The organism is Streptomyces sp. NPDC051173 (assembly GCF_040689515.1).
GTDB lineage: Bacteria > Actinomycetota > Actinomycetes > Streptomycetales > Streptomycetaceae > Streptomyces.
Genome location: NZ_JBFBBD010000005.1, coordinates 1 through 115,343, shown reverse-complemented (window position 1 = coordinate 115,343; position 115,343 = coordinate 1). Strand labels below are relative to the sequence as shown.

Here is a 115,343-nt window from a genome sequence, read left to right as displayed (position 1 = left end):
TCGGACGTCTTGGCCTTGGTGGCCATGATGTCGTTCAGGCGGCTGATGTCGTCCTCGCTGCCGGCGGCGTCGTACTCACGCCGGGCGATGGACTCGAGGAAGTTGTACGAGATGAACGCGGTCGTCAGCGCGTTCCGGTCGGACTCGCTCTCGACCGGCTTGACCAGCAGGTGGGTGCCGATGGAGCGCTGGAGCGACTCGGCGGCCTTCGCCAGCTCGATCGCGTAGACCATGCGGCCGTAGGAGTTGTTGCCGGTGCCCAGGCCCAGCTCGTTGGCGAAGGTCATCAGCGGCTGCTGGATCGCGCCGTAGCCGTCCTCGGACTTCACCTGGCCCAGCTCGGAGGTGAAGGCGATCTTGCGCAGCTTCGGCAGCGTCAGCTCGGCCTCGCGGAAGAGCTTCAGGCGGCGCCGCAGGGTCGGGGTGTCCGGTGCCTTGGAGACGGCCTTGTCGAACTCCGCCTTGGCGGAGTCCGTGGCGGCCTGCGCCTTCTTGACGACGGGGTCTTCACGGTGGCCCAGCAGCATCGGCTGCGCGCTCAGGTCGCGCTCGTCGAGGACGGCGTGGGCGTACGTGGCGGCGGCGCGGACCAGACGCGCGGTGTTCGCCGCGTCCTTGGCCTCGGTCCAGGTGTCGACCGAGCCCTTGACGTCGAGTCCGCCGAAGACCAGGGCCACCAGCACCGGGATCATCAGGATCGCGTTCAGGCGGACGGGCACACGCCAGTTGCGGGGCGAGAAGCGGCCGCCACGGGCCGCGGTCGGCGGGGCGGGCGTTTCTGGCACGTCGGAAGGCGGCACCGCTGTGCGCGACGGCGGGGTGAAGTTGCCCCGCTCGTCCCGCGCCTGCTGTGCGGCGCCCGTCTTTCTGCGCGTCACTCGACCAACAACCTCTCGGCGTCGGCACCTGCGTTGTGTGCCGTTTTTCGAACTGAGCCGTTACTGCTCGGTTCCTGGAATTCCAGCACGTCAGGCGTGCGCATTCCAAACAGTGCGCACAGCCGACGGCCGAAGCGATTTGCCCGACATAAAACGGGCATTAAGAGCGAGCGGCGCCAAATGGCGGGCGAATCATGAGCAGAGCGAAGCGGGCCGAACGCAGACTGTGTCCACGTCCGGCCGATTCTCTGTCGAAACGTTATGAACGCACCGCCGGGTCGTGTTCAATACCACAACCCATTTCCGACAACCAGGAGATTGCGCGGAGCTACTTCAACCGCGCCATCAAGGCGTGCTCGACAAGAGTGATGAGAGCGCTCTTGGTCTCGTTGCGGTGGCGGGCGTCCGTCGTGATGATCGGGGTGTCCGGGCCGATCTGCAGCGCCTCGCGCACCTCCTCGGGACCGTACGGCTGGTGGCCGTCGAAGCCGTTGAGGGCGATGACGAAGGGCAGGCCGCTGTTCTCGAAGTAGTCGACCGCGGGGAAACAGTCCGCGAGCCGGCGGGTGTCCACCAGCACGACCGCGCCGATGGCACCGCGCACCAGGTCGTCCCACATGAACCAGAAGCGGTCCTGACCCGGCGTCCCGAACAGATAGAGGATCAGATCGTCGTCCAGCGTGATGCGGCCGAAATCCATCGCCACGGTCGTCGTGGTCTTGTCCGGCGCGTGCGTGAGATCGTCGATACCCGCGGAGGCGGACGTCATCACGGCTTCGGTGCGCAGCGGGCTGATCTCCGAGACCGCGCCCACGAACGTGGTCTTGCCGACGCCGAATCCGCCCGCCACGACTATCTTCGCGGACGTGGTGGAACGGCCGACGCCCCCGCTAGAGCTTCCGAAGTCCACTGAGCACCCTTTCGAGCAGTGTCACGTCCGGCGTCCCGCCGGACTCGCCGCTGCCGCCCGGCTGGTGGATCGCCACCATTCCGGCTTCCGCGAGGTCCGCGACGAGGATGCGTGCCACGCCCAGGGGCATGTTCAGCAGCGCCGAGACCTCCGCGACGGACTTGACCTCCCGGCACAGGTGGCAGATCCGCTGGTGCTCGGGGAGCAGCCCCTGGAGGTGCGCCGGATCGGCCGTGGAGCTGACCAGGGCCTCGATGGCGAGCTGGTAGCGCGGCCGGGTGCGGCCACCCGTCATGGCATAGGGGCGGACCAGCGGCTGGTCGCCTTCACTCCCGTACGACGCGTGATGAGAAGCGCCGTACGGGCCGGGCGAGGCGGGCGGGGTCATGAATCCTCCGGACGGGACAGCAGGATGGCAATAATGCCGTCGAGCGTTGGCCGGTGGGGGGTTTTCGGCCGTGCGGTCGGACGGTATCTGCGGGGTGCGGGGGTCAGTTCAGCAGGCTGCCCTGGAGCTCGGCGCGGAGATCGGGCGTGAGCACGGTGCCCGCGCGGTCGACGAGGAGGGCCATCTCGTAGCCCACGAGGCCGATGTCGCACTCGGGGTGCGCCAGTACGGCCAGGGAGGATCCGTCGGAGACGGACATGATGAAGAGGAAGCCTCGTTCCATCTCCACGACGGTCTGGTTGACCGCGCCGCCCTCGAAGATGCGGGAGGCTCCGGCCGTGAGCGAGGTCAGGCCGGAGGCGACCGCCGCCAGCTGGTCCGCGCGGTCCCGCGGGAAACCTTCGGACATCGCCAGAAGGAGTCCGTCGGCGGAGACCACCACCGTGTGGGACACCCCCGGGGTGCTCTCCACGAAACTGGTGATCAACCAGTTCAGGTTTTGCGCCGCCTGGCTCATCGGACTCAACTAACGCTCCTGCTGGTAAGTGGGGCCAACGTCGTGGCTGCCGGTGGCCGAGGCGTTGCCCGCCTGACGGCCCTGCTGGATGCCCCGGCGAAGGTTGGTCAGACGGCCGCGCACGTCGTCGGGCGCGCGCGAGACCTGCGGACCGGTCGGTTGGTTCTGCTGCTGCTCCGCGGTGCCCTCGACGAGGTTCGCGCGCGGCACGCGGCGCGGCAGACCGGACGAGGTGATCCCGCCCGCGGCCGGCTCACGGACCTGCTCGGCCCGGCGCCAGCGCTCGTCGTTGGGGGAGTCGCGCCAGTTGTCCTGCGCGGCCGGCTGCGGCCGGTCCGCCCGCGGGGCGGGCGGGACCTGCGAGCGCTGCGGGTCGTCGAGGGTCTGGCGCGGCTCGCGCCGCGGCAGCCGCTGCGGGGTGCCCGCCGGGGGCACCGGCGCGGCGGGTGGCTGGTTCTCGTCCGTACCGCGGAACCAGTTGGACTCCAGCTCCTCGAAGAGCGGGGTCCGGCCGTCGCCCTGACCGGCCGAGGGCAGCGGGGCCCGGTCGGCGTCGGGGCGGGCGTGACCGCCCGCGCCGCCGTCACCGGCCAGCGGCCAGTCGTCCACCGGGGCCGCGGGACGCGCGTACTGACCGCTCGTGCTGTTCGGGGCCTCGGCCGTGCCCGGCAGGGCGAACTGGCCCGTGCCGCCGGGCTGCGCGTACTGGCCGCTGGTGCTGTTCGGCGCGTCCGTGCCGGCGGGCAGGGCGAACTGGCCCGTCGTAGCGGGGTCGTTCGGCTGTGCGTGCCGGCCGCCCGTGTGGTCCGGGAGGTCGAACTGGCCCGTGGAGCCCGGCCCGTCGGGCCGCGCGTACTGGCCGGACGTGCTGCCGGACGGCTCGGGCGCGGACCCGATCGCCGGGAACTGGGCGGTGTCGCCGGGACCGGCGGGCAGCGCGAAACCGCCCGACGTGCCGTCCGCGGGCACGGGGAAGCTGCCCGTCGAGGCGGCGTCGACGTCCTGGTGACCGCGCGGGGTGTCCTGCGCGGCGCGGCCCGCGGCGTCCGCGGACGGCATCGGCCAGTCGTCGGCCGGCGGCGTCGGGGCGGCGGGCTGCTGCTGGCTGCCCCAGCTGGGGGTCTTGCGGGTCGGCAGCTCGGGCACGGAGCCGGGAGCGGCCGCGGGACCGCTGCCCCGGCGCCTCGGCATCTGCGGGCGGCGGACGTTCTCGCTCGCCGGGGGGATGGAGGCGGGGGCGCCGTCACCACGGGTCGGCAGCGCGGAACGGCCGTCGGCACCCGGGGCGCCCTTGGCGTCCGCGCCACCGCGCGGCGCGGCGTCGAAGAGGCTGCCACCGGTCGGACCGGCGGCGGGACCGGCGCCGTTGCCCGCGCCCGGCGCGGGGACGGGGCGCGTCGGCAGACCGCTCTCCGTCGTGGCGGGACGGCCGGCCAGCGCCGGGCGCGGGCCGCTGCCCGGGACCTGACGGCGCGGCGCGGAGCCGCCCATGAGGCCGGGGCCGCCCTTGCCGCCGGGGGCGGGAGGCATGCCGGCCGGGGCGGGCGCGCCGGTGGCACCCGGCATCGGCCGCTTGCCGCCCTGGGCGACGTCGACCGGCAGCATGACGAGCGCGGTCGTGCCGCCCGAGTCGGAGGGGCGCAGCTGGATGCGGACGCCGTGTCGCAGGGACAGGCGGCCGACCACGAACAGACCCATGCGGCGGGAGACCGAGACGTCCACGGTCGGCGGGCTGGCGAGCCGCTCGTTGATCGAGGCGAGGTCCTCCGGGGAGAGGCCGATGCCGGTGTCGTGGATCTCGACCAGCACGCGGCCGTCGGGCAGCGCGTGACCGGTGACCTTGACCTTGGTCTGCGGGGAGGAGAACGACGTCGCGTTCTCCAGCAGCTCGGCGAGGAGGTGCACGAGGTCGTTGACCACGCGGCCGGCGACCTCGGTCGGCGGCACACCGCTGAGCTCGATGCGCTCGTACTGCTCCACCTCGGACGCGGCGGCGCGCAGGACGTCGACGAGCGGCACGGGCCGGGTCCACCGGCGGCCGGGCTCCTCACCCGCGAGGACGAGGAGGTTCTCGCCGTTACGGCGCATGCGGGTCGCGAGGTGGTCGAGCTTGAACAGCGAGGAGAGCTGGTCGGGGTCGGCCTCGCGGCTCTCCAGCTCGGAGATCAGCGACAGCTGACGCTGGATGAGGCCCTGGCTGCGGCGCGAGAGGTTGGTGAACATCGCGTTGACGTTGCCCCGCAGCAGCGCCTGCTCGGCGGCGAGGCGGACGGCCTCGCGGTGCACGTCGTCGAAGGCCGCGGCCACCTTGCCGATCTCGTCCGTGCTGTGCACGCCGACGGACTGCACGGACGTGTCGACGTCCTGCGGGTCGGTCTCGGAGAGCTGCTTGACGAGCTCGGGCAGCCGCTCCTGGGCGACCTTCTGCGCGGTGTCCTGGAGGCGGCGCAGCGAGCGCACCATGGACCGCGCCACGACGAAGGCGCCGACGAGCGAGATGCCGAGGACGAGCACGATCAGCACACCGTTGAGGATGGCTTCCTGCTGGGCCTCGTCGCGCAGCTCACGCGCCTTCTGCACCATCTGGGAGAGCAGGTCCTGCTCGACCTTGGACATCTCGGTGAGCTTGGTGCCGGACTGGTCGGACCAGTCGCGCCAGGACGTCTGGGCGTCCTTGATCCCGCCGTCCTTGGAGAGGATGCGCTCGGCCAGGGCGTTCGCCGTGGTGACGTCGGCGACACCGCCGTTGAGGGCCTGGAGCAGCGTCTTCGCGTCGTCGGCGTGGATCGCGGAGAACCGCTTCATCGACTGGTCCTCGGCCTGCCGCGCCTCGTCGCCGTACTGGCGGTCGTTGGCCGAGAGGCTGGGACCGCCCTTGGCGGCCAGGGCCGCGGTGATCACGGCGCGCTGGATGGAGGCGTACTCCTTGGCGGCGGAGAACGTCGCCAGCGAGCGGGTCGCGGTGATCATGTCGCTGTTGCTGGTGGCCTGGGCCATGTCCTGCGAGAGCGACAGCAGGGAGTTGATCAGCGAGTCGTAGTTGTTGACGGTCTGGGCGATGTAACTCGGATCGTGGAACGCGTCCTGCCGGACCGACTGGATCTTCTTCAGCTGGCGGCTGATGTCGACGAGGGTGTTCGAGACACCGACCATCGTCGGGTCGTTCGGCTTCAGTTCCTCGGTGGCCTGGCTGAAGGCCTGGATGTTCTTGTCGGTGCGCTGCCGGGTCGAGACGACGCTGTCGTCGTCCTTGGCACCGGCGGACAGCGGGCCGGCGGACTTGTCGCGCTCGTCCTGCAGGGCGCTGGCAAGTGCGGTGGCCTTGCTCGTCATGTCCGTCAGGAGCTTCATGTGGTCGAGCTGGTCGACGTTCTGAAGCGAGCTGTCGATACGGAGGGCACCCAGGGTCGTCGCCGCGACGACGGGGAGGGCGAGCAGGGAGACGAGTCGGGTTGAAATGCGCCAGTTGCGCAGGGCTATTCGTGAGCCCGGCCCGCTGGGCCCCTTCGCCTTCGACTTGGACTTCGACCGTTCGGCGGATTCGCCACCGGTCGGCGCGTCGGCGGACGTGCCGCGGTCGGTCGCACCGCGCGGCTCCGGCTCCGCCGCAGCGCTGCCATCCCTCTTGAAACGTCCCTGCACTAGCGTCGCAACCTCTGGACCAGGCGTCCCACCGGTGGAGCGGCGGGACGGTGTCGAGTCGTGGGGGGACCGCGGTTGCCCCCTGGCGGTCCGTGGAATTGCAGCACAGTGCCGGATCTCCCAACAAGGCCGGTGCACGACCCCTTCCGGTGCGTGACGCTCGGTGGCGTTCACCGTCACGGGTTGTAGAGGACCAGAGCCTTTATATGGGGCGATCGGTGGCAATACGACCCGGCGGTGTCCATGGTCGCCGGGTGTCCCAGTCGCCATGATCAGGAGCGGAACGTCAGGTTCAGCACTGCAATGTCCGTTTCGTGAAGGCGAGATAAGCGCCCGCTATGCGGCTTTTTTCAGCACACTCGTGAGCAAACTCACAAGCAAGTCATGACTTCCCGCGCGGACGACGGGGGATAGGCGCGCCTAGCCTGGTCCTTTACACAGGCCGCGAAAACGACCGCGACACACGACACCGCGAGGCAGCAAGTGCAGACGACGACCAAGAAGACGAAGACCACGACGACGCTGGTGTCCCGCAAGACCGCCAACCCGCGCCGCACGACGCTCGCCCACCTGGAGAGCGCCCAGGCGCTGCGCGCGCTGGAGCCCCGCGAGCACGCCCTCGAACTGCCCACCGTCACGGCCAACCCGCGCCGCACCGTCCTCATGACCGCGCCCGTCGCGGCCCCCCAGGACTGACGCCCGGCGGCGCACGGGCCGCGCGCGTCCCCCGCGATAGCCTGATGTGGTCAGACTCCGGCCGGATCAGATAAGGGGCAACAGCTTCCCGTGCGCATCGCCAGGTTCTCCATCGACGGCAACGTCGCCTTCGGCGTCGTGGAAGGGGACGCCTCGACCGAAGGCGGCCCCCTCCTCGACATCATCAAGGGCCACCCCTTCGCCGAATTCGAGCGCTCGGGGCAGAAGATCCCCCTCTCCAAGGTGCGACTCCTGCCGCCCGTGCTGCCCAACAAGGTCGTCGGCATCGGGCGCAACTACGCCGAGCACGCCGCCGAGCTGGGCAACGAGGTCCCCGACGCCCCCGTCGCCTTCTTCAAGCCGTCCACCTCGGTGATCGGCCCCGGCGACCCCATCGCCTACCCCTCCTTCTCCCATGAGGTGCACCACGAGGCCGAGCTGGCCGTGGTCATCGGGCGGATGTGCCGCGAGGTCCCGCGCGAGCGCGTGAAGGACGTCATCCTCGGCTACACCTGTGCCAACGACGTCACCGCCCGCGACATCCAGCGGAGCGAGAAGCAGTGGGCCCGGGCCAAGGGCTTCGACAGCTCCTGCCCGCTCGGCCCCTGGGTGGAGACCGAGCTCGACCCGAGCGACCTCGGGATCATGTGCACGGTCAACGGCGAACAGCGCCAGCTGGGCAGCACGAGCGACATGGTGCGCTCCATCGAGGACCTGATCGTCCACATCACCGAGGCGATGACGCTGCTCCCCGGCGACGTCGTCCTCACGGGCACCCCGGCCGGCGTCGGGCCCCTGAACGTCGGCGACGAGGTCGCCGTCACCATCGAAGGCATCGGCACTCTCACCAATAAGGTGATCAAGCGTGGCTAGCGCAACTCCTGTACGCGTCCGTTTCTGTCCCTCGCCGACCGGCAACCCTCACGTGGGTCTGGTCCGCACCGCCCTCTTCAACTGGGCGTTCGCCCGCCACAACGGCGGCACCATGGTCTTCCGCATCGAGGACACCGACGCGGCGCGCGACTCGGAGGAGTCGTACGAGCAGCTGCTGGACTCGATGCGCTGGCTGGGCTTCGACTGGGACGAGGGCCCCGAGGTCGGCGGCCCGCACGCCCCGTACCGCCAGTCGCAGCGGATGGACATCTACCAGGACGTCGCGCGCAGGCTGCTGGACGGCGGCCACGCCTACCACTGCTACTGCACCACCGAGGAGCTCGACGCCCGCCGCGAGGCCGCACGTGCCGCCGGCAAGCCGTCCGGCTACGACGGCAAGTGCCGCGTCGTGACGCCCGAGCAGAAGGCCGCGTACGAGGCGGAGGGCCGCCCCTCGATCGTCCGCTTCCGGATGCCCGACGAGGCGATCACCTTCACCGACCTGGTGCGCGGCGAGCTGACCTTCACCCCGGAGAACGTCCCGGACTACGGCATCGTCCGTGCCAACGGCGCCCCGCTCTACACGCTCGTCAACCCCGTCGACGACGCGCTGATGGAGATCACGCACGTGCTGCGCGGCGAGGACCTGCTGTCCTCCACCCCGCGCCAGATCGCGCTCTACAAGGCGCTGATCGAGCTGGGCGTCGCCAAGGAGATCCCGGCCTTCGGTCACCTCCCGTACGTCATGGGCGAGGGCAACAAGAAGCTCTCCAAGCGCGACCCGCAGGCGTCCCTCAACCTCTACCGCGAGCGCGGCTTCCTCCCCGAGGGCCTGCTCAACTACCTCTCGCTGCTGGGCTGGTCGTTCTCGGCCGACCAGGACATCTTCTCGATCGACGAGATGGTGGCGAAGTTCGACCTCGCCGACGTCAACGCCAACCCGGCGCGCTTCGACCTCAAGAAGGCCGAGTCGATCAACGCCGACCACATCCGCCGCCTCGACGTGAAGGCGTTCGCCGAGGCGTGCTCCCCGTGGCTGCGGGCCCCGCACGCCAACTGGGCCCCGGAGGACTTCGACCGGACGGCCTGGGAGGCGATCGCCCCGTACGCCCAGACCCGCGTCACGGTGCTGTCGGACATCACGGCCAACGTCGACTTCCTCTTCCTGAAGGAGCCGGTGCAGGACGAGGCGTCCTGGACCAAGGCCATGAAGGAGGGCGCAGGCGAGCTGCTGCGCACGGCCCGCGAGAAGCTCGAGGCGGCCGACTGGTCCAGCCCCGACTCCCTCAAGGACGCCGTGCTGGCCGCCGGTGAGGCGCACGGCCTGAAGCTCGGCAAGGCGCAGGCCCCGGTCCGCGTGGCCGTCACCGGCCGCACGGTCGGCCTGCCGCTCTTCGAGTCCCTGCAGATCCTGGGCCGCGAGCGCACCTTCGCCCGCATCGACGCGGCGCTGGCGAAGCTGGCTGCGTAAGGCGGTAAAGGCCGTAGCGGCACTCATCCGGGCCGGGGCCCTCTCTCGCGGTACACGACCGCGGGGGAGGGCCCCGGTCTTTGTGTGCCACCAGGGCCCGTACGGGGCGCGTGGGGACCGCCCGGAGCCCTTCGACGCGGCCCTGGGGGCCTCGCGGAGGCGTCCCGGCCGCTGCGCGGGCTTATCGGTTTTGGAGCACCCTCCACCTTCGGGTAATGTTCTTCCTGCGCCGCCCGAGAGGGCCGAGAGGCCGGAACGGACGGAGCGAGCCGAGCAAGACCCCTTCAGGGAGGTCGAGTTCTGGTGGGGTATGGTGTAATTGGCAGCACGAGGGTTTCTGGTTCCCTTAGTCTAGGTTCGAGTCCTGGTACCCCAGCAAAAGAAATTCACTCGGATTTCTTTTGCTAAAGTAGGAAACGCGGTAAACAAAGCAGTATAGCGCAGTGCGAGCCCCCGTTGTGTAGCGGCCTAGCACGCCGCCCTCTCAAGGCGGTAGCGCCGGTTCGAATCCGGTCGGGGGTACAGATCCTGAATTCATCACCATCCGGAGATTTCCCGGAGGCGATGAATGGATCGCTAGGGCCCCCGTTGTGTAGCGGCCTAGCACGCCGCCCTCTCAAGGCGGTAGCGCCGGTTCGAATCCGGTCGGGGGTACGGGTAACACCATGGGCTATGGTGTAATTGGCAGCACGAGGGTTTCTGGTTCCCTTAGTCTAGGTTCGAGTCCTGGTAGCCCAGCGCAGAGAGCGACAGCTCTGCAAAGCAGCAAAGCAGGCCCCCGTTGTGTAGCGGCCTAGCACGCCGCCCTCTCAAGGCGGTAGCGCCGGTTCGAATCCGGTCGGGGGTACAAAAAGGAAAGATGCCTCCCGCATAAGCGGGGGGCATTTTTTCGTGTGGGCTTCCGCAGGCACGTGCCGGGCCCGATAATCCACGCATGGCCCATACCGACGGCGCGCGACACCTCGGCGGCACGGCCGGCACGGTCCACGTCGGTGACCTCCGCCCCGGCGACCACGTCTGCGCCCTCTACGCCTCGGACGAGGAACGGGCGTCGGTCCTGCGGGGATTCCTGCTCGCGGGCCTGGACGCGAAGCACAAGATCCTCTATCTGGCGGGCGCGGACGGCCCCGAGGGGCCGGGAGAAGTGCTGGAGCAGTGCCGCTTCACCGGGCCGCCCCTGGTGCCCGCCGGACAGCTGGAGGTGCTCCGGGCGGCCGAGCTCACCGCGCGGCAGGGCGAGTTGGACCCCGACGCCTTAGTCGGCTCGCTGCGGGCGGCCGTCGACCGGTCCCGCAGCGAGGGCTACCGCGCGTTGCGCGTCACGGGGGATCTGTGCACCGCTCTGTGCGACGGCCGGGACGTCTCCCGGCTGCTGCGCTACGAGGCCCTGCTGGCCGCGGAGTTCGGCTCCGGGGAGGCACTGGCGGTCTGCCAGTGCGACACCCGCCGCTGCGACCCCGCCGCCCTGGACGCCTTCGCATCGGCCCATCCCAGGAGCGTCGAAGTGGATCCCCTCATCCGCACCGCCGAACTCGTCGTCGTCCGCACCTTCGACCCGCCGGGCCTGCGCATCGAGGGGGTGGTCGACACCGCCTCGCACCGGCACCTGCGCGACGCCCTCCAGTCCGTCGCCTCCGTCCGGGGCGACGTCCGCCTGGAGATGTCCCGGGTGGAGTTCCTCGACCTGACGGGGCTGCGGCTGCTCATGACCTTCGCCAGGGCCCGCGCCGCCCGCCACTGCACCGTCGAACTGGCCGGGGTGCCGCCCCATCTGCTGCACGTCATCACCCTCATCGGCTGGGACCGGACCCCGGGCCTGCGGCTGGGGGCCGCCCATGCCTGCTGAGCACGGGGGTCCCGAGGGCCCGGAGGGTTCCGTGGGCCCTGAGAGTTCCGACGGGGCCGGGCGGGGGTTCGTCCACCACGCCTGTCTGTACGGGAGCGACACGGAGTTCCTGGCCATGGCGGTGCCCTTCGTCCGCGCCGGGCTGGCGGCAGGGGAACCCGTACTGGCCGCGACGACGCCCGCCAACATCGAGCTGCTGCGCGCCGCCCTCGGGGACGCGGCGCGCGCCTTGGACACCGCCGAGACCGCGTACTTCGGCCGCAGGCCCGTCGAGCGGGTCCTCGCCTTCCTGCGCTACCACGAGCGCCGCGCCCGGCCCGGCCTGCGGGTGCGGATGATCGCCGAACCGGTGTGGAGCGGCAGATCCGCCCGCCAGAGCGCCGAGTGGAAGCGCATGGAGTCCGGCCTGAACCTGCTGCTGGCCGCGCTGCCGCTGTGGATGATCTGCCCGTACGACACCCGCACTGTGCCCGCCGGCGTGGCCGAGGCGGCCTGCGCGACCCACCCGGCGCGGCTGGACGGCGAGCGCGTGACGCCCTGCGCCGCCTACCGCGACCCGGCCGCCTACACGGCTTCGCCGCCGCCCCCGGACCTCCCGGCGCCGGCCTCGGCCGTCCTGGCGGCGCCGACGGCCGACCTCGCCGCCGTACGCCGCTTCGCCCGCGCCCGGGCCGCCGCCGCGGGTCTGGGCGGCGAGCGGCTCGCCCTGGCCGAGCTCGCCGTCCACGAGGCGGCGGACCACCTGCTGGGCGCCGCGGAGGGCGCGCGGGTCACGCTGGGCGCCTGGGAGGAGCCGGGGGTCCTGGTGTACGACCTGTGGCGCCCCGGGCCGCACAGCGCCCCCGTGCCCGCGCTCGCGGGCTATCTCCCGCCCGGGGCCGCCCAGGGTGCCGAGGACGGCCTCTGGCTCGCCCGCCGCCTCAGCCGGTCCCTGGACGTACGGCCCCGGGACGGCGGCACCCGGATCACCCTGCGCGTGGCGGGGCCGACGGACGCGGAAGCCCTGTGAGGGCGGGCGCCGTGCCCGCCCTCACAGGGCTTCCGTACGGGATCCGGCCGGTCAGCCGTTGCGGCGCAGGGCCTCGCTGAGGCGCACGGCCGCGTCGATGACCGCCTGGGCGTGCATCCGGCCCGGGTGCCGGGTCAGGCGCTCGATGGGACCGGAGACCGAGACCGCGGCGACCACGCGGTTGGAGGGGCCGCGCACGGGCGCCGAGACCGAGGCGACACCGGGCTCCCGCTCGCCGATCGACTGGGCCCAGCCGCGCCGCCGCACGCCCGAGAGCGCCGTCGCCGTGAAGCGGGCCCCCTGGAGGCCGCGGTGCAGCCGCTCGGGCTCCTCCCAGGCCATCAGCACCTGTGCCGCGGAACCGGCCTTCATCGGCAGCGTCGAGCCGACCGGCACCGTGTCCCGCAATCCGGACAGCCGCTCCGCCGCCGCCACACAGATCCGCATGTCGCCCTGTCGGCGGTAGAGCTGCGCGCTCTCGCCCGTCACGTCCCGCAGGTGCGTGAGCACCGGGCCGGCCGTGGCCAGCAGCCGGTCCTCGCCCGCCGCCGCGGCGAGCTCGCTGAGCCGGGGGCCGAGGATGAACCGGCCCTGCATGTCCCGCGCCACCATGCGGTGGTGCTCCAGCGCGACCGCCAGCCGGTGCGCCGTCGGGCGCGCGAGCCCGGTCGCCGTGACCAGTCCGGCCAGCGTCGCCGGACCGGACTCCAGAGCGCTCAGAACCAGAGCCGCCTTGTCGAGTACGCCCACACCGCTCGAGGCGCCACCAGAGTTGTCCATGAAACGATACTTGCGTCTCACACTGTGAAACGCAAGTTCAATTTTCCGGCGGACCCGCCAACCTGGAGGGACAGCAACCCACGAGCCACACGAATGGGACCGGCGGCGACGCCGGCCGGAGGGACAGCGATGGGACGGACACTCGCGGAGAAGGTCTGGGACGACCACGTCGTCACGCGCGCCGAGGGCGAGCCCGACCTCCTCTTCATCGACCTGCACCTGCTCCACGAGGTGACCAGCCCGCAGGCGTTCGACGGGCTGCGCAAGGCGGGCCGCCCGGTGCGCCGCCTCGACCTCACCATCGCCACCGAGGACCACAACACGCCCACCCTCGACATCGACAAGCCGATCGCGGACCCCGTCTCCCGCACCCAGCTGGAGACCCTGCGCAAGAACTGCGCGGAGTTCGGCGTGCGGCTGCACCCGCTGGGTGACGTCGAGCAGGGCGTGGTCCACGTGGTGGGACCGCAGCTGGGCCTGACCCAGCCCGGCACCACCGTCGTCTGCGGCGACAGCCACACCTCCACCCACGGCGCCTTCGGCGCGCTGGCGTTCGGCATCGGGACCAGCCAGGTCGAGCACGTCCTCGCCACTCAGACCCTGCCGCTGGCCCCCTTCCGCACGATGGCCGTCACCGTCGAGGGCGAACTGCCCGAGGGCGTCACGGCCAAGGACCTGATCCTGGCGGTCATCGCCCGCATCGGCACCGGCGGCGGCCAGGGTTACGTCATCGAGTACCGCGGCCCGGCCATCGAGAAGCTCTCGATGGAGGCGCGGATGACCGTCTGCAACATGTCCATCGAGGCGGGCGCCCGCGCCGGGATGATCGCCCCGGACGACACCACCTTCGCCTACCTCGAAGGCCGCCCCCACGCACCCCGGGGCGCCGACTGGGACGACGCCGTCGCCCACTGGCGCACCCTGCGCACCGACGACGACGCCGTCTTCGACCACGAGGTGGTCATCGACGCCACCGAGCTCTCGCCGTTCGTCACCTGGGGGACCAATCCGGGCCAGGGCGCGCCCCTGTCGGCGAACGTCCCGGACCCCGCCTCCTACGCCGACCCCTCCGACCGCTTCGCGGCCGAAAAGGCCCTGGAATACATGGGGTTGACGGCGGGTCAGGCGCTGCGTGACATCCGCGTGGACACCGTCTTCGTGGGCTCCTGCACCAACGGCCGCATCGAGGACCTGCGCGCCGCGGCCGCGGTCCTCGACGGCCGGCGCGTCGCCGACGGCATCCGGATGCTGGTCGTCCCCGGCTCCGTACGCGTCTCCCTCCAGGCCGTCGCGGAAGGGCTGGACAAGGTGTTCACCGCCGCCGGGGCCGAATGGCGGCACGCGGGTTGCTCCATGTGCCTGGGCATGAACCCCGACCAACTCGCGCCCGGCGAGAGGTCCGCGTCGACCTCCAACCGCAACTTCGAGGGCAGGCAGGGCAAGGGCGGCCGCACCCACCTGGTCTCGCCCCAGGTCGCCGCCGCCACCGCGGTCCTGGGCCGGCTGGCCTCCCCGGCCGACCTGACCGACGCGTCCGACGTACGCACTTCCGTAGGGGTCTGAGAGACATGGAAGCCTTCACCACGCACACCGGCCGGGCCGTACCGCTGCGCCGCGGCAACGTCGACACCGACCAGATCATCCCGGCGCACTGGCTCAAGAAGGTCACCCGCGACGGCTTCGAGGACGGGCTCTTCGAGGCGTGGCGCAAGGATCCGGAGTTCGTGCTGAACCGCCCGGAGCGCCGGGGCGCCACCGTCCTGGTCGCGGGCCCCGACTTCGGCACCGGCTCCTCCCGTGAACACGCCGTCTGGGCGCTCCAGAACTACGGCTTCAAGGCCGTCGTCTCGTCCCGGTTCGCCGACATCTTCCGCGGGAACTCGCTCAAGAACGGGCTGCTGACCGTCGTCCTGCCGCAGGAGACCGTCGACGCCCTGTGGCGGCTGACCGAATCCGACCCCACCGTCGAGGTGACGGTCGACCTCGTCGGGCGCCAGGTCCGGGCCCCCGGCATCACGGCCGGTTTTGAGCTTGACGAGAACGCGCGCTGGCGTCTGCTGGAGGGCCTGGACGACATCGGGCTGACCCTCCGGCACGAGGCCGACATCGCCGCCTTCGAGGCCCGCAGGCCCGCGTACAAGCCCTCCACGGCCCAGTTCTGACACGAATTTCGAGCCCGTCCGGCCCCTGGCCGACACGCTGGTGGGGACCCGGATTTTCGCTGCTCACCCAGGGTTTGACATGATGCGCCCCCTGTCTTCGGACAGGGGGCGCATCGCTTTGTTGAGGCCCTGTGAAGCGACAACTCGCCTCAGATGGCACAATCGGTGCATGGAACGCGACAGCCAACTCGAGCTTTACCGGCTCGTCGCCGACCAACTCAAGCAAGCGCACACCAGGGTGCGCACACTGCAAGTCCCGGAGGGCGTACGGATGGCGCTGTCCCGGAAGCTGCTGGCCATCACGGCTGCGGCAAAGCACGATCTCTCAGGCGCGGCAAAGCGTCTGGACCGGCTGATGAACGACCTCGACGAGGGCCGTTTCCCCGAAGAGCCCGACCGTGACGGAACTCCGTGATGGTCGAGTTCGTTGCGGCACAAGGGTGATTAGACCGTTTCGTGTTTGATTTGCGGTATATATCTGCCTAACGTGCGAAAAGGCTGGAACGCATTCGTTCCAGCAATGTCTCCGAAGGGGAAGACGTGAACAAGGCGCAGCTCGTTGAAGCGATTGCCGACAAGCTCGGTGGCCGTCAGCAGGCCGCAGACGCGGTCGACGCGGTACTCGACGCGATCGTCCGTGCAGTTGTCGCCGGGGACCGGGTCTCGGTCACCGGCTTCGGCTCGTTCGAGAAGGTCGACCGTCCGGCCCGTTACGCCCGCAACCCGCAGACGGGTGAGCGCGTGCGGGTCAAGAAGACCTCCGTGCCGCGCTTCCGCGCGGGCCAGGGCTTCAAGGACCTGGTGAGCGGCTCGAAGAAGCTCCCGAAGAACGACGTCGCCGTGAAGAAGGCGCCCAAGGGCAGCCTTTCGGGCGGCACCAAGGTGACGGCCAAGGCCGCGGCCAAGAAGGCCACCGCCAAGAAGGTCACCGCGAAGAAGGCCACGGCCACCACCGCGAAGAAGACCACGGCGAAGAAGACCACCGCCAAGAAGACGACGGCCACCGCCACCAAGGCCGCCGCGAAGAAGGCCACGGCGAAGAAGGCCGCTCCGGCCAAGAAGGCCACGGCCACCAAGGCCACCGCCAAGAAGGCCACCACGGCGGCCAAGAAGGCGACCACGGCCAAGAAGGCGACTGCGAAGAAGACCGCACCCGCCAAGAAGGCCACGGCGACCAAGGCTCCGGCGCGCAAGACCACGGCGCGCAAGACCACCGCCAAGAAGGCCGCCGCCAAGAAGTAAGGCTGCGACCGCGTCACGCGCCGGGCCGGGCTCCCTCCGGGGAGCCCGGCCCGCGGTGTGTGCGCGGCCCTTGAAGGGCCGTTCAGAAGGTCTGGAGCGTCACCAGGGAGATGTTCCCGGCGCTCTCGCCCCGGCCCTCTGCGTACTCGATCCGCACGCGCTGGCCGGGCCGCAGCAGCCGCAGGCCGCCGGCGTCGAACGCCGCGGCGTCGAAGGGCACCGGGGTGCCGTCGTCCAGCAGCACACTGCCGGAGCGGGTCTGAGGGTCGTAGGTGTACGCGGTGGCCTGCATGGGTCGAGCCTACGCCCGCGGCGCGCGAGGCGGCCTGCCCGTCCCCGGGCCCGGCACGCGGCGGCAGCGGTGGGCGGACGCCGGCGGTGGGCAGGTGGCCGACGGCGGCGTCGGGCGGCGGAAGACCTCTCAGGACACCGCCTGGTCGGCCCGCCCCGGCCCGCGCCCTCGCAGCCCCGCCGCCGCGGCCGCCGTCCGCGGGCCGAGGCCCAGCGCCCGTGCCGCCCGCAGATCGGACTCCGTGTCCACGTCCTGGCGTACGGAGTCGACCCCCGTCAGCTCGATCTCCCGGGCCCCCGACGCACGGTGACGGGCGCGCGAAGGGCCCTCGAACGCCGGAGCCAATTCCATTCCGGGAGCGGCCGAGAGAAGCGTCGTCCCGATTCCCGCCGCGTCCGCGAGAAATGCCCGCGGGAATTCCGCCGCGGAATCGAGCACCCGCCCGAGTTCCACCGGCCGCAGCGCCGGCAGGTCCGCGTTGAGCGTCGCCACCGCGGACCGCGGGCTGCGCGCCCGCACCGTGCGCGCGCCGTGTGCCAGCGCGCCGTTCAGCCCGCCGGGTCCCGACGGCTCGGGCAGCACCCGGGCCCCGAGCGCCGTCAGCTCCGCGCCGGCCAGCGGATCGTCCGTGACGACCACCACACCCCCCACCGCCGGACAGGCCAGCGCGGCCGCCACCGTGTCCAGGGCGAACGCCAGCGCGAGGGCGGGCCGCGGAGCGTGCCCGGTGCCCTGCGCGAGACGGCTCTTGGCCTGGGACAGCGGCTTCAGCGGCACCACCAGGGTCCAGACCACATCCGCCCCCTCTCTTCGCATGAGCCTCATTGTCACCCGCTGCCGCAGTCGCGTGAGGGGCGCGGGGTTACGGTGTTCTCGACAGACCGGGTACCTGGGGCGACACTTGTCCGGCCCCCGGGTTCATACAGCCCCCAGGTCCCGAGAGAAGGGTGTCCGAGTGTCCCGCCACAGAATCGGCTTCTGGTACCGCTTTACGGCGGTGTTGGCAAAACCGCCGCTCGTGGTTCTGTTCAAGCGGGACTGGCGCGGAATGGAGCACATTCCGGCCGACGGCGGGTTTATCACCGCGGTCAACCACAACTCGTATCTCGACCCGCTCTCCTACGCGCACTTCCAGTACAACACCGGCCGCGTCCCCCGCTTCCTGGCCAAGGCGGCGCTGTTCAAGGGCAGCTTCGTCGGCGCGGTGCTGCGCGGCACCGGGCAGATCCCCGTCTACCGCGAGACCACCGACGCCGCCACCGCCTTCCGGGCCGCGGTCGACGCCATCAACAAGGGCGAGTGCGTGGCCTTCTACCCCGAGGGCACCCTCACCCGCGACCCCGACATGTGGCCGATGGAGGGCAAGACCGGCGCCGCCCGTGTGGCACTGCTCACCCAGGCGCCCGTCATCCCGGTCGCCCAGTGGGGCGCCAACGAGGCCATGCCGCCGTACGCCAAGGAGAACAAGCTCCGGCTCTTCCCCCGCAAGACGCTCAAAGTCCTCGCGGGCCCGCCCGTCGACCTCTCCGCGTACTACGGCAAGGAACCCACCGCCGAGGTGCTGCGCGCCGCCACCGACGAGATCATGGCCGCCATCACCGCCCTCCTCGCCGAACTCCGCGGCGAGACCGCCCCCGCCGAGCCGTACAACCACCGCAAGGCGCGCGCCGCGGCCCGCCGCCAGGCCCAGGAGGACACCAAGTGACGCGCTGCGCCGTCTTCGGCACCGGATCCTGGGGCACCGCCTTCGCGATGGTCCTCGCCGACGCGGGCTGCGAGGTGACGATGTGGGGCCGCCGGGAGTCCCTGGTGACGGCGATCAACACCACCCGCGTCAACGCCGACTACCTCCCGGGCACCGAGCTCCCCGCGGCCGTGCAGGCCACCACCGACCCCGCCGAGGCCGCCGCCGGCGCCGACTTCACCGTCCTCGCCGTGCCCTCGCAGACCCTGCGCGGCAACCTCACGGAGTGGGCGCCCCTGCTGGCTGCGGACACCGTCCTCGTCTCCCTGATGAAGGGCGTCGAACTGGGCACCGCCAAGCGGATGAGCGAGGTCGTCGAGGAGGTCGCCAAGGTCTCCGCCGACCGCGTCGCCGTCCTCACCGGGCCCAACCTCGCCAAGGAGATCGCCGCCAGGCAGCCCGCCGCGGCCGTCGTCGCGTGCCGGGACGAGACCGTGGCCAAGCGGCTCCAGACGGCCTGCCACACCCCGTACTTCCGCCCGTACACCAACACCGACGTCGTCGGCTGCGAACTGGGCGGCGCCGTCAAGAACGTCATCGCGCTCGCCGTCGGCATCGCCGACGGCATGGGCCTCGGCGACAACGCCAAGGCGTCGCTCATCACCCGCGGCCTCGCCGAGACGACCCGGCTCGGCCTCGCCATGGGCGCCGACGCGCACACCTTCGCCGGCCTCGCGGGGATGGGCGACCTCGTGGCCACCTGCTCCTCGCCGCTCTCCCGCAACCACACCTTCGGCACCAACCTCGGCCGCGGCATGACCCTCGCCGAGACCATCGCGGTCACCAAGCAGACCGCCGAGGGCGTCAAGTCCTGTGAGTCCGTGCTGGATCTGGCGCGCAGGCACGACGTCGACATGCCGATCACGGAGACCGTCGTGGAGATCGTCCACGAGGGGAAGCCGCCGCTGGTGGCCCTCAAGGAGCTGATGTCGCGCAGCGCCAAGCCCGAGCGGCACTGACTCACTCCGTACCACCAGGTAGTCTCGTCGCGATATGAGCAGCGAGACCACCACCCAGAGCCCTGACCGGAGCCGTAAGCCGCGCATCGCGGTCGTGTTCGGCGGTCGCAGTTCCGAGCACGCGATCTCGGTCGTCACCGCCGGCGCCGTCATGGGCGCGATCGACCGCACGAAGTACGACGTGCTGCCGATCGGCATTACCACCGACGGCCGTTGGGCGCTCACCGCCGACGACCCCGAGCGGATGGCCATCGCCGGCCGCACGCTGCCGAGCGTCGCCGAGCTCGACCGCTCGCCCGACGGCACCGTGGTGCTGCCGGTCGACCCCGCCTCCCGCGAGGTCGTCTACACCGAGCCGGGCACCGTCCCCAAGGCGCTGGGCGAGGTCGACGTCGTCTTCCCCGTGCTGCACGGCCCGTATGGCGAGGACGGCACCCTCCAGGGCATGCTGGAGCTCTCCGGCATCCCCTACGTGGGCGCCGGTGTGCTCGCCTCGGCCGTCGGCCAGGACAAGGAGTACATGAAGCGGGTCTTCATCTCCTACGGCCTGCCCGTCGGTCCGTACGAGGTGGTCCGCCCGCGCGAGTGGCAGGCCGATCCGGCCGCCGCCCGCAAGAAGATCGTCGACTTCGCCGGCGAGCACGGCTGGCCGCTCTTCGTGAAGCCCGCCCGCGCCGGCTCCTCCATGGGCATCACCAAGGTCGACGACCTCGCCGGCCTGGACGAGGCCATCGCGGAGGCCCAGCGCCACGACCCCAAGATCATCGTGGAGTCGCTGCTGCGCGGCCGGGAGATCGAGTGCGGCGTGCTGGAGCTCGAGGACGGGCCGCGCGCGAGCGTCCCGGCCGAGATCCCGCCGGTCACCGCCCACGACTTCTACGACTTCGAGGCGAAGTACATCGACTCCGCCGCGGGCATCGTCCCGGCGCCGCTGACGCCGGAGCAGACGGCGCGCGTCCAGGAGCTGGCCGTCCAGGCATTCGACGCCGTCTCCTGCGAGGGCCTGGTCCGCGCGGACTTCTTCCTCACCGAGGACGGCGAGTTCGTCATCAACGAGATCAACACCATGCCCGGCTTCACGCCCATCTCGATGTACCCGCGGATGTGGCAGGAGAGCGGCATGAGCTACCCCGAGCTGGTCGACGCGCTCGTCCAGGCGGCGCTGCGCCGCTCCACGGGCCTGCGCTAGTCGACGTAGCCGAAGGGGATCGTCTTCTTGACGGCGTCGGCGAGATCGGTGAGCGCACCGAGATCGCCGGCGTCACCGACGACCTTCTTCGGCAGCGTCACCTCCACCCACACCTCACGGTGCACGGTGGTGCAGCGGATGCTCCCGTCGGACCGCTGCTCCGGCAGCCACTCCACACCGTCGGCCTCCACCGACCCCGTGGAGGGCGCGTACGTCTTGGACCCCTCCCGGATGATCTCGGGGCGCTGCACCCCGCAGCGCAGCGAGATCGCCGGGTCGCCCCAGACAGCGGTGAAGTCCGAGACGGGAGCGGCCTCGCGCCGCTTCATCCCGTCCACGGACTCCGGAAGTGCCTTGTGCAGTGCCCGGCAGGGCTCGACCGCCCGCGCCGGCGGTGTGGGAACCGCGGGGCCCGCCGTGTCGTTGCCCGAAGAACAGCCAACGGCGGCGAACAGTACGACGACAGCGGGCAGGCCGAGCGACCAGCGGGGCGAAAACTTCACCGGGCGAGCATACGGGGGACCTACAGATGGACGACCGGGCAGGTCAGTGTGCGGGTGATGCCCTCCACCTGCTGGACTTTCGCGACCACCATCCGGCCGAGCTCGTCGACCGTCTCTGCCTGGGCGCGCACGATGACGTCGTACGGACCCGTCACGTCCTCGGCCTGGATCACTCCCGTGATCTTTCCGATGACTTCGGCCACGGTCGACGCTTTGCCGACCTCGGTCTGGATCAGGATGTACGCCTGTACCACGGAACCTCCAGGGCGGCTACGAGGATCATGTGGGGAGAAGAGACGCCACGGTACCGCGTCGCCGTACGGCGCGGGGAGACCCGCGCTGACTGCGCGGCGCGGCGAATGTCACAACCGATACTCCTAGGAGGAGCTCAGTGAAAGGCACCGTGGGCGAGTTGGGGGAGTTCGGGCTCATCAGAGAGCTTACTTCCCGGCTCACCACCACCCCGGCGGTCCGGCTCGGGCCGGGTGACGACGCCGCGGTGGTCGCTGCGCCCGACCGGAGGGTCGTGGCCAGTACGGACGTGCTGCTGGAAGGGCGGCACTTCCGTCGCGACTGGTCCACGGCGTACGACGTCGGCCGCAAGGCCGCCGCGCAGAACCTCGCCGACATCGCCGCCATGGGCGCGGTCCCCACCGCCGTCCTGCTCGGCCTCGTCGTGCCCGCCGAACTGCCCGCCACCTGGCCGACCGAGCTGATGGACGGCATCCGCGACGAGTGCCAGGTCGCGGGCGCCGCCGTGGTCGGCGGCGACGTGGTGCGCGGCGACACCATCACCGTGGCCATCACGGCCCTGGGCGACCTGCGCAACCACGAGCCGGTCACCCGCTCCGGCGCACAGCCCGGCGACGTCGTCGCGGTCACCGGCTGGCTCGGGTGGTCCGCCGCCGGACTCGCCGTGCTCGTCCGGGGCTTCCGCTCGCCCCGCGCCTTCGTCGAGGCCCACCGGCGCCCGGAGCCGCCGTACCACGCGGGCCCCGCCGCCGCCGGGCTCGGCGCCACGGCGATGACCGACGTCAGCGACGGCCTGATCGCCGACCTCGGGCACATCGCCGAGGCCAGCAAGGTCCGCATCGACCTGCGGACCGCCGCGATCGACGTGCCCACGCAGATGTCCGACATCGGCCAGGCGGTCGGCGTCGACCCCCTGCAGTGGGTGCTGACCGGGGGAGAGGACCACGCCATCGTGGCCACCTTCCCGCCGGACGTGAAGCTCCCGGCCCGCTGGAAGGTCATCGGCGAGGTCGTCAGCCCCTCCGCGCTGCCGCAGGTGACCGTCGACGGCGCGCCCTGGGACAAGACCGGCGGCTGGGACCACTTCGGCGACACCGAGCCCGACGAGTAGATTCGGCGGTATGCCGATACCTCCACGCGTGCTGACCGTCGCCGGATCCGACTCCGGCGGCGGTGCGGGCATCCAGGCCGACCTCAAGACGATGCTCGCCCTCGGCGTGCACGGCATGAGCGTGCTCACCGCCGTCACCGCGCAGAACTCCCGCGGGGTGCAGGGCGCCTGGCAGCTGCCCGCCGAGGCGGTGCGCGCGCAGTACCGCAGCGTCGTCGACGACATCGGCGTCCAGGCCGTGAAGACCGGCATGCTCGCCTCGGCCGAGCTCGTCGAGACCGTCGCGGAACTCCTCACCGGCCAGGGCGCCCCCGTGGTCGTCGACCCGGTGGGCATCTCCAAGCACGGCGACCCCCTGCTCGCCGCCTCCGCGCTCGACGCGCTGCGCACGAGGCTGCTGCCCGTGGCGACCGTCGCGACCCCCAACCTCGACGAGGTCGCCTGGCTCACCGGCGTCCACGTCACCACGGAGGCCGACCTGCGCCGGGCCGCCGACGCGGTGCTCTCCTTCGGGCCGCGGTGGGCCCTCGTCAAGGGCGGCCACCTCGACGGCGCCGAGGCCGTCGACCTCCTGACCGACGGCACCCGGGAACACTGGCTGCGCGCCCCCCGCCACGACAACCGCCACACACACGGCACCGGCTGCACCCTCGCCAGCGCCGTCGCCGCCGAACTGGCGAAGGGGAGCGAGGTGCCGGAGGCCGTCGCCGCGGCCAAGGACTACGTCACCGGGGCCATCGCCGCGGGCTTCCCGCTGGGCACCGGGATCGGCCCCGTGGACCACGGCTGGCGCTTCTAGACGACTTCAGGAGACGACTTCAGGAGACGACGAAGGCTCCCGGGGGCGACCCCGGGAGCCTTCTTCAACCGCGTCCGGACATGCGAAAAACCGGCCCACCCAGAGGTGGACCGGTGTCCGCTTGCTCGGGAAGGGTCAGGCGCTTCAGCGCGAGACCTTGCCGGCCTTGATGCACGAGGTGCAGGCGTTGATCCGCTTCGGCGTGCGCCCGATCACTGCGCGCACCCGCTGGATGTTGGGGTTCCAACGACGGGGGGTACGGCGGTGCGAGTGCGAAATAGCGTTGCCGAAGCCCGGCCCCTTGCCGCAGACGTCGCAGTTGGCAGCCACGGGTTACTCCAAAGACGGGTCATCCCCACTTGCGCGGGAACAACAGGCACGTACGGTGAATCCCTGCGTGCCGAAATCTGAGTGACCGGCAGTATCAGGGGATGTTCCTGATTTTCATCAGGCAACCGGAGCAGCATACATCGGCTGCTCCCGTACAACGAAACTACCATGGCCGCCCGGGACCGGCCGGGGCCGTACCGGCGGCCCGCGGCCCCCCCCCTTGCTGGCCTTTCCCGGCCCTGTCCGCGGGGTTTCCACCGGCCGCCCGCACCGGCCCGCCGCGGGACTACGCTGCCGATCACTGCCCACCGCCCCGAGGAGTCCGAGGAGGACACAGGTGCCGCACACTCCCCCAGACTCCGTCCGGGGGTGCCCCCATGCCGCCACAGTGGTACGCACCTGGTGCGCTCTGGCCCTCGACGCGCTCGGGCGGGCCCGCGAGGAGATCGACGCGATCAACGTCTATCCGGTCGCGGACGGCGACACCGGCACCAACCTCTATCTGACCGTCGAGTCCGCCGCCCGCGCGGTCGAGGCGGTCTTCGACGGCCACGCCACGGCGGGCGCCTCTTCCCGGTCTTCCCAGGGCTCCCGCGACCGGCTCCCCGGCCTCCCCGACGTCGTACGGGCCATGGCCCACGGCGCCCTCATAGGCGCGCGCGGCAACTCCGGCACGATCCTGGCCCAGCTCCTGCGCGGCATGGCGGAGGTCCTCGCGGCCGAGGAGCCCGCAGCCGGGCCCGACGGCGGGGAGGCGCTGCGCGCCGCGCTGCGGCGGGCCGTCGCGTCCGCGTACGAGGGCGTGGCCCGGCCCGTCGAGGGCACGGTGCTCACGGTCGCCGCGGCCGCGGCGAAGGCCGCCTCGGAGGCTCCCGGCGGCGCCCCGGAAGTGGCCCGCGCCGCGGACGAGGCGGCCCGCGCCGCCCTCGCGCTCACCCCCGGCCAGCTGGACGTCCTCGGCCGGGCGGGCGTCGTCGACGCGGGCGGCCTCGGCCTGGTCGAGGTCCTGGGGGCGCTGTCCCGCGCGCTGTCCGGCGAGAGCGCCCCGCCCGAGGCCCGCCGCGAGCGCGGCCACCGCGCCGGGCGGCAGGAGGCCGGAGGCGACGCGCCCGCCACGCGCGCGTGGCGCACCGGGACGGAGTCCGCGGCCGCCTGCCACCCCGCGCCCGGCGGCCACGCCACCCCGGCCTTCGAGGTGATCTACCTCCTGGACGCCGACGACACCGCCGTCGCCCGCCTGCGGACCCGTCTCGACGCGCTCGGCGACTCGCTCGTCGTCGTCGGCGGCGACGGCCTGTGGAACGTCCACGTGCACGTCGACGACGCCGGGGCGGCCGTCGAGGCCGGGATCGAGGCCGGGCGCCCGCACCGCGTCCGCATCACCCACTTCGGCCCCGCGGCCGGGGCCGCGGCCCGCACGCGGGAGCCCGTACAGCGCGCCGTGGTCACCGTCGTGCCCGGCGACGGGCTGGCCGGGCTGTGCGGGGAGGCCGGTGCCACCGTCGTCCCGGCCGGGCCGGGCGAACCGCCCGCCAGCGGCGAGCTGGTCGCGGCCATCCGGCGCGCGCACGCCCGCGAGGTGGTGCTCCTGCCCAACGACCCCGAGCTGCGCCACACCGCGGCGGCGGCCGCCGAGCAGGCCCGCACCGAAGGCGTACGCGTCGCCCTCATCCCGACCCGCTCCGCGGTCCAGGGCATCGCCGCGCTCGCCGTCCACGAGCCGGAGCGGGGCTTCGACGAGGACGTCGTCGCCATGACCGCAGCCGCGGGAGCCACCCGCTACGCCGAACTGGCCGTCGCCGAGCGGCAGTCCTGGACCATGGCCGGCGTCTGCCAGGCCGGGGACGTGCTCGGCCTCATCGACGGCGACGTGGCCGTCATCGGCACGGAGCTCGCCGCGACCGCCGAGACCGTCCTCGACCGCATGCTCGCCGCGGGCGGCGAGATGGTCACCCTGGTCCTCGGCGCGGGCGTCCCCGGCTCCGTCGCGGACCGCCTGGAGCGGCACGTACGCGAGGGCCACCTGGCCGTGGACACGGTGGTCTACCGCGGGGGCCAGCAGGCGGCGCCGCTGCTCATCGGCGTCGAGTGACGCCCCGCGCCCGCCCCGGCCCCGCCGGGAGGCGGCGGGGGAGCGCGGTTTGTCAGTGCCGTGGTGTGCAATAGGGGCGTGCCCGCGCTAGACGAACCCCTGAAGAAGATCCTCGGTGGCACCACCGCGAAGGTGATGGCCGAGCACCTCGACCTGCACACGGCCGGCGACCTGCTGCACCACTACCCGCGCCGCTACGCCGAGCGCGGCGAGCTGACCCGGCTCGCCGACCTGCCGCTCGACGAGCACGCCACTGTCGTCGCCCAAGTCGCAAAGGCCGCCATGAAGACCTTCAACCACGGCAAGGGCGTCCGCCTGGAGGTCGTGGTCACCGACGGCAGCGGCGCGCTGACCCTCGTCTTCTTCGGCCGGGGCGCCTACGCGCGGGAGAAGGAGCTGCAGCCCGGCCGCCGGGGGATGTTCGCGGGCAAGGTCTCCCTCTTCAACCGCACCCGTCAGCTCCTGCACCCCGACTACGAACTCCTCGACAAGGAGAGCGGCGCCGACGCCGCCGAGTCCTTCGCCGGGCGGCTCCTGCCGATCTATCCGGCGTGCAAGCAGTTCCAGTCCTGGAAGCTGACCAAGGCCGTCGACACCCTGCTCGACCTCTTCGAGGCCGAGGGCTGGCGTGACATCGCCGACCCGCTGCCCCCGGCGCTGCGCGACGGCCGTGGCCTCGCCGAGCTCCCGGACGCCTTCCGCAAGGTCCACCGCCCGCGCTCGAAGGCCGACATCGAGGACGCGCGGGCCCGCCTGAAGTGGGACGAGGCGTTCGTCCTCCAGGTCGCCCTCGCCCGCCGCCGGCACGCCGACTCCCAACTGCCCGCCGTCGCCCGCAAACCCGTGCCCGGCGGCCTCCTCGACGCCTTCGACGCGAAGCTCCCCTTCACCCTCACCGACGGCCAGCTCAAGGTCTCCGCGGAGATTTTCACCGACCTCGCCGCCGAACACCCCATGCACCGCCTCCTCCAGGGAGAAGTCGGTTCCGGCAAGACCATGGTCGCCCTCCGGGCCATGCTCGGTGTCGTCGACGCGGGCGGCCAGGCCGCGATGCTCGCGCCCACCGAGGTGCTCGCCCAGCAGCACCACCGGTCGGTCACCGAGATGATGGGCGAGCTCGCCGAAGGAGGCATGCTCGGCGGTGCCGAGCAGGGCACCAAAGTGGTGCTGCTCACCGGCTCCATGGGCACGGCGGCTCGGCGGCAGGCCCTGCTGGACCTGGTCACCGGCGAGGCCGGCATCGTCATCGGCACCCACGCGCTGATCGAGGACAAGGTGCAGTTCCACGACCTCGGCCTCGTCGTCGTGGACGAACAGCACCGCTTCGGCGTCGAGCAGCGCGACGCGCTCCGCTCCAAGGGCAAGCAGCCGCCCCACCTGCTGGTGATGACCGCGACCCCGATCCCGCGCACCGTCGCCATGACCGTCTTCGGCGACCTGGAGACCTCGGTGCTCGACCAGCTCCCCGCCGGGCGCTCGCCCATCGCCACCCACGTCGTGCCCGCCAAGGACAAGCCGCACTTCCTGGCCCGCACCTGGGAGCGGGTGCGCGAGGAGGCCGAGGGCGGCCACCAGGCGTACGTGGTCTGCCCGCGAATCGGCGACGACATCGCGGAGGAGGGCGACGGCGCCAAGGCTCCCAAGTCCCGCGCGAAGTCCGAGGAGGGCGAGCCGTCCGCGGAGGACCTGGCCGAGAAGCGCCCGCCGCTCGCCGTCCTCGACATCGCCGCGCAGCTGGGCGCGGGACCCCTGCGCGGGCTGCGCGTGGAGGTGCTGCACGGCCGGATGCAGCCGGAGGCGAAGGACGACGTCATGCGCCGCTTCGCCGCCGGCGAGGTCGACGTGCTCGTCGCCACCACCGTCATTGAGGTCGGGGTGAACGTGCCCAACTCCACCGTCATGGTGATCATGGACGCGGACCGGTTCGGCGTCTCCCAGCTCCACCAGCTGCGCGGCCGCGTGGGCCGCGGCTCGGCGCCAGGCCTGTGCCTGCTGGTCAGCGAGATGCCCGAGGCGAGTCTCGCGCGCGCCCGGCTGGCCGCGGTGGCCGCCACCCTCGACGGCTTCGAGCTCTCCCGCATCGACCTGGAGCAGCGCCGCGAGGGCGACGTCCTCGGCCAGGCGCAGTCCGGCGTCCGGTCGTCGCTGCGGATGCTCACGGTCATCGAGGACGAGGAGGTCATCGCCGCCGCCCGCGAGGAGGCCGCCGCGGTGGTCGCCGCGGACCCCGAGCTGACGCGACTGCCCGAGCTGCGCACGGCGTTGGACGCGCTGCTGGACCGCGAGCGCGAGCAGTATCTGGACAAGGGCTGAGCCAGGGGTGCCCAGCGGGCGGGGCGGGTACGCCCCGGCGTCGTCCGCACACCGCGGGCCGGGGGAAGCGCGCCCCGCACTCCGGGCCTGTCCGGCGATCTCGTGGTCGGTCCCGCGGGCGGTGCCGTCCGCGCACCCCCGCCGCGCGATCCGGCCCGTCCGGCGGTCGAGGACGCTCCCGCGGACTTCGTCCGGGCCCGCAAGGGCGCACCGCCGCGGGCGGCGGACGGCCCGCACCCTGGCGGCGATCCGCCGGACACGGCCTAGGCTGAGTGGACGGCGGGCCCACCCGACCCGCCGACCGACCGCGAAGGACCGAGGACCCCAATGACCCGCGTGATCGCCGGCACCGCCGGCGGACGCCGCCTGGCCGTGCCGCCCGGCACCGGCACCCGCCCGACCTCCGACCGGGCGCGCGAGGGCCTGTTCTCCACCTGGGAATCGCTCTTCGGTCCCCTGGACGGCACCCGCGTGCTGGATCTGTACGGCGGCTCCGGGGCGGTCGGCCTGGAGGCCCTCTCGCGCGGCGCCGCGCACGTCCTCCTGGTGGAGGCCGACGCCCGCGCGGTCCGCACGATCCGCGACAACGTCCGCGCCGTGGGGCTGCCGGGCGCCGAGGTGCGCGCGGGCAAGGCCGCGCAGGTCGTCGCCGGGCCGGTGCCCACGGCCCCGTACGACGTGGTCTTCCTCGACCCGCCCTACGCCGTCGAGAACGACGATCTCCGGGAGATTCTCCTCACACTCCGCGCCCAGGGCTGGCTTGCGGACGACGCGCTGGTCACCGTGGAGCGCAGCACCAGGGGCGGGGAGTTCCCCTGGCCGGACGGCTTCGAGCCCCTGAGGGCCCGTCGCTACGGCGAGGGAACGCTTTGGTACGGTCGCGCCGCTTCGACGTGCGCCGAAGAGACGACATCTCCCCGCGCGTCATGAATGGACCGGAGAGCGAGGAACCACAGTTGCGCCGCGCCGTCTGTCCGGGGTCGTTCGACCCCGTCACCAATGGACATCTCGACATCATCGCCCGCGCTTCCAAGCTGTACGACGTCGTGCACGTCGCCGTGATGATCAACAAGTCCAAGCAGGGCCTGTTCACCGTCGACGAGCGCATCGACCTGCTCCGCCAGGTCACCGCGGAGTACGGCAACGTGGAGGTGGAGGCGTTCCACGGGCTGCTCGTCGACTTCTGCAAGCAGCGCGACATCCCCGCCATCGTGAAGGGCCTGCGGGCGGTCAGCGACTTCGACTACGAGCTCCAGATGGCCCAGATGAACAACGGGCTCTCGGGCGTGGAGACCCTCTTCGTCCCCACCAACCCCACCTACAGCTTCCTGTCCTCCAGCCTGGTCAAGGAGGTCGCGGCCTGGGGCGGCGACGTCTCCCACCTGGTGCCGCCGCTGGTGCTGGAGGCGCTCGGCGAGCGGCTCGGCCGGGACTGACGGGCTGACAGCTCGTCACCCGGTGTCGGGCGGGGGTCGACTGGCCGTACAGTCGTCCCCGTTCGTGCCCATCGTCAGAAGAGAGTGGCGAGCGCCAAGGTGGACGTGCAGAAGAAGCTCGACGAGATCGTCCGGGCCGTCTCCGGCGCCCGGTCCCTGCCCATGTCGGCCTCCTGCGTCGTCAACCGGGCCGAGCTGCTCGCCCTGCTCGAGGAGGTGCGGGCCGCCCTGCCCGACTCCCTGGCCAGGGCCGAGGAGCTGATCGGGGGCCGTGAGCGGCTCGTCGCCGACGCCCGCGAGGAGGCCGAGCGGATCATCGAGTCGGCCCGTGCCCACCGCGGCTCGCTGATCTCCGACACCGAGGTCGCCCGCCAGTCCCAGGAGGAGGCCGACCGCATCCTCGCGGAGGCCCGTCGGGAGGCAGAGGAGATCCGCGCCGAGGCCGACGACTACGTCGACGGCAAGCTCGCCAATTTCGAGGTCGTCCTCACCAAGACCATCGGCTCCGTCGACCGCGGCCGGGAGAAGCTGCTGGGCCTCCCGGGCGCGGAGGGCGACCAGGGCGCGGAGGGGCTGCCCGACGACGGCCCCGAGCGCAGCGCGGACCCCGCGCTCCAGCGGCAGCGCGCCGATGCCTACGTCGACGCCAAGCTCGGCGCGGTCGCGGCCGTGCTGGCCAAGACCCTCGAAGCGGTCGGCCTGGGCCGGGAGAAGCTGACCGGCGCGCGCCCGGCGGACGAGCTCGGCGCCCACATGGCCGCCCAGGACGGCCGCCCCGGCGGCCATCACACCAGCGACGCCGACTTCCTCGCCGAGCTGGCCGCCCCCCAGGAGCCCGCCGGCCCGCCGGCCGCCCCGCCGTCCGCGCCCGCGCAGCCGGACTACTACCCGGCCCCGGCCTACGAGCCCGACCCGTACGCCTACCAGACGTCCTACGGGCAGCCCGATCCGTACGCGGTCCAGGGCGGCTACGCGCAGCACGACCCCTACGCCTGGCCTGCCCCGGCCGCCTCGGGGGGCTACGACCAGCACGGCGGCTACCCGGCTCCGGGCGGCCACCAGGGCCACGAGCAGCAGCCTCCTCAGGCTCCGCAGCACCAGCCGTCCCAGCAGCCCCAGCTCGACGAGACGAGCCTCTTCGACACGAGCATGATCGACCTCGATCAGCTCCGCCGGTACGAGCAGGGACGCTGACGGAGCCCGGGCCGCCCGCTCCGGGCTGCCGGCCGGTCGCCGATTGGGTGTACGGCGGCCCGTCGAGTATTCTGGCTCCTCGGTCGCGTGTGCATTCGCGATCAGGGCTGCCCGGGACGCGTATTCCGCGTCGGGCGGCCGTCGCCGCAGCGTAGAAAGCAGGAAACCCTGAACGCCCACCTTGATCACCGTTCCCCTCTCGTGTTCGACACACGCGAGCTGGGCCGGCGTCCCGGTGCGCTGAAGCGGGTCTCCCGTTCGATCGAGGCACCCGCCGATCTCGGTATCGAGGTCATCGGGGTCGCCGAGGGCGCGACGGTGGAGCTCGACCTCCGCCTGGAGTCGGTCATGGAAGGGGTGCTTGTCACAGGCACCGCCCGTGCACCGCTGACAGGGGAGTGCGTAAGGTGTCTGGAGCCGCTGGAGCGAGAGCTCGAAGCGGACTTCCAGGAGATGTTCTCCTACCCCGACGCCGACGCCCGGAGCCGCACCGCGGAAACGGACGACGACGCCGAGGACGACGAGGAGGACACGCTCTTCCTCGAGGACGACTTGTTCGACCTCGAACCCGTGCTGCGTGACGCGGTGGTGCTCGCACTGCCGCTGCAGCCGGTGTGCCAGGAAGACTGCCCTGGTCTGTGCTCCGAGTGCGGAGCGCGGCTGGCGGACGACCCGGAGCACCACCATGAGTCCGTCGACATTCGTTGGGCGGCACTGCAGGGACTCGCCGGGTCCAACCAGGACGGCGAGATGGACAACGCCCCCCGCTCCGGCGGGGATGACTCACAGGAGAAGTAGCCGTGGCTGTTCCGAAGCGGAAGATGTCGCGCAGCAACACGCGCCACCGCCGGTCGCAGTGGAAGGCTGCGGTCCCCACCCTGGTGGCATGCGCTAGCTGCCACGAGCCGAAGCTGCAGCACATCGCGTGCCCCAGCTGCGGCACCTACAACAAGCGCCAGGTCCTCGAGGTCTGATCGGCGGGTGACAGGCTCAATGTCAGACGCCATTACGCCGAAGAAGGCGCCGGCGGACACGGCCTCGTCTCACACGCTTCTGGAAGGGCGGCTCGGGTACAGACTCGAGACCGCCCTTCTGGTGCGTGCGCTGACTCACCGTTCCTTCGCGTACGAGAACGGCGGGCTGCCCACCAACGAGCGGCTGGAGTTCCTCGGTGACTCCGTGCTCGGCCTGGTGGTCACCGACACGCTGTACCGCATCCACCCCGACCTGCCCGAGGGTCAACTGGCCAAGCTGCGGGCCGCGGTGGTCAACTCCCGTGCGCTGGCGGAGGTCGGCCGCGGTCTCGACCTCGGCTCCTTCATCCGGCTCGGCCGGGGCGAAGAGGGCACGGGCGGCCGGAACAAGGCGTCCATCCTCGCGGACACGCTGGAAGCCGTGATCGGGGCGGTCTACCTCGACCAGGGCCTCGAGGCCGCCGGCGAGCTGGTGCACAGGCTCTTCGATCCGCTGATCGAGAAGTCCTCCAACCTCGGTGCGGGCCTGGACTGGAAGACCAGCCTCCAGGAACTGACCGCCACGGAGGGACTGGGCGTCCCGGAGTACCTCGTCTCCGAGACCGGCCCCGACCACGAGAAGACCTTCACGGCTGCTGCCCGCGTCGGTGGTGTCGCGTACGGCACCGGCACCGGCCGCAGCAAGAAGGAAGCGGAGCAGCAGGCGGCGGAAGCCGCCTGGCGCGCCATCCATGAAGCGGCGGAGGCACGGGCCAAGGCCACGGCCGAGGCCGCCCCGGGGGCCACGGCCACCGGCACCGACACCGACCCGGCGGCTTCCGAGCCCGCCGACGGTGTGCAGGGCGCGTCGCACTGACGCGTGTTCGTCCGTGATCGCCGGGCGGGTCTTCGGGCCCGCCCGGCGATCACGTTTCACCGAGTGCCCCGGGGCGCGGCCCCGGCGGGCGAACCCTCGCGAAGGAGTACCGCTGCCGTGCCCGAACTGCCCGAGGTCGAGGTCGTACGGCGCGGTGTGGCGCAGTGGGTCAGCGGGCGCACCATCGCCGACGTCGCGGTCCTGCACCCCCGGGCGATCCGCCGCCACCTGGCCGGGCCCGACGACTTCGCCGCCCAGCTGACCGGGCGCACGCTCGGCACCGCGCACCGCCGCGGGAAGTATCTCTGGGTGCCCCTCGAAGCGGCCGGGCAGGACGCTCCCGACCTGTCCCTGCTCGCCCACCTCGGGATGAGCGGCCAACTCCTCGTCCAGCCGCGGGAAGCGCCCGACGAGAAACACCTGCGGATCCGGGTCCGCTTCGCCGACACCCTCCCCACCGAGCTGCGCTTCGTCGACCAGCGCACCTTCGGTGGCCTGTCGCTGCACGAGCCCGTGCCGGGCGACCCCGACGGGCTGCCCGACGTCATCGCGCACATCGCCCGCGACCCGCTCGACCCCGCCTTCGACGAGGCCGCGTTCCACACCGCGCTGCGCCGCCGCCGTACGACCGTCAAGCGGGCCCTGCTCGACCAGTCGCTGATCAGCGGCGTCGGCAACATCTACGCCGACGAGGCGCTGTGGCGCTCCCGGCTGCACTACGACCGCCCCACGGCGACGCTGACCCGCCCGCGCAGCGCGGAGTTGCTCACGCACATCCGTGAGGTCATGAACGAGGCGCTCGCCGTCGGCGGCACGAGCTTCGACAGCCTCTACGTCAACGTCAACGGTGAATCCGGCTATTTCGACCGGTCGTTGGACGCGTACGGCCGCGAGGACGAGCCGTGCCGACGCTGCGGCACGCCGATGCGACGGCGCCCGTGGATGAACCGCTCCAGCTACTTCTGCCCCCGCTGCCAGCGCCCGCCGCGCGGGGTCTGACGCCGCCGGCGGGGCGCGTGGTCCTCCTCGCGTTCAGTAGCCCTCAATCAATAGCCCTCAGTAGCCGAAGTCCTGTGTCCACCAAGGCCCGCCCGAACCGGGGTGCACACCGATCCCCAGCGTGCGGTACTCCCGGTTGAGGATGTTCGCCCGGTGCCCCGTGCTGTTCATCCACGCCTCCATGACCGCCCTGGGGTCGGGCTGGCCGCGCGCGATGTTCTCGCCGCCGAGGTTCCCGATGCCGCGGCCGGCCGCGCGGTCCCACGGGGTGCGCCCGTCCGGGTCGGTGTGCGCGAAGAAGCCGCGCCGGGCCATGTCGTCGCTGAAGGACTGCGCCAGCGAGGCGAGCCGGGGACTGGGGGCCAGCGGCCGGGCGCCCACCTTGGCCCGCTCCTGGTTGACCAGGGCGAGGATCTGGGCGACGGGCGCGGCCTGGAGGCTGACCGCTTCGGTCGCCGTGTCCGGATCGCCGGGGTCCGCGGCGGGCAGGTCCGCGGCGGCCGTTCCGGGAACCGTGGCCGGGAGGGTGTGCGCCTCGCTGCCGGGGTCGATGCCCGATCCGTCCGGCTCGGGCGACGGCGCCTCGGAGGAGGGGTCGGAGGACGGGGGAGCGGCGTCGGTGGAGGGCGCGGGCCGCGCCTCAGGGCGCTGGGCACCGCGACTCACCGGCAGCCCGCCGCGGTCGGGGGCGGGGGCCTGCGCGCGCGGCTGCGGGTCGCTCCGGAGGACGGGCGGGTCGTCGGCCCGCACCTGCCCGCCGGGGCTGCCGCCACCGAGCTGAAGGGTGTCCCCTCCGGAGAACAGCCCCGAGGCCATCGCGACCACGCCTATGGCCATGGCCGCCGAAGCGCCGAGCAGCCCGGTCCGTACGGGGGCGCTCACCCGGCCGCGCCGCCGCGCGGTGCGGTGCCGGCCGGCATCGGTGGGTCCGCCGGGCCCGTAGGGCGGCCCGGTGTCGGAGGTCCCGTTCACCGAGAGGGTCTCGGCCGGCGGGGGAGCGGCTGCGGGGTGACCGGTGACTTGGTGGGCAGAGCGTCGATGGCGACCCATCCGCTGCCTTCCTCACGTGTTCGGCGTCGTCGTGCGTCACTCGTACGGGGGTGGGACCTGTCGACCGGCGACTGTACGGCAATAGGGCCAGGGTCTAAGCGCTTCGTATGCAATTGGTCGGTTAACGTGCAGACATGAACGAGAATGTCCGTCTGACGGCCTGGGTCCGGGGCCATGTGCAAGGTGTCGGCTTCCGATGGTTCACCCGGGAGAACGCCTTGCGGATCGGTGGGCTCGAGGGCTTCGCCTCGAATCTCGCCGACGGCCGGGTCCAGGTGGTCGCCGAGGGCGCGCGCGGAGGCTGTGAACAATTGCTCGACTGGCTGCGCGACGGGAACACGCCCGGCCGCGTGGACGGCGTCACGGAGATCTGGGACGTGCCGCGCGGCGGTTATGACGGCTTCGAGATCCGCTGACCGCACATGCCGGAGAGGGGATCTCTTCCCGGGAAAGCGGCGAGGTGAACGACCTGGAGAAGGGATGGCCGTGGGGCGCGACGGCCCTATTGATATGTCATTGGCATATGCGAACGGAAGAAATTCCCTGATGGTTGCCAACTCGCCGCACTCGTGGAAGGCTGCTGCTCAACGGATGATCTCTACGCCCCTCCGGGCCCGGGAGAGACTGCGCCGCGTATTCACCGCCGCGCACCCCTGGGACGCCCGCCGATACGGGGTGTGATCGTGTTGACCGTCAAACTTTTTGGTGAGACTCTGGAAGCCCCGCGCACCTTAGCTGTTTGGCATTGAACACCGCAGTAATGATGGCAGACACCGCGGGTGCGAATCCCTCACGACCCACACCGCTTCGGTCGGTCACTCAGTGTGGAGGACCATCCATCATGGCAAAGGCGCTTCTCGGTTACGTCGGCGGCTCCGACCCCCGAGTCCTCTCCGAGATGCGACGGCTTCAGCAGCGTGTCCAGGACCTTGAATCCGAGCTCATCCGGATGCAGGCCGAAAACGACGCGCTGACTGCCGCCGCTCACCACGGCGACTCGTTCGAGCTCGACAGCATCGACGTATCCCAGGCGGAGCCTGCGCTCGCCTGACCGCAGCCGCCCTGCCCCGGGGGCCCGGTCAGGCTGCACTGTCAGCCGCTTGAGAGTTGCAAGGGACGCTCCGGCGTCCCTTCGTCGTATCCGATGGGCCCCATCCGATCGTTGTATCACCGTGCCGTTTCCGGCCGTTTTCCTCCCGTCCCCTTGGACTGATGTGCCCTGCCCCTTCCCGGGTGAAACCGGAAAATTGAAAGGGGCAGCTTGTTGTCGCCCCCGGCTGCCTCGTGCCGGGCGGTCGTGGGGGGGCGCACGGCCGGTAGAGTCCTTCCGCGTGCACCTCAAGAGCCTGACCCTGCGAGGGTTCAAATCCTTCGCCTCCGCGACGACCCTGCGCTTCGAGCCCGGGATCACGTGCGTGGTGGGACCCAATGGCTCCGGAAAGTCCAATGTGGTCGACGCGCTTTCCTGGGTCATGGGAGAACAGGGCGCGAAGTCGCTGCGCGGCGGCAAGATGGAGGACGTCATCTTCGCCGGGACCACCGGCCGCCCCCCGCTGGGCCGCGCCGAGGTCTCGCTCACCATCGACAACTCCGACGGCGCGCTGCCCATCGACTACGCCGAAGTCACCATCACGCGGATCATGTTCCGCAACGGCGGCAGCGAGTACCAGCTCAACGGCGACACCTGCCGGCTCCTCGACATCCAGGAGCTGCTCTCCGACTCCGGCATCGGACGCGAGATGCACGTCATCGTCGGCCAGGGCCAGCTGGACTCCGTCCTGCACGCCGACCCCATGGGCCGCCGCGCCTTCATCGAGGAGGCGGCCGGCGTACTGAAGCACCGCAAGCGCAAGGAGAAGGCGCTGCGGAAGCTCGACGCGATGCGGGCGAACCTCGCGCGCGTCCAGGACCTCACCGACGAACTGCGCCGCCAGCTCAAGCCGCTCGGCCGGCAGGCCGCGGTCGCCCGCCGGGCCGCGGTCATCCAGGCGGACCTCCGCGACGCCCGGCTGCGGCTGCTCGCCGACGACCTGGTGACCCTGCGCCGCGCCCTGCACGCCGAACTCGCCGACGAGGCCGCGCTCAAGAACCGCAAGGAGGCCGCCGAGAGCGACCTGCGGGCGGCCGCGCAGCGCGAGGCCGCCCTGGAGGAGCAGGTCCGCACGCTCGCGCCGCGCCTCGCCGCGGCCCAGCGCACCTGGTACGAGCTGTCGCAGCTCGCCGAGCGGGTGCGCGGCACGATCGGCCTGGCCGACGCCAGGGTCACCAGCGCCACGTCCGCGCCCGCCGAGGAGCGGCGCGGCCGCGATCCCGAGGACCTGGAGCGCGAGGCGGCCCGGATCCGCGAGCAGGAGGCGGAGCTTGAGGCCGCGCTCGAAGCGGCGGGCACGGCCCTGGAGGAGACCACCGCGCACCGGGCCGAGCTGGAGCGCAGGCTCACCGAGGAGGAGCGGAGGCTGCGGGACGCCGCCCGCGCCGTCGCCGACCACCGCGAGGGCCTCGCCCGCCTGCACGGGCGCGTCACCGCCGCGCACGGCCGGGCCGCCTCCGCGCAGGCCGAGATCGACCGGCTGACCGCCGCCCGCGACGAGGCCCGCGAGCGCGCGGCCACCGCCGAGGAGGAGTACGAGCGGCAGCGGTCCGAGGTCGAGGGGCAGGACGCGGGCGACCTGGAGCTCGCCGCCCGGCAGGAGGACGCCAAGCGTGGGCTGGCCGCGGCCGAGGCGGCGCTGACGGAGGCCCGGGAGGCGGCGACGGCCACCGAGCGCCGCCGCGCGGCGACCGCCGCCCGCCGTGACGCGCTGGCACTCGGCCTGCGCCGCAAGGACGGCACGGGCGCGCTGCTGTCAGCGCAGGATCGTTTGTCCGGACTGCTCGGACCGGCCGCCGAGCTCCTGACGGTCGCCCCCGGCCATGAACTCCCCGTCGCCACCGCCCTGGGCGCCGCCGCCGACGCCCTCGCGGTCACCGACACCGCCACGGCCGCCGAGGCCCTGCGCCTGCTGCGCAAGCAGGACGCTGGGCGCGCGGCACTGCTGGTGACGCACGGCCTGAGCCGCGCCGACGCGCAGCGCGCCGACGCGGCCCCCGCCCCGGCACCCGCCGGCCACGGCCCCCGGCCCGCGCTCGAACTCGTCGACGGGCCCGCCGCGTTGCTGGCCGCCGTGGCGCCGCTGCTGCGGGACGTCATGGTCGTCGGGACGCTGGAGGAGGCCGAGGAACTGGTGGCCGAGCGGCCCGGATGCACGGCCGTGACCGCCGAGGGCGACCTCCTCGGGGCGCGGTTCGCGCAGGGTGGCTCCGGCGGCGCGCCCAGCCTGCTGGAGGTGCAGTCCGCCGTCGACGAGGCCACCACCGAGCTGGCCGAACTGGACACCCGCTGCGAGCAATTGGCGCTCGCCCAGCGGACGGCGGACGGGCGGCGCGCCGAGTGTGCCGCCCTGGTCGAGGAGCTGGCGGCCCGGCGCAGTGCCGCGGACCGCGAGAAGTCGCAGGTCGCCCAGGCGCTCGGGCGCCTCGGCGGACAGGCGCGCGCGGCGGCCGACGAGGCGGGCCGTACGGCGGCGGCCGTGGCCCGGGCCGAGGAGGCGCTCGTCCGCGCCACCGAGGAGGCCGAGGAACTGGCCGAGCGGCTGGTGGTGGCCGAGGAGGCGGGTCCGGAGGACACGGAGGAGCCGGACACCTCCGTACGCGACCGGCTCGCGGCCGACGGGGCCAACGCCCGGCAGACCGAGATGGAGGCCCGGCTCCAGGTCCGCACGCACGAGGAGCGGGTGAAGGCGCTCGCCGGACGGGCGGACGGGCTGGACCGGGCGGCGCGCGCCGAGCGGGAGGCGCGGGCGCGCGCTGAGCAGCGGCGCGCCCGGCTGCGCCACGAGGCGCGCGTCGCCTCCGCCGTCGCCGCGGGCGCCCGGCAGTTGCTGGCGCACGTGGAGGTGTCGGTCGTCCGTGCCGACGAGGAGCGCGGGCACGCCGAGGCGGCGAAGGGCGAACGCGAACGGGAACTGATCACGGAGCGCAACCGGGGCCGCGAGCTCAAGGGCGAGCTCGACCGGCTCACGGACTCGGTGCACCGCGGTGAGGTGCTCGGCGCGGAGAAGCGGCTGCGCATCGAGCAGTTGGAGGCCAGGGCCCTGGAGGAGCTCGGCGTGGAGCCCACGGCGCTCGTCGCGGAGTACGGGCCGGACCAGCCCGTACCGCCGTCGCCGCCGGCCGAGGGCGAGGAGCTGCCCGACGACCCGGACGACCCCAGGAACCGGCCGGTGCCCTATCTGCGGGCCGAGCAGGAGAAGCGGCTCAAGGCCGCCGAGCGGGCGTACCAGCAGCTCGGCAAGGTGAATCCGCTCGCCCTGGAGGAGTTCGCGGCGCTGGAGGAGCGGCATCAATTCCTGTCCGAGCAGCTGGAAGACCTCAAGAAGACCCGCAGCGACCTGCTCCAGGTGGTGAAGGACGTCGACAAGCGGGTCGAGGAGGTCTTCACGGAGGCGTACCACGACACCGCCCGGGAATTCGAGGGCGTCTTCTCCCGGCTCTTCCCCGGCGGGGAGGGGCGGCTCGTACTCACCGACCCGGACGACATGCTGGCGACCGGGGTGGACGTGGAGGCGCGGCCGCCGGGCAAGAAGGTCAAGCGGCTGTCGCTGCTGTCGGGCGGCGAGCGGTCCCTGACCGCGGTGGCGCTGCTGGTGGCGATCTTCAAGGCGCGGCCCAGCCCGTTCTATGTGATGGACGAGGTCGAGGCGGCGCTGGACGACACCAATCTGCAGCGGCTGATCCGGATCATGGAAGAGCTCCAGGAGAGCTCCCAGCTGATCGTGATCACCCACCAGAAGCGGACCATGGAGGTCGCGGACGCGCTCTACGGCGTGTCCATGCAGGGCGACGGAGTTTCCAAGGTCATCAGTCAGCGACTGCGTAGTTCCTGACCGCTACTTCAAGTGTTGAACACAACGCTCAGGAAGCCCTCAGGAAACTTCTTGGTTACGACCTATTGACTTAGAAAATTGAAGGCATAAGGTCTGCAACGTTGCTAATACCTTCAAGTGGTGGGCCCCCCGGAGTTGTGCCCCACTTGAAGGGCCAGCCCCCCCACGCCCGGCAATGCCGCCGGGCCTCAGGAGTACACGTTGACCAGCACTGCGATGGCGCAGGGGTCCGAGGGCCGCAAGGCCCAGCCGGACCACCTCGGCCATGTCATCTTCATCACCGCGGCCGCGGCCATGGGTGGCTTCCTCTTCGGCTACGACAGTTCCGTGATCAACGGTGCCGTCGAGGGCATCCGCGGGAAGTACGACATCGGCTCGGCCGCCCTGGCCCAGGTCATCGCGATCGCCCTGATCGGCTGCGCCATCGGCGCCGCCACCGCGGGCCGCATCGCCGACCGCATCGGCCGGATCCGCGTCATGCAGATCTCCGCGACCCTCTTCACCATCAGCGCGATCGGCTCGGCGCTGCCCTTCGCGCTGTGGGACCTCGCATTCTGGCGCGTCCTCGGCGGCATCGCCATCGGCATGGCCTCGGTCATCGGCCCGGCCTACATCGCCGAGGTCTCGCCGCCCGCCTACCGCGGCCGCCTCGGCTCCTTCCAGCAGGCCGCGATCGTCGTCGGCATCGCCATCTCGCAGCTCGTGAACTGGGGCATCCTCAACCTCGCGCACGGTGAGCAGCGCGGTCACGTCATGGGCATCGAGGCGTGGCAGCTCATGCTCGGCGTCATGGTCGTGCCGGCCGTCCTCTACGGCCTGCTGTCCTTCGCGATCCCCGAGTCCCCGCGCTTCCTGATCTCCGTCGGCAAGACCGACCGGGCGAAGGCCGTGCTGGCCGACGTCGAGGGCCACAGCGTCGACCTCGACAAGCGCGTCGCCGAGATCGAACTGGCCATGCACAGCGAGCAGAAGTCCACCTTCAAGGACCTGCTCGGCGGCAAGGCGGGCTTCCTGCCCATCGTCTGGATCGGCATCGGCCTCTCGGTCTTCCAGCAGCTCGTCGGCATCAACGTCGCCTTCTACTACTCGGCGACCCTGTGGCAGTCCGTCGGCATCGACCCGAGCGACTCCTTCCTCTACTCCTTCACCACGTCGATCATCAACATCGTCGGCACCGTGATCGCGATGATCTTCGTCGACCGCATCGGCCGCAAGCCGCTCGCGCTCATCGGCTCCGCCGGCATGGCGGTCTCCCTCGCGCTGGAGGCCTGGGCCTTCGCCTCCAAGGCCGCCGACGGCTCGCTGCCGACGACGCAGGGCACGGTGGCCCTCGTCGCGGCCCACGCGTTCGTGCTCTTCTTCGCCCTGTCCTGGGGCGTCGTGGTCTGGGTCTTCCTCGGCGAGATGTTCCCCAACCGCATCCGCGCCGCGGCGCTCGGCGTCGCCGCGTCCGCGCAGTGGGTCGCCAACTGGGCCATCACCGCGAGCTTCCCGAGCCTGTCGGACTGGAACCTCTCCGGTACGTACGTCATCTACGCGGTCTTCGCCGTGCTCTCGATCCCCTTCGTGCTGAAGTTCGTGAAGGAGACCAAGGGCAAGGCGCTGGAGGAGATGGGCTGACCACCCCGCCGCCCTCTCCTCGAAGGCCGCTGCCCCTGGCTCACCCGAGCCGGGGGCAGCGGCCGTTTGTGCCGTTTCCGCTGGGTGCGGTTGCGTGTCTTGGGCGCGGGTGCGTTGCCGGGTGCGCCTGCGGCGGGCTTTTTCCCCTACCCGCCCCTTCCCGAAACTGGGGCTTCGCCCCAGACCCCGCAACACGCTTCGCGCGTTGTCCTCAAGCGCCGGACGGGCTGGATGTGCTGGCTACGGTCCGCACCATTCAGCCCGTCCGGCGTTTGAGGACGCGGCCGTAGGCCGCTCCCGCCGCAGGCGGCGAACCGGCCTGCAGCCGGGGGGTAGGGGAACACCGCCCGCCGCAGGCGGCAACGCATACGAGAACGTCCCCTCCCGCCAAGGTCGGCGGAAGGGGACGTCCGGGTGGAACAGGGGGCGGCGGTTACGCCGTGACCTTCTCGCGAGCCGCCTCGGTCGACGGCGCCGAGGACGCCCCGGACTCACGCGGCGTCGGCAGCAGCAGCATCACCAGCGCCGCGATGGCGATCGTGGCCGCCCAGCCCAGCCCGTACTCACCGATGAACGTGCCGGAGAGCGGGCCGGCGAACCAGTCGCACTTCGTGAAGCAGGCGCCCGCGATCAGGGCGACCGCCCACGCGGTCATCGCCTGCCAGCAGAAGCCGCCCGCGTACCAGTAGCGGCTGGTGCGGCCGGTGTCCATCAGGGCCTCCGCGTCGTAGCGCACGGCGCGGACCCGGCGGCGGGCCATGTCGACGGCGTAGACGCCGATCCACGCGGAGAAGGAGACCGCGAGCAGGATCAGGAAGGTGATGAAGGAGCTGAGGAAGCTCTTGGCGACCAGCATCAGCAGCAGACCGCCGACGAGGGAGATCACGGCGTTGATGCTGACGGCCATGGCGCGCGGCAGCTTGACGCCCATCGTCTGGGCGGTGAAGCCGGCCGAGTACATCGACAGGCTGTTGATCAGCAGCATGCCCACGATCGCGGTGACGAGGTAGGGCACGGCCAGCCAGGTCGGCAGGATGTCGCCCAGGAAGGAGACCGGGTCCGGCGCCTTTGCCAGATCCGGGGTCGCGACGGCCATGACCGCGCCCATGAGCACCATCGGGACCATCACCAGACCGGCGCCGGAGACCGTCGCGCCGACGATCTTCTTGCCGGACGCCTTGTGCGGCAGGTAGCGCGCGAAGTCGGGGCCGGTGGGCACCCAGCTGATGCCACCGGCGGCGATGGTGCCGATGCCGGTGATCATCATGGCGGTGGTGCCCGCCGGCTTGGAGAAGACCTCGTTCCAGTCCATGTGGACGATCAGGTAGCCCAGCACCAGCACGGAGAAGACTCCGAAGAGGTACGTCGACCACTTGTTGCACACGTTCAGAGCCTTGCGGCCCATGCCGCTCACCAGGAAGGTGCTGGCGACGAACAGGAACAGCGTCACGACGATCAGCGCGGTGTTGCTCTTGATACCGAAGAGCAGGTCCAGAACGGTCAGTACGGCGTAGGCGCCGGTGACCGCGTTGATCGTCTCCCAGCCGAAGCGGGCGACCCACAGGATCGCGCCCGGGAAGAGGTTGCCGCGGACGCCGAAGGTCGCGCGGGAGAGCATCGCGCCCGGGGCACCGCCCCACTTGCCGGAGACCGACAGCACGCCGACCATGCCGAACGACGCGAGCGCGGCGCACCCGGCGACGATCAGGACCTGCCAGAAGTTCAGCTGGTTGAAGACGACCAGGGCCGCGCCCATGGTGAGCAGCAGCACACTGATGTTGGCGGCGACCCAGGTGGGGAACAGCTCCCGGACGCGACCGTGCCGCTCATGGTCCGGGACGGGCTCGATGCCGCGGGTTTCTATCGCGCCGTCGGACTCGGCGGGGACGACGTTGTCCATGTGGGGGGCTCCGTGCGGGTGAAGCGGGGCATAAGCCACAGCGGAAGGGCCGGGGCAGAAAGAGACGCTGCGGACTCTACGCGCGTCACAACGTCACACGCCATCGTACTTTGCTCCAACTTTGGCCAGATAGTGCCTTTGGTCCTCGTCGCTTTGTACGAATCCACAGGTCACGGAGGCGGCGGCGCGATGACGGTCGGGTGTCCGATACTGGGGACGTTATGGAAATCGTCATCCTTGCCGTAGTCATCGCTGTGGTCGCGCTCGGCGCGATCAGCGGGCTCGTGGTCAGCAGCCGTAAGAAGAAGCAGCTGCCCCCGGCCCCGCCGAGCAGCCCGTCCGTCACCGCGCCGCCCGCCGAGCCGCACGTCGGCGAGGAGGCCGAGACACCGCGCCCGGAGCCGCGCCGCACCGTCGAAGAGGTCGAGCTGCCCACGGCCGACGCTCCGGTGGCCGAGGCGCCCGTCGCGGAGCCCGAGGCCCCTGAGGTCCCCGAGGCCCCGGCGGCACCCGAGATCGAGGTCCCGGAGCCCACCGCGGGCCGGCTCGTCCGGCTGCGCTCCCGGCTCTCCCGGTCGCAGAACTCCCTCGGCAAGGGTCTGCTGACCCTGCTCTCCCGTGAGCACCTCGACGAGGACACCTGGGAGGAGATCGAGGACACCCTGCTCACCGCCGACGTGGGCGTCGCCCCGACGCAGGAGCTCGTGGAGCGCCTCCGCGAGCGGGTGAAGGTGCTCGGCACCCGCACCCCCGAGGAGCTGCGCGGCCTCCTCCGCGAGGAGCTGGTCGCCCTCATCGGCGCCGACACCGACCGCAATGTCCACACCGAGCCCGGCGTGGGCGTGAACGGCGAGGAGAAGCCCGGCGTCGTGCTGGTCGTCGGCGTCAACGGCGTCGGCAAGACCACCACCACCGGCAAGCTCGCGCGCGTCCTCGTCGCGGACGGCAAGTCCGTGGTGCTGGGCGCGGCGGACACCTTCCGCGCCGCCGCCGCCGACCAGCTCCAGACCTGGGGCGAGCGCGTCGGCGCCCGTACGGTCCGCGGGCCCGAGGGCGGCGACCCGGCGTCGATCGCCTTCGACGCGGTCAAGGAGGGCATCGCCGAGAACGCGGACGTCGTCCTCGTCGACACCGCGGGCCGCCTGCACACCAAGACCGGGCTCATGGACGAGCTCGGCAAGGTCAAGCGCGTCGTGGAGAAGCACGGCTCGGTCGACGAGGTGCTGCTCGTCCTCGACGCCACCACCGGGCAGAACGGCCTGGTACAGGCGCGGGTGTTCGCCGAGGTCGTCGACATCACGGGCATCGTGCTCACCAAGCTGGACGGCACCGCCAAGGGCGGCATCGTCATCGCGGTCCAGCGCGAGCTGGGTGTGCCGGTGAAGCTGGTGGGCCTGGGCGAGGGCGCGGACGACCTCGCGCCGTTCGAACCGGGGGCGTTCGTGGACGCCTTGATCGGCGACTGACCGGGACGCGTCCCGCGCAGACGTCAGGGCCCCGCGGCCGTCCGGCCGCGGGGCCCTGACGCGTATGCGGGGCTCGACGGGCTCAGCGGCACAGCGGCGCGCGGTGGCAGACGTATGCCAGCGTGCCCAGCAGCAGCCGTGCCTGCGGTGGCCGGCCCGCCGTGTCGAGGGCCGGCGGGCGCAGCCAGCGCATCGGGCCGAGGCCCGCGAGGTCGGAGGGCGGCGCGGTGATGTGGTCGCCCGGACCGAGGCAGCGGAGGTCGAGCCGGGCGTCGTCCCAGCCCATGCGGTAGAGGAGCTGGGGGAGTTCGGCGGCGGCGCCGGGGGCCACGAAGAACAGGGCCCGCCCGTGTGGGGTGAGGGCCACCGGGCCGAGCGGCAGCCCCATGCGCTCGAGCCGGGCGAGGGCGTGCCGCCCGGCTGTCTCGGCGACCTCCAGCACGTCGAACGAGCGGCCCACGGGCAGCAGCACGGCGGCGCCCGGCACCTCGCCCCACGCGGCCGCGGCGGCGTCGAGGGTGGCGCCCGCCGGGACCGGCGGGGCGAAGGAGAGCGGATGCGCGCCGGGGTCCGGGCAGTCGGCGGCGCCGCAGGAGCAGGCCGGGCGGCCGCCGCGGGAGGCGCGGGCGCCCGGGACCACATCCCATCCCCACAGGCCGGTGTACTCCGCCACCGCTGTCACGGTCTCGGACGCGCGTCCGCGGCGCCGAGAGCCCGAGCGCAGGTCCCGGATGCCGCCGATAGTGAAGCCCATGCCCCCTCCAACGGGTCGTGCTCGCCGATGGTTACGACTCGGAGTGTCTCGAACACGGATGGTCGTCGAAGCCCTCCATGCGACGGCGTGACGGTGCGCGACCCAGGGTGCGCCGCCGTGCGTGCGCCGTGGCGCGCATCGGTCCGACCCGCTCCTGATCGGTATGTGTCAAGTCAATCGCGTGGAGGTGCGGTTGAGTTCATTCCTTGGGGTGGCGAATGGTGGCGTTTCCTGGACTGCCCTCGCGTGATCAGTGATCGTAGGATTACTTTCGGTGCACGAACCTCGGAGATGCACCCGCCGACTGCCACACGTCGGAGGCGCGGCCCGTATCGCCGCCCGGCCGCACAACCCCCGGCCGGGGTTGGAGCATCACCGGACAGGCCGCCGCAGTGGCGGCAAGCTGTTTGCGGTTCACGCACTGATACAGAGTTCGGGATGGGGGCTTCCAGGTGGGCGGCAACGGCAGCGGCACCGGTGGTGCCGAGAAAGCTGAGAAGGCCGGGTCCGACCGGGCCGAGAAGCGTCCCAACGAGCAGTTGGGCTCCTGGTTCCTGCGCAGCGGCTGGTCCAAGGGCGAGCTGGCGCGCCAGGTCAACCGCAGGGCGCGGCAGTTGGGCGCCCACCACATCAGCACGGACACCTCGCGGGTGCGCCGCTGGCTCGACGGCGAGCAGCCGCGCGAGCCGATTCCCAAGATCCTCTCCGAGCTGTTCTCCGAGCGCTTCGGCTGCGTCGTCGGCGTCGAGGACATCGGGCTGCGGGCCGCGCACCAGTCGCCTTCCGTGGCCGGTGTCGACCTGCCCTGGGCCGGCCCGCAGACCGTCGAGCTGATCAGCGAGTTCTCCCGCAGCGACCTGATGCTGGCCAGGCGCGGCTTCCTCGGCGCCTCGCTCGCCCTCGCCGCGGGCCCCTCGCTCATCGAGCCGATGCAGCGCTGGCTCACACCCGGCCCCGTCGGCCGGGATCTGCACAGCGTGCAGGACCGCTCCCCGCGCGCGTCCCGGCTCTCCGCGCCCGAGCTGGATCTGCTGGAGTCCACGACCGTGATGTTCCGGCAGTGGGACGCCCAGTGCGGCGGCGGGCTGCGCCGCAAGGCCGTGGTCGGGCAGCTCCACGAGGTGACCGACCTGCTCCAGGAGCCCCAGCCGGAGGCCACCTCCAAGCGGCTGTTCAAGGCCGCCGCCGAACTGGCCCAGCTGGCGGGCTGGATGAGTTACGACATCGGCCTCCACCCCACAGCGCAGAAGTATTTCGTGCTCGCCCTGCACGCCGCGAAGGAGGCCGGCGACCGCCCCCTCGGGTCGTACATCCTCTCCAGCATGGGCCGCCAGATGATCCACCTCGACCGGCCCGACGATGCCCTGGAGCTCATTCACCTCGGGCAGTACGGCTCGCGGGAGACCGCCACCGCCCGCACCCAGGCGATGCTCTACGCCGTGGAGGCCCGCGCCTACGCCAACATGGGCCAGCCCGCCAAGTGCAAGCGCGCGGTCACCATGGCGGAGGACTGCTTCGCCGACTCCGGCTCCGGTGACGACGACCCCGACTGGATCCGCTTCTTCTCCGAGGCCGAGCTCAACGCCGAGAACGCCCACTCCTACCGCGACCTCGCCTATGTGGCCGGCCGCAGCCCCACGTACGCCTCGCTCGCCCGGCCCAAGATGGAGCGCGCGGTCGAGCTCTTCGAGCAGGACGGCGACCACCACCGGTCGTATGCACTCAATCTCATCGGCATGGCCACCGTGCACCTGATGCAGCGCGAGCCGGAGCAGGCGACCGTCGTGGCCGGCAAGGCCCTGAAGATCGCCAAGCAGGTGCGCTCGGAGCGGGTCAACAACCGCCTGCGCAAGACCGTGGGCACCGCCGCCCGTGACTTCGGCGAGGTGCACGAGGTCGTCGCCCTCACCGAGCAACTCGGCATCCACCTGCCGGAATCCCCGGAAGCCGTGCAGGCGGTCTGACCCCGCCACCGTCCCGGCCGATCTCCATACGTCCCTTCCGACCCCCGACCCCGACCGCGGCGACCCTCCCGTACAGCCCGACTCGGCTCCCCCACGCCAGGTCCGACAGGGCGGTCGCCGCGGCCGGTCCGAGCCTCCATGGACCGCAGCCGCGAAGCACCGCACGTCGCGGGCCGATCCACCGCAGTTCATCGCGGTGTAACACCTACGACGCCATCGTCATCCCGGTGAAACAACCGGCCGCACCGGCTGAAACCGCGCTGCGTCAACCTCTTGGCGAAACCCGGCCCGCTGACAACCCGCCCGTACGGGCCGCCGCTTTCGAGGAGACGTCGCGTGAATGGCGCAGATACCGCATTCGTATTGATCAGTGCCGCGCTCGTGATGCTGATGACCCCGGGCCTGGCCTTCTTCTACGGCGGCATGGTGCGGGTCAAGAGCGCGCTCAACATGCTGATGATGTCGTTCATCTCGCTCGGCATCGTCACCGTGCTGTGGGTGCTCTACGGCTACTCACTCGCCTTCGGCGACGACGTCGGCGCCGGGCTGCTCGGCAATCTCGACCACATCGGCCTCAAGGGCATCAGCCCGGAGACGCTGACCGGCAAGGGCGGCATCCCGGTCTTCGCCTTCGCCCTCTTCCAGCTGATGTTCGCCGTCATCACCCCCGCCCTGATGAGCGGGGCGCTCGCCGACCGTGTGAAGTTCAGCGCCTGGGCCCTCTTCATCACCCTCTGGGTGTCGGTCGTCTACTTCCCCGTCGCCCACTGGGTCTGGCAGCCCGGCGGCTGGCTCTTCAAGCTGAAGGTGATCGACTTCGCGGGTGGCACGGCCGTCCACATCAACGCGGGCATCGGCGCCCTCGCCGCCGTGCTCGTCGTCGGCAAGCGCATCGGCTTCAAGAAGGACCCCATGCGGCCGCACAGCCTGCCGCTGGTGATGCTCGGCGCGGCACTGCTGTGGTTCGGCTGGTTCGGCTTCAACGCGGGCTCCGCGCTCGCCGCCAACGGCACCGCGGCCAACATGGCGCTCAACACCCAGGTGGCGACCGGCGCCGCCATGATCGGCTGGCTCGCCTACGAGCGCGTCCGGCACGGCGCGTTCACCACCCTCGGCGCGGCCTCCGGCGCCGTCGCCGGCCTGGTCGCCATCACGCCCTCCGGCGCCGCCGTCAACGCCTTCGGCGCGCTCCTCATCGGCGTGGTCGCCGGCGCGGTCTGCTCCTGGGCCGTCGCCCTGAAGTTCAAGCTCGGCTTCGACGACTCGCTCGACGTGGTCGGCGTCCACCTCGTCGGCGGCGTCATCGGCACCCTCCTCGTCGGCGTCCTCGCCACCGGCGGCATCGGCGGTGCCACCCAGCTCGGACGGCAGGCCGTCGGCGCGTTCGCGGTGCTCGGCTACTCCTTCACCGTCTCCTGGCTCCTCGCCAAGCTCGTCGACAGGCTCATCGGCTTCCGGGCCACCGAGGACGACGAACTGAGCGGCATCGACCAGGCGTTCCACGCCGAGACCGCCTACGACTTCAGCGCGGTTGGTGGCGTCTCGGCGGTCACCCGGACCGTCGCGCACCCCCCGTCGGCCCTGTCCTCGGAGGACGGTCACGGCGCATCGGGCCACACTCCGGACAACGGCACGGCACAGCACAAGAAGGTGGACGCATGAAGCTCATCACCGCGGTCGTCAAGCCGCACATGGTCGACGACATCAAGGCGGCGCTGCGGAGCTTCGGCGTGCGCGGCATGACCGTCAGCGAGGCCAGCGGGTCCGGCCGCCAGCGCGGCCACACCGAGGTCTACCGCGGCGCCGAGTACACCGTCGACCTCGTGCCGAAGATCCGGATAGAGATCCTCACCGAGGACCACGACACCGAGGACGTCGTCGACATCATCGTGAAGGCCGCCCGCTCCGGCGACACCGGCAAGATCGGCGACGGCAAGGTGTGGGTCGTCCCGGTCGAGGACGTCGTCCGCGTGCGCACCGGCGAGCGCGGCCCGGACGCCCTGTAGGCCGCGGCCGTTCGACGCCCCGCCGGACACGGATCGGCCGGCCCCCTTCCCAGAGCACTCCCAAGGAGCCCTGACGTGACGGACACCGGTTCCCCGGCGACCGGCTCGCAACCCGGCGGTTACGCGGCGGCCCGGCTGCGCCTCCTGCACCAGGGGAGGTCGGCCGGGTCGCCGCGGCGCGCCGCCCTCGCACGGCTCACCGACCAGTGGCTGTCGGCCCTGCTGGGCGAGACGCACGGCGTGGCACTCGTGGCCGTCGGCGGCTACGGCCGCGGCGAGCTGTCGCCGCGCAGCGACCTCGACGTCCTGCTGCTGCACGACGGTTCGGCGGACCCGGCGAAGATCGCGGCGATCGCCGACCGCGTCTGGTACCCCGTATGGGACATGGGCCTCGCGCTCGACCACTCCGTGCGCACTCCGGCCGAGGCGCGCCGGACCGCCGCCACCGACCTCAAGGTCCACCTCGGGCTCCTCGACGCCCGCCACCTCGGCGGCGACGAGCACCTCACGGCCGGGCTGCGCGCCACCGCCTACGCCGACTGGCGGGCCCAGGCCCCCGCCCGGCTGCCGGAGCTGCGCGAGCTCGGGGAGGAACGGGCCAGGCTCCAGGGCGAGTTGCGCTTCCTGCTGGAGCCCGACCTCAAGGAGGCGCGCGGCGGCCTCCGGGACGCCACCGCCCTGCGTGCCGTCGCCGCCTCCTGGCTCGCGGACGCGCCCCGCGAGGGCCTGGAGAGCGCCCGCGCCCTGCTGCTCGACACCCGCGACGCCCTCCACCTGGTCACCGGCCGCGCCACCGACCGGCTGGCCCTCCAGGAACAGGACCAAGTGGCCGCCGCCGTCGGCCTCCCCGACGGCGACACCCTGCTGCGCGAGGTCTACGAGGCCGCCCGCACGGTCTCCTACGCCGCCGACGTCACCTGGCGCGAGGTCGGACGCGTCCTGCGCGCCCGGTCGGCCAGGCCGCGCCTGCGGCGGATCCTCGGCGGGCGCGGCGGCCGCGGCGGGTTCGTGGAGGCGGAGCGCCTGCCGCTCGCCGAGGGCGTCGTCGAGCAGGACGGCGAGGCGGTCCTCGCCCGTGCGGCACGGCCCGAGCGCGACCCGGTGCTGCCGCTGCGCGCCGCGGCCGCCGCCGCGCAGGCGGGGCTGCCGCTGTCGCCGCACGCCGTGCGCCGGCTGGCCGCCACGGCGGGCCCGCTGCCGGTGCCCTGGCCGGACGAGGCGCGCGAGGCGCTGATCACCCTCCTCGGCGCGGGCGCGCCCACCGTCGAGGTCTGGGAGGCACTGGAGGCGGAAGGGATCATTTCGCGGCTGCTGCCCGAGTGGGAGCACGTCCGCTGCCGCCCGCAGCGCAACGCCGTGCACCGCTGGACCGTCGACCGGCACCTGATCGAGACGGCCGTCCGGGCCGCCGCCCTCGCGCGCGACGTCGGCCGCCCCGATCTGCTCCTCGTCGCCGCCCTGCTGCACGACATCGGCAAGGGCCGCCCGGGCGACCACTCGGTGGTGGGGGAGGCCCTCACCCGCGACATCGCCGCCCGGCTCGGCTTCGGCCCGGCGGACACCGACACCCTCGCCACGCTCGTACGCCACCACCTGCTGCTCGTCGACACCGCCACCCGGCGCGACCTCGACGACCCGGCGACCATCCGGACCGTCACCGACGCCGTCGCGCGCACCGACACCCTGGAACTGCTCCACGCGCTCACCGAGGCCGACGCCCTCGCCACCGGGCCCGCCGCCTGGAGCGCCTGGCGGGCCTCGCTGGTGGCCGGCCTCGTCCGCCGCGCCGCGGCCGCGCTCACGGGCGACGCCCCGGGCCGTACGCGGGCCGAGCCGCCGGGCGCCGGGCACGAGCGCCTGGTGGCCGAGGCGCTGCGCACCAAAGGCGTCGTGCTGGAGCTGCGCGAGCGGCCGGAGGGCGAGGACGCCCGCGACGGTTCGGTCACGGTGGGCGTGGAACTGGCCATCGCCGTCCCCGACCGTTCGGGAGTGCTGCCCGCGACCGCCGGCGTGCTCGCGCTGCACCGGCTGACGGTCCGCGCGGCGGACCTGCGGTCGGTCGGGGGCGCGCTGCTGCTGCGATGGCGGGTGGCCGCGGAGTTCGGCTCCCCGCCGGAGTCCGTGCGGCTGCGGAACGACCTCGTACGGGCCCTGGACGGCGGACTCGACCTCGTCGGGCGGCTCGCGGAGCGGGAGGCGGCGTACGCCAGGCGGCGCCGGGGCGTGCACGCGCCGCCCCGGGTGACGGTGGCCGCCGGTGGCTCACGGGACGCGACGGTCCTGGAGGTACGGGCCCAGGACGCCCCTGGCCTGCTGCACCGCATCGGGCGGGCCCTGGAGGACGCGGGGGTGTGGGTGCGGAGCGCGCACGTGAGCACGCTCGGGGCCAATGTGGTGGACGCCTTCTATGTGACGGGGATGGACGGCAGGCCGCTGCCCGACGTGGAGGCGACGGCGGTGGCGGAGGCTGTGGAGGCGGCATTGGCCTGAGCGGGGCCGTGGGCACGGCTGTTCCCCAGGCACACCTGCGAGCGCGGAGGCACCGCGCCGTTCCCCGCCCCCTCCCGTCCCCTCCGGTCCTGTCCGGTCCCGTTCGTCATATCCGGTAGGCGAGGACACCGGGTCGGCGGGGCCAGATACTCTGGAGGGCGATTCACCCCGCCCCCGACCCCGAGGACCGACGAGCGCTGTGTTCGATACTCTTTCCGACCGCTTGGCGGACGTATTCAAGAACCTCCGGAGCCGGGGCCGACTGTCCGAGGCGGACATCGACGCCACCGCCCGCGAGATCCGTATCGCGCTGCTCGAAGCGGACGTCGCCCTGCCGGTCGTCCGCGCGTTCATCCGCCAGGTCAAGGAGCGGGCCAACGGCGCCGAGGTCTCCGCGGCGCTGAACCCCGCCCAGCAGGTCATCAAGATCGTCAACGAGGAGCTCATCGGCATCCTCGGTGGCGAGACCCGCCGGCTGCGCTTCGCGAAGACCGGCCCGACGGTCATCATGCTCGCCGGTCTCCAGGGTGCCGGTAAGACCACCCTCGCCGGAAAGCTCGGCTTCTGGCTCAAGGGCCAGGGCCACGCCCCGCTGCTGGTCGCCTGTGACCTCCAGCGCCCCAACGCCGTCAACCAGCTCTCCGTCGTCGCCGAGCGTGCGGGTGTCGCGGTCTACGCGCCGGAGCCGGGCAACGGCGTCGGCGACCCGGTGCAGGTCGCCAAGGACTCGATCGAGTTCGCGAAGTCCAAGCAGTACGACGTGGTCGTCGTCGACACCGCCGGCCGCCTCGGCATCGACGCCGAGCTGATGCAGCAGGCCGCGGACATCCGCGACGCCGTCGGCCCCGACGAGGTCCTCTTCGTCGTCGACGCCATGATCGGCCAGGACGCGGTCAACACCGCCGAGGCGTTCCGCGACGGCGTCGGCTTCGACGGCGTGGTGCTCTCCAAGCTCGACGGTGACGCCCGCGGTGGTGCCGCCCTGTCGGTCGCGCACGTGACCGGCAAGCAGATCATGTTCGCCTCCAACGGCGAGAAGCTGGACGACTTCGACGCGTTCCACCCGGACCGCATGGCGTCCCGCATCCTCGGCATGGGCGACATGCTCAGCCTCATCGAGAAGGCCGAGCAGACCTTCAGCCAGGACGAGGCCGAGAAGATGGCGGCCAAGCTGGCGAAGGGGCCGAAGGAGTTCACGCTCGACGACTTCCTGTCCCAGATGGAACAGGTCCGCAAGATGGGCTCCATCTCGAAGCTCCTCGGCATGCTGCCCGGCATGGGGCAGATCAAGGACCAGATCAACAACCTCGACGAGCGCGACGTCGACCGCACCGCCGCGATCATCAAGTCGATGACCCCGGCCGAGCGCCAGGACCCCACGATCATCAACGGCTCGCGCCGCGCCCGTATCGCCAAGGGCTCGGGCGTGGACGTCAGCGCGGTCAAGAACCTGGTGGAGCGCTTCTTCGACGCCCGCAAGATGATGTCCCGCATGGCCCAGGGCGGCGGCATGCCGGGGATGCCCGGGATGCCGGGCATGGGCGGCGGCGCGGCCCGTAAGAAGAAGCAGGTCAAGCAGGCCAAGGGCAAGCGCAAGAGCGGCAACCCGATGAAGCGCAAGGCCGAGGAGGAGGCCGCGGCCGCGCGCCGCGAGCAGCAGGCGGCCAACCCGCTGGGCCTGCCCGCCGCGGACCAGGAGCCGCAGAACTTCGAACTCCCCGACGAGTTCAAGAAGTTCATGGGCTGATCCCGTCGTACGGCACACGCAGTGGCCCCCTACGGTCGACCGTAGGGGGCCACTGCGTGTGTAACGGGCAGGGTCAGACGCGGGCTATGAGATAGCGGAAGACGTTGGGCATCCACACGGTGCCGTCGTGGCGCAGGTAGGGGTGGAGCGCCTCGGAGAGTTCCTTGGTGACCTGCTCCTCGTCCGTGGCCTCGATCGCCGCGTCGAAGGCGCCGGTCGAGAGCATCCCGCGCACCGCGCTGCCCAGGTCGGCGTAGCCGTACGGGCAGGCCACGCGGCCCGATCCGTCCGGGCGCAGCCCGGCGCGCTGGGCCAGGTTCTCCAGGTCGTCGCGGCCGCTCGGCCGCCAGCGGGAGGGCGCGCACATGGGGTCCGCGAGCCGGGCCGCGACCCGGAGCGCCCCCGAGGCGGCGCAGCGCTCCTGCGGGCCCCAGCCGGCCAGGACGACGGGCGCGCCGTATTCGGCGCAGGCGGCCGCCTTGGCGAGGGCGCCCGCCAGGTGGTGGGCGCTGCCGCCCGCGCAGTACAGCGGGTCGAAGGCCGTGACCAGGTTGAAGGGGGGAGCACCGGGCTCGGTGACGGATTCGGGGCCGCCGTGCCCGAGGCGCGCGCCGCGCCCGGCGCGGCCGCCCTCGGGGGACAGCCGTTCGTGGGCCAGCTCCAGCCGCCGCCGGTCGGAGTCGACGCCGCAGACCGTGGCGCCCCGGGCCGACGCCATCAGCAGGGCCAGCCCGGAGCCGCAGCCCAGGCTGAGCAGCCGGGTGCCGGAGGAGACCTCCAGCCGTTGGTACACCGCTTCGTAGAGCGGCACCAGCATCCGTTCCTGGATCTCCGCCCAGTCGCGGGCCCGGGAGCCGGGCGACGCAGCGGACGGCCGGTGCCGCCGCACGAGCGTTGGTGTCATCGAAAGCGCCCCAATCCGCCGAGAGACGTATGTGTGCCGAATCGGCCCCCCGATGTGCTGCCGTGCGCGCGCCGCTGTGAAGCACCCCCGTATGCCAGAGAACTCCGCTTCCGTCCCCGAGTCCAGGGGGTGGCGCGAGAAGCTTCCCGTCCGCCCACGATGGCATGTGCCGGGCGCGCTCGCACGGGCAGGACACGGGCAGCACACGGGCAGGAGGAGCGGCGGCCCGCCGGTGGCCGCGGGGTCGCGGGGAGGGGATTCACGCTCGGGCGGATCGGCCCCGTACCATTCGCCCCATGGCAAAGGCTCCCATTCTCACCCCCCAGGCGGAAGACTTCCCGCGCTGGTACCAGGACTTGATCAACAAGGCCGAGCTGGCCGACAACGGCCCGGTGCGCGGCACCATGGTCATCCGCCCGTACGGGTACGGGCTCTGGGAGCGCATGCAGCAGGAGATGGACGCGCGCATCAAGGACGCGGGCGCCTCCAACGCGTACTTCCCGCTGTTCATCCCGCAGTCCTACCTGACGCGGGAGGCCGAGCACGTCGAGGGCTTCGCGCCCGAGCTCGCGGTCGTCACGCACGGCGGCGGCAAGGAGCTCGACGAGCCGGTCGTCGTCCGGCCCACCTCCGAGACGATCATCAACGAGTACTTCTCCAAGTGGGTGCAGAGCTACCGCGACCTGCCCCTGCTGATCAACCAGTGGGCCAACGTGGTGCGTTGGGAGATGCGCCCGCGCGTCTTCCTGCGCACGAGCGAGTTCCTCTGGCAGGAGGGCCACACCGCCCACGCCACCTACGAGGACGCGCGCGACTACGCGGCCCGCATCCACCGCGACGTCTACTACGACTTCATGGTGAACGTGCTCGGCATCGACGTCGTGCTGGGACGCAAGACGGCCAAGGAGCGCTTCGCGGGTGCCATCAACACCCTCACGCTCGAGGGCATGATGCGGGACGGCAAGGCGCTCCAGATGGGCACCAGCCACGAGCTCGGCCAGAACTTCGCCAAGGCGTTCAACACCTCCTACCTGTCCAAGGACGGGCAGCAGGAGATGGTCTGGCAGACCTCGTGGGGCGTCTCGACCCGTATGGTCGGCGGTCTGATCATGTCGCACGGCGACGACAGCGGCCTGCGGGTGCCGCCGCGCCTCGCCTCTGTCCAGGCCGTCGTCCTGGCGATCAAGGGTGACGACGCCGTGATCGCCAAGGTCCGCGAGATCGGTGACCAGCTGAAGGCCGCCGGAATCCGGGTGCAGGTCGACGACCGCACCGACACCCCCTTCGGCCGCCGTGCCGTGGACTGGGAGCTCAAGGGCGTTCCGGTGCGCATCGAGGTCGGCCCGCGCGACCTGGAGAACGGCACCGCGATGCTGGCCCGCCGGATCCCCGGTGGCAAGGCGCCGGTCCGCCTCGACGAGCTGGTCGCGCTGCTGCCGAAGGTCCTGGAGGAGGACCAGGAGCTGCTGCTGACCCAGTCGCGCGAGCGCCGCGAGTCGCTGACGTCCGACGTGCGCACCATCGACGAGGCCGCGGAGGCCGCCGTCGCCGGTGGCTGGGCGCGGATCCCGTGGGCGGACCTCGGCCCCGAGGGCGAGGCCAAGCTCGCCGAGCAGGCGGTGTCCGTGCGCTGCCTGATCGCCGAGGACGGCTCGGTGCCGGACGCCGACGACGCCCCGGGCACGATCGCGATCGTCGCGCGCGCCTACTGACCGCGCCGCTCCCCGCGCCGGTCGCGTACGGCCGGCGCGGGGAAAGGTCGAGGAAGGGTCAGGGAAGGGCCGAGGAAGCGCCGACGCCCGGAATGTATTGCTCCGGGGCGGGCAGGCGTACGGAAGCGCATGGGGGCGCACGCCCCCTGATGCGCGCTTACTCGTGAGTCAGTACGTCCCATGTTGCGAACGGGTGCGCGGGTTCTCCATAGATCTGCGCACCCGCCCTCGTCAGGACGCATGAGCGTGAAACTGACTGGTACGTGCAAATTATTTGGGATGGCCCGGTATCGGAACACCGGGCCATCCCTGCTCGTTGTCACGACGTGAGCACGACACCACCTGTTCTCGCCGCAGAGCTGGCGCAGGCGTGGGCCGACATTCAGCGGTACCACCCCGAGCTGCCGGATCTAGCCGCGCCCGAATCGTTGATCGGAGAATCGTCGTCCGCCTGCGGCGCCGAGCTCTCCTTCGAACGGCTGCTGCACGAGGCAGTGCACGGCATCGCGGCCGCCCGCGGTGTCCGTGACACCTCTCGTGCGGGCCGCTACCACAATCGCCGGTTCCTGGCGATCGCCGAGGAGCTGGGCCTCGACCACGGGGACGAGCCGCATCCCAGCAGCGGCTTCTCGCTGGTCGTGCTCAACCCGGAGGCGCGCAAGCGCTACCGCCCCACCATCGAGAGACTCCAGCGCGCCCTGAAGGCGCACACGGTCGCCACCACCGCCGACACCTCGCGCACCTTCCGGGGTCCGGCGGCGCGGCACGGCTCCTCCGGCGGGGGAGTGCGGGTCAAGGCGGTGTGCGATTGCGGGCGCAATGTCCGCGTTGTGCCTTCCGTGCTCGCGCAGGCGCCGATCATGTGCGGCGGCTGCGGGCAGCCCTTCCGCATCCCCGAGGCCGTATCGGTCGGCTGACCTGGAGCGGTGTGGCACAATGGGACGCTGTACTCGACAGTCGCATAGGACCCCTCTCTCCTCCGGCTGACGCGTCCATCGGGCACCCCGAGTACCGCAACCCCACGTGGCATCTCGTTGTGCCCAACCACGTCAAGACCAGGAGACACCACTCCAGTGGCAGTCAAGATCAAGCTGAAGCGTCTGGGCAAGATCCGTGCGCCTCACTACCGCATCGTCGTCGCCGACTCCCGTACCCGCCGTGACGGCCGGGCCATCGAGGAGATCGGTCTGTACCACCCGGTGCAGAACCCCTCGCGCATCGAGGTCAACGCCGAGCGTGTCCAGTACTGGCTGAGTGTCGGCGCGCAGCCGACCGAGCCCGTCATGGCCATCCTCAAGGTCACCGGCGACTGGCAGAAGTTCAAGGGTCTGCCGGCCCCGGCCCCGATGCTCCTCCCCGAGACCAAGGAGGACAAGCGTCGCGCGTTCGACGAGTTCGCCAAGGGTCTCGAGGACAGCGCCGCGAAGGGTGAGGCCATCACCCCGAAGGCCAAGAAGTCGGAGAAGAAGGACGAGGCCGCCGCGGCCGAGTCCGCTGAGTCGACCGAGGCCTGAGGATGCTCGAGGAGGCCCTTGAGCACCTCGTGAAGGGCATCGTCGACAACCCCGACGAGGTGCAGGTCGCGTCGCGTAACTTGCGGCGCGGGCGCGTGCTGGAGGTCCGGGTCCACCCCGACGACCTCGGCAAGGTGATCGGCCGTAACGGCCGCACCGCGCGCGCACTGCGCACCGTCGTGGGCGCCATCGGCGGCCGTGGTATCCGCGTCGACCTCGTCGACGTGGACCAGGCCCGCTGAGAAGCGATTGAGCACCGGCACGGGCCGGGAGGGGCTTATGGCCCCTCCCGGCCCGTTGTCGCGTTCGCTCGTCGTGTTCGTACGGAGAAGCAGAGAAGGAACGGCATGCAGCTGGTAGTCGGCAGGATCGGCCGCGCCCATGGGATCAAGGGTGAGGTCACCGTTGAGGTGCGCACGGACGACCCGGAGCTGCGGCTCGGGCCGGGCGCCGTGCTGGCCACGGACCCCGCCGGAGTGGGCCCGCTGACCATCGAGACCGGGCGGGTGCACAGCGGTCGGCTGCTGCTGCGCTTCGCCGGCGTCAAGGACCGTACGGGCGCCGAGGCGCTCCGCAACACGCTCCTGATCGCCGAGGTGGACCCCGAGGACACCCCCGAGGACCCCGAGGAGTTCTACGACCACCAGCTGATGGACCTCGACGTCGTCACCGCCGACGGCACCGTGATCGGCCGGATCACGGAGATCGCGCACCTGCCCTCGCAGGACCTCTTCATCGTGGAACGGCCCGACGGCGCCGAGGTCATGATCCCCTTCGTCTCCGAGATCGTCACGGAGATCGACCTCGACGCGCAGCGTGCGGTCGTCGACCCGCCGCGCGGCCTGATCGACACCGAGCAGGCCGAGGTCGCGAGCTCCCGCGACGCCGAGGCCGAGGGCGACGGCGCCCAGGGCGAGGACACCACGGCGAAGGGTGACGCGTGATGCGGCTCGACGTCGTCACGATCTTCCCCGAGTACCTGGAGCCGCTGAACGTCTCGCTCGTCGGCAAGGCCCGCGCGCGCGGGCAGCTGGACGTCCGCGTCCACGACCTGCGGGACTGGGCGCACGACAAGCACAACACCGTCGACGACACCCCGTACGGCGGCGGTCCCGGCATGGTGATGAAGCCCGAGCCCTGGGGCGAGGCGCTCGACTCCGTCATCGCCTCCGGGGAGGGCCTGCCGACCCTGGTCGTGCCCACGCCCAGCGGCAAGCCGTTCACCCAGCAGCTCGCCGTCGAGCTGTCCGAGAAGCCGTGGCTGGTCTTCACCCCCGCCCGCTACGAGGGCATCGACCGCCGTGTCATCGAGGAGTACGGCGACCGCCTCGACGTGCGCGAGGTCTCCATCGGCGACTACGTGCTGGCCGGCGGCGAGGCGCCCGTGCTGGTGATGGTCGAGGCCATCGCCCGGCTGCTCCCCGGCGTCCTGGGCAACGCGGAGTCCCACCGGGACGACTCCTTCGCCCCCGGCGCCATGGCCGACCTCCTCGAAGGCCCCGTCTACACCAAGCCGCCCGAGTGGCGCGACCGCGGTATCCCGGACGTCCTGGTGAGCGGCCACCACGGCAAGATCGCCCGCTGGCGCCGTGACGAGGCGTTCCGGCGCACGGTCGCGAACCGGCCCGACCTGATCGAGCGCACCGACCCGGCGGCCTTCGACAAGAAGGACCGCGAGATGCTCTCGATCCTGGGCTGGGGCCCGGGCCCCGACGGCCGATTTGGGCGAGTGGCCCTGGACGTGGAAGAATAAGCCGTTGCCTTGCGCCCGGCGCGCGCCCCTGCCACAGGGGGACCGACGCCCGCCCGGCCCATCGGCAGCATTCCGACTTCAGCACGAGTTCCGCTGATGACCTGTGGCATCAGCGAGGAAGTAGACGAACATGTCCAGCCTGCTCGACAACGTCAACGCCGCGTCCCTGCGCACCGACGTCCCGGCCTTCCGTCCGGGTGACACCGTGAACGTCCACGTTCGCGTCATCGAGGGCAACCGCTCCCGCATCCAGCAGTTCAAGGGTGTCGTCATCCGCCGCCAGGGCGCGGGCGTCAGCGAGACCTTCACGGTCCGCAAGGTCTCCTTCTCCGTCGGCGTCGAGCGCACCTTCCCGGTGCACAGCCCGATCTTCGAGAAGGTCGAGCTGGTGACCCGCGGTGACGTCCGTCGCGCCAAGCTGTACTACCTCCGTGAGCTCCGCGGCAAGGCCGCGAAGATCAAGGAGAAGCGCGACAACTGAGCTTCCGTCCGGAGTCCGGGCCAGGCCGGATAAGCTTTCGGCTCGATGGACACCGACGCACAGCTTTCGGAGCGCGACCGCTCTCCAGAACCCGCACAGGGGGAGGAGCAGGGGTCGCGCTCCTCGCGTTTTCCCGGGGAGACGCGTCCGGCGGAGATATCCGGCCGGAGTCGGGCGGAGCGGATCAGGGACTGGCTCAAGGGCGGCGGGCCGCTGCGCAAGGCGGGCCTGTTGCTGACCGCCTGCATGGTCTTCCTGCTGCTGCTCAGCAGCTACGTCGTCCAGCCCTTCCTGATCCCGAGCGGATCCATGGAGAACACGCTCCAGGTCGGCGACCGGGTGCTGGTCAACAAGCTCGCCTACAGCTTCGGTGACGAGCCGAGCCGCGGTGACGTGGTGGTCTTCGACGGCACGGGTTCGTTCGTCCAGGACGCGCCCTCGGAGAACGTGATCACCGGGCTGATCCGCAAGGGGGCATCGTCGGTCGGCCTGATGAGCCCGGGGCGGACCGACTACGTCAAGCGCGTCGTGGGCGTCGGCGGCGACCGGGTCACCTGCTGTGACACCCGCGGCCGGCTCCAGGTCAACGGCCGGCCGATCGACGAGCCGTATCTCTTTCCGGGGGACACGCCCTCACGCGTGCCCTTCGACATCGTCGTGCCACCGGGGAAGCTCTGGGTGATGGGCGACCACCGGAGCGCCTCCCGCGACTCGCGCGATCACCTGGGCGAGCCGGGCGGCGGCACGGTCCCGGTCGGCCGGGTCGTCGGACGCGTCGACTGGATCGGCTGGCCGTTCGGACGGCTCACCTCACTGCGCGGGCCGGACGCCTTCGCCGACGTACCGGAGCCGGCCGCGGCCGGGCGGCGGCATGGGTAGCAGGGGGCGTACGCGTCCACCGCGCCCGCCGGACACCGGGGGCCCGGCCGCGGAGCAGGCGGGCGCGGAGACGGGCGGGCGCGCGGCGCGGCGGAAGGCGGCGCGGCGGGTCACACGGCGCCGGCGGAGGTCCGCGGTCAAGGAGGTGCCGATCCTCATAGCGGTGGCCCTGCTGATCGCCCTGGTGCTCAAGACGTTCCTGCTGCAGGCGTTCGTGATCCCGTCCGGCTCGATGGAGCAGACGATCCGGATCGGCGACCGGGTGCTGGTCGACAAGCTGACCCCGTGGTTCGGCTCCAAGCCCGAGCGGGGCGACGTGGTGGTCTTCAAGGACCCCGGCGGGTGGCACACGGGGGAGGGGACCACGGCCGGGCATGACCCGGTGGGCATCAAACAGGGCAAGCAGTTCCTGACCTTCATCGGGCTGCTTCCTTCAGCGAAAGAGCAGGACCTGATCAAGCGGGTGATCGCCGTCGGCGGTGACACGGTCAAGTGCTGCGACAAGAACGGCAAAATCACAGTCAACGGAACACCGCTCGACGAGCCCTATATCCACCCGGGAAACCCGCCCTCACAGATCGAGTTCTCCGTACGGGTCCCGGCGGGGCGCCTTTTCGTCATGGGCGACCACCGCTCCGATTCGGCCGATTCCCGCTACCACTTGACGGAGGCCGGGCAGGGCACCGTCCCGGAGAGCCTTGTGGTGGGGCGGGCGATGGTCATCGCCTGGCCGTTCGGCCACTGGCGGAGCCTGTCCGAACGGGACACCTTCGCATCGGTCGGGGACGCGCCGCGTACGGGAGCGCGAGCGGGCGCTTCGCCGAATAGTGTGTCCCTCATGGATCAGGACGGATTGATCCAGCTCCCGACCCCTGCGGAACTCCCGCTCGTTATGGGAGTGGTGGGCCTGCGTCGTATGTACGACAGGCGGCAGAGTGGAGAGAGGAGCGGATGTGGGGGACTTGGCGGTCGGCGCACGTTCCGGTCATGGAGAGCCCGAGAAACGACCCGGAGGGACCGATGAGTCACCCGGGGGCGGTGCGCCGGAGGATGCCGCCTCGTCCCAGGCGGCCCGGTCGGCCCAGGCGTCCCGGGACGCGGCGGACGGACCGGTGAATTCGGAGCACGTCGACGCGGCACCCGGCGAGGACGCCGAGGAGCCGGGCGGACGACAGCCCAAGAAGCAACGATCCTTCTGGAAAGAGCTGCCGATCCTCGTCGGCATCGCCCTGTTGCTCGCCCTGTTCATCAAGACTTTCCTCGTCCAGGCGTTCTCGATTCCTTCCGATTCGATGCAGAACACCCTCCAGCGGGGCGACCGGGTGCTGGTGGACAAGCTGACGCCGTGGTTCGGGTCCAAGCCCGAGCGGGGCGAAGTGGTCGTCTTCCACGACCCGGGCAAGGGCGACCAGAGCTGGCTCGGCCCCGATACCCCGCAGCAGAATTCCGGTCCCGTCGGGCGCGGTGTGCAAAAGGTCCTGAGCTTCATCGGCCTGATGCCCTCGGCCGAGGAGAAGGACCTCATCAAGCGGGTCATCGCGGTCGGCGGCGACACCGTGGAATGCCAGGGCCAGGGCGGTCCGGTGAAGGTCAACGGCAAGGCGCTCGACGAGAAGTCGTACATCTTCCAGGGCAACTCCCCGTGCGACGACAAGCCGTTCGCGCCGGTGAAGGTCCCCAAGGACCACATCTGGGTGATGGGCGACCACCGCCAGGACTCGCTGGACTCCCGCTACCACCCGGACCTGTACAACGGCACGGTGCCGGTGAAGGACGTCGTGGGCCGCGCCTTCAGCGTCGCCTGGCCGATCGACCGCTGGTCCTTCCTCTCGGTGCCCGGCACCTTCGACCAGTCCGGCCTGAACGCCGCCGCAGCGGCGACACCCGCCGCGCTCGGCCTCGCGGGCGCGGTGCCGCTGGTGCTGTGGCGCCGCCGCCGGATCATCGGGAAGACCGGGCCGAAGGGCTGACTGGCGTCCGTACCGCCCGGTAAGGTGCGATCCCATGCCCGAGGGCATGCGGAATCCGATCTTTACGGGGGCGGGAGCCGGTATGAGCGCAGCGGGACGTGACGACGACGGCCGCGGCCGCGCGGGCAGGGTGCTGTCCGGGCTGGCCGTGGCCGTCGGCTGTGTGCTCTTCCTCGGCGGATTCGTCTGGGGAGCCGTGCTCTACCAGCCGTACACCGTCCCCACCGACTCGATGGAGCCGACCATCGCGCGCGGCGACCGGGTGCTCGCCGAGCGCATCGACGGCAGCGAGGTGCGGCGCGGGGACGTCGTGGTCTTCAAGGACAAGGTCTGGGGCAATGTGCCCATGCTCAAGCGCGTCGTCGGCGTCGGCGGCGACAAGATCGAGTGCTGCGACCGGCAGGGCCGGATGACGGTCGACGGCAAACCGGTCGACGAGACCTATCTGGCGGCCGGGAGCCCGGCGTCGATCATGCCCTTCTCGGCCACCGTGCCCGAAGGGCAGCTCTTCCTCATCGGCGACCACCGCACGACCTCGATCGACTCCCGCTCCCACCTGTCCGACGCCACGCACGGCGCGGTGCCCGCCTCCGCGGTGAAGGGACGGGTGGACGCCATCGCCTGGCCGATGGGCAGCTGGGGGATGATGGACAGGCCTCGGACGTTCGACGCGCTGCCGGGCGGCACGTCCCGCCCCGGGCCGCTGCCCCTGGTGCTGGCCTCGGTGATCGCCGGCGCGGTGCTCATCCTGGCCGGCGCGGCGTACGGACCGGTGGCGCGGCGTCTGGCGCCGCGGGGCGGGGCCGGACGGAACGGCGGCTCCGGCGGTGCGGGAAGCGGGAAGGGAGTGACAGCGGGTGTCGGGTGAGGTGCTGCTGTCCGAGGCTCCGGAGACGGAGCCGCGCAGAGCCGCGCGGGTCGTCCTGCTCGACCCGGAGGACCGGGTGCTGCTCCTCCACGGCTTCGAGCCCGACGACCCCGCCACCACCTGGTGGTTCACACCGGGCGGCGGGCTGGAGGGCGACGAGACCTGGGAGCAGGCGGCCCGCCGGGAGCTGGCCGAGGAGACCGGGGTCACCGACATCGAGCTGGGCCCGGTGCTGTGGCGGCGCAGCTGTTCCTTCCCCTTCGACGGGCGCCGCTGGGAGCAGGACGAGTGCTATTACCTGGCCCGCACCCGGCAGGCCGCGGTGTGGACCGGAGGCGGTACGGAGCTGGAGCGGCGCAGTGTCACGGGGCTGCGCTGGTGGACGTGCGGGGAACTCCTCGCGACCCGTGAGACGGTGTATCCGACCAGGCTCGCCGAGCTGCTGCGTACGCTGCTCGACGAGGGACCCCCGTCTGCGCCGGTGCTCCTGGAGACGGAGCGGGCCTGACGCACAATAGGGGGACGCACGGCTGAAGGGGAACATGCCATGAGCGCCGAGGACCTCGAGAAGTACGAGACCGAGATGGAGCTGAAGCTCTACCGGGAGTACCGCGATGTCGTCGGTCTGTTCAAATACGTGATCGAGACCGAGCGGCGTTTCTATCTCACCAACGACTACGAGATGCAGGTGCACTCCGTCCAGGGCGAGGTCTTCTTCGAGGTCTCGATGGCCGACGCCTGGGTGTGGGACATGTACCGGCCGGCGCGGTTCGTCAAACAGGTGCGGGTGCTCACCTTCAAGGACGTGAACATCGAGGAGCTCAACAAGAGCGACCTCGACCTCCCGGGTGGCTGAGTTATCCACAACCGGCGGGTTATCCACCAAGATCCAACAGCGGGGCGTGGTCGCGGCACAGTCGGTGCCGGAGGTGGTGACCATGCTTCGATCACAACGGCCCGCGGGGCCGGGGAAGCCCGCCGTGCCGACGGGACGGTCGGGGGCTTCGAAGCCTGCCGGACCGCGCGAGGGACTGGCGCGCCAGGCACTCGGCCGCTACGGCGAGGAGCTGGCGGTGCGTCGGCTCACGGAGGCCGGGATAAGGATCCTGGACCGCAATTGGCGCTGCAGGGACGGCGAGATCGACATCGTCGCGTCGGACGGTGACGCCCTGGTGGTCTGCGAGGTCAAGACCCGGCGCGCGGGCTCCTACGAACACCCGATGGCCGCGGTCCGCGCCGTGAAGGCCGGCCGGCTCCGCAGGCTCGCCGGGCGCTGGCTGGAGAGACACGGTGGGCCGCCACCGCCGGGCGGGGTGCGGATCGATCTCGTGGGTGTGGTCGTCCCAGGCCGGGGAGCCCCCTTCGTGGAGCACGCCAAGGGGGTGGCCTGATGGCGTTCGCGCGTACGTGCTCGGTGGCCCTGGTCGGCGTCGAGGGCGTGGTGGTCGAGGTCCAGGCCGGTCTGGAGCCCGGCATCGCCGCCTTCACCCTGGTCGGCCTGCCTGACAAGAGCTTGCAGGAGAGCCGCGACAGAGTGCGCTCGGCCGTGGTCAACTCCGCGGCGGAGTGGCCGCAGAAGAAGCTGACGGTGGGGCTCAGCCCGGCATCGGTCCCCAAGGGCGGCAGCGGCTTCGACCTCGCGGTGGCCTGCGCGGTGCTGGCCGCCGCCGAGCGGATCGACCCCCGCCAGATCGCCGACCTGGTGATGATCGGCGAGCTCGGTCTCGACGGCCGGGTCCGGCCGGTCCGCGGGGTGCTGCCCGCGGTGCTCGCCGCCGCCGACGCGGGCTATCGCCAGGTGGTCGTCGCCGAGCAGACGGCCGCGGAGGCGTCCCTGGTGCCCGATGTCTCGGTCCTCGGAGTCCGCAGCCTGCGCCAGCTGATCGCGGTGCTCTCGGACGAACCCGTGCCGGAGGAGCCGGACGAGGAGGGGCGGCCGGACCCGGTCCTGGCGGGTCTGTCGGTCGCCGGTGCAGGGTTCGGCACGGGCGTGCTCTGCGGGGTCGGCGCCGCGCGCCACGTCCCGGACATGGCGGAGGTGGCGGGCCAGCACCTCGCCCGCAAGGCCCTGGAGGTCGCGGCCGCGGGCGGTCACCACCTCTACCTCAAGGGCCCGCCGGGCGCGGGCAAGACGATGCTGGCCGAGCGGCTCCCCGGCCTGCTGCCGCCGCTGACGTCCCAGGAGGCCCTGGAGGTCACGGCGGTGCACTCCGTCGCCGGTGTCCTGCCACCCGGCAAACCGCTGGTGGACACCGCGCCGTACTGCGCTCCCCACCACTCGGCGACGATGGCGGCCCTCGTGGGCGGCGGCGTCGGCCTCCCACGGCCCGGCGCGGTGTCCCTGGCTCACAAAGGCGTGTTGTTCCTGGACGAGGCCCCGGAATTCAGCGGCCGGGCGCTGGATGCCCTACGGCAGCCGCTGGAGGCGGGCCATGTCGTGGTGGCCCGCTCGGCGGGCATGATGCAGATGCCCGCGCGGTTCCTGCTGGCCCTCGCCGCGAATCCCTGTCCTTGCGGGCGGCACTCGCACCTGGGGGAGGAGTGCGAGTGCTCGCCGACCGCGATCCGCCGCTATCAGGCCAGGCTGTCCGGCCCGCTGCTGGACCGGGTCGACCTGCGGGTCAGGGTGGAGGCGGTGACCCGGGCCGAACTCACCGGCCGGGACGGGGCGGAGAGCACCGAGACGGTGGCCGCACGGGTGCGCGAGGCACGGGAGCGCGCCGCCGCCCGGTACCGGGCCACCCCGTGGAGCACCAACGGCGAGATGCCGGGTCATGAGCTGCGGACCCGGTGGCACCCGCTCCCAGGAGCCCTCGCCGAGGCCGAACGGGACATGGAGCGCGGCCTGCTGACGGCCCGGGGCCTCGACCGGGTCCTCAGGGTCGCCTGGACCGTCGCCGACCTCGCCGGACACGACCGCCCGGACGCCGAGGACGTGGCCCAGGCCCTCCATCTGCGGACCGGTGTCGTCAGAGGGGTCCCGGCCGAGGCGGGAGCGAGGTGATGCGCGGCCGCCGGAGAGCGGGGGAAGTGCCGGGCGGCGGGGGCGGACCGGGGGCCGGGCCCGGGCCGGGGAGCCCGGAGGCGGCACCGCCGGAGCCGGAGGAGCCCGCACCCGGCCTCGGGGAGCGGCTCGCGCGCGTGGCGCTGACGCGGCTCACCGAACCGGGGGACGAGAAGGTGGGGCGGTGGCTGCGCGAGCTGGGCGCCGAGGAGTTGGTGCGGGGACTGACCGGAGCGGGACCGCCGCCCCCGGGTGCCGGGAAGGAGCGGCTCGCGGGGTGCGGGGCGCGGGCGGCGGCGCTCGACCCGCGCCGTGACCTCGGCATCGTCGCCGGACTGGGCGGCCGCTTCCTCTGCCCCGGTGACCGGGAATGGCCCGCCCAGCTGAACGATCTCGGCGACGCCCGGCCCGTCGGCCTCTGGGCGCGGGGCGAGGCCGACCTCCGGCTGTGGGCCCTGCGGTCCGTCGCCGTCGTCGGCGCCCGGGCCTGCACCGACTACGGCTCCTATGTCTCGGCCACCCTCGGCACCGGACTCGCCGAGCTCGGCTGGGCGGTCGTCTCCGGCGCCGCCTACGGCGTGGACGGCGCCGCCCACCGAGGAGCCCTCGCCGTCGGCGGGGCCACCATGGCCGTGCTGGCCTGTGGGGTGGACGTGCCCTATCCACGCGGGCACACCGAGTTGATCGGCAGGATCGCGGAACAGGGTCTGGTGCTGGCCGAGTTGCCACCCGGTGGCCATCCGACGCGCAGTCGCTTCGTCCTGCGCAATCGTGTCATCGCGGCGTTGACACGGGGGACGGTGGTCGTGGAGGCGCAGTACCGCAGTGGATCCCTGGTCACGGCGCGGCGCGCCCGGGATCTCGGCCGCCACACGATGGGCATTCCCGGCCCCGTCACCTCGGGGCTCTCGGCGGGCGTCCATGAACTCCTGCGCGAGGGCGCCTGCCTGGTGACCGACGCGGCCGAGATCGCCGAACTGGTCGGCGGAATGGGCGAGCTCGCCCCCGAGCGGCGCGGCCCCGTCGTGCCCCGGGACCTGCTCACTCCCACGCTGACCGCGGTGCTCGAAGCGGTGCCGGGAGGAGCGGGCGGGGACCGCGAGCTCATCGCCCGCAACGCGGGCCGTAGCCGGGACCGCACCCTTCACCACCTCCACGAACTCCAGGCCCTCGGCTTCGTCGAACGCTGCGGTGATCACTGGAAGTTGACCTGCCCCGCGTCAACATCCGGCACCGGCAAGCCCCCCGGACGGCGCCCCTCCGTGCGGCGAGGCGGTTCTTGACCTGGGGCGATCGGGTGAAAGGGTTAAGGGGGTGACCGCGGGAGCCGATACGGCCGACCCGCCGCGACCGCCGGGCGACCTCCGGCAGCCGCACTTCGGGAGCGCGGCCAGGGAACGTATCCGCATATCGACCGAAGGAGCCTTCCTCGCGCACCGCAGTGCGTCAGTCACGCTACGCTCACGGGAATCCAGCCATTCGTACCACTCCATTCACGCCCCCATTCACGTCACGTCTCCATTCACGTCACAGCAGAACGGCTCAAGACGACGAATGCCCCAGCACACCTCCGGGTCCGATCGCGCGGCGGCACCGCCCGCAGCACGCGGGCCCGTGCGCCCTCCCGCACCCTCGACGCTCGATGAGCTGTGGCGGTCGTACAAGGCCACGGGCGACGACCGGCTGCGGGAGCAATTGATCCTCCACTACTCGCCGCTGGTGAAGTATGTGGCGGGGCGGGTCAGCGTCGGTCTGCCGCCCAATGTCGAGCAGGCGGACTTCGTTTCCTCCGGGGTCTTCGGACTCATCGACGCCATCGAGAAGTTCGACCCCACGCGCGAGATCAAGTTCGAGACCTATGCCATCACCCGTATCCGCGGCGCGATGATCGACGAATTGCGCGCCCTGGACTGGATCCCGCGCTCGGTCCGCCAGAAAGCGCGTGCCGTCGAGCGCGCGTACGCCACCTTGGAGGCGGCGCTGCGCCGCACGCCCTCCGAGGCCGAGGTGGCGGCGGAGATGGGCATCGCCGTCGAGGAACTGCACAGCGTCTTCAGCCAGTTGTCACTGGCCAACGTCGTGGCGCTGGAGGATCTGCTGCACGTCGGCGCCGAGGGCGGTGAGCGGCTGAGCCTGATGGACACGCTCGAGGACACCGCCGCGGACGACCCCGTCGAGGTGGCCGAGGACCGCGAGCTGCGCCGGCTGCTGGCCCGCGCGATCAACACCCTTCCCGAGCGGGAGAAGACGGTGGTCACGCTCTACTACTACGAGGGCCTCACCCTCGCCGAGATCGGCCATGTGCTCGGTGTCACCGAGAGCAGGGTCAGTCAGATCCACACCAAGTCGGTCCTCCAGTTGAGGGCGAAACTCGCGGATATAGGACGCTGACCGGGCGCACCGGCCGCCACGGACCCTTCGAGTGGCTGCTCCGCGCCGCGCGGCGCGCACCCCGGTCTTTCGCGGGCCGCCCCTGGTGCGGTCCCGTGGGGAAACGTGCCGTCGGCGTCGTCCCGGTCGATGGATATCCGTAAAGTGGAGGCGTGCCCAGGATTCGAGCGGCCTCAGTGGCCGAGCACCGGACGATGCAGCGCGACGCCTTGCTGGACGCCGCACGCTCCCTGCTGTCCGAAGGCGGTACGGAGGCGCTGACGTTCCCCGCGCTGGCCGAGCGCACCGGGCTGGCACGGTCCTCCGTCTATGAGTATTTCCGGTCGCGCGCCGCGGTGGTCGAGGAGCTGTGTGCCGTCGACTTCCCCGTCTGGGCCGCCGAGGTCGAGGCCGCCATGGAGCGCGCCGAGACCCCTGAGGCGAAGATCGAGGCGTATGTGCGCCGGCAGCTGGCCCTTGTCGGCGACCGGCGTCACCGCGCCGTGGTCGCGATCTCCGCGGGTGAGCTGGACTCCGGCGCCCGGGAGAAGATCCGCGCCGCGCACGGCGGGCTGGTGGCCATGGTCGTCGAGGCCCTCGTCGCCCTCGGCCATGAGCAGCCCCGCCTCGCCGCGATGCTCCTCCAGGGAGTGGTCGACGCCGCGGTCCGCCGCATCGAGCTCGGCGCGGCCGAGGAGCCGCACCACATCACCGAGGCGGCCGTTTCCATGGCCCTGCGCGGGGTCCGGGGCTGAGACCCGCGCGAGGAGCGACCCGAGCGGGCCGGTGAGCGGCAGCAGCCGGGACGGCGGGCGGCGGAGCATCCACGGCGGCAGCAGTGTCAGTGGATCGAGGTAGGTGTCCCCGCGGAGCAGCCCCCAGTGCAGACAGCCCGCCGGGCAGTGGAAGGGGCCGGCCGACACGGTGCCCACCGGCTGTCCCGCGGCCACCCCGTCCCCTTCGTGGACGCTCGGCCGCACCGGTTCGTAGGTGATCCGCAGCGGTGGGTCGCCCGTGCCGGGCAGGGTGACGGCCACGACTCCCCGCCCCGCGACCGTGCCGGCGAAGGACACCGTCCCGGGGGCGGCCGCGCGCACCGGCTGCCCCGGCCTGGTGTCGAGATCCACCCCGCGGTGGCCCGCGGCCCAGCGCACCGGGGGCGGGTCCCACGCCCGCATGATCAAGGGGCGGCCGCCGTGTGCCCCGGTGACCGGCCAGGCCCGGTCGCCCGCGGCCCCGCCCGGCCGGGAAGGGTCCATGGCTGCGGTCACGGCGGCGGTGGCCGTGAGCGGCGCCGTGATCATGGGGTGTGGGGCGCAAGTGAAGCGTGTGACGACGCAGGCGATGAGCGCGGTCACGGTCAGTAAGACACCCAGGGCCGTCGCGCCCGCGGCCGTGGGGTCCCGCGTGAGAGATCGCATGCGAGAACCGTGACGCACGGCGCCGATTCGTGGGGATCTTGACCAGGATCTGTGGACTACTCGCGGGTTGTGCACAACGTCGTCACCCGGGCCTTCCCGGGTCCCGTACACTTCTCATGGCGATCCGGGTCACCGGATCGACTTCGCACGCCCCGCTACCGGCGCGTCAGTCCCTTTCGGGCAGCCCGGTGGCCGTGTCTCTCGGTCCGCGGAACGGTCCCTCGCAAGGGCACCTTTCACGGCGGGCACGTCGGGGCGTCAGGAGCGGCGGCCGCCCGGCCGCCGTGGAACCGAGTATTTCAAGGAGCGCGGCCATGGCCGTCGTCACGATGCGGGAGCTGCTGGAGAGCGGCGTCCACTTCGGTCACCAGACCCGTCGTTGGAACCCGAAGATGAAGCGTTTCATCTTCACGGAGCGCAACGGCATCTACATCATCGACCTGCTCCAGTCGCTGTCGTACATCGACCGCGCCTACGAGTTCGTCAAGGAGACCGTCGCGCACGGTGGCTCCATCATGTTCGTCGGCACGAAGAAGCAGGCCCAGGAGGCCATCGCCGAGCAGGCGACCCGCGTCGGGATGCCGTACGTCAACCAGCGCTGGCTGGGCGGCATGCTCACCAACTTCTCGACCGTCTACAAGCGCCTCCAGCGCCTGAAGGAGCTCGAGCTCATCGACTTCGAGGATGTGGCCGCCTCCGGCCTCACCAAGAAGGAGCTGCTCGTCCTCTCCCGCGAGAAGACCAAGCTCGAGAAGACCCTCGGCGGCATCCGCGAGATGCAGAAGGTGCCCAGCGCCGTCTGGATCGTGGACACCAAGAAGGAGCACATCGCCGTCGGTGAGGCGCGCAAGCTGCGCATCCCGGTCGTCGCGATCCTCGACACCAACTGCGACCCCGACGAGGTCGACTACAAGATCCCGGGCAACGACGACGCGATCCGTTCCGTCACGCTGCTCACCCGCGTGATCGCCGACGCCGTCGCCGAGGGCCTCATCGCCCGCTCCGGTGCCGCCACCGGTGACGCCAAGGCCGACAAGGCCGCCGGCGAGCCGCTCGCCGAGTGGGAGCGCGACCTGCTCGAGGGCGAGAAGAAGGCTGACGAGACCGAGGCTCCGGCCGCTGAGGCTCCGGTCGTCGAGGCTCCGGCCGCCGAGGCCGAGAAGCCGGCCACGGACGAGCAGGCCTGACAACTCAGTCGCGGTAGATGACGGCGGGGGACGGCGCGACCAGCGTCGCCCCCGTCGTGCACCCGTAGTCACAACGACTTCCGAGAGAGATTCACCATGGCGAACTTCACCGCCGCTGACGTCAAGAAGCTCCGTGAGCTCACCGGCGCCGGCATGATGGACTGCAAGAAGGCGCTGGACGAGGCCGAGGGCAACCTCGAGAAGGCCGTCGAGATCGTCCGCGTCAAGGGCCTGAAGGGCGTGGCCAAGCGCGAGAGCCGCACCACCTCGAACGGTGCCGTCGTCTCCGTCATCGCCGACGACAACACCTCCGGTGTGCTCGTCGAGCTGAAGTGCGAGACCGACTTCGTCGCCAAGGGCGAGAAGTTCAACGCCGTCGCCGACGCGCTGGCTGCCCACGTCGCCAAGTCCGCCCCGGCGGACCTCGAGGCGCTCATGGCGTCCGAGATCGAGGCCGGCAAGACCGTCCAGGCGTTCGTGGACGAGGCCAACGCCACGCTCGGTGAGAAGATCGTCGTCGACCGCTTCGCGCGGTTCGCCGACGGCTTCGTCTCCGCGTACATGCACCGCACCGCCGCGGACCTCCCGCCGCAGGTCGGCGTCCTGGTTGAGCTCGACAAGGACAACGCCGAGGTCGCCAAGGACATCGCGCAGCACATCGCCGCGTTCGCGCCGAAGTTCCTCTCCCGCGAGGACATCCCGGCCGACGTGCTCGAGAACGAGCGCCGTGTCGCCGAGGCCACCGCCCGCGAGGAGGGCAAGCCCGAGGCCGCCCTGCCGAAGATCATCGAGGGTCGCGTCACCGGCTTCGTCAAGGAGAACTCCGTTCTCGAGCAGGCGTTCGCCAAGGACAACAAGAAGACCGTCCAGAAGATTCTGGACGAGGCCGGTGTCACGCTGAAGCGCTTCGCGCGCATCCGCGTCGGCGCCTGAGCCGTCAGCAGGGCAGCGAATGACCTGCGACCCGCTAGGGTCGTACGCAGCCGACCCTCCACCGGTCGGCCGCTGATGTGACGAGGAGGCCATTGCCGTAGAGGGATCTGATAAAGACCCGTCCGGCAATGGCCTTCTTCGTATGTGCACGAGGAGATCTCCAATGAATCAGGGTGCGGACGCCCGGCCGGCAGCCGACGACAAAAGCGACGACCACGGCAAACGCCGTCGGTTTATGCTCAAACTGTCCGGCGAGGCATTCGCCGGCGGCGGGGGCCTCGGTGTCGACCCCGATGTCGTGCACGCCATCGCTCGTGAGATCGCGGCAGTCGTCCGCGAGGGTTACGAGATCGCCGTCGTCATCGGCGGCGGCAACTTCTTCCGCGGCGCCGAGCTCCAGCAGCGCGGCATGGACCGTGCCCGCTCGGACTACATGGGCATGCTCGGCACCGTGATGAACTCGCTCGCCCTCCAGGACTTCCTGGTCAAGGAAGGCGTCGAGACGCGGGTGCAGACCGGCATCACCATGGGCCAGGTCGCCGAGCCGTTCATCCCGCTGCGCGCGGTGCGCCACCTGGAGAAGGGCCGCGTCGTCATCTTCGGCGCCGGTATGGGCATGCCCTACTTCTCCACCGACACCACCGCCGCCCAGCGCGCCCTGGAGATCCACGCCGAGGCGATCCTCATGGGCAAGAACGGCGTCGACGGGGTCTACGACTCCGACCCGAAGAAGAACCCCGACGCGGTGAAGTTCGACGCTCTCGAGTACAGCGAGGTGCTCTCGCGCGGCCTCAAGGTCGCCGACGCCACCGCCATCTCCCTGTGCATGGACAACCAGGTGCCGATCCTGGTCTTCGAGCTGCTCGCCGAGGGCAACATCGCGCGTGCGGTCAAGGGTGAGAAGATCGGCACGCTCGTGAGCGACCAGAGCACGCGGGCCTGACGGCCCGGACGACCGCCGTCCTGAGCGATCACGCCGCACAGGAACGGCAACACCGTGCCGTGGGAAGACCCCGGCACGGGGATGGACAACTGCCTGCCGGTCGGACACCGTGCAGGAGAAGACGCGCGCAGGGGCGAGGCTCTGCTTACTGATAACACCAGGAGCAAGTGGTGATCGAAGAGATCCTCCTCGAGGCCGAGGAGAAGATGGAGAAGGCCGTTGTGGTCGCCAAGGAGGACTTCGCGGCGATTCGCACCGGGCGTGCGCACCCCGCGATGTTCAACAAGATCGTGGCGGACTACTACGGCGCGCTGACGCCGATCAACCAGCTGGCGTCCTTCTCGGTGCCGGAACCGCGCATGGCCGTGGTGACGCCCTTCGACAAGAGCGCACTGCGCAATATTGAGCAGGCCATTCGCGACTCGGACCTCGGTGTCAACCCGAGCAACGACGGCAACATCATCCGGGTGACGTTCCCGGAGCTGACCGAGCAGCGCCGCAGGGAGTACGTCAAGGTCGCCAAGACCAAGGCCGAGGACGCCAAGGTCTCGATCCGCTCCATCCGCCGCAAGGCCAAGGACACCCTGGACAAGCTCGTCAAGGACAAGGAGTCCGGCGAGGACGAGGTGCGCCGCGCGGAGAAGGAGCTCGACGACACCACCGCGAAGTACGTCGCGCAGGTGGACGAGCTGCTCAAGCACAAGGAAGCCGAGCTCCTCGAGGTCTGATGAACGACACATCCTGGGGGGCCCCGTCGAGCGCCGGGTACTGGGGGTCCACCGACCGCGGACCCTCCCCCTCGCTCGGAGGGGACGTGCGCCCGGGCCCGGCGGGTCCTGTGCATGAGGCGGGCGCCGCGGCGCAGACTCGGCCCATGCCCATCGTGCCCTCCTCAGGCGGAGACCAGGACGACCGTGACGAGGGGGCCGCCCACCTGCGCGGCCCTCTGTTCCGTGATGAACAGGAGCCCGACATCCGGCCCCAGGATTCTGCCCCGGAGCCTGCAGTCCCCCAGGCGCCCAAGGCCGGGAAGAAGAGCGCCGGCCGCGATCTCCGGGCCGCGATAGGGGTGGGACTGGGCCTCGGCGCGGTCATTCTCGCCTCCCTGTTCATCTACAAGCCCGTCTTCCTCGGTGTGATCGTCGTCGCCGTCGTCGTCGGGCTGTGGGAGCTGACCTCCCGCCTCGCCGAGCGGAAGGCCGTCAAGGCCCCGCTGGTGCCGCTCGCGCTCGGCGGTGCCGCCATGGTCATCGCCGGCTACGCGAGCGGTGCCGAGGGCGCGTGGGTGGCCATGGCCTTCACCGCGCTCGCCGTGCTCGTGTGGCGGATGCCCGAGCCGCCGGACGGCTATCTCAGGGATGTCACGGCGGGCATCTTCGCGGCGTTCTACGTGCCCTTCCTGGCCACCTTCGTGGCCCTGATGCTGGCCGCGGGCGACGGCGCGTGGCGGGTGCTCACCTTCCTGATCCTGACGGTCGTCAGCGACACCGGTGCGTACGCGGTGGGCTGGAAGTTCGGCAAGCGCAAGCTGGCGCCGCGCATCAGCCCAGGCAAGACGCGTGAGGGCCTGCTGGGGGCCGTCCTGTTCGCCATGGTGGCGGGCGCGCTGTGCATGCGCTTCCTGATCGACGACGGGAAGTGGTGGCAGGGCCTGCTGCTCGGCCTCGCCGTCGCGGTCAGCGCCACGCTGGGCGACCTCGGTGAGTCCATGATCAAGCGTGACCTGGGCATCAAGGACATGGGTGCCCTGCTGCCCGGCCACGGCGGGATCATGGACCGGCTGGACTCCCTGCTGCCCACCGCCCCGGTGGTGTGGCTGCTGATGGTGGTCTTCGTCGGCAGCGCATAGGGCTCCGGCCTGCGCTTTCCTCGGTGAGGGGCTCGTTGTCCACAGGACGGCGGGCCCCTCTCCGCACGTCTGCGACACTGGTAGGACCATGCCTGCACCTGGAGAACTCACTTTCGTCGCGCCGCGCGGGGCCAAGCAGCCCCCGCGGCACCTTGCCGACCTCTCGCCCGCCGAGCGCCGCGAGGCGGTTGCCGCGATCGGCGAGAAGCCGTTCCGCGCGAAGCAGCTGTCGCAGCACTACTTCGCCCGGTACGCGCACGACCCCGCGGCATGGACCGACATCCCCGCCGCCTCCCGCGAGAAGCTCGCGGCCGAGCTGCTGCCCGAGCTGATGAGTGTCGTCCGGCACATCTCGTGCGACGACGACACCACCCGCAAGACCCTCTGGCGGCTGCACGACGGCAAGCTGGTGGAGTCGGTGCTGATGCGCTACCCCGACCGGGTCACCATGTGCATCAGCTCCCAGGCCGGCTGCGGGATGAACTGCCCGTTCTGTGCCACGGGCCAGGCCGGGCTCGACCGCAATCTGTCGGCCGCCGAGATCGTGCACCAGATCGTGGACGGCATGCGCGCGCTGCGCGACGGCGAGGTGCCCGGCGGGCCCGCGCGCCTGTCCAACATCGTCTTCATGGGCATGGGCGAGCCGCTCGCCAACTACAAGCGGGTCGTCGGCGCCATCCGCCGGCTCACCGACCCTGAGCCCGACGGCCTCGGCATCTCCCAGCGCGGCATCACCGTCTCCACCGTCGGCCTGGTCCCCGCGATGCACCGCTTCGCCGACGAGGGCTTCAAGTGCCGCCTCGCGGTCTCGCTGCACGCGCCCGACGACGAGCTGCGCGACACCCTGGTGCCGGTCAACACCCGCTGGAAGGTCCGCGAGGTCCTCGACGCCGCCTGGGAGTACGCGGAGAAGTCGGGCCGCCGCATCTCCATCGAGTACGCCCTGATCCGTGACATCAACGACCAGGCGTGGCGCGGTGACCTGCTCGGCCGGCTCCTCAAGGGCAAGCGCGTGCACGTCAACCTCATCCCGCTCAACCCCACCCCGGGCTCGAAGTGGACGGCCTCCCGGCCGGAGGACGAGCGGGCGTTCGTCCAGGCGATCGCCGCGCACGGCGTGCCGGTGACCGTCCGCGACACCCGTGGCCAGGAGATCGACGGCGCGTGCGGACAGCTGGCGGCGGCCGAGCGCTGAGCGTGGCCCCGGTGCGGCACTGATACGGTGCCTTCGCGCATCCGAGCGCACAGACGAACGCACAAATGAACAATCCGACAGGGGAGCGCGAGAGCGCTGAGAGTGCGGCACGGGCCGCAGACCCTCGGACCTGATCCGGGTCATACCGGCGTAGGGAGTCAGACGCACCATGAACACCAACCTCCGGCGTGCCCTCGGCGCGGCGGCCGCCGTCGCGCTCGGCCTGCCCGCCCTGGCCGCCTGCGGCTCGGGCGGCTCCGACAAGGCCGACGGCAAGACCGTCACCCTGGTCTCGCACGACTCGTTCCAGATCTCGGACAGCGTGCTCAAGGACTTCGAGAAGCAGAGCGGCTACACCGTCAAGACGGTCAAGAGCGGTGACGCCGGAGCGGCCGTCAACCAGGCGATCCTCTCCGCCAGGCACCCCCAGGGCGACGTCTTCTTCGGCGTCGACAACACCCTCCTGTCGCGTGCCCTGGACAAGGACCTCTTCACGCCGTACGAGGCCAAGGGCCTGGACCGCGTCCCCAAGGACCTCCAGCTCGACGCCGCGCAGCACCGCGTCACCCCGATCGACACCGGCGACATCTGCGTCAACTACGACCGCGCGTATTTCGCCGACCACAAGCTGGCCCCGCCGCAGTCCTTCGACGACCTGGTCAAGCCGGAGTACAAGAACCTCCTGGTGACGGAGAACTCCGCGACGTCCTCGCCCGGCCTGGCCTTCCAGCTCGGCAGCATCGCGAAGTACGGCGACGCCGGCTGGCAGGACTACTGGAAGAAGCTCAAGGCCAACGGCGTCGAGGTGGTCGACGGCTGGGAGCAGGCGTACAACCAGCGCTTCTCCGGATCCGCCGCGGGCCGCAAGGCCAAGGGCGACAAGCCGCTGGTCGTCTCCTACGCCTCCAGCCCGCCCGCCGAGGTGATGGACGTGAAGCCGGAGCCGAAGGAGGCCCCGACCGGCGTCGCGACCGGCACGTGCTTCCGCCAGATCGAGTTCGCCGGACTGCTGTCCGGCGCGAAGAACACCGAGGGCGGCAAGGCGCTGATCGACTTCCTGCTGGGCAAGAAGTTCCAGGAGGACATGCCGCTGACCATGTTCGTCAAGCCCGCCGCCCAGGACGCCGCGCTGCCGGAGCTGTTCACCAAGTACGGCGCGAAGGTCACCGACCCCGCGACGCTCGCCCCCGAGAAGATCGCCAAGAACCGCGAGCAGTGGGTCAAGGCATGGTCCTCGATCGTCCTGAAGTAGCCGTCACGGAGAAGCCGCCCCAGGGCCCGCTGGCCGCCTCCGGGCGGTCCCGGCGGTCCTTCCGGCCGACGGCGGTGCGGCTCGGCCTGATGGCCGTGCCGCTCGCCTTCTTCGGGGTCTTCTTCGCCTACCCCGTCGCCGCGATCGTCTCCCGCGGGCTCAAGGACGGCGGGCACTGGCAGTTCGGCCGCATCGGCGAGGTCGTCACCGACCCCGCCATCGGCCACGTCCTGTGGTTCACCACCTGGCAGGCCCTCGCCTCCACCGCGCTGACCCTCGCCCTCGCGCTCCCCGGCGCGTATGTCTTCGCGCGTTTCGACTTCCCCGGCAAACAGCTGCTGCGGGCCGTGGTCACCGTGCCCTTCGTCCTGCCGACCGTCGTCGTCGGCTCGGCGTTCCTGGCGCTGCTCGGGCGCGGCGGGCTTCTGGACGAGCTGTGGGGCGTGCGCCTGGACACCACGGTGTGGGCGATCCTCCTCGCCCACGTCTTCTTCAACTACGCCGTGGTCGTACGGACCGTCGGCGGCCTCTGGGCGCAGCTCGACCCGCGCCAGGAGGAAGCGGCGCGGGTGCTGGGAGCCGGCCGGTTCACCGCCTGGCGGCGGGTGACGCTGCCCGCCCTGACGCCCGCCGTGGCCGCCGCGGCGCTGATGGTCTTCCTCTTCACCTTCACCTCCTTCGGCGTCGTGCAGATCCTGGGCGGCCCGCGCTACTCCACGCTGGAAGTGGAGATCTATCAGCAGACCGCGCAGCTGCTGGACCTGCCGACCGCGGCCGTGCTCACCCTCGTGCAGTTCGTCGCGGTGGCCGTGCTGCTCGTGGTGCACGGCCGGACCGTACGCCGCAGGGAGTCCGCCCTGAGGCTCGTCGACGCCGCGCGCACCGCCCGGCGGCCGCGTGGTGCCGCGCAGTGGGCGCTGCTCGGCTCCGTCCTGGCCGTGATCGCGCTGCTGGTGCTCCTGCCGCTCGTCGTCCTCACCCTGCGCTCCTTCGACGGCCCCGACGGCTACGGCCTCGCCTTCTACCGCGCCCTCGCCTCGGCGGGGGACAACGGCGGGACGTTCGTCGTCGCCCCGCTGGAGGCCATCGGCAATTCGCTGTCGTACGCGCTGGCGGCCACCGGCATCGCGGTGGTCGTGGGCGGTCTGGCCGCCGCCGCCCTCACCCGGCGTGCGGGGAAGCTCGTCCGCGGCTTCGACGCGCTGCTGATGCTGCCGCTCGGCACCTCCGCCGTGACCGTCGGCTTCGGCTTCCTGATCACCTTGGACGAGCCGCCGCTGGACCTGCGCACGTCGTGGATCCTCGTGCCGCTCGCGCAGGCCCTCGTGGGCGTGCCGTTCGTCGTGCGGACCATGCTGCCCGTGCTGCGCGCGGTGGACGCCCGGCTGCGCGAGGCCGCCGCGGTGCTCGGTGCCTCACCGCTGCGTGCCTGGCGGGAGGTCGACCTGCCGCTGGTGGGCCGCGCTCTGGCGGTCGCGGCCGGCTTCGCGTTCGCCGTGTCACTGGGCGAGTTCGGGGCGACCGTCTTCATCGCCCGGCCCGACAACCCGACGCTGCCGGTGGCGGTGGCCCGCCTGCTCGGCCGGCCCGGCGAGCTCAACTACGGCCAGGCGATGGCCCTCAGCACGATCCTGATGCTGGTGTGCGCGGTGGCGCTGCTGGTTCTGGAGCGCGTCCGCACCGACCGTTCGGGAGAGTTCTAGATGTCCCTGCTGCGACTGGACGACGTGACCGTCCGCTTCGGCGAGCGCGCGGCACTGGACGCGGTCGACCTCCAGGTGGCCGAGCACGAGACGGTGTGCGTGCTCGGACCGAGCGGCAGCGGCAAGTCCACGCTGCTGCGGGTGGTCGCCGGCTTGCAGCGGGCCGACGCCGGGCGGGTGTTCCTCTCCGGGAACGACCAGACAGGCGTGCCGACGCACCGGCGTGAGGTGGGCCTTATGTTCCAGGACCACCAGCTCTTCCCGCAGCGGGACGTGGCCGGCAACGTCGGCTTCGGGCTGCGTATGCGCGGGACCGGCCGCGCCGAGGCGGAGCGCCGGGTGGCCGAACTGCTCGACATGGTGGGGCTGCCGGGCGCCCAGGGGAGGTCCGTCGCGGCGCTGTCGGGCGGCGAGCAGCAGCGCGTCGCGCTCGCCCGCGCGCTCGCCCCGCGGCCACGGCTGCTGATGCTCGACGAGCCACTGGGCCAGCTCGACCGGAGCCTGCGCGAGCGGCTGGTGGTGGAGCTGCGGGAGCTCTTCGGACGCCTGGGCACCACGGTGCTGGCCGTCACCCACGACCAGGGTGAGGCGTTCGCGCTCGCCGACCGCGTCGTGGTGATGCGGGACGGCCGGATCGCGCAGGCCGGAAGCCCGCTCGACGTCTGGCAGCGGCCGGCGTCGGAGTTCGTCGCCCGCTTCCTCGGCTTCGACAACGTGGTGGAGGCGACGGTCTCGGGGCAGCGCGCCGACACGGTGTGGGGCAAGGTCCCGGTGCCCGCAGGGACCCCGGACGGGCGGTGCCGTCTGCTCGTACGGCCCGCTGGTGTGCGCCTGGCACCGGAGCCGGAAGGGCTGCCCTGCACGGTCACCGGGCGGACGTTCCGGGGCGACCACGTGGTGGTGCTGCTCCGGCCCGCGGAGGGCCCGGAGCTGGAGGCCGCGTGCGGGCTGCGGGACGCGCCGGACGCGGGTGACCGGGTGGGCGTGGTGTTCCGCGCCGACGACGTGGTGGTGCTGAGCGGTTCCTGACCGTACGGGAACGGGCCGGCCGCCTGTCCGTGGGGGACAGGCGGCCGGCCCGTTCTTCGCGTATGTCCGCCGGGGTCCGCCGGAGCGTCAGCCGCTCGCTGTCGGCTGGAGTTCCTTCGGTTCCTCCTCCGCCGCGGGCGCGCCCTCCGGTTCGCCGAACCAGGCGACCGCCACCGCGCCGGTCACCGCCAGCAGGAAGCCGAGGATCGCGACCCAGGCGAAGCCGGGACGGGAGCTGTCGCCGAGCAGGAGGACGCCGATGATGCCCGGCAGGACGGTCTCACCGACGACCAAGGCCGCGGTGGCGCCGTTGACCGAGCCGATCTGGAGGGCGACCGTGTGCAGGTACATGCCGACGGCGCCGGATATGAGGATGGCGTAGAGGGCCGGGTCCGCGAGCAGGGTGGGCAGGTCGAACGGGTCGATGCCGTCCAGGATGCGCACGCCCACACCGATCGCGCCGAAGCCGAGGCCGGAGAGCAGGCCGGCCAGGATCGCGGCCCGGGAGCCCATCAGGCGCACGGCCACCGTGCCGCCGCCCATCAGCACGACCGAGATGACCAGCAGCCACCAGTGGGTGGACCGCGCGGCGTCACCGCCGCCTTCGTGGCCCGCGGCGGTCGCCAGCAGCACCAGCGCGGAGCAGACCACACCGATCGACGCCCACTCGGGCTTGGTCAGCCGGATGCCCAGGAGCTTGATGCTCAGCAGGGCCGTGACGACGAGGTTGGCGCTGATCACCGTCTGGGACAGGAACAGCGGCAGCATCCGGGCGGCCAGCGCGCCCAGCCCGAAGCCTATGAAGTCCAGGACCGTACCGACCATGAACTCCCAGGTCACGGCGGCCTTCGCGGTGGAGGAGAGGCTCGGCCCGCCGCGCTGGGTGGTGCCCGTGGAGGAGGCGGTGGCGGCCTCCCGGCGGGCCGATTTCCGCGATCCCACGGCTTGCAGGACCGAACCCGTTCCGTAACAGACCGAGGCCGCGACAGCCGTCACTAGGCCGATGATCACCAATTGCTCCGTTCGCCTGATAAACCGTCGTGCTTCTGAGCCAGACGTGCTTTTCGGCGCGGAAGTTGCCTTGGGTCAAGAAAAGGTCAAGAACGGGTCCGTCGAGGGACCGCGATGTCAGCCGCCCGTGGGGCCTGCCGCCCGCGCCGGTGCCTCCTTCGAGGAGTCCACCGGCGCGGCCCGGCCGCCGTCGGCCGCCCCGCGGCCGACGCCTCCAGCAGGGGCCACGCGGGAAGCGTACGCGTACGGTGCGCACGGCCCGTCGGCGCCATGGGCGTCGGCCCGGCGGCCTGCCCGCAGAAGTGCCCGGCCGGTGCCCTGGCGCGGGCCTTCCAGGGGGCCGGCCGTCACCTCGTCATGGGCAGCGCCGCCAGCTCGGCGATCGCCCATGTCAGAGGGGTGAGCACGGCCAGCAGCACACAGGTGCGCAGCACGGCCGCGCCCCGGAGCATCGAGACGGGGAGCCCCAGGCGCTGGAGCGCCGCCGTGGTGCCCGCCCGGTTCTGCCGGCTGTCCAGGGCGGCGGTGACGGCGGTGGCGGTCACACAGGCCATCACCAGGGCCGCGCCGAGACCGGTCAGCGGGCCGAAGGGGCGGGGCCCGGAGCCCTCCCAGGCCGCGCCGTACAGCTCCGCCGCCGCGAGGGCGCCCGAGGCCACGGCGCACAGCACGCCGAGCGGCCGGCCGATCCGGGTGGCCGCGTCCTGCAGTATGCGCCCGGCCAGCAGCCGCACGGCGCCGGGCCGCCCGGCCGACAGCAGGACCCCGCACCAGTGCGTCAGGCCGGGCCCGGCGAGGACGAGCCCGAGGGAGGCCAGCAGCCAGCCGCCGATGACACCGGGGGAGGCGCCGTCGCCACGGCCGGGCAACGACAGCAGCGTGTCGGGGTCCGGGGCGGGGCCGCGGCCCACGTACGCCTCCATGGCGAGGCCGACCGAGATGATCGCGATGCCCCAGGGCAGACCGGCGTACGCGGGCTTGGGCGCGGGCGGGACGGTCGGTTCCGGCACGGGTGCCGCCGCCTCGGCCTCGGGGTCCACGGGCTGCTGGACGGCCGCGGGCTCGCGGCGCGGGCGCAGCGCGACGGCGCAGGTGGCCGACGCGAGGGCCGGCAGCAGCCCGAGGAGGGTCAGCGTCGCGCCCCACGGCAGGTGCGCGTGCCCGTCCAGCACCCGCTCGGCGGAGCCGCTCAGCGGAGTGCCGCCGAGGCCGCCGCGGAGCTCCAGATAGACCAGCAGGGCGAGGCCGCTGCCGAGCGTGCAGGAGATCGCCGTCGAGGCCGCCGCGAGGAGGGACATCCGCACCGGCCCGAGCCCCGCTGCGTCCAGCCCCGCGCGCGGGCGGGTGGAGGGGTCCGTACGGGCCACGGCGAGCGCGAACTGCACGACGGCGGCGAGCGGTACGGCGCACCACACCAGCCGTACGACGGACTGCCCGGTCGCCGTCGGATGCGCCGCCGCGTACCCGAGGGTGCACAGCAGCAGGAAACCGACGCCCGCCGCGGCCGCCACGACCAGCAGTCTTCGCAGCAGGACGAGCGGGTGGGCGCCGAGCGCTAGGCGGAGACTGAGCACGCCGCCCTGCCCTCTCCGCCGGGCGCGTCGGGCGCCGGGATACCGCTGGCCCGGCGGCCGTCGGCCAGGGTGACCGTACGGTCGGCGAGCGTGGCGATCTCGTCGTCCAGGGTGGCGATGACGACGGTGATCTGGTGCGAGCGCGCTGCCGTGGTCAGGGTGCGCAGCACCTGCGCCCGGTCGGCGTTGTGCAGGGGCGCGGTGGGCTCGTCCGCGAAGATGACGGTCGGTTCGGTGGCCAGCGCGCGGGCGATGGCGATCCGCTGACGCTGCGCCATCAGCATGGCGGCCGGGCGCTTGCGGGCGCAGTCGCCGGCGTCGAGGCGCTCCAGCCACTCGTTGGCGGTCCGTTTGGCGGCCCGGTGGCCGATGCCGCGCAGCAGCAGCGGCAGGGCGGCGTTCTCCCAGCCGCTGAGCTCCGGGACGAGATGGGGCTCGCTGTCGATCCAGCCGAACCGCTCCCGGCGCAGCCGCTCCCGGGCGGGGCGCGAAAGGGTGTGCACGGGCGCGCTGTTGAACCACACCTCGCCGGGCGTGGGCAGCAGCTGGCCCGACAGGCATTTCAGGAGTGTGCTCTTCCCGGAACCACGTGTCCCGGTGACGGCGAGGATCTCGCCCTCACGCACGCCGACGGAGACCCCGGTGAGAGCGGGGGAGCCGTCGTACGCGTAATGCAGGCCACGTGCCCAGAGCACGTCGTTGTCCGGCGGGGCCACCATATCGAGCACCTCGGGTCGCTTGAGAGGGTCCGTTCCCCTGTCCGGGTGAACGAACCGGAGGCCATTGGGTCACTGGCACCGTACGGAACCGGGATCCTAGCCCTCGCCCAGGCTCGGCGCTGGAGGGCGCCATTTCCTCCGGTCGGCCTCATCCTCGGCGCTCGCCCGTCCGTCGGAGCGCACACGCGCGGGAGGTGCGAGCGGAGGTGCGGCCGGAGCGCGGTCGCTCCGGCCGGGAGCCGTGGCCCACGCGCGCGTGGAGCGAAGGGGGTCGCGCGGGGCCACGGCGGAAGGACGGGCCGGTGGTGGGATCCGGCCCGTCCGGGTCGCTCAGATCTTGGTCCACGCCTCCGTGAGGACACCGCGGACGATCTGCTCTATCTCGTCGAAGGTCGACTGGTCGGAGATCAGCGGCGGCGACAGCTGGATGACCGGGTCGCCGCGGTCGTCGGCCCGGCAGTACAGACCGTTCTCGAACAGCTGCTTGGAGACGAAGCCGTAGAGCAGGCGCTCGCACTCCTCGGGCGTGAAGGACTCCTTGGTGGCCTTGTCCTTCACCAGCTCGATGCCGTAGAAGAAGCCGTTGCCCCGCACGTCGCCGACGATCGGCAGGTCGTTCAGCTTCGACAAGGTGGCGCGAAAGGCCGCTTCGTTGTCCAGAACGTGCTGGTTGAGACCCTCGCGCTCGAAGATGTCGAGGTTCGTCAGCGCGACGGCGGCGGAGACCGGGTGGCCGCCGAAGGTGTAGCCGTGCAGGAAGGTCGCGTCGCCCTTGAAGAAGGGCTCGGCGATCCGGTCGGAGACGATGGCCGCGCCGATCGGGGAGTAGCCCGACGTCATGCCCTTGGCGCAGGTGATGATGTCCGGGACGTAGCCGAACTTGTCGCACGCGAACATCGTGCCGAGGCGGCCGAAGGCGCAGATGACCTCGTCCGAGACCAGCAGGACGTCGTGGCGGTCGCAGATCTCGCGCACCCGCTGGAAGTAGCCGGGCGGCGGCGGGAAGCAGCCGCCGGCGTTCTGCACGGGCTCCAGGAAGACCGCGGCGACGGTGTCCGGGCCCTCGAAGAGGATCTCCTGCTCGATCTGGTCGGCGGCCCAGCGGCCGAACGCCTCGGGGTCGTCGCCGTGGATCGGCGCGCGGTAGATGTTGGTGTTGGGCACCTTGTGCGCGCCGGGGACCAGCGGCTCGAACGGCGCCTTGAGGGCCGGCAGGCCGGTGATGGACAGCGCGCCCTGCGGGGTGCCGTGGTAGGCGACGGCCCGTGAGATGACCTTGTACTTGGTGTGGTTGCCGGTCAGCTTGTGGAACTGCTTCGCGAGCTTCCACGCGGTCTCGACGGCCTCGCCGCCGCCGGTGGTGAAGAAGACCTTGTTGAGGTCGCCGGGGGCGTAGTGGGCCAGCCGCTCGGCCAGTTCGACGGCCTTGGGGTGGGCGTAGCTCCACACGGGGAAGAACGCCAGCTCCTGCGCCTGCTTGGCGGCGGCCTCCGCCAGCTCGGCGCGGCCGTGGCCGGCCTGGACCACGAACAGCCCGGCGAGGCCGTCGAGATAGCGCTTGCCCTTGTCGTCGTAGATGTAGGTGCCCTCGCCGCGCACGATGGTGGGCACGGGGGCGTTCTCGTACGACGACATGCGGGTGAAGTGCATCCACAGGTGGTCGTACGCCGTCTGGGAGAGGTCCTTGCTCACGACTATCGGGTTCCCCATGTGTAGGTCTGCTTGCGGAGCTTGAGGTAGACGAAGCTTTCGGTGGAGCGCACGCCGGGGAGGGTCCGGATGCGCTTGTTGATCATTTCGAGGAGGTGGTCGTCGTCCTCGCAGACGATCTCGATGAGGAGATCGAAGGAGCCGGCGGTCATCACCACGTACTCCACCTCGTCCATCGCGGTCAGGGCGTCGGCCACCGGGTCGAGGTCGCCCTCGACGTTGATGCCGACCATCGCCTGCCGCCGGAATCCGACGGTGAGCGGGTCGGTGACGGCGACGATCTGCATCACGCCCTGGTCGAGCAGCTTCTGCACCCGCTGCCGGACGGCCGCCTCGGACAGCCCGACGGCCTTGCCGATCGCCGCGTAGGGCCGGCGGCCGTCCTCCTGGAGTTGCTCGATGATCGCCAGGGAGACGGCGTCGATCGGGGGCGTGCCCTGCACGCTCTTCGGGTCTGCGCTACGAGTGGCCACGGACTCCACTGTGCATGGGACTCGTCTGTGTGGCAACCCTTGGGCGATGAAATTCGTTGCGAATGGCTGCTTGAATAACTGATTCCGTTGTTTCCGGGGGGTAGGTATGTCGAAAGCGTCGCCTCACTGACTAGGCTGGTGTCTCGCCCATCGGACAGCTGACAGAAAGGGTGGCGCACGTGACCACCGAGCTGCGTCGTCTTCGCAACTACATCGCCGGAGAATTCCGGGACGCCGCCGACGGGCGGACCACCGAGGTGGTCAATCCCGTCACCGGCGAGGCGTACGCCACCGCCGCCCTGTCCGGTGCCGCCGACGTCGACGCGGCCATGGCCGCGGCCGAGGCGGCCTTCCCGGCCTGGCGCGACCTCGTGCCCGGCGACCGGCAGAAGGTCCTGCTCAAGATCGCCGACGCCTTCGAGGCGCGGGCCGAGGAGCTGATCGCCACCGAGTCGGAGAACACCGGCAAGCCGCTCGCGCTCACCCGCAGCGAAGAGATCCCGCCGATGGTGGACCAGATCCGCTTCTTCGCCGGCGCCGCCCGGATGCTGGAGGGCCGCTCCGCCGGTGAGTACATGGAGGGGATGACCTCCATCATCCGCCGGGAGCCGATCGGCGTCTGCGCGCAGGTCGCGCCGTGGAACTACCCGATGATGATGGCCGTGTGGAAGTTCGCCCCGGCGCTCGCCGCGGGCAACACGGTCGTCCTCAAGCCCTCCGACACCACGCCCGCCTCCACGCTCCTGATGGCCGAGATCATCGGCGAGGTGCTGGAGGAACTGGGCCACCCCAAGGGCGTCTTCAACGTGATCTGCGGCGACCGGGAGACCGGCCGCCTCATGGTGGAGCACCCGGTGCCCGCCATGGCCTCGATCACCGGCTCCGTGCGGGCCGGCATCCAGGTCGCGGCGTCCGCCTCCAAGGACGTCAAGCGCGTCCACCTGGAGCTGGGCGGCAAGGCGCCCGTCGTCGTCTTCGAGGACGCCGACATCGCCAAGGCGGTCGAGGACATCGCGGTGGCGGGCTACTTCAACGCCGGCCAGGACTGTACGGCCGCGACCCGCGTGCTCGTGCACGAGTCCGTGCACGACGAGTTCGTGACCGCGCTCGCCAAGGCGGCCGCCGACACCAAGACGGGCCTGCCGGACGACGAGGACGTGCTCTACGGCCCGCTCAACAACGCCAACCAGCTCCAGCAGGTGTCCGGCTTCATCGAGCGGCTGCCCGCCCACGCCAAGGTGGAGGCCGGCGGCCACCGCGTCGGCGAGCAGGGCTACTTCTTCGCGCCGACCGTGATCTCCGGGCTCAAGCAGGACGACGAGATCATCCAGCACGAGGTCTTCGGCCCCGTCATCACCGTCCAGTCCTTCACGGACGAGGAGCAGGCCGTCGCCTACGCCAACGGCGTCGAGTACGCCCTGGCCTCGTCGGTGTGGACCAAGGACCACGGGCGGGCCATGCGGATGTCCCGGCGGCTGGACTTCGGCTGCGTGTGGATCAACACCCACATTCCGCTCGTCGCCGAGATGCCGCACGGCGGCTTCAAGCAGTCCGGCTACGGCAAGGACCTCTCGGGCTACAGCTTCGAGGACTACACGCGCATCAAGCACGTGATGACGTCGCTGGGCTGACCCCCGCACCAGGCCACCGGCCGCGGCCCTCACCGGATCTCCGGCGGGGGCCGCGGCCGTTTCCCCGCGGGGCCGGGAATCGCCCGCGTGGCCCCGCTCACGTCGCTCCCCGCGGGCGTCGGCGACGGCCCGGCCGCCGGTACCATCGAACGCTCGGGCGACGAGCCTGACGGAGCCCGCCCCGGCGCGGCACACGGTCGGATCCGGCTCGCCCCGGCGGCCCGCCCCGTCAAGGTGTCGGGGGAGGGGAGCCGCTCCCGGACAGGCCGTACATTGTCCGCGAAGATCAGAACCGCCATGCTGCCGAAATGCGAGTGAGCCCCGTGAACACGCTGTCCCGCCGGTCCCTGCTGCGCGCGCTCGGCGCCGGCGCGGGGGCCGCCGCACTCGCCGGCTGCGGGGTGCCCGCCGCGTACGTCCAGCCGGGCGACCGGGCCGCGCAGGACCGGTCCGGGACCGACAAGCGGCTCGTCTTCGCCAACTGGCCGCTCTACATCGACACCGACGAGAAGGACCCCCAGCGCAGGCCCACGCTGGAGGGCTTCGAGAAGAGCAGCGGGATCTCGGTGAAGTACACCGAGGAGATCAACGACAACGACGAGTTCTTCGGCAAGATCAGCCCCGCCCTGATGAACCACCAGGCCACCGGCCGGGATCTCGTCGTCGTCAGCGACTGGATGTGCGCCCGCTACGTCCGCCTGGGCTGGGTCCAGGAGATGGACCGCTCCCGCCAGCCGAACGTGGAGCGGCGGCTCGACCCCCTGCTGCGCAAGCCGCACTTCGACCCCGGGCGGCTGCACAGCGTGCCCTGGCAGTCCGGCATCACCGGCATCGCCTACAACCGCAAGAAGCTCGGCCGCGAGATCCGGCACACCTCCGACCTGTGGAAGAGCGACCTCCGCGGCCGGGTCACCCTGCTCGCCGGGATGGACGAGGCGTTCTCGCTGCTCATGCAGGGCAACGGCGTGGACGTCACCCGCTGGACCGCCGACGACTTCCACAGAATGACCGACCAGCTCCGCGACCTGGTCCGCAAGCGCCACATCCGCCGCTTCACCGGCAACGACTACATCAAGGACCTCTCCTCCGGGGACGTCCTGGCCTGTCAGGCGTATTCCGGCGACGTCATCCAACTCCAGGCCGACAACCCCGACATCGAGTTCGTCGTCCCGGAGGAGGGCGCGGAGCTGTGGGCCGAGAGCCTGATGATCCCCAACCTCGCCCGTCACAAGCGCAACGCGGAAGACCTCATCGACTACTACTACCGGCCCGACGTCGCGGCCCGGCTGGCCGCCGCGGTCAACTACGTCTGCCCGGTGCCGGACGCCCGCGAGGTGCTCGCGTCGTCCAAGGACAAGGACCTCGCCGCGCTCGCCGAGAACCCGCTGATCTTCCCCAGCCAGGAGATGCGCAAGCGGCTCGCCACCGCCCGCGACATGACGGCACGGGAGCGCCCCGGGTTCACCAAGGAGTGGAACGAGATCGTCGGTCTCTGAACCGTCCTCCCGGTGGGTCCGGCTGCTCAAGAAGGCCCCGGGGCAAGGGGGTTGAGGGTGGCTGATTCCGTTTCCCCGCGTGAATTCCGCCACCGAATCCGTCGCCGAATCCGGTCTTGACCGGTGATCTCGCGGATGGTCAGACTGTCGAAATCGCCGAGAGGTCATCGGCGTGCAGACCACCGGGGGAGTGATCGCACTGAACGGCAACAGTTTCGGCATGCTCGCACAACCCTCCATCGCCGAGGCCCTGGAAGCCCTGCCACGGACCGGCCGCGGAGCCGGGCTCGGGGCGGACATCGACGCGGCGCACGAGGTGATGTTCGCGCCGGACGCCCGGCAGGAGATCCGGGAAGCGGCCCTGCTGGCCTGGCTGGAGCAGGCGCGGCCGTGCTCGTACGGCCGGTTCGTGGCGAAGATCGGCCATCCGCCGGGCGCCCGCAGGCGCAAGGGCCTCGACCTCTGCTGGATCCTGGAGGAAGATCTCGCGAGAGGTCATGACCACGTCGCCGCCAAGGTGTGGACGGCCCGTGCCGCCTGGAAGCGGCGGGCGGTCAACGGCGAGTCCAGCACCTTCCTGATCGTCTTCAGCGACAGGCGGCTCGCGTTCGCGCGGCCCAGCCGCCAACTGGGCGAACTCTGCCGCGCCTTGGCCGGCACCTATCTCTCCGAATGCGCACCGGTCGAATACGACACCGTCTACGCCGAAGCGCTGCCTCTGCGGCGGCCGGACGGGCGCGTGTCCCTCTTCAAGGCGGGCACCCGGCTGCTCTACACAGGAGCGCACGGCAGCGCCCGGCACGAGCGCCGGATCCCCGGGGGCGTGGCGATCTCGGTCAACTCACCCGGCCATTACGCGCATGCGCTCGGCAACCAGGGGTTCGTGCCGGGCCCGGAGGCGGCGTCCGCGTCGTACCGGGTGGACGTGCTCGTGCCGCGCGGCATCGCCGGGGACGACGCCGACGGCCGGCGGGAGGAGGGCGCGGAGGGGCTGCGGCTGGACTGCCTCACGCCCAGGGAATTCTCCGTGAGCGATCCCGAGCACGGGTGGTCGAGCGGGCTGCCCATCGGGGACGACGCGGTGCTGACCAACCCTTGGGAGCCCGTGGGGGTGGGCTGAGCCCCGCCGCGTCCGTCAAAAGGGTCTGTCCGTCACGAGGATCCGTCCGTTACGAGGATCCGTCCGGCCCCGGCGCGCCGGACGGACCTGGCACCAGCGAGCGCAGCGTCTTGATGCGGTTGGTGGTGATGGAGTCCACACCCGCGGACAGCAGGCGGCGCATCGTGCGGCGCGTGTCCGCGGTCCACGCCGAGACCAGGAAGCCCTGGGCGTGGTGGGCCGCGACGAGCTCCGGGTCCAGCAGGCCGAAACGGTAGTTGATCCAGTGCGGGCGCACCCGGTCGAGCAGGGCGGCGCGTGGTGGGGCGAGCGTCGTCCAGGTGAGCGCGATCTCGGCCTCCGGGTCCGCCCGGCGGACGGCGAGCATCGACTCCGCGGCGCCGCAGTAGTACACCCGCCCGGCCGCCCCGCTCGCGTGGACCTCGGCCACGGCCGCCTCCGCGGCCGAGACGTCGGGCAGGTCGACGAAGAGACGCCGGCCCGGGGCGGCCTCCGCCCCGGCGAGCGTGAGCGCCTCGCGCAGCGTCGGCACCCCGCCGCCCGTCAGCCCCCGCAGTTCGTCGGCCGAGAGCGAGCCCAGGAGGCGGGAGTGCTCCCAGAGCCGCTCCAGCGTCGCGTCGTGCAGCAGCACGGGCACTCCGTCCCGCGTCAGCCGCACGTCGACCTCGACCGCCTCCGCCCCCGCCCGCAGCGCCGAGCGGATCGAGGCGAGCGTGTTCTCGCGGTGCACGTACGGGTCGCCGCGGTGGGCGACGGCGGTGAAGGCGGGAGCGGGGGCGGCGGTGGAAGCCGCGGAGTGCGGGGTGGGCATGGGGCCATTGTCGCCGGAGGGCCGCCGCTCCGGCGTCAGTTCACGTGGCCCGCCGTGTAGGAGTCGATCTCCGCGCGCAGCGCCGCCTTGCCCGCGGGGTCCATGAAGGACGCCTCTACGGCGTTCTTGGCCAGTTCGGCGACGCCCCGGGCGTCGAGGTCGAGCAGCCGGGCCGCGACCCCGTACTCACGGTTGAGGTCCGTGCCGAACATCGGCGGGTCGTCGCTGTTGACGGTGACCAGGACGCCCGCCGCGAACATCTCCTTGATGGGGTGCCGCTCCAGATCGGTCACCGCCCGGGTGGCGAGGTTGGAGGTGGGGCAGACCTCCAACGGGATGCGGTGCTCGGCGAGATGGGCCAGCAGCCTCGGGTCCTGCGGCGCGCTCGTGCCGTGGCCGATGCGCTCGGCGCGCAGGTCCACGAGGGCGTCCCAGATCGTCTGCGGGCCGGTGGTCTCCCCGGCGTGCGGGACGCTGTGCAGCCCGGCCGCGATGGCCCGGTCGAAGTACGGCTTGAACTGCGGCCGCGGCACCCCGATCTCCGGACCGCCGAGCCCGAAGGAGACGAGCCCCTCGGGCTTGAGGTCACAGGCGATCCGGGCCGTCTCCTCGGCGGCCTCCAGACCCGCCTCGCCCGGGATGTCGAAGCACCAGCGCAGTATCACACCCAGCTCGGCCTCGGCCGCCTTGCGGGCGTCCTCGATCGCCTCCACGAACGCCGCGTCCGGGATGCCGCGCCGGGTCGAGCTGTACGGGGTCACCGTCAGCTCGGCGTAGCGGATGTTCTGCCGGGCCATGTCGCGGGCGACCTCGTAGGTGAGCAGCCGCACGTCCTCCGCGTCCCGGATGAGGTCGACCACCGACAGGTACACCTGGATGAAGTGGGCGAAGTCGCGGAAGGTGAAGAAGTCCGCGAGCGCCTCGGGGTCGGTGGGCACCGGCGAGTCGGGGTGGCGGGCGGCCAGCTCGGCCACGATGCGCGGGGACGCGGAACCGACGTGGTGCACGTGCAGTTCCGCTTTCGGGAGCCCGGCGATGAACGGGTCGAGTACGGACATGCGGGCCTCCACGGCTGTGCGGTCGACGGGTGGCGATCATCGTATGCGGGACGGGCGCCGGGCCCGTGCTCAGGCCTTAGCATGACGGGAGACGACTGGGGAGGACTATGTCCGACAAGGGGTCCGAGACCGGGTCCGACAAGGGCGCCATGGCCGACGGGCGGCCGGAGTCGCGGGACCGCGATCCCTGGGCTCCGCCGGAGCACCGCGCGCCGCTCGACGGGACCGGCGAAGAGCAGGTGCCCCAGCAGCGCGTGCCTCTCGACAAGCCCGGCGCGCGGACGGCGCCCGGAGCGCAGGGCGCCGTGCCGCCGAGCGCCCCTCAGGGCCCGCCGCCGTACGCCTTCCCCCCGGCCGCGCCGTTCGCCTCCGCGGTGCCGCCGGTGCCGCAGGCGCCCACCGGCCCGGGCACGCCGAGCGCGTATCCCGTGGGCCCGTACGGACAACAGCCCTACGGTCAGATGCCGTACGGCCCCGCCGCCCCCTACGGGCAGCAGCCTCCCTACGGCTACGCGCCGCCCGGCTCCTACGGCTATCCCGTGGGGCCCTACGGGCCCGGCTGGCAGCAGCCCGCGCCCGCAGCCGGCAACAGCCTCGGCGTCGCCGCCCTCGTGCTCGGCATCATCGGGACCGTGCTGTCGCCGACGGTCTTCCTCGGGGTCGTCCTCGGCATACTCGCGATCATCTTCGGCGGCATAGGCCGGTCCAAGGTGAGCAACGGCGAGGCCGACAACGGCGGGCAGTCCCTCGCCGGCCTGATCCTCGGTGGCGTGGGGCTCGTCGCCAGCGTGCTGATGCTGATCTTCTACATCAACGTCGGCCAGAGCAGCCACAAGGACCCCGCCCCGGAGGACGACCCGGGCGCGACCTACGGGGCGTACCTGTCCGCCGCCGTACGGGTCGTGGACCGCGCGTAGGCCGTGTCCGGCGGATCGTTGCGAGGCCGCGGGAGCTCGAGGACACCGCCGCGCAGCGGTGGTGCGCAGACGGCGCCACCTGCAGAACCGACCACACAATCCGCCGGGCCGGCAGGCGCACCGTGCGGCTCGGCCGTGGCGTAGACCGTCCCGTCCACCGTCCCGTCCACCGTGAACGGCGACGGCACCACTGGCTGAAGCCCGGACGGCCCGGAATTTCCGACGGTCTCGCGGTCCTGCGAGCGTGTCGGTCCCGCACACTGAATTCGTCGCGCTTTCAAATCACTGCGACGGAATCCCTTGTTGCACACCGACTCCTCTGTCAGGATCGGCATCCGAATCCGGTTGGAGCTACGCCTTCCACAGGTCTCTGCGGTCGGCGGAGGAGTGCGCAATGGATCGACGGTTCGACGGGGCGGAACGGTTCGCCGAGGGCGCGCAGTACATCGGCGGACGCCTGAGGTCCGGCAGTTCGGGCCGTACGCACGCGGTCGTGGACCCGGCCACCGGGGCGGAGATCCTCAGCTACGAGCTCGCCGGGCCCGCCGACGTCGACGCGGCCGTCGCCGCCGCGGCCGACGCCCTCCCCGCCTGGGCGGGGGCCACCCCCGGCGAGCGCTCCGACGCCCTCCACCGGTTCGCCGGCGTCCTCGCCGAGCGGGCGGAGGACCTCGCGCTCGCCGAATCGGCCCAGTGCGGCAAGCCCGTCCGCCTCACCACCGGCTTCGACGTCCCCGGCACGGTCGACAACGCCGCGTTCTTCGCGGGCGCCGCCCGGCACCTGGAGGGCAGGTCGGCCGGGGAGTACAGCGCGGACCACACCTCGTACGTCCGCCGCGAGCCGATCGGTGTCGTCGGCTCGATCGCCCCCTGGAACTACCCCCTCCAGATGGCCGCCTGGAAGGTGCTCCCGGCGATCGCCGCGGGGAACACGGTCGTCCTCAAGCCCGCCGAGCTCACGCCGCTGACCTCCCTGATGTTCGCTCAGGCGGCGACCGACGCCGGGATCCCCGACGGTGTCGTCAACGTCGTCAGCGGCGCGGGCCGGGACGCGGGCGAGCGCCTCGTCGGCCACCCGTCGGTCGCCATGACCTCCTTCACCGGCTCCACCCCGGTCGGCCGGCGGGTCGCCGGGATCGCCACCGCCACCGTCAAGCGGCTGCACCTCGAACTCGGCGGCAAGGCCCCCTTCGTCGTCTTCGACGACGCCGACCTGGAGGCCGCCGTCCACGGCGCGGTCGCGGGCGCGCTCATCAACACCGGCCAGGACTGCACGGCCGCCACCCGCGCCTACGTCCAGCGGCCGCTCTACGACGCGTTCGTCTCCGGCGTCGCCGACCTCATGGCCGGCGTCCGCCTCGGCGACCCCTTCGACCCGGCCACCGACCTCGGGCCCCTGATCTCGTACGCGCAGCGCGACCGGGTCGCCGGCTTCGTCGACCGGGCCCGCTCCTACGCCACCGTCGTCACCGGAGGCGCCGCCCCGGCCGGCGAGCTGGCGAAGGGCGCCTACTACCTCCCCACGCTCGTCACCGGCGCCCCCCAGGGCAGCGAGATCGTCCAGGACGAGATCTTCGGCCCCGTTCTCGCCGTGCTGCCCTTCGACAGCGACGACGAGGGCATCGCGCTCGCCAACGACACGCCCTACGGCCTGGCCGCCTCCGCGTGGAGCCGCGACGTCTACCGCACCGGCCGCGCCACCCGCGAGATCAAGGCGGGCTGCGTCTGGATCAACGACCACATCCCGATCCTCAGTGAGATGCCGCACGGCGGCTACAAGGCATCCGGCTACGGCAAGGACATGTCCGCCTACTCCTTCGAGGAGTACACCCAGGTCAAGCACGTCATGTCCGACAACACGGCCGTCGCGCGGAAGGCATGGCACCGCACCGTCTTCACGGTGGGCTGACCCGGCGGCGGCGCGGTCGCCCGTGCCACGCCACGGCGACGGCGCCGCCCCGATTTCCGGCGACAATCTTCTGGTCCCTCCGCAACGCCCGTCACCAGCAGAACGCAGAATTCTCCGAGCTCCCCGGCGTCACACCGCCATACGGGCCACCGGCGCGGCACCCGCCCCCGGACATATGAGAACGTACGCGGCTGTACGTGCCGTACGCGCTCACGCCCCCGACACCCCTGGACCAGACCCATGACAGCAACCGCCTCCACCGTCAGCAGCAGCGGCACGGACGTCCGTCTCAGCGCCATCAGCAAGCGCTACGGCTCGTTCACCGCGGTCCACCCGCTCGACCTCGCCATCCCCGCGGGCTCCTTCTTCGCGCTCCTCGGTGCCTCCGGCTGCGGCAAGACCACCACGCTGCGGATGATCGCCGGCCTGGAGGACCCCACCTCCGGCAGCGTCGAACTCGCCGGCAAGGACGTCACCGCCCTCCCCCCGCACAAGCGGCCCGTCAACACCGTCTTCCAGAGCTACGCGCTCTTCCCCCACCTCGACATCTACGAGAACGTCGCCTTCGGCCTCCGCCGCCGCGGCATCAAGTCGGTGAAGAAGCAGGTCGGCGACATGCTCGACCTCGTGCAGCTCGGCGACTTCGCCCGGCGCAAGCCCCACCAGCTCTCCGGCGGCCAGCAGCAGCGCGTCGCGGTCGCCCGCGCCCTCATCAACCACCCGCAGGTGCTGCTCCTCGACGAGCCGCTCGGCGCCCTCGACCTCAAGCTGCGCCGCCAGATGCAGCTGGAGCTCAAGCGCATCCAGACCGAGGTCGGCATCACCTTCGTGCACGTCACCCACGACCAGGAGGAGGCCATGACCATGGCCGACACCGTCGCGGTCATGAACGGTGGCCGGGTCGAGCAGCTCGGTGCCCCCGCCGACCTCTACGAGACGCCGCGCACCACCTTCGTCGCCAACTTCCTCGGCACCTCCAACCTCATCACCGCCGACGTCCTCGGCACCTCCGGCGACGACATCCTTCTGCGCGCGTCCGATACCAAACTCACCCTTCCGGCGACCCGATGTACGACCACCGCCCGCGCGGGCGAGAAGCTGCTGCTCGGCATACGGCCCGAGAAGATCACTCTCACCCACGCCGACGACGCCGGCTCCATCCCCGAGGGCCGCAACCGCGTCACCGGCCGCATCGCCGACTCCAGCTTCATCGGCGTCTCCACGCAGTACGTCGTCGACAGCCCCGTCGGCCCCGGCCTGTCCGTCTACGAGCAGAACATCGAGCGCGACAGCCGCCTCGCACCGGGCGCCGAGGTCGTCCTCCACTGGAACCCCGGCCACAGCTTCGGCCTGGACGCGGCGCAGAGCGTCGAGGCGGGCACGGACGCGGGGGAGGGGACGTGAGCGACGCACGCGAGGCCTCCGAGCCGCAGACGACACCGGACGCCGCACCTCTGCGCCTCGCGGGCGGAGAAGCGAACGGAAACAACACGGCGACGACTACGACCACAACCACGGCCCCCGCCGACACCGAAGCGCCCGCCCCCGGCGCGTCCGCCCGCCGCAAGAAGCTCGTCCCCTACTGGCTGTTGCTCCCCGGCATCCTGTGGCTGCTCGTCTTCTTCGCCGCGCCCCTGGTCTACCAGGCGTCCACCTCCGTGCAGACCGGATCGCTCGAAGAGGGCTTCAAGGTCACCTGGCACTTCGCCACCTACACGGACGCCCTCGGCGAGTACTACCCGCAGTTCCTGCGCTCCGTGGCCTACTCCGCCACCGCCACCGTGCTCTGCCTCGCCCTCGGCTACCCGCTCGCCTACCTCATCGCCCTCAAGGCGGGCCGCTGGCGCAACCTGCTGATGATCCTCGTCATAGCGCCGTTCTTCACCAGCTTCCTGATCCGCACCCTCGCCTGGAAGACGATCCTCTCCGACGGCGGCCCGGTCGTCTCCGCGCTGAACAGCCTGCACGTCCTCGACGTCACCAACGCCCTGGGCGTCACCGAGGGACACCGCGTGCTCGCCACCCCGCTCGCCGTCGTCTGCGGCCTGACCTACAACTTCCTGCCTTTCATGATCCTGCCGCTCTACACCTCTCTCGAACGCATCGACCCACGGCTCCACGAAGCGGCCGGAGACCTCTACGCCACCCCCTTCACCACCTTCCGCAAGGTGACCTTCCCGCTGTCCATGCCGGGCGTCGTCGCGGGCACCCTGCTCACCTTCATCCCCGCCACCGGCGACTACATCAACGCCGAACTGCTGGGCTCCACCGACCAGAAGATGATCGGGAACGTCATCCAGTCCCAGTTCCTGCGCGTCCTGGACTACCCGACCGCCGCCGCGCTGTCCTTCATCCTCATGGCCGCCATCCTCGCCATGGTCACGCTCTACATCCGCAAGTCCGGGACGGAGGACCTCGTCTGATGAGCGCTGTGACGCGCTGGCTGCGCCGCAACCTCGTGGTGATCGCGGGCCTTTGCACACTCGGCTACCTGATCCTGCCCAACGTCATTGTGACGGTCTTCTCCTTCAACAAGCCCAACGGCCGCTTCAACTACGAGTGGCAGCGCTTCTCCACCGACGCCTGGACCGACCCCTGCGGCGTCGCCGACCTGTGCGGCTCGCTCTCGCTCAGCCTGCGCATCGCCGTCTGGGCGACCGTCGGCGCGACCGTGCTCGGCACGATGATCGCCTTCGCGCTCGCCCGCTACCGCTTCCGCGCCCGGTCCTCCGTGAGCACCCTGCTGTTCCTGCCGATGGCCATGCCCGAGGTCGTCATGGCCGCCTCGCTGGCCACCCTCTTCCTCAACATGGGCGTCACCTTCGGCTTCTGGACGATCCTCATCGCCCACATCATGTTCTGCCTGAGCTTCGTGGTGACGGCGGTGAAGGCGCGCGTGATGTCCATGGACCCCCGCCTGGAACAGGCCGCCCAGGACCTCTACGCCACCCCGTTCCAGACCTTCCTGCGGGTCACCCTCCCCATCGCCGCCCCCGGGATCGCGGCCGGTGCCCTGCTGTCCTTCGCCCTGTCCTTCGACGACTTCATCATCACGAACTTCAACGCCGGCTCGACTGTGACCTTCCCCATGTTCGTCTGGGGATCCGCACAACGGGGCACACCCGTTCAAATCAATGTCATCGGGACGGCGATGTTCGCCGTCGCCGTGCTGTGCGTCCTCGCCGGTCAGCTGGTCGGCAGGCGCCGTAGAAGGAGCTGAGAACATGGCCTCTCGTGCCATGAACCCTGCACAATCACTCATCGACGCCGCCCACCGGCCCTACTGGCTCGACGACCCCTCCCGGCCGGCGGCACTCCCGTCCCTCGTCGGCGACGAGCACACCGACCTGCTCGTCGTCGGCGGCGGCTACTCCGGACTGTGGACCGCGCTCCGCGCCAAGGAGCGCGACCCGGCCAGGGACGTCGTTCTCATCGAGGCCCAGGAGGTCGGCTGGGCCGCCTCCGGCCGCAACGGCGGCTTCTGTTCCGCCTCCCTCACCCACGGCTGGGCCAACGGCCAGGCCCGCTGGCCCGGTGAACTCGCCGCCCTGGAGCGGCTTGGCCGTGCCAACCTCGACGCGATCGAGGCCACCGTCACCCGGTACGGCATCGACTGCGACTTCGAACGCACCGGTGAGATAGACATCGCCACCGCTCCCCACCAGCTCCAGGAGCTTCGCGAGGCCGCCGACGAGGTCGCCGAACTGGGCCTGTCCGGCTACGAGTTCCTCGACCGTGACGCCCTGCGCGCCGAGGTCGACTCCCCGACCTTCCTGGCCGGCCTCTGGGACCGCACCGGCGTGGCCATGCTCCACCCCGCCCGGCTTGCCTGGGGCCTCAAGCGCGCCTGCCTGGAACTGGGGGTGCGGATCTACGAGCACACGCCCGGCACCGAGCTCTCCTCGCGCTCCGCCGGTCTCGCCGTCCGCACCCCGTACGGCCGCGTCTTCGCCCGCCACGCCGCCCTCGGCACCAACGCCTTCCCCTCGCTGGTCAAGCGCGTACGGCCGTTCATCGCGCCCGTCTACGACTACGCGCTGATGACCGAGCCGCTGAGCGAGGAGCAGCGCGCCGCCATCGGCTGGAAGAACCGGCAGGGGCTCGGCGACGCCGCCAACCACTTCCATTACTTCCGCATCACCCCCGACCACCGCATCCTGTGGGGCGGTTACGACATCGTCTACCACTACGGCGGCGGCGTTCGGCCGGACTACGACCACCACCCGGCCACGTACCAGAAGCTCGCCGAGCACTTCTTCCGCTGCTTCCCCCAGCTCGAAGGGATCCGCTTCACCCACAACTGGGGCGGCGCCATCGACACGTGCTCCCGCTTCTCGGCGTTCTTCGGCACCGCCCACGGCGGCCGGGTCTCCTACGCGCTCGGCTACACCGGCCTCGGCGTCGGCGCGAGCCGGTTCGGCGCGGACGTGATGCTCGACCTGCTGAGCGGGGAGCGCACCGAGCGGACCGAACTGGAGATGGTCCGCAGCAGGCCGCTGCCGTTCCCGCCCGAGCCCGTGCGGTCCGTGGGCATCGGGATCACGCAGTGGGCGATGACCCGCGCCGACGAGAACGGCGGCCGCCGCAACCTCTGGCTCAAGGCCATGGACAAGGTCGGCATGGGCTTCGACAGCTGAGCCGCCCGCCGCCGCGCGCCGGGGTGTCCGGCCGCGCCCGGCGGTGAACCGTTCGCCTCAAGTCGTGCCGTGAACCCGTGTAATGATCCGCCCTCCCGGCCCTCTCATCCGTGAATGCAGAAACAGGCACCCACGGAACGGAGGACCCCATGAGCGACGGAGCGGGGACGAGGAGCGCGGTGGAGTGGCTGGCGACGGCCGCCCCCGACCCCGGGACCTGCCGGTGGGAGTGGGAGCGCAATCCGCTGGGGATCGCGCTCCTGCCCGCCGGGCGGATCTGGGACGTACTCATCCTCTCCAGCGCGCTCGGCCACCCCACCCTGGACGTCCTGTCGCGGTGCACCGACCGGCTCGGTCCCGTCCTCGCCGACTACGGGGACAGCCGGATGGGCTTCTTCGTCCCGCCGGGCACCGCCGCCGGCTGGGTCGCGACCGGCGTGCGGGCCGTGGGCAGGGGCAGTTGGGTCGTCGTCCCGCACCCCGGCCGGGCCGCCTCCGGCGTCCGCTGGATCGTCCCGCCGGACGGCAGGGGAACCCTCACGGACCCGGCGGTCCTTGAGCTGTCGATGCACGAGGCGGCCGCGTTACTCGCCTGCGACCGGCGCGGGGAGGACGACTGAGCGCGAGCGCCAGACCCCACAGCAGGACGCCCGACAGACACCAGCTGCCGAGCACGTCCAGGGGCCAGTGGAAGCCGCACCGGACGAGCCCCACGCCCACGCCCGCGTTGACGACCGCGTACGACGTCATGGCCAAGGCCCGTACGCGGCCGGGCCGGTGGAGCAGGAACAGCAGCGCGGCGGCTCCATAGGCGACCGCCGCCGTGGCGGCGTGGCCCGAGGGGAAGAAGCCGTCCCGCACGCCCGCCATGGCCGCCGGGCCCGGCCGGCCGACGGCGTCCTTGACGGGCACGACCAGCGCGGGGACGGCGGCCATGGTGAGCGCCGCGCACAGCGGTGGCCACCAGCGCCGGGTGCCGGTCGCGCGCAGCGCCGAGACGGCCATGGCCAGCGCGAGCACGGGCACGGCGACCGTGGCGTTGCCGAGGTCGGCGAGGAAGTGGGCGGCGCCGCCCGGCAGGGCCGAGCCGGAGACCGCGCGGCCCGCCCGCTCGTCGAGGGCGCGCAGCGGTCCGTGGGTGACGACCTGCCAGGTGATCAGCGCGAAGAGGAGGGCGCAGAGGCCGGGGAGGAGTCCGAGGCGGAGCGGACCCCGGGCCGACGGCCCCGGAACAGGGGGGGAGGTTCCGAGGCCGCCGTGATGACCGGGGTGCCGCGCGCCCCGGGGGGTATGGGGCGGGCGGCCGTCCGATCGGTGAGGATGCCCGGAGCCGAGGGCTCCGGTGATGCTGTGCGCGAAGGCACGACCGGGTCGGCGATGGGGATTCACCGGCACGGCGGTGTCCGCAGTCCCCTGCGGACGGGGTGTTGCGTTCATCTGCGGAAACCGTACGGCAGGGCGGGGCGTCCGGACAGCCGGATCACCCCTCCACCACCCGCCCCGCACAGGTTCTTCACCCCATGACAGTCCCGGCCCGCGACGACCGCGGCGGCACCGTCGGTCACAGACGCGTGAACGCGGCCTCGATGATGTCCAGGCCCTCGTTCAGCAGGTCCTCGCCGATCACCAGCGGCGGCAGGAAGCGCAGCACGTTGCCGTAGGTGCCGCAGGTCAGGACCAGCAGGCCCTCCGCGTGGCACGCCTTCGCGAGCGCGCCGGCCGCCTGCGCGTTCGGGTTCTTGGTGCCCGGCTCGACCAGCTCGATCGCGATCATCGCGCCGCGGCCGCGGATGTCACCGATGATGTCCGACTTCTCCTGCATCGCGGTCAGGCGGCCCTTCATGACCTCCTCGATGCGCTTGGCCTTCGCGTTGAGGTCCAGCTCGCGCATCGTCTCGATCGAGCCGAGCGCCGCCGCGCACGCCACCGGGTTGCCGCCGTACGTGCCGCCCAGGCCGCCCGGGTGCGCCGCGTCCATGATCTCCGCGCGGCCGGTGACGGCGGCGAGCGGCAGGCCGCCCGCGATGCCCTTCGCCGTCGTGATCAAGTCCGGGACGACGCCCTCGTCCTCGCACGCGAACCACTGGCCCGTACGGCAGAAGCCGGACTGGATCTCGTCGGCGACGAAGACGATGCCGTTGTCCTTCGCGAACTGCGCGATGCGCGGCAGGAAGCCCTTGGCCGGCTCGATGAAACCGCCCTCGCCGAGCACCGGCTCGATGATGATCGCGGCCACGTTGTCCGCGCCCACCTGCTTGGTGATGGCGTCGATGGCCTGGGCCGCGGCCTCCTCGGCGCAGTTCTCCGGGCCGGTCGGCCAGCGGTAGCCGTACGCCACCGGCACGCGGTAGACCTCGGGCGCGAACGGGCCGAAGCCGTGCTTGTACGGCATGTTCTTGGCGGTGAGCGCCATCGTCAGGTTCGTCCGGCCGTGGTAGCCGTGGTCGAAGACGACGACCGCCTGGCGCTTGGTGTACGCGCGGGCGATCTTCACCGCGTTCTCCACCGCCTCGGCGCCGGAGTTGAACAGCGCCGACTTCTTGGCGTGGTCGCCCGGCGTCAGCTCGGCGAGCTGCTCACAGACCTCCACGTAGCCCTCGTACGGCGTCACCATGAAACAGGTGTGGGTGAAGTCGGCGAGCTGCGCGGACGCGCGGCGCACGACGGCCTCCGCGCTGGAGCCCACCGAGGTCACGGCGATGCCGGAGCCGAAGTCGATGAGGGAGTTGCCGTCGACGTCCTCGATCACACCGCCGCCGGCGCGCACGGTGAACACCGGCAGCGTCGAGCCCACGCCCGCCGCGACCGTCGCCGTCCGGCGGGCCTGCAGCTCCAGCGACTTCGGGCCGGGGATCGCGGTGACGACGCGGCGCTCCTGGGGGAGGGACGGGCCTCCGGTCAGTGCGGTCATGAGAGGGCTCCAGGGGGATGAACGAGATCAGTCGGGCTTTTACGTCGCAGGCTAGGGGTGCCGGGCGGGGTCGGGCATGTTCCGTTCGGGAGAAGTGCGCGCGCCGCCTTGTCCGCGGCGGACATGGCGGGCCGCCCGCTCCCGCCGCGCGCCACCTGCGGGTGATCATGACCATACGGGGGCGTGGCATCCCGCGGGTCACCTGAACTCCCCGCGTACGCCTATTAGATTGAGCGGCGGCGCGCACGTCGGACACGCGGTACACGAGTTCTGGTGGGGGCAAGGCAGCGATGGACACTGAGGGCACGTTCGACTCGCCGGGCGCACAGGGACCGCGGGAGTCAGCCGGTCACCGGGGTGTGCCGCCGAGGCCCGCCGAGCCGCCGCGCGTGCCCGCCGTCCCCCCGCAGGGCGCCCCGCCCACCGCGCACCAGCAGGAAACGCCCTTCATGGCCTGGCTGCGCGCCCCGCGCGCCGAGGCCCAGCCCGGCGTCTGGGTCCTCGACCACCGGCCCAGGGCCCCCGAGGAGCCCGGCCGGGTGCCCGGCAGGCAGCTGATCAGCGGCGCGGTGATCGCCTTCCTGTGCGGCTGGCTCTTCTGGTCACTGCTGTGGCACGGCTATCTCGGCCCGTACTGGAAGTGGCCCCTGCGCGCGATGGCGCCGGGGTCGTGGCAGGACGGCACCGAGGAGTGGATGATCGCCTCGTACATCTACTACGCGCTCGCCGCCTGCGTGCTCGCCGTCGGCTTCGGCCGCGTCGGCCGGTGGCCCGAACTGTGGCGCCGCTTCGTCACCCCCCTGTGGGAGCGCTTCTGGCGCCGGATGCCGCCCTCCGTCAGCCCGCCCCGGCCCGAGCGCCTCGCACAGGGGGCGCTCCTCGGCCGGGCGGTGACGGCCTTCGCCGGCGTCTGGGTGGTCTGGCTGCTGTGCTGGAACGGCGCTGTCGGCAAGGTATGGATCTGGCCGCTCGTCGCCTTCACCCCGGTCTCCCGGGACCCGTTCTCCTGGTTCTACGCCTCATACACCTACTACGCCCTCTTCACCCTCCTGCTGCTGTCCATCGCCTGCCGCGTCGGCTGCTGGCGCGAGGTCCGGCGCCGCTTCGGCCCCGCAGACCAGCGCGGCCGCCGCCACGACACCGGCCACCCGGCACGCACCGCCCCGAACGCGCAGGGCGACCCCGCCGAGTGGCCCGAGCTGCGCGCCGCCGGGGCCCACGACGCCGCGCTGCTGCTGACGGCCGAGGCGCGGTCCGGGGCGATGAACGACGTCGACCACTCCCGCATCCAGCGCGCCTGGGAGTCGGTGCGCGCCCAGCCGGGCCGGCTCGCCTCCTTCACCGAGACCGTGCTCCGGCACGGCGCCGCCGCCTGCGCCCACCCCTCCGGGGCGCGCGACCTGCCCGTACGCGCCGCCCGGCACGACCTCGTCAGCCGCCAGGTGCGGCTCGGCACCGCGGCCGACGACCAGCGCAACCCCTACGCGCACCGCGGCGCGGGCTGCGCCCTCGACCCGGGGCTGCTGGGCACCTCGCTGCTCGCCGTCGGCCCGCCCGGCTGCGGCAAGACCGACCGGCTGGTGCGCCCGGTGCTGGAGTCGCTCTGCCTCCAGGCGCTCGCCGGGCGCACCGCCGTCGTCGCGGTCGGTGCGGCGGGCGCGGGGCTGGCGCCCGACGAGGCGTTCGACATCGTGGTGCGCATCGGGCGCCCGGACTCGGCGTACGACCTCGACCTCTACGGCGGGACCGAAGACCCCGACGAGGCCGCCGCCGTGCTCGCCGAGGGGCTCGTCGGCGACCTCACCGCCACGCTCCCCGGCGAGGGCGGCCGCCGCGCCGCGACCGCGCTCGCCCAGATCCTCGGTCCCTACCGCGCCGCCCACGGCCGCTTCCCCTCCGTGCCGGAGCTGCGCGAGCTCCTCGACGGCTCGGCCACCGCCATCGGCGTGCTGCGGGACGCGCTCGCGGCCGCCGGGCAGGAGGCGCAGGTGCGCGAGCTCGACGCCCGCGAGCGGCAGGCGCAGCGCACCGGTGACGCCGGCCCCCTGCTCGCCGACCGGCTGGCGCTCCTCGACCGGCCGGCCTTCGCGCGCTTCTTCGACACCACCCGGCCCGGCCGGACCTTCTCGCTGCGCACCCTCGAACACCCTCTGCGCGTCCGGATCGACCTGCCGGAACGGGGGCACGCGGAGGCTTCGCGGATGCTGGCGCGGCTCGTCCTCGCGCAGTTCACCGAGTGCACCGTCGGCCGCGCCGACCGCTCGCTGTTCGCCTGCCTGGTGCTCGACGACGCGACCCACGCCGTCACCCCGGAGGCCGTGCGCGGGCTCGGCCGGCTGCGCTCGGCCAACGCCGGGGCCGTGCTCACCCTCCGCACGCTCGACGACGTGCCCGAGGCGCTGCGCAGCGCCCTGCTCGGCGCGGTCGGCTGCCGGATGGCGTTCTCGGGCGTGACCACCTGGGACGGCGCGCGGTTCGCGGAGGTCTGGGGCAAGGAGTGGGTGGAGGCCCGGGACATCACCGACCGTCAGGTCATCGCCCACGAACCGCTCACCCGGGCCACGCACATCCTGCGCCGTCTGGTCACCGGCCGGGCGGTCACCGCGCAGTCCGTGACCGTCCGCAAGGTGGAGCGCGAGCGCTGGTCCGCCTCCGAGCTGGCGCACGCCGTACCGGCCGGGCACGCGGTGCTGTCGGTGACCTCCGTACGGGGGGCGAGCGCGCCACCGGTGCTGGTCGACCTCATGAAGTGAGCCGGGGAGCGAAGGGAGCGCGAACCCGGGTGGTCCGGAACGCGGCGTACGCGTTCCCCGCGAATCCTCCACTGAGGCAGAATCGGGAACAGCCGTTCATACGGGACGGCACAGTCGCCCTCTTCCGAAGGTGCCATGCCTCCCACCCTCGCCTCGCTCGTCCACCACTCCGCGCTCAAGCTCGCCGTGCTCGCGGGGGAGGACCGGCTGGACACCCCCGTCCGCTGGGCACACGTCAGCGAGCTCGCCGACCCCGTGCCGTGGATGGACGGCGGCGAGCTCCTCCTGATCACCGCGATGAAGATCGACGCGGCCGACCCGGAGGCGATGCGGCCGTACGTGCGCCGCCTGGTTCGGGCCGGGGTGGTCGGGCTCGGCTTCGCGGTCGGCGTCAACTACGACGAGGTGCCGCGGGCGCTCGTCGAGGCGGCCGAGGAGGAGGGGCTGCCGCTGCTGGAGGTGCCCCGGAAGACGCCGTTCATCGCCATCAGCAAGGCGGTCTCGGCGGCCATGGCGGCCGATCAGTACCGCGCGGTGACCGCGGGTTTCGAGGCACAGCGCGAGCTGACCCGCGCCGCGCTCGGGCCCGAGGGCCCCGCCGCTCTGCTGGCCCGGCTCGCCGCGCACCTCGACGGGTGGGCCGCGCTGTACGACACCTCGGGCGCCGTCGTCGCCGCGGCCCCCGACTGGGCCGCGCGCCGGGCCGCCCGGCTGACCCGCGACGTCGAACGGCTGCGGGAACGGCCCGCGCCGGCCACCGCCGTCGTCGGCTCCGACCCCGCCGAGGAGGGCGCCGACCGGGTCGAGCTCCAGTCGCTGGGCTCCGGCCGCCGGGCCCGCGGCGTCCTCGCCGTCGGCACGGCCGCCCCGCTGGGCACCGCCGAGCGCTACGCCGTGCAGTCCGCGATCGCGCTGCTCACCCTCGCCACCGAACGCTCCCGCACCCTCCAGGACGCCGAGGCGCGGCTCGGCGCCGCGGTGCTGCGGATGCTGCTGGCCGGGGAGCCGGACCACGCGCGGGCCGTCGCCGGTGATCTCTACGGCAGTCTGCTGGACGCCCCCTTCCGGGTGCTCGTCGCGGAGGCGGCGACGGAGGAGAGCGAGCAGGACGACGACGCGCCCGACCCTCTCGCGGTGCTCGCGGACGCCGTCGAGACCGCGGCGGGCCGGGTGGCGGAGGCCGTCCTGGTCGTGCCGGACGGCGAACGCCTCGTCGTCCTCGCCTCCGACGGCGGCGCCGCGGTCGCGGCCTGCGCGGAGCACGCGCGGGCCGTCGAGGAGCGGCGCGGCACCAAGGCCCGGCCGCGGGACCGCAGCGCGGCGGCGCCCGACGACGACCTGGTCGTCGGCCTGTCGGCCCCCGTCGGGACGGTCGCCGCCGCGTCCGCCTTCCGCCAGGCCGAGCAGGCCCTGTCCGTGGCCCGCCGCCGGGGCCGGGTCCTGGTCGAACACGAGGAGGTCGCGGCCGGCTCCGTCCTCCCGCTGCTCGCCGACGACGCCGTACGGGCCTTCGCCGACGGGATGCTGCGGGCACTGCGCGAACACGACGCGACGGGCCGCGGCGACCTCGTCGCCTCCCTGCGGGCGTGGCTCTCGCGGCACGGCCAGTGGGACGCGGCGGCGGCGGATCTGGGCGTGCACCGGCATACGCTGCGGTACCGGATGCGGCGGGTGGAGGAGATCCTGGGGCGCTCCTTGGACGACCCGGACGTGCGGATGGAACTGTGGCTGGCGTTGAAGGCGACGTCGCCGTCGGCGGGCGAGTAGGCGTCGGCCCTGGCGGGCGGCTTTTTCCCCGGCCCCGGCTGCGAACGGGTTCGCGCCTGCGGCGGGCTTTGTTCCCCTACCCGCCCCTTCCCGAAACCGGGGCTGCGCCCCAGACCCCGCAACACGCTTCGCGCGTTGTCCTCAAGCGCCGGACGGGCTGGATTGTGCGGACCGTAACCAGCGAATTCAGCCCGTCCGGCGTTTGAGGACACGCGGCGCAGCCGCGTTGGGGTCCGGGGTCTCCCCGGTTTCGGGAAGGGGCGGGGTAGGGGAAAAAGCCCGCCGCAGGCGCCACGGGCCTGTGCTCTGCAAGCGAACCCCAGCCCGCCATTTCGGCGCGGCGCCGTACGCCGTCGCTCCATCAAGGACAATCCGCCCCCACCCGCCCCACCCCTACCGTGGGGGAGCCACAATCATCCGTACCCCCCGGAGGGAAAACCGTGACTGCTCCCCACGCGTTCTGGCTGGCCGGCCGTGAGGCCCTCGGCGAGGAGACCTTCGACGTCACGAACTCCTGGGACGGCCGCCTCGTCGGCACCGTGAGCGTGCCCACCGAGGCGCAGGTCGAGGAGGCCGTGGCCGCCGCGCACGCCGTGCGGGACGAGTTCGCCGCGACCCCCGCGCACGTACGCGCCGCCGCCCTCGACCACGTCGTGAAGCGGCTCACCGAGCGCACCGAGGAGATCGCCCAGCTGATCTGCGCGGAGAACGGCAAGCCCATCAAGTGGGCCCGGGGCGAGGTCGGCCGCGCGGTCTCCGTCTTCCGTTTCGCCGCCGAGGAGGCCCGCCGCTTCAACGCCGGTGACGCCCAGCGCCTGGACACCGACGCGGGCGGCACCGGCCGGCTCGCGCTGACCCGCCGTTTCCCCCGGGGCACCGTCCTCGGCATCGCGCCCTTCAACTTCCCGCTGAACCTGAGCGCCCACAAGGTCGCCCCGGCCATCGCGGTGGGCGCGCCGATCATCCTGAAGCCCGCCCCGGCGACGCCGATCTCCTCGCTGGTCCTCGGCGAGATCCTCGCGGAGACGGACCTGCCGGCGGGTTCCTGGAGCGTGCTGCCGGTTCCGAACGACCGGATGCCCGCCCTCGTCCAGGACGAGCGCCTGCCGGTCATCTCCTTCACCGGCTCCGGCCCGGTCGGCTGGTCGATCCTCGACTCGGCGCCGCGCAAGCACGTCACCCTGGAGCTCGGGGGCAACGGCGCGGCTGTCGTCCTCGCCGACTGGTCCTCCGAGGAGGACCTCGACTGGGCGGCGCAGCGCATCGCCACCTTCTCCAACTACCAGGGTGGCCAGTCCTGCATCTCCGTGCAGCGCGTCATCGCCGACGCCTCGCTCTACGAGCGGCTGCTGCCGAAGGTCGTGGCCGCCGTCGAGGCGCAGGTCACCGGCGACCCGTCCGACCCGGCGACCGAGGTCGGCCCGCTGGTCAGCGAGGACGCCGCCAAGCGCGTCGAGTCCTGGGTGGACGAGGCCGTCGCGGCCGGTGCCAAGCTGCTGGCCGGCGGCAAGCGCGAGGGTGCCACGTACGCCCCGACCGTGCTCGCCGACGTCCCCGCCGACGTGACGATCGCGTGCGAGGAGGTCTTCGGCCCGGTCCTCACCCTCACCCGGGTGGACGGCGAGGCCGCGGCCTTCGCCGCCGTCAACGACTCGCCGTACGGTCTCCAGGCGGGCGTCTTCACGCACGACCTCCAGACCGCCTTCCGCGCGCACCGCGCGCTGGAGACCGGCGGCGTGATCGTCGGCGACGTGCCGTCCTACCGCGCGGACCAGATGCCGTACGGCGGTGCCAAGCAGTCCGGTGTGGGCCGCGAGGGCGTGCGCTACGCGATGGACGACTACACCTACGAGCGGGTGCTGGTCATGACGGGTCTGGCTCTGTAGAGCCCGCGAGCAGTCGCAACGGCCGGGGTGCGCACGGGGCGCCCCGGCCGTTCGCGTGCCCGCCCGCGCGCCATGGCCCGATCCTTGCGCAGCATGGCAGTCAGGCCACTCGTCGGTGTGCGCCCCCTGCGACAGGCTGGAGGCATCGAAGAGCGCGACCCCCAAGGAGCACCACCGCCATGACCGACACCTCCGCAGCCCCCGCCCGTATGCGCGCCGTCGTCCAGGAGACCGCCGGCGGCCCCGAGGTCCTGAAGCTGGCCGAGACCGACCGGCCCGTGCCGGGCCCGACCGAGATCCTGGTCCGGGTGCACGCGGCGGGCGTCAACCCCACGGACTGGAAGACCCGCGAGCGCGGCTCCTTCTACACGGGCGAGACCGTCCCCTTCACCCTCGGCTTCGACGTCTCCGGCGTGGTCGAGGCGATCGGTGACGGCGTCACCCTCCACGCCCCCGGCGACGAGGTCTACGGCATGCCCCGCTTCCCGCACCCGGCCGGCGCCTACGCCGAGTACGTGACGGCCCCCGCGCGGCACTTCGCGCCCAAGCCGCGCGGGCTCGACCACGTCCGCGCCGCGGCCCTGCCGCTCGCCGCGCTCACCGCCTGGCAGGCGCTGGTCGACACCGCCGACGTACGCGAGGGGCAGCGTGTGCTCATCCACGCGGCGGCGGGCGGCGTGGGCCATCTGGCCGTGCAGATCGCCAAGGCCCGCGGCGCGTACGTCATCGGCACGGCGAGCGCCGCCAAGCACGACTTCCTCCGCGGGCTCGGCGCCGACGAGGTGATCGACTACCGCGAGCAGGACTTCGCCGAGGTGGTCCACGACGTCGACACCGTCCTGGAGGCCATCAGCGGTGACTACCCCGCCCGTTCCCTGCGCACCATGCGCCCCGGAGGCACCCTCGTCTCCCTGCTGCCCCTGACCGACGAGGTGCGCGCGGAGGCCCGCGAGCGGGGCGTCCGGGCCACCCGCATCATGGTCGAGCCCGACCTCGCGGGCCTGAAGGCCCTGACCGAACTGGTCGAGACCGGGCGGCTGCGCACCGAGATCGCCGCCGCCCTGCCGCTGGCCGAGGTGGCGAAGGCGCACGAGCTCGGCGAGACCGACCGCACCTCCGGGAAGATCGTCCTCAAGGTCGTGGACTGACCGCCCGCTCCGGCGCGGACGGGGGGCGGGCCGGAACGTTGCGCGGGGTCTGGTAGACGTCCCGCGGATCGGGTACATACGGTCGAGTAGCACCGGTCGGTAGCCGACCGGCCCCGACTGAAGCGGCGAGGTGCCTCTCATGACCGCACCATCCGTACGACCGGTCTCCGAGCGCGAAGCACGCCAGGTCGCCGAAGCGGCCCGGGAACAGGACTGGAAGAAGCCCAGCTTCGCCAAGGAACTGTTCCTGGGACGCTTCCGGCTCGATCTCATCCACCCGCACCCGACGCCCGCCATGGAGGACGTGCGGCGCGGCGAGGAGTTCCTCGCCAAGCTCCGCGACTTCTGCGAGACGCGCATCGACGGCGCGCTCATCGAACGCGAGGCGAGGATCCCGGACGAGACAGTCAACGGGCTCAAGGAGCTCGGCGCCTTCGGGATGAAGATCGACACGAAGTACGGCGGCCTCGGCCTCACCGCCGTCTACTACAACAAGGCCCTCGCCCTCGTGGGCTCCGCCAGCCCCGTCGTCGGCGCGCTGCTCTCGGCGCACCAGTCCATCGGGGTACCGCAGCCGCTCAAGCTCTTCGGCACCCAGGAGCAGAAGGAAGCCTTCCTGCCCCGCTGCGCCCGCACGGACATCACCGCCTTCCTGCTGACCGAGCCGGACGTCGGCTCCGACCCCGCCCGGCTGGCGACCTCGGCCGTCCCCGACGGCGACGACTACGTCCTGGACGGCGTCAAGCTGTGGACCACCAACGGCGTCGTCGCCGACCTCCTGGTGGTGATGGCCCGGGTGCCGAAGAGCGAGGGCCACAAGGGCGGGATCACCGCCTTCGTGGTCGAGGCGGCGGCGGAGGGCGTGACCGTCGAGCGCCGCAACGCCTTCATGGGCCTGCGCGGCATCGAGAACGGCGTCACCCGCTTCCACCAGGTCCGGGTGCCCGCCGCCAACCGCATCGGCCCCGAGGGCGCGGGCCTGAAGATCGCCCTGACCACCCTCAATACCGGCCGGCTGTCCATCCCGGCCATGTGCGTCTCCGCGGGCAAGTGGTCGCTGAAGATCGCCCGCGAGTGGTCGGCCGCGCGCGAGCAGTGGGGCAAGTCCATCGCCCTCCACGAGGCCGTCGGGGCGAAGATCTCCTTCATCGCCGCGACCACCTTCGCCCTGGAGGCCATCCTCGACCTGTCCGGCCAGATGGCCGACGAGGACCGCAACGACATCCGCATCGAGGCCGCCCTCGCCAAGCTCTACGCCAGCGAGATGGCCTGGCTGATGACCGACGAGCTGGTCCAGATCCGCGGCGGCCGCGGTTACGAGAGCGCCGCCTCCCTGGCCGCCCGCGGCGAGCGCGCCGTCCCCGCCGAGCAGATGCTGCGCGACTCCCGCATCAACCGGATCTTCGAGGGCTCCACCGAGATCATGCACCTGCTGATCGCCCGCGAGGCCGTCGACGCCCACCTCTCGGTGGCGGGCGACCTCATCGACCCGGACAAGTCCCTGGGCGACAAGGCGCGCGCGGGGGCGCGCGCGGGCGGCTTCTACGCCCGCTGGCTGCCCAAGCTCGTCGCCGGGCCCGGCCAGCTGCCCCGCACCTACGGGGAGTTCCACCCGGCCGGCCACCGCGACCTGGCCACCCACCTGCGCTACGTCGAGCGCTCCTCCCGCAAGCTCGCCCGCTCCACCTTCTACGCCATGTCCCGCTGGCAGGGCCGGATGGAGACCAAGCAGGGCTTCCTCGGCCGCATCGTCGACATCGGGGCGGAGCTCTTCGCCATGAGCGCCGCCTGCGTGCGCGCGGAGCGGCTGCGTGCCGAGGGCGAGCACGGCGGCGAGGCGTACGAGCTCGCCGACGTCTTCTGCCGTCAGTCCAGGATCCGCGTCGAGGAGCTCTTCGGCCGGCTGTGGACCAACACCGACGACCTCGACCGCAAGCTCGTCTCCCAGGTCATGTCGGGCGCGTACGAATGGCTGGAGTCCGGCATCGTCGACCCCAGCGGCGACGGCCCCTGGATCGCCGACGCCACCCCGGGCCCGGCCACGACGGAGAACGTCCACCGGCCCATCCGCTGACCCGGTTGCGGCCCGGACACCACCCCGAGGAGGGCGGACGGGGGGATCCCTGTCCGCCGTCCGGCCGGGAGAGGCAACAATGGAGTCCATGACGGACTCCCTCGCTGACCCGCATCTGCGCTATTCCGCCCCCACCGCCGCGGGCGGACCGCGCGAGATCGTGATCCTCGGTTCCACCGGCTCGATCGGCACCCAGGCCATCGACCTCGTGCTCCGCAACCCCGACCGCTTCACGGTGACGGCCCTGTCCGCCGCCGGCGGCCGGGTGGGGCTGCTCGCCGAGCAGGCGCGCCGGCTGCGGGTCCGTACGGTCGCCGTCGCCCAGGCCGACAAGGTGCCCGCGCTGCGCGAGGCGCTGGCCGCGCAGTACGGCACCGCACCGCTGCCCGAGATCCTGGCGGGGCCCGACGCGGCCACCGAGCTCGCCCGCAGCGAGTGCCACACCGTGCTCAACGGCATCACCGGCTCCATCGGCCTCGCGCCGACCCTCGCCGCCCTGGAGGCGGGCCGGACGCTGGCCCTGGCCAACAAGGAGTCCCTGATCGTCGGCGGCCCGCTGGTCAAGGCGCTGGCGAAGCCGGGGCAGATCATCCCGGTCGACTCCGAGCACGCGGCCCTCTTCCAGGCGCTGCTGGGCGGCACCCGCGCCGAGGTCCGCAAGCTGGTCGTCACCGCCTCCGGCGGGCCCTTCCGCGGCCGCACGAAGGCCGAGCTGGCCTCCGTCACCCCGAAGGACGCCCTCGCCCACCCCACCTGGGCCATGGGCCCGGTGATCACGATCAACTCCGCGACCCTCGTCAACAAGGGCCTGGAGGTCATCGAGGCGCACCTCCTCTACGACATCCCCTTCGAGCGCATCGAGGTCGTCGTCCACCCGCAGTCCTACGTCCACTCGATGGTGGAATTCACCGACGGCTCCACGCTCGCCCAGGCCACCCCGCCCGACATGCGCGGGCCCATCGCCATCGGCCTCGGCTGGCCCGAGCGGGTCCCGGACGCGGCCCCCGCCTTCGATTGGACCAAGGCGTCCACCTGGGAATTCTTCCCGCTCGACGAGGAGGCGTTCCCGTCCGTCGGCCTCGCCCGGCACGTCGGTACCCTCGGCGGCACCGCGCCCGCGGTCTTCAACGCCGCCAACGAGGAGTGCGTCGACGCGTTCCTCGCGGGCCGGCTGCCGTTCAATGGCATTGTCGATACCGTCGCCGAGGTGGTGGCGGAACACGGCACACCCGCCGCGGGAACCCGCCTCACCGTCCCGGACGTCCTGCAAGCGGAGACCTGGGCCCGCGCCCGGGCCCGTGAACTGGCAGCGCGTACGGGCCCGGCGGCCCGTACCGCGCAAACGACCTCGGAGGCCCGCGCATGACAACCCTGATGACGGTCCTCGGGATAGTCGTCTTCGTGGTGGGCCTGCTCTTCTCGATCGCCTGGCACGAACTGGGACACCTCTCCACCGCGAAGCTCTTCGGCATCCGGGTGCCGCAGTACATGGTCGGCTTCGGGCCGACGATCTTCTCGCGGAAGAAGGGCGACACCGAGTACGGCATCAAGGCCGTGCCGCTCGGCGGCTACATCCGCATGATCGGGATGTTCCCGCCCGGCGCGGACGGGAAGATCGCGGCCCGCTCCACCTCGCCCTGGCGGGGCATGATCGAGGACGCCCGCTCGGCCGCCTTCGAGGAGCTCCAGCCGGGCGACGAGACGCGGCTGTTCTACACGCGCAAGCCGTGGAAGCGCGTGATCGTGATGTTCGCCGGCCCCTTCATGAACCTCGTGCTGGCGGTGGCGATCTTCCTCGGCGTGATGATGTCCTTCGGCATCAACACCCAGACCACCCAGGTCTCGACCGTCTCGGCCTGTGTGGTCAAGGCGGCCGACAAGACCGACGCATGCCCCACGGGCGCCAAGGACTCCCCGGCCAAGGCCGCCGGGCTCCAGCCGCGCGACAAGATCGTCGCGTTCAACGGCCACCGGACCGACGACTGGGCCACGCTCCAGAGCGAGATCCGCAAGACCACCGGGCCGGCCACGATCACCGTCGTGCGGGACGGGGCGCAGAAGACCCTGAACGCCGACCTGATCTCCAACCAGGTCCAGAAGTACGACAGCAAGGGCACCCCCATCAAGGGGCAGTACGTCACCGCGGGCTTCCTCGGCTTCACGCCCGCGACCGGCGTCGTACCGCAGTCCTTCGGCCAGTCCGTCAACCGCATGGGCGACATGGTGCAGTCCGGCGTCGAGTCGCTGATCGCCCTGCCCGGCAAGATCCCGGACCTGTGGAACGCGGCCTTCGACGGCGGCGAGCGCAAGGCGGACTCGCCCATGGGCGTCGTGGGCGCGGCCCGCGTCGGCGGCGAGGTCTTCAACCTCGACATCCCGCCGTCGCAGCAGGTCGCGACCATGCTCTTCCTGGTCGCGGGCTTCAACCTCTCGCTGTTCCTCTTCAACATGCTGCCGCTGCTGCCGCTGGACGGCGGGCACATCGCCGGAGCGCTGTGGGAGTCCCTGCGCAGGGCCTTCGCCCGGGTCTTCCGCCGCCCCGACCCCGGCCCCTTCGACGTCGCGAAGCTGATGCCGGTGGCCTACGTGGTGGCCGGGATCTTCGTCTGCTTCACGCTGCTGGTGCTGATCGCGGACGTGGTGAACCCCGTCCGCCTCACCTAGCCCGGAGACCCGCCCGGCATGGCCGGACGGGCGGGATTGCGCGAGCCCGCGTTTTCCAGCCCGTCCGGCCTTGCCGTAACCTCGAAGACCGGAGCCCGCCGATCTCGGGACCTTGATTCACACCTTGGGGTTGCTCGCCAGATGACAGCGATTTCGCTTGGAATGCCTTCCGTTCCGATCAAGCTCGCCGACCGCAGGGTCAGCCGCAAGATCCAGGTCGGTTCCGTGGCCGTCGGAGGCGACGCACCCGTCTCGGTGCAGTCGATGACGACGACCAGGACCTCGGACATCGGTGCCACGCTCCAGCAGATCGCGGAGCTCACCGCGTCCGGCTGCCAGATCGTGCGCGTGGCCTGCCCGACCCAGGACGACGCCGACGCGCTGGCCGTCATCGCCAAGAAGTCGCAGATCCCCGTGATCGCCGACATCCACTTCCAGCCGAAGTACGTCTTCGCCGCGATCGACGCGGGCTGCGCCGCCGTGCGGGTCAACCCCGGCAACATCAAGCAGTTCGACGACAAGGTCAAGGAGATCGCCAAGGCCGCCGGCGACGCCGGCACCCCGATCCGCATCGGCGTCAACGCCGGCTCCCTGGACGCCCGCCTGCTCGCGAAGTACGGCAAGGCCACCCCCGAGGCGCTGGTCGAGTCCGCCCTGTGGGAGGCGTCCCTCTTCGAGGAGCACGGCTTCCGCGACATCAAGATCTCGGTCAAGCACAACGACCCGGT

The 115,343-nt window shown here is 71.9% G+C and carries 101 protein-coding genes, 5 tRNA genes, 2 pseudogenes and 1 riboswitch (1 of these 109 running past the window's edge); of the genes and pseudogenes, 83 read left to right on the top strand and 25 right to left on the bottom strand.

The features are described from left to right. The 5 genes and pseudogenes from AB0435_RS05285 to AB0435_RS05265 form a co-directional block, all read right to left on the bottom strand. Positions 1–692, bottom strand: a pseudogene (locus tag AB0435_RS05285) (nitrate- and nitrite sensing domain-containing protein) (its annotated part extends 133 nt beyond the left edge of the window); the annotation flags it as partial. A 514-nt stretch (positions 693–1,206) separates the two neighbouring features. Continuing rightward, entirely contained in the window at positions 1,207–1,788 is a 582-nt protein-coding gene (locus AB0435_RS05280; RefSeq protein ID WP_366426224.1) for an ATP/GTP-binding protein, read from the bottom strand. Further along, positions 1,769–2,176: a DUF742 domain-containing protein gene (locus tag AB0435_RS05275; protein WP_116214075.1), complete on the bottom strand. Its 408-nt coding sequence runs from the start codon at positions 2,174–2,176 to the stop codon at positions 1,769–1,771. Before AB0435_RS05275 ends, AB0435_RS05280 begins: the two co-directional genes overlap by 20 nt. 103 nt (positions 2,177–2,279) lie before the next feature. Beyond that, positions 2,280–2,693: a roadblock/LC7 domain-containing protein gene (locus AB0435_RS05270; protein WP_361526074.1), complete on the bottom strand. Its 414-nt coding sequence runs from the start codon at positions 2,691–2,693 to the stop codon at positions 2,280–2,282. A 9-nt stretch (positions 2,694–2,702) separates the two neighbouring features. Next, positions 2,703–6,335, bottom strand: coding sequence for a nitrate- and nitrite sensing domain-containing protein (locus tag AB0435_RS05265; RefSeq protein ID WP_366426223.1), 3,633 nt, complete (start codon positions 6,333–6,335; stop codon positions 2,703–2,705). Between the two features lie 483 nt (positions 6,336–6,818). Between AB0435_RS05265 and AB0435_RS05260 the strand changes: the two genes are divergently transcribed. From AB0435_RS05260 to AB0435_RS05215, 10 genes are all read left to right on the top strand, one after another. Continuing rightward, the gene (locus AB0435_RS05260) at positions 6,819–7,031 is read left to right on the top strand and encodes a hypothetical protein (RefSeq protein WP_366006070.1); all 213 of its coding nucleotides are present in this window, start codon (positions 6,819–6,821) and stop codon (positions 7,029–7,031) included. 90 nt (positions 7,032–7,121) lie between these two features. Beyond that, the gene (locus AB0435_RS05255) at positions 7,122–7,904 is read left to right on the top strand and encodes a fumarylacetoacetate hydrolase family protein (protein WP_366006071.1); all 783 of its coding nucleotides are present in this window, start codon (positions 7,122–7,124) and stop codon (positions 7,902–7,904) included. Further along, positions 7,897–9,375 (top strand): glutamate--tRNA ligase, encoded by a 1,479-nt coding sequence (gene gltX, locus AB0435_RS05250; RefSeq protein WP_366006072.1) that lies wholly within the window; start codon positions 7,897–7,899, stop codon positions 9,373–9,375. The genes AB0435_RS05255 and gltX overlap by 8 nt, the downstream gene beginning before the upstream one ends. A gap of 304 nt (positions 9,376–9,679) precedes the next feature. Further along, a tRNA-Gln gene (locus tag AB0435_RS05245) sits at positions 9,680–9,751 on the top strand. Between the two features lie 73 nt (positions 9,752–9,824). Further along, a tRNA-Glu gene (locus AB0435_RS05240) sits at positions 9,825–9,897 on the top strand. A gap of 59 nt (positions 9,898–9,956) precedes the next feature. Continuing rightward, positions 9,957–10,029 (top strand) — tRNA-Glu (locus AB0435_RS05235). Between the two features lie 12 nt (positions 10,030–10,041). Then, positions 10,042–10,113, top strand: a tRNA-Gln gene (locus AB0435_RS05230). A 36-nt stretch (positions 10,114–10,149) separates the two neighbouring features. Further along, a tRNA-Glu gene (locus AB0435_RS05225) sits at positions 10,150–10,222 on the top strand. A gap of 87 nt (positions 10,223–10,309) precedes the next feature. Next, positions 10,310–11,221, top strand: coding sequence for an MEDS domain-containing protein (locus AB0435_RS05220; protein WP_366006073.1), 912 nt, complete (start codon positions 10,310–10,312; stop codon positions 11,219–11,221). Between the two features lie 31 nt (positions 11,222–11,252). Further along, positions 11,253–12,230: a sensor histidine kinase gene (locus tag AB0435_RS05215; RefSeq protein ID WP_366426222.1), complete on the top strand. Its 978-nt coding sequence runs from the start codon at positions 11,253–11,255 to the stop codon at positions 12,228–12,230. A gap of 51 nt (positions 12,231–12,281) precedes the next feature. Here the strand turns inward: AB0435_RS05215 and ndgR are convergent, their stop codons facing one another. Then, the gene (gene ndgR, locus AB0435_RS05210; protein ID WP_087926089.1) at positions 12,282–13,010 is read right to left on the bottom strand and encodes an IclR family transcriptional regulator NdgR; all 729 of its coding nucleotides are present in this window, start codon (positions 13,008–13,010) and stop codon (positions 12,282–12,284) included. 129 nt (positions 13,011–13,139) lie between these two features. On the opposite strand from ndgR, the gene leuC reads away from it, so the two are divergent. The 4 genes from leuC to AB0435_RS05190 all read left to right on the top strand — a co-directional run bounded on the left by leuC (position 13,140) and on the right by AB0435_RS05190 (position 16,414). Next, positions 13,140–14,573: a 3-isopropylmalate dehydratase large subunit gene (leuC, locus tag AB0435_RS05205; RefSeq protein ID WP_366006075.1), complete on the top strand. Its 1,434-nt coding sequence runs from the start codon at positions 13,140–13,142 to the stop codon at positions 14,571–14,573. A 5-nt stretch (positions 14,574–14,578) separates the two neighbouring features. Further along, positions 14,579–15,172 (top strand): 3-isopropylmalate dehydratase small subunit, encoded by a 594-nt coding sequence (gene leuD, locus AB0435_RS05200; RefSeq protein ID WP_366006076.1) that lies wholly within the window; start codon positions 14,579–14,581, stop codon positions 15,170–15,172. 169 nt (positions 15,173–15,341) lie between these two features. Continuing rightward, positions 15,342–15,587: a hypothetical protein gene (locus AB0435_RS05195; RefSeq protein ID WP_116214085.1), complete on the top strand. Its 246-nt coding sequence runs from the start codon at positions 15,342–15,344 to the stop codon at positions 15,585–15,587. A 125-nt stretch (positions 15,588–15,712) separates the two neighbouring features. Further along, positions 15,713–16,414, top strand: a complete 702-nt coding sequence (locus tag AB0435_RS05190; protein ID WP_366426221.1) for an HU family DNA-binding protein — start codon at positions 15,713–15,715, stop codon at positions 16,412–16,414. Between the two features lie 82 nt (positions 16,415–16,496). Here AB0435_RS05190 and AB0435_RS05185 read toward each other — a convergent pair whose 3' ends face one another. Together AB0435_RS05185 and cofC are read right to left on the bottom strand one after the other, a co-directional pair. Beyond that, on the bottom strand, positions 16,497–16,706 hold the full coding sequence (locus AB0435_RS05185; protein WP_366006078.1) for a hypothetical protein: 210 nt from the start codon (positions 16,704–16,706) through the stop codon (positions 16,497–16,499). Positions 16,707–16,835: 129 nt separating this feature from the next. Continuing rightward, the gene (gene cofC, locus AB0435_RS05180; protein ID WP_366006087.1) at positions 16,836–17,501 is read right to left on the bottom strand and encodes a 2-phospho-L-lactate guanylyltransferase; all 666 of its coding nucleotides are present in this window, start codon (positions 17,499–17,501) and stop codon (positions 16,836–16,838) included. 160 nt (positions 17,502–17,661) lie between these two features. Here cofC and AB0435_RS05175 point away from each other — a divergent pair, with 160 nt between their 5' ends. From AB0435_RS05175 to AB0435_RS05165, 3 genes are read left to right on the top strand one after another with little or no spacing between them, the layout of a single operon-like run. Continuing rightward, positions 17,662–18,411: a lysophospholipid acyltransferase family protein gene (locus tag AB0435_RS05175; protein ID WP_366006079.1), complete on the top strand. Its 750-nt coding sequence runs from the start codon at positions 17,662–17,664 to the stop codon at positions 18,409–18,411. Beyond that, positions 18,408–19,409: an NAD(P)H-dependent glycerol-3-phosphate dehydrogenase gene (locus AB0435_RS05170; protein WP_366426220.1), complete on the top strand. Its 1,002-nt coding sequence runs from the start codon at positions 18,408–18,410 to the stop codon at positions 19,407–19,409. Before AB0435_RS05175 ends, AB0435_RS05170 begins: the two co-directional genes overlap by 4 nt. Before the next feature lie 34 nt (positions 19,410–19,443). Next, positions 19,444–20,598 (top strand): D-alanine--D-alanine ligase family protein, encoded by a 1,155-nt coding sequence (locus AB0435_RS05165; protein ID WP_366006081.1) that lies wholly within the window; start codon positions 19,444–19,446, stop codon positions 20,596–20,598. On the opposite strand, the gene AB0435_RS05160 is transcribed toward AB0435_RS05165, so the two are convergent. Continuing rightward, positions 20,595–21,101: a DUF3515 domain-containing protein gene (locus tag AB0435_RS05160; RefSeq protein ID WP_366006082.1), complete on the bottom strand. Its 507-nt coding sequence runs from the start codon at positions 21,099–21,101 to the stop codon at positions 20,595–20,597. The genes AB0435_RS05165 and AB0435_RS05160 overlap by 4 nt on opposite strands. A 20-nt stretch (positions 21,102–21,121) precedes the next feature. Beyond that, positions 21,122–21,355, bottom strand: a complete 234-nt coding sequence (locus tag AB0435_RS05155) for an Lrp/AsnC ligand binding domain-containing protein (RefSeq protein WP_361527676.1) — start codon at positions 21,353–21,355, stop codon at positions 21,122–21,124. A gap of 137 nt (positions 21,356–21,492) precedes the next feature. On the opposite strand from AB0435_RS05155, the gene AB0435_RS05150 reads away from it, so the two are divergent. Together AB0435_RS05150 and thiD are read left to right on the top strand one after the other, a co-directional pair. Beyond that, positions 21,493–22,464, top strand: a complete 972-nt coding sequence (locus AB0435_RS05150) for a thiamine-phosphate kinase (RefSeq protein ID WP_366006083.1) — start codon at positions 21,493–21,495, stop codon at positions 22,462–22,464. A 10-nt stretch (positions 22,465–22,474) separates the two neighbouring features. Next, a complete protein-coding gene (thiD, locus tag AB0435_RS05145) occupies positions 22,475–23,263 on the top strand; it encodes a bifunctional hydroxymethylpyrimidine kinase/phosphomethylpyrimidine kinase (protein WP_366006084.1) in 789 nt (262 codons plus the stop codon). Positions 23,264–23,407: 144 nt separating this feature from the next. On the opposite strand, the gene rpmB is transcribed toward thiD, so the two are convergent. Next, positions 23,408–23,593: a 50S ribosomal protein L28 gene (rpmB, locus tag AB0435_RS05140; protein WP_087926075.1), complete on the bottom strand. Its 186-nt coding sequence runs from the start codon at positions 23,591–23,593 to the stop codon at positions 23,408–23,410. Between the two features lie 388 nt (positions 23,594–23,981). Between rpmB and AB0435_RS05135 the strand changes: the two genes are divergently transcribed. The 9 genes from AB0435_RS05135 to mutM all read left to right on the top strand — a co-directional run bounded on the left by AB0435_RS05135 (position 23,982) and on the right by mutM (position 33,457). Next, on the top strand, positions 23,982–25,685 hold the full coding sequence (locus tag AB0435_RS05135; RefSeq protein WP_366426219.1) for a DAK2 domain-containing protein: 1,704 nt from the start codon (positions 23,982–23,984) through the stop codon (positions 25,683–25,685). A 135-nt stretch (positions 25,686–25,820) separates the two neighbouring features. Further along, complete coding sequence (gene recG, locus AB0435_RS05130; RefSeq protein WP_366426244.1) at positions 25,821–27,998, top strand: ATP-dependent DNA helicase RecG; 2,178 nt, start codon at positions 25,821–25,823, stop codon at positions 27,996–27,998. A 327-nt stretch (positions 27,999–28,325) separates the two neighbouring features. Beyond that, on the top strand, positions 28,326–28,928 hold the full coding sequence (gene rsmD / locus AB0435_RS05125; RefSeq protein ID WP_366008052.1) for a 16S rRNA (guanine(966)-N(2))-methyltransferase RsmD: 603 nt from the start codon (positions 28,326–28,328) through the stop codon (positions 28,926–28,928). Positions 28,929–28,954: 26 nt separating this feature from the next. Then, complete coding sequence (gene coaD / locus AB0435_RS05120) at positions 28,955–29,434, top strand: pantetheine-phosphate adenylyltransferase (RefSeq protein WP_361527703.1); 480 nt, start codon at positions 28,955–28,957, stop codon at positions 29,432–29,434. 99 nt (positions 29,435–29,533) lie between these two features. Continuing rightward, a complete protein-coding gene (locus AB0435_RS05115) occupies positions 29,534–30,628 on the top strand; it encodes an ATP synthase F0 subunit B (RefSeq protein ID WP_366008063.1) in 1,095 nt (364 codons plus the stop codon). A 201-nt stretch (positions 30,629–30,829) separates the two neighbouring features. After that, positions 30,830–31,426, top strand: coding sequence for a YceD family protein (locus tag AB0435_RS05110; RefSeq protein ID WP_366008053.1), 597 nt, complete (start codon positions 30,830–30,832; stop codon positions 31,424–31,426). Positions 31,427–31,428: 2 nt separating this feature from the next. Then, complete coding sequence (gene rpmF / locus AB0435_RS05105) at positions 31,429–31,602, top strand: 50S ribosomal protein L32 (protein WP_030087884.1); 174 nt, start codon at positions 31,429–31,431, stop codon at positions 31,600–31,602. 19 nt (positions 31,603–31,621) lie between these two features. Further along, entirely contained in the window at positions 31,622–32,458 is an 837-nt protein-coding gene (gene rnc, locus AB0435_RS05100) for a ribonuclease III (protein ID WP_366426218.1), read from the top strand. 117 nt (positions 32,459–32,575) lie between these two features. Next, positions 32,576–33,457, top strand: a complete 882-nt coding sequence (mutM, locus tag AB0435_RS05095; protein ID WP_366426217.1) for a bifunctional DNA-formamidopyrimidine glycosylase/DNA-(apurinic or apyrimidinic site) lyase — start codon at positions 32,576–32,578, stop codon at positions 33,455–33,457. A 57-nt stretch (positions 33,458–33,514) separates the two neighbouring features. On the opposite strand, the gene AB0435_RS05090 is transcribed toward mutM, so the two are convergent. After that, positions 33,515–34,429: a CAP domain-containing protein gene (locus tag AB0435_RS05090; protein ID WP_366426216.1), complete on the bottom strand. Its 915-nt coding sequence runs from the start codon at positions 34,427–34,429 to the stop codon at positions 33,515–33,517. Between the two features lie 212 nt (positions 34,430–34,641). On the opposite strand from AB0435_RS05090, the gene AB0435_RS05085 reads away from it, so the two are divergent. The 4 genes from AB0435_RS05085 to AB0435_RS05070 all read left to right on the top strand — a co-directional run bounded on the left by AB0435_RS05085 (position 34,642) and on the right by AB0435_RS05070 (position 41,052). Beyond that, positions 34,642–34,923 carry an acylphosphatase gene (locus AB0435_RS05085; protein WP_366008058.1) on the top strand — a complete coding sequence of 94 codons (282 nt, stop codon included), beginning with the start codon at positions 34,642–34,644 and terminating at the stop codon, positions 34,921–34,923. A gap of 425 nt (positions 34,924–35,348) precedes the next feature. After that, entirely contained in the window at positions 35,349–35,558 is a 210-nt protein-coding gene (locus AB0435_RS05080; protein ID WP_116214103.1) for a hypothetical protein, read from the top strand. Between the two features lie 280 nt (positions 35,559–35,838). Continuing rightward, on the top strand, positions 35,839–39,432 hold the full coding sequence (gene smc, locus AB0435_RS05075; RefSeq protein ID WP_366008059.1) for a chromosome segregation protein SMC: 3,594 nt from the start codon (positions 35,839–35,841) through the stop codon (positions 39,430–39,432). A gap of 201 nt (positions 39,433–39,633) precedes the next feature. After that, the gene (locus AB0435_RS05070) at positions 39,634–41,052 is read left to right on the top strand and encodes a sugar porter family MFS transporter (RefSeq protein WP_366426215.1); all 1,419 of its coding nucleotides are present in this window, start codon (positions 39,634–39,636) and stop codon (positions 41,050–41,052) included. Positions 41,053–41,485: 433 nt separating this feature from the next. Here the strand turns inward: AB0435_RS05070 and AB0435_RS05065 are convergent, their stop codons facing one another. Next, a complete protein-coding gene (locus AB0435_RS05065; RefSeq protein WP_366426214.1) occupies positions 41,486–42,952 on the bottom strand; it encodes a cytosine permease in 1,467 nt (488 codons plus the stop codon). Positions 42,953–43,173: 221 nt separating this feature from the next. On the opposite strand from AB0435_RS05065, the gene ftsY reads away from it, so the two are divergent. Then, positions 43,174–44,418, top strand: coding sequence for a signal recognition particle-docking protein FtsY (gene ftsY, locus AB0435_RS05060; RefSeq protein WP_366005883.1), 1,245 nt, complete (start codon positions 43,174–43,176; stop codon positions 44,416–44,418). A gap of 82 nt (positions 44,419–44,500) precedes the next feature. Here the strand turns inward: ftsY and AB0435_RS05055 are convergent, their stop codons facing one another. Beyond that, positions 44,501–45,172 (bottom strand): bifunctional DNA primase/polymerase, encoded by a 672-nt coding sequence (locus AB0435_RS05055; protein WP_366426213.1) that lies wholly within the window; start codon positions 45,170–45,172, stop codon positions 44,501–44,503. A gap of 539 nt (positions 45,173–45,711) precedes the next feature. On the opposite strand from AB0435_RS05055, the gene AB0435_RS05050 reads away from it, so the two are divergent. From AB0435_RS05050 to ffh, 5 genes are all read left to right on the top strand, one after another. Continuing rightward, entirely contained in the window at positions 45,712–47,136 is a 1,425-nt protein-coding gene (locus AB0435_RS05050) for a hypothetical protein (RefSeq protein WP_366005916.1), read from the top strand. A gap of 336 nt (positions 47,137–47,472) precedes the next feature. Continuing rightward, complete coding sequence (locus tag AB0435_RS05045) at positions 47,473–48,798, top strand: ammonium transporter (protein WP_366426212.1); 1,326 nt, start codon at positions 47,473–47,475, stop codon at positions 48,796–48,798. Beyond that, positions 48,795–49,142 (top strand): P-II family nitrogen regulator, encoded by a 348-nt coding sequence (locus tag AB0435_RS05040; RefSeq protein ID WP_366005886.1) that lies wholly within the window; start codon positions 48,795–48,797, stop codon positions 49,140–49,142. The genes AB0435_RS05045 and AB0435_RS05040 overlap by 4 nt, the downstream gene beginning before the upstream one ends. Positions 49,143–49,217: 75 nt before the next feature. Then, positions 49,218–51,632 (top strand): [protein-PII] uridylyltransferase, encoded by a 2,415-nt coding sequence (locus AB0435_RS05035; RefSeq protein ID WP_366426211.1) that lies wholly within the window; start codon positions 49,218–49,220, stop codon positions 51,630–51,632. Positions 51,633–51,831: 199 nt separating this feature from the next. Next, positions 51,832–53,379, top strand: coding sequence for a signal recognition particle protein (ffh, locus tag AB0435_RS05030; protein ID WP_366005888.1), 1,548 nt, complete (start codon positions 51,832–51,834; stop codon positions 53,377–53,379). Positions 53,380–53,452: 73 nt separating this feature from the next. Here the strand turns inward: ffh and AB0435_RS05025 are convergent, their stop codons facing one another. Further along, the gene (locus AB0435_RS05025) at positions 53,453–54,283 is read right to left on the bottom strand and encodes a class I SAM-dependent methyltransferase (protein WP_366005889.1); all 831 of its coding nucleotides are present in this window, start codon (positions 54,281–54,283) and stop codon (positions 53,453–53,455) included. A 296-nt stretch (positions 54,284–54,579) separates the two neighbouring features. Here AB0435_RS05025 and proS point away from each other — a divergent pair, with 296 nt between their 5' ends. From proS to AB0435_RS04935, 18 genes are all read left to right on the top strand, one after another. Beyond that, positions 54,580–55,995, top strand: coding sequence for a proline--tRNA ligase (gene proS, locus AB0435_RS05020; RefSeq protein ID WP_366005890.1), 1,416 nt, complete (start codon positions 54,580–54,582; stop codon positions 55,993–55,995). 326 nt (positions 55,996–56,321) lie between these two features. Beyond that, positions 56,322–56,912 carry a hypothetical protein gene (locus tag AB0435_RS05015; protein WP_361525204.1) on the top strand — a complete coding sequence of 197 codons (591 nt, stop codon included), beginning with the start codon at positions 56,322–56,324 and terminating at the stop codon, positions 56,910–56,912. Between the two features lie 156 nt (positions 56,913–57,068). After that, positions 57,069–57,509: a 30S ribosomal protein S16 gene (rpsP, locus tag AB0435_RS05010; protein ID WP_366005891.1), complete on the top strand. Its 441-nt coding sequence runs from the start codon at positions 57,069–57,071 to the stop codon at positions 57,507–57,509. Positions 57,510–57,511: 2 nt separating this feature from the next. Next, positions 57,512–57,751: an RNA-binding protein gene (locus tag AB0435_RS05005; RefSeq protein WP_189890004.1), complete on the top strand. Its 240-nt coding sequence runs from the start codon at positions 57,512–57,514 to the stop codon at positions 57,749–57,751. Positions 57,752–57,856: 105 nt separating this feature from the next. Continuing rightward, positions 57,857–58,453, top strand: a complete 597-nt coding sequence (rimM, locus tag AB0435_RS05000; protein WP_366005892.1) for a ribosome maturation factor RimM — start codon at positions 57,857–57,859, stop codon at positions 58,451–58,453. After that, positions 58,453–59,262, top strand: a complete 810-nt coding sequence (trmD, locus tag AB0435_RS04995; RefSeq protein WP_366005917.1) for a tRNA (guanosine(37)-N1)-methyltransferase TrmD — start codon at positions 58,453–58,455, stop codon at positions 59,260–59,262. The genes rimM and trmD overlap by 1 nt, the downstream gene beginning before the upstream one ends. Before the next feature lie 130 nt (positions 59,263–59,392). After that, the gene (gene rplS, locus AB0435_RS04990) at positions 59,393–59,743 is read left to right on the top strand and encodes a 50S ribosomal protein L19 (protein WP_168096161.1); all 351 of its coding nucleotides are present in this window, start codon (positions 59,393–59,395) and stop codon (positions 59,741–59,743) included. Between the two features lie 45 nt (positions 59,744–59,788). Continuing rightward, positions 59,789–60,622 (top strand): signal peptidase I, encoded by an 834-nt coding sequence (lepB, locus tag AB0435_RS04985; protein ID WP_366005894.1) that lies wholly within the window; start codon positions 59,789–59,791, stop codon positions 60,620–60,622. After that, entirely contained in the window at positions 60,615–61,646 is a 1,032-nt protein-coding gene (lepB, locus tag AB0435_RS04980) for a signal peptidase I (protein ID WP_366005895.1), read from the top strand. The genes lepB (AB0435_RS04985) and lepB (AB0435_RS04980) overlap by 8 nt, the downstream gene beginning before the upstream one ends. Next, the gene (lepB, locus tag AB0435_RS04975; RefSeq protein ID WP_366005918.1) at positions 61,585–62,592 is read left to right on the top strand and encodes a signal peptidase I; all 1,008 of its coding nucleotides are present in this window, start codon (positions 61,585–61,587) and stop codon (positions 62,590–62,592) included. Before lepB (AB0435_RS04980) ends, lepB (AB0435_RS04975) begins: the two co-directional genes overlap by 62 nt. 82 nt (positions 62,593–62,674) lie before the next feature. Continuing rightward, positions 62,675–63,460: a signal peptidase I gene (gene lepB / locus AB0435_RS04970; protein ID WP_366005896.1), complete on the top strand. Its 786-nt coding sequence runs from the start codon at positions 62,675–62,677 to the stop codon at positions 63,458–63,460. Further along, a complete protein-coding gene (locus tag AB0435_RS04965) occupies positions 63,450–63,968 on the top strand; it encodes an NUDIX hydrolase (RefSeq protein ID WP_366005897.1) in 519 nt (172 codons plus the stop codon). The genes lepB (AB0435_RS04970) and AB0435_RS04965 overlap by 11 nt, the downstream gene beginning before the upstream one ends. A gap of 39 nt (positions 63,969–64,007) precedes the next feature. Next, positions 64,008–64,316, top strand: coding sequence for a DUF2469 domain-containing protein (locus tag AB0435_RS04960; RefSeq protein ID WP_009714730.1), 309 nt, complete (start codon positions 64,008–64,010; stop codon positions 64,314–64,316). 82 nt (positions 64,317–64,398) lie between these two features. Next, positions 64,399–64,851, top strand: a complete 453-nt coding sequence (locus tag AB0435_RS04955) for a YraN family protein (protein WP_366426210.1) — start codon at positions 64,399–64,401, stop codon at positions 64,849–64,851. Next, complete coding sequence (locus tag AB0435_RS04950; protein WP_366426209.1) at positions 64,851–66,464, top strand: ATP-binding protein; 1,614 nt, start codon at positions 64,851–64,853, stop codon at positions 66,462–66,464. Before AB0435_RS04955 ends, AB0435_RS04950 begins: the two co-directional genes overlap by 1 nt. 137 nt (positions 66,465–66,601) lie before the next feature. Further along, complete coding sequence (dprA, locus tag AB0435_RS04945) at positions 66,602–67,747, top strand: DNA-processing protein DprA (RefSeq protein WP_366005900.1); 1,146 nt, start codon at positions 66,602–66,604, stop codon at positions 67,745–67,747. Positions 67,748–68,018: 271 nt separating this feature from the next. Continuing rightward, positions 68,019–68,855: an RNA polymerase sigma factor WhiG gene (gene whiG / locus AB0435_RS04940; protein ID WP_301892012.1), complete on the top strand. Its 837-nt coding sequence runs from the start codon at positions 68,019–68,021 to the stop codon at positions 68,853–68,855. 194 nt (positions 68,856–69,049) lie between these two features. Continuing rightward, positions 69,050–69,589: a helix-turn-helix domain-containing protein gene (locus AB0435_RS04935; RefSeq protein ID WP_361525283.1), complete on the top strand. Its 540-nt coding sequence runs from the start codon at positions 69,050–69,052 to the stop codon at positions 69,587–69,589. A gap of 150 nt (positions 69,590–69,739) precedes the next feature. Here AB0435_RS04935 and AB0435_RS04930 read toward each other — a convergent pair. Continuing rightward, a pseudogene (locus tag AB0435_RS04930) lies at positions 69,740–70,012 on the bottom strand (M23 family metallopeptidase); the annotation flags it as partial. Between the two features lie 557 nt (positions 70,013–70,569). Between AB0435_RS04930 and rpsB the strand changes: the two are divergent. The 9 genes from rpsB (at position 70,570) to AB0435_RS04885 (ending at position 80,346) form a co-directional block, all read left to right on the top strand. Further along, positions 70,570–71,442: a 30S ribosomal protein S2 gene (gene rpsB, locus AB0435_RS04925; protein WP_366005901.1), complete on the top strand. Its 873-nt coding sequence runs from the start codon at positions 70,570–70,572 to the stop codon at positions 71,440–71,442. Positions 71,443–71,538: 96 nt separating this feature from the next. Beyond that, positions 71,539–72,375 carry a translation elongation factor Ts gene (gene tsf, locus AB0435_RS04920; protein ID WP_366005902.1) on the top strand — a complete coding sequence of 279 codons (837 nt, stop codon included), beginning with the start codon at positions 71,539–71,541 and terminating at the stop codon, positions 72,373–72,375. Positions 72,376–72,538: 163 nt separating this feature from the next. Next, entirely contained in the window at positions 72,539–73,318 is a 780-nt protein-coding gene (gene pyrH / locus AB0435_RS04915; protein ID WP_361525234.1) for a UMP kinase, read from the top strand. Between the two features lie 170 nt (positions 73,319–73,488). After that, positions 73,489–74,046, top strand: coding sequence for a ribosome recycling factor (gene frr / locus AB0435_RS04910; protein WP_366005903.1), 558 nt, complete (start codon positions 73,489–73,491; stop codon positions 74,044–74,046). Continuing rightward, entirely contained in the window at positions 74,046–75,167 is a 1,122-nt protein-coding gene (locus AB0435_RS04905; protein ID WP_366426208.1) for a phosphatidate cytidylyltransferase, read from the top strand. Before frr ends, AB0435_RS04905 begins: the two co-directional genes overlap by 1 nt. A gap of 88 nt (positions 75,168–75,255) precedes the next feature. Beyond that, the gene (gene rlmN / locus AB0435_RS04900; protein WP_366005905.1) at positions 75,256–76,362 is read left to right on the top strand and encodes a 23S rRNA (adenine(2503)-C(2))-methyltransferase RlmN; all 1,107 of its coding nucleotides are present in this window, start codon (positions 75,256–75,258) and stop codon (positions 76,360–76,362) included. Positions 76,363–76,431: 69 nt separating this feature from the next. Further along, a riboswitch (TPP riboswitch) is annotated at positions 76,432–76,536 on the top strand. Next, positions 76,532–77,614 (top strand): thiamine ABC transporter substrate-binding protein, encoded by a 1,083-nt coding sequence (locus AB0435_RS04895; RefSeq protein WP_366005906.1) that lies wholly within the window; start codon positions 76,532–76,534, stop codon positions 77,612–77,614. It overlaps the preceding riboswitch by 5 nt. Before the next feature lie 89 nt (positions 77,615–77,703). Beyond that, the gene (locus AB0435_RS04890; protein WP_366005919.1) at positions 77,704–79,317 is read left to right on the top strand and encodes an iron ABC transporter permease; all 1,614 of its coding nucleotides are present in this window, start codon (positions 77,704–77,706) and stop codon (positions 79,315–79,317) included. Next, entirely contained in the window at positions 79,318–80,346 is a 1,029-nt protein-coding gene (locus tag AB0435_RS04885) for an ABC transporter ATP-binding protein (protein ID WP_366426207.1), read from the top strand. A gap of 87 nt (positions 80,347–80,433) precedes the next feature. Here AB0435_RS04885 and AB0435_RS04880 read toward each other — a convergent pair whose 3' ends face one another. The 5 genes from AB0435_RS04880 to AB0435_RS04860 form a co-directional block, all read right to left on the bottom strand. Next, positions 80,434–81,357, bottom strand: a complete 924-nt coding sequence (locus AB0435_RS04880; RefSeq protein WP_366005908.1) for a hypothetical protein — start codon at positions 81,355–81,357, stop codon at positions 80,434–80,436. Between the two features lie 347 nt (positions 81,358–81,704). Further along, positions 81,705–82,931 carry a hypothetical protein gene (locus AB0435_RS04875; RefSeq protein WP_366005909.1) on the bottom strand — a complete coding sequence of 409 codons (1,227 nt, stop codon included), beginning with the start codon at positions 82,929–82,931 and terminating at the stop codon, positions 81,705–81,707. Further along, complete coding sequence (locus tag AB0435_RS04870) at positions 82,913–83,650, bottom strand: ATP-binding cassette domain-containing protein (protein ID WP_366005910.1); 738 nt, start codon at positions 83,648–83,650, stop codon at positions 82,913–82,915. Before AB0435_RS04870 ends, AB0435_RS04875 begins: the two co-directional genes overlap by 19 nt. 330 nt (positions 83,651–83,980) lie before the next feature. After that, on the bottom strand, positions 83,981–85,360 hold the full coding sequence (locus AB0435_RS04865; protein ID WP_366005911.1) for an aspartate aminotransferase family protein: 1,380 nt from the start codon (positions 85,358–85,360) through the stop codon (positions 83,981–83,983). Beyond that, complete coding sequence (locus tag AB0435_RS04860; protein ID WP_116215956.1) at positions 85,345–85,833, bottom strand: Lrp/AsnC family transcriptional regulator; 489 nt, start codon at positions 85,831–85,833, stop codon at positions 85,345–85,347. Before AB0435_RS04860 ends, AB0435_RS04865 begins: the two co-directional genes overlap by 16 nt. 179 nt (positions 85,834–86,012) lie before the next feature. On the opposite strand from AB0435_RS04860, the gene AB0435_RS04855 reads away from it, so the two are divergent. From AB0435_RS04855 to AB0435_RS04845, 3 genes are all read left to right on the top strand, one after another. Beyond that, positions 86,013–87,464, top strand: a complete 1,452-nt coding sequence (locus tag AB0435_RS04855; RefSeq protein ID WP_366005912.1) for a gamma-aminobutyraldehyde dehydrogenase — start codon at positions 86,013–86,015, stop codon at positions 87,462–87,464. A gap of 332 nt (positions 87,465–87,796) precedes the next feature. Then, positions 87,797–88,960, top strand: coding sequence for a spermidine/putrescine ABC transporter substrate-binding protein (locus AB0435_RS04850; protein ID WP_366005920.1), 1,164 nt, complete (start codon positions 87,797–87,799; stop codon positions 88,958–88,960). A 220-nt stretch (positions 88,961–89,180) separates the two neighbouring features. Next, the gene (locus AB0435_RS04845) at positions 89,181–90,080 is read left to right on the top strand and encodes a hypothetical protein (RefSeq protein WP_366005913.1); all 900 of its coding nucleotides are present in this window, start codon (positions 89,181–89,183) and stop codon (positions 90,078–90,080) included. Between the two features lie 49 nt (positions 90,081–90,129). Here the strand turns inward: AB0435_RS04845 and AB0435_RS04840 are convergent, their stop codons facing one another. Both AB0435_RS04840 and AB0435_RS04835 read right to left on the bottom strand, forming a co-directional pair. Further along, positions 90,130–90,891, bottom strand: coding sequence for a glycerophosphodiester phosphodiesterase (locus AB0435_RS04840; RefSeq protein ID WP_366005914.1), 762 nt, complete (start codon positions 90,889–90,891; stop codon positions 90,130–90,132). A 35-nt stretch (positions 90,892–90,926) separates the two neighbouring features. Beyond that, the gene (locus AB0435_RS04835) at positions 90,927–91,949 is read right to left on the bottom strand and encodes an adenosine deaminase (protein WP_366005915.1); all 1,023 of its coding nucleotides are present in this window, start codon (positions 91,947–91,949) and stop codon (positions 90,927–90,929) included. A 107-nt stretch (positions 91,950–92,056) separates the two neighbouring features. Here AB0435_RS04835 and AB0435_RS04830 point away from each other — a divergent pair, with 107 nt between their 5' ends. From AB0435_RS04830 to AB0435_RS04800, 7 genes are all read left to right on the top strand, one after another. After that, entirely contained in the window at positions 92,057–92,866 is an 810-nt protein-coding gene (locus AB0435_RS04830; RefSeq protein WP_366004942.1) for a hypothetical protein, read from the top strand. Positions 92,867–93,260: 394 nt separating this feature from the next. Then, on the top strand, positions 93,261–94,775 hold the full coding sequence (locus tag AB0435_RS04825; RefSeq protein WP_366004943.1) for a gamma-aminobutyraldehyde dehydrogenase: 1,515 nt from the start codon (positions 93,261–93,263) through the stop codon (positions 94,773–94,775). A gap of 240 nt (positions 94,776–95,015) precedes the next feature. Further along, positions 95,016–96,179: an ABC transporter ATP-binding protein gene (locus tag AB0435_RS04820; RefSeq protein WP_366004944.1), complete on the top strand. Its 1,164-nt coding sequence runs from the start codon at positions 95,016–95,018 to the stop codon at positions 96,177–96,179. After that, positions 96,176–97,198 carry an ABC transporter permease gene (locus tag AB0435_RS04815; protein WP_366004945.1) on the top strand — a complete coding sequence of 341 codons (1,023 nt, stop codon included), beginning with the start codon at positions 96,176–96,178 and terminating at the stop codon, positions 97,196–97,198. The genes AB0435_RS04820 and AB0435_RS04815 overlap by 4 nt, the downstream gene beginning before the upstream one ends. Further along, positions 97,198–97,995 carry an ABC transporter permease gene (locus AB0435_RS04810; RefSeq protein WP_366004946.1) on the top strand — a complete coding sequence of 266 codons (798 nt, stop codon included), beginning with the start codon at positions 97,198–97,200 and terminating at the stop codon, positions 97,993–97,995. Before AB0435_RS04815 ends, AB0435_RS04810 begins: the two co-directional genes overlap by 1 nt. Positions 97,996–98,014: 19 nt before the next feature. Further along, positions 98,015–99,412 carry an FAD-dependent oxidoreductase gene (locus AB0435_RS04805; RefSeq protein WP_366004947.1) on the top strand — a complete coding sequence of 466 codons (1,398 nt, stop codon included), beginning with the start codon at positions 98,015–98,017 and terminating at the stop codon, positions 99,410–99,412. Positions 99,413–99,561: 149 nt separating this feature from the next. After that, on the top strand, positions 99,562–100,032 hold the full coding sequence (locus AB0435_RS04800) for a hypothetical protein (RefSeq protein ID WP_366426206.1): 471 nt from the start codon (positions 99,562–99,564) through the stop codon (positions 100,030–100,032). Here AB0435_RS04800 and AB0435_RS04795 read toward each other — a convergent pair. Continuing rightward, positions 99,950–100,849: a phosphatase PAP2 family protein gene (locus AB0435_RS04795; RefSeq protein ID WP_366004949.1), complete on the bottom strand. Its 900-nt coding sequence runs from the start codon at positions 100,847–100,849 to the stop codon at positions 99,950–99,952. The genes AB0435_RS04800 and AB0435_RS04795 overlap by 83 nt on opposite strands. A gap of 124 nt (positions 100,850–100,973) precedes the next feature. Then, positions 100,974–102,323 carry a 4-aminobutyrate--2-oxoglutarate transaminase gene (gene gabT / locus AB0435_RS04790; protein WP_366004950.1) on the bottom strand — a complete coding sequence of 450 codons (1,350 nt, stop codon included), beginning with the start codon at positions 102,321–102,323 and terminating at the stop codon, positions 100,974–100,976. 290 nt (positions 102,324–102,613) lie between these two features. Between gabT and AB0435_RS04785 the strand changes: the two genes are divergently transcribed. From AB0435_RS04785 to AB0435_RS04750, 8 genes are all read left to right on the top strand, one after another. Then, positions 102,614–105,076, top strand: a complete 2,463-nt coding sequence (locus tag AB0435_RS04785; protein WP_366426205.1) for an ATP/GTP-binding protein — start codon at positions 102,614–102,616, stop codon at positions 105,074–105,076. A gap of 135 nt (positions 105,077–105,211) precedes the next feature. Continuing rightward, positions 105,212–106,843, top strand: coding sequence for a PucR family transcriptional regulator (locus AB0435_RS04780; protein ID WP_366004952.1), 1,632 nt, complete (start codon positions 105,212–105,214; stop codon positions 106,841–106,843). Positions 106,844–107,283: 440 nt separating this feature from the next. Continuing rightward, a complete protein-coding gene (locus tag AB0435_RS04775; protein WP_366004953.1) occupies positions 107,284–108,729 on the top strand; it encodes an aldehyde dehydrogenase family protein in 1,446 nt (481 codons plus the stop codon). Between the two features lie 179 nt (positions 108,730–108,908). After that, positions 108,909–109,877 (top strand): NADP-dependent oxidoreductase, encoded by a 969-nt coding sequence (locus AB0435_RS04770; protein ID WP_366004954.1) that lies wholly within the window; start codon positions 108,909–108,911, stop codon positions 109,875–109,877. A 139-nt stretch (positions 109,878–110,016) separates the two neighbouring features. Next, positions 110,017–111,951: an acyl-CoA dehydrogenase family protein gene (locus tag AB0435_RS04765; protein ID WP_366004955.1), complete on the top strand. Its 1,935-nt coding sequence runs from the start codon at positions 110,017–110,019 to the stop codon at positions 111,949–111,951. Positions 111,952–112,039: 88 nt separating this feature from the next. Then, positions 112,040–113,317 carry a 1-deoxy-D-xylulose-5-phosphate reductoisomerase gene (gene dxr / locus AB0435_RS04760; RefSeq protein WP_366004956.1) on the top strand — a complete coding sequence of 426 codons (1,278 nt, stop codon included), beginning with the start codon at positions 112,040–112,042 and terminating at the stop codon, positions 113,315–113,317. Further along, complete coding sequence (locus AB0435_RS04755; protein WP_366426204.1) at positions 113,314–114,615, top strand: site-2 protease family protein; 1,302 nt, start codon at positions 113,314–113,316, stop codon at positions 114,613–114,615. Before dxr ends, AB0435_RS04755 begins: the two co-directional genes overlap by 4 nt. A gap of 141 nt (positions 114,616–114,756) precedes the next feature. After that, on the top strand, positions 114,757–115,343 hold a 587-nt coding region (locus AB0435_RS04750), incomplete at its 3' end, for a flavodoxin-dependent (E)-4-hydroxy-3-methylbut-2-enyl-diphosphate synthase (RefSeq protein ID WP_366426203.1).

Coding starts and splice junctions, on each gene's coding strand:
- rplS (WP_168096161.1), top strand. CDS start 59,393: ATGTCCAGCCTGCTCGACAACGTCAACGCCGCGTCCCTGCGCACCGAC.
- AB0435_RS04780 (WP_366004952.1), top strand. CDS start 105,212: ATGCCTCCCACCCTCGCCTCGCTCGTCCACCACTCCGCGCTCAAGCTC.
- AB0435_RS04770 (WP_366004954.1), top strand. CDS start 108,909: ATGACCGACACCTCCGCAGCCCCCGCCCGTATGCGCGCCGTCGTCCAG.
- AB0435_RS04950 (WP_366426209.1), top strand. CDS start 64,851: ATGGCGTTCGCGCGTACGTGCTCGGTGGCCCTGGTCGGCGTCGAGGGC.
- AB0435_RS05005 (WP_189890004.1), top strand. CDS start 57,512: ATGCTCGAGGAGGCCCTTGAGCACCTCGTGAAGGGCATCGTCGACAAC.
- whiG (WP_301892012.1), top strand. CDS start 68,019: ATGCCCCAGCACACCTCCGGGTCCGATCGCGCGGCGGCACCGCCCGCA.
- tsf (WP_366005902.1), top strand. CDS start 71,539: ATGGCGAACTTCACCGCCGCTGACGTCAAGAAGCTCCGTGAGCTCACC.
- lepB (WP_366005895.1), top strand. CDS start 60,615: ATGGGTAGCAGGGGGCGTACGCGTCCACCGCGCCCGCCGGACACCGGG.
- AB0435_RS04785 (WP_366426205.1), top strand. CDS start 102,614: ATGGACACTGAGGGCACGTTCGACTCGCCGGGCGCACAGGGACCGCGG.
- AB0435_RS04885 (WP_366426207.1), top strand. CDS start 79,318: ATGTCCCTGCTGCGACTGGACGACGTGACCGTCCGCTTCGGCGAGCGC.
- AB0435_RS04865 (WP_366005911.1), bottom strand. CDS start 85,360: ATGGGGAACCCGATAGTCGTGAGCAAGGACCTCTCCCAGACGGCGTAC.
- AB0435_RS04755 (WP_366426204.1), top strand. CDS start 113,314: ATGACAACCCTGATGACGGTCCTCGGGATAGTCGTCTTCGTGGTGGGC.
- rnc (WP_366426218.1), top strand. CDS start 31,622: ATGTCAGACGCCATTACGCCGAAGAAGGCGCCGGCGGACACGGCCTCG.
- AB0435_RS05055 (WP_366426213.1), bottom strand. CDS start 45,172: ATGGGCTTCACTATCGGCGGCATCCGGGACCTGCGCTCGGGCTCTCGG.
- AB0435_RS04895 (WP_366005906.1), top strand. CDS start 76,532: ATGAACACCAACCTCCGGCGTGCCCTCGGCGCGGCGGCCGCCGTCGCG.
- AB0435_RS05275 (WP_116214075.1), bottom strand. CDS start 2,176: ATGACCCCGCCCGCCTCGCCCGGCCCGTACGGCGCTTCTCATCACGCG.
- AB0435_RS04870 (WP_366005910.1), bottom strand. CDS start 83,650: ATGGTGGCCCCGCCGGACAACGACGTGCTCTGGGCACGTGGCCTGCAT.
- rlmN (WP_366005905.1), top strand. CDS start 75,256: ATGCCTGCACCTGGAGAACTCACTTTCGTCGCGCCGCGCGGGGCCAAG.
- AB0435_RS04935 (WP_361525283.1), top strand. CDS start 69,050: ATGCAGCGCGACGCCTTGCTGGACGCCGCACGCTCCCTGCTGTCCGAA.
- lepB (WP_366005894.1), top strand. CDS start 59,789: ATGGACACCGACGCACAGCTTTCGGAGCGCGACCGCTCTCCAGAACCC.
- AB0435_RS04955 (WP_366426210.1), top strand. CDS start 64,399: ATGCTTCGATCACAACGGCCCGCGGGGCCGGGGAAGCCCGCCGTGCCG.
- AB0435_RS05185 (WP_366006078.1), bottom strand. CDS start 16,706: ATGCAGGCCACCGCGTACACCTACGACCCTCAGACCCGCTCCGGCAGT.
- AB0435_RS05165 (WP_366006081.1), top strand. CDS start 19,444: ATGAGCAGCGAGACCACCACCCAGAGCCCTGACCGGAGCCGTAAGCCG.
- AB0435_RS05195 (WP_116214085.1), top strand. CDS start 15,342: ATGGAACGCGACAGCCAACTCGAGCTTTACCGGCTCGTCGCCGACCAA.
- AB0435_RS04830 (WP_366004942.1), top strand. CDS start 92,057: ATGTCCGACAAGGGGTCCGAGACCGGGTCCGACAAGGGCGCCATGGCC.
- thiD (WP_366006084.1), top strand. CDS start 22,475: ATGCCGATACCTCCACGCGTGCTGACCGTCGCCGGATCCGACTCCGGC.
- AB0435_RS05080 (WP_116214103.1), top strand. CDS start 35,349: ATGGCAAAGGCGCTTCTCGGTTACGTCGGCGGCTCCGACCCCCGAGTC.
- AB0435_RS04810 (WP_366004946.1), top strand. CDS start 97,198: ATGAGCGCTGTGACGCGCTGGCTGCGCCGCAACCTCGTGGTGATCGCG.
- AB0435_RS05040 (WP_366005886.1), top strand. CDS start 48,795: ATGAAGCTCATCACCGCGGTCGTCAAGCCGCACATGGTCGACGACATC.
- AB0435_RS04800 (WP_366426206.1), top strand. CDS start 99,562: ATGAGCGACGGAGCGGGGACGAGGAGCGCGGTGGAGTGGCTGGCGACG.
- leuD (WP_366006076.1), top strand. CDS start 14,579: ATGGAAGCCTTCACCACGCACACCGGCCGGGCCGTACCGCTGCGCCGC.
- AB0435_RS04835 (WP_366005915.1), bottom strand. CDS start 91,949: ATGTCCGTACTCGACCCGTTCATCGCCGGGCTCCCGAAAGCGGAACTG.
- rpsB (WP_366005901.1), top strand. CDS start 70,570: ATGGCCGTCGTCACGATGCGGGAGCTGCTGGAGAGCGGCGTCCACTTC.
- recG (WP_366426244.1), top strand. CDS start 25,821: ATGGCCGAGCACCTCGACCTGCACACGGCCGGCGACCTGCTGCACCAC.
- AB0435_RS04960 (WP_009714730.1), top strand. CDS start 64,008: ATGAGCGCCGAGGACCTCGAGAAGTACGAGACCGAGATGGAGCTGAAG.
- AB0435_RS04795 (WP_366004949.1), bottom strand. CDS start 100,849: ATGAACGCAACACCCCGTCCGCAGGGGACTGCGGACACCGCCGTGCCG.
- AB0435_RS04820 (WP_366004944.1), top strand. CDS start 95,016: ATGACAGCAACCGCCTCCACCGTCAGCAGCAGCGGCACGGACGTCCGT.
- AB0435_RS05085 (WP_366008058.1), top strand. CDS start 34,642: ATGAACGAGAATGTCCGTCTGACGGCCTGGGTCCGGGGCCATGTGCAA.
- ndgR (WP_087926089.1), bottom strand. CDS start 13,010: ATGGACAACTCTGGTGGCGCCTCGAGCGGTGTGGGCGTACTCGACAAG.
- AB0435_RS04890 (WP_366005919.1), top strand. CDS start 77,704: ATGGCCGTGCCGCTCGCCTTCTTCGGGGTCTTCTTCGCCTACCCCGTC.
- rimM (WP_366005892.1), top strand. CDS start 57,857: ATGCAGCTGGTAGTCGGCAGGATCGGCCGCGCCCATGGGATCAAGGGT.
- AB0435_RS05270 (WP_361526074.1), bottom strand. CDS start 2,693: ATGAGCCAGGCGGCGCAAAACCTGAACTGGTTGATCACCAGTTTCGTG.
- ftsY (WP_366005883.1), top strand. CDS start 43,174: ATGGAAATCGTCATCCTTGCCGTAGTCATCGCTGTGGTCGCGCTCGGC.
- pyrH (WP_361525234.1), top strand. CDS start 72,539: ATGAATCAGGGTGCGGACGCCCGGCCGGCAGCCGACGACAAAAGCGAC.
- lepB (WP_366005896.1), top strand. CDS start 62,675: ATGAGCGCAGCGGGACGTGACGACGACGGCCGCGGCCGCGCGGGCAGG.
- AB0435_RS05065 (WP_366426214.1), bottom strand. CDS start 42,952: ATGGACAACGTCGTCCCCGCCGAGTCCGACGGCGCGATAGAAACCCGC.
- trmD (WP_366005917.1), top strand. CDS start 58,453: ATGCGGCTCGACGTCGTCACGATCTTCCCCGAGTACCTGGAGCCGCTG.
- leuC (WP_366006075.1), top strand. CDS start 13,140: ATGGGACGGACACTCGCGGAGAAGGTCTGGGACGACCACGTCGTCACG.
- rsmD (WP_366008052.1), top strand. CDS start 28,326: ATGACCCGCGTGATCGCCGGCACCGCCGGCGGACGCCGCCTGGCCGTG.
- AB0435_RS04825 (WP_366004943.1), top strand. CDS start 93,261: ATGGATCGACGGTTCGACGGGGCGGAACGGTTCGCCGAGGGCGCGCAG.
- dxr (WP_366004956.1), top strand. CDS start 112,040: ATGACGGACTCCCTCGCTGACCCGCATCTGCGCTATTCCGCCCCCACC.
- AB0435_RS04765 (WP_366004955.1), top strand. CDS start 110,017: ATGACCGCACCATCCGTACGACCGGTCTCCGAGCGCGAAGCACGCCAG.
- proS (WP_366005890.1), top strand. CDS start 54,580: ATGGCAAAGGCTCCCATTCTCACCCCCCAGGCGGAAGACTTCCCGCGC.
- AB0435_RS04845 (WP_366005913.1), top strand. CDS start 89,181: ATGCTCGCACAACCCTCCATCGCCGAGGCCCTGGAAGCCCTGCCACGG.
- AB0435_RS05220 (WP_366006073.1), top strand. CDS start 10,310: ATGGCCCATACCGACGGCGCGCGACACCTCGGCGGCACGGCCGGCACG.
- AB0435_RS04905 (WP_366426208.1), top strand. CDS start 74,046: ATGAACGACACATCCTGGGGGGCCCCGTCGAGCGCCGGGTACTGGGGG.
- AB0435_RS05025 (WP_366005889.1), bottom strand. CDS start 54,283: ATGACACCAACGCTCGTGCGGCGGCACCGGCCGTCCGCTGCGTCGCCC.
- AB0435_RS04805 (WP_366004947.1), top strand. CDS start 98,015: ATGAACCCTGCACAATCACTCATCGACGCCGCCCACCGGCCCTACTGG.
- gabT (WP_366004950.1), bottom strand. CDS start 102,323: ATGACCGCACTGACCGGAGGCCCGTCCCTCCCCCAGGAGCGCCGCGTC.
- AB0435_RS04840 (WP_366005914.1), bottom strand. CDS start 90,891: ATGCCCACCCCGCACTCCGCGGCTTCCACCGCCGCCCCCGCTCCCGCC.